At 72.1% G+C, this 114689-nt stretch carries 101 protein-coding genes and 2 pseudogenes (2 of these 103 cut by a window edge); 53 read left to right on the top strand and 50 right to left on the bottom strand.

The annotated features are described in order from the left end of the window. On the bottom strand, positions 1-90 hold the 5' portion of the coding sequence (locus ACFY12_RS19240) for a hypothetical protein (protein ID WP_390716999.1). Its footprint begins 1485 nt before the window's first position; only the first 90 of its 1575 coding nucleotides appear in the window; it begins with the start codon at positions 88-90; its stop codon lies beyond the left edge, outside the window. A gap of 456 nt (positions 91-546) precedes the next feature. Between ACFY12_RS19240 and ACFY12_RS19235 the strand changes: the two genes are divergently transcribed. The 3 genes from ACFY12_RS19235 (at position 547) to ACFY12_RS19225 (ending at position 4214) form a co-directional block, all read left to right on the top strand. Beyond that, a complete protein-coding gene (locus ACFY12_RS19235) occupies positions 547-1485 on the top strand; it encodes a LysR family transcriptional regulator (RefSeq protein ID WP_390717322.1) in 939 nt (312 codons plus the stop codon). A 316-nt stretch (positions 1486-1801) separates the two neighbouring features. Then, positions 1802-2920, top strand: coding sequence for an alanine racemase (locus tag ACFY12_RS19230; protein ID WP_390716998.1), 1119 nt, complete (start codon positions 1802-1804; stop codon positions 2918-2920). Between the two features lie 184 nt (positions 2921-3104). Then, positions 3105-4214 (top strand): LCP family protein, encoded by a 1110-nt coding sequence (locus ACFY12_RS19225; protein WP_390717321.1) that lies wholly within the window; start codon positions 3105-3107, stop codon positions 4212-4214. A gap of 76 nt (positions 4215-4290) precedes the next feature. On the opposite strand, the gene ACFY12_RS19220 is transcribed toward ACFY12_RS19225, so the two are convergent. Further along, positions 4291-4677, bottom strand: coding sequence for a MarR family winged helix-turn-helix transcriptional regulator (locus tag ACFY12_RS19220; protein ID WP_390716997.1), 387 nt, complete (start codon positions 4675-4677; stop codon positions 4291-4293). Between the two features lie 266 nt (positions 4678-4943). Then, the gene (locus ACFY12_RS19215; protein WP_390716996.1) at positions 4944-5999 is read right to left on the bottom strand and encodes a biotin/lipoate A/B protein ligase family protein; all 1056 of its coding nucleotides are present in this window, start codon (positions 5997-5999) and stop codon (positions 4944-4946) included. A gap of 217 nt (positions 6000-6216) precedes the next feature. On the opposite strand from ACFY12_RS19215, the gene ACFY12_RS19210 reads away from it, so the two are divergent. The 6 genes from ACFY12_RS19210 (at position 6217) to ACFY12_RS19185 (ending at position 13566) form a co-directional block, all read left to right on the top strand. Then, positions 6217-8097: a gamma-glutamyltransferase family protein gene (locus ACFY12_RS19210; RefSeq protein ID WP_390716995.1), complete on the top strand. Its 1881-nt coding sequence runs from the start codon at positions 6217-6219 to the stop codon at positions 8095-8097. Between the two features lie 248 nt (positions 8098-8345). Continuing rightward, positions 8346-9179 carry an inositol monophosphatase family protein gene (locus tag ACFY12_RS19205; protein WP_390717320.1) on the top strand — a complete coding sequence of 278 codons (834 nt, stop codon included), beginning with the start codon at positions 8346-8348 and terminating at the stop codon, positions 9177-9179. Between the two features lie 49 nt (positions 9180-9228). Further along, positions 9229-10641, top strand: coding sequence for a phytoene desaturase family protein (locus tag ACFY12_RS19200; RefSeq protein WP_390716994.1), 1413 nt, complete (start codon positions 9229-9231; stop codon positions 10639-10641). A 169-nt stretch (positions 10642-10810) separates the two neighbouring features. Further along, the gene (locus ACFY12_RS19195) at positions 10811-11362 is read left to right on the top strand and encodes an O-acetyl-ADP-ribose deacetylase (protein ID WP_390716993.1); all 552 of its coding nucleotides are present in this window, start codon (positions 10811-10813) and stop codon (positions 11360-11362) included. A 118-nt stretch (positions 11363-11480) separates the two neighbouring features. Next, a complete protein-coding gene (locus ACFY12_RS19190) occupies positions 11481-12956 on the top strand; it encodes an AlkA N-terminal domain-containing protein (protein WP_390716992.1) in 1476 nt (491 codons plus the stop codon). Between the two features lie 10 nt (positions 12957-12966). Further along, the gene (locus tag ACFY12_RS19185) at positions 12967-13566 is read left to right on the top strand and encodes a methylated-DNA--[protein]-cysteine S-methyltransferase (protein ID WP_390716991.1); all 600 of its coding nucleotides are present in this window, start codon (positions 12967-12969) and stop codon (positions 13564-13566) included. Positions 13567-13618: 52 nt separating this feature from the next. Here ACFY12_RS19185 and ACFY12_RS19180 read toward each other — a convergent pair whose 3' ends face one another. From ACFY12_RS19180 to ACFY12_RS19170, 3 genes are all read right to left on the bottom strand, one after another. Further along, positions 13619-13876 carry a TetR/AcrR family transcriptional regulator C-terminal domain-containing protein gene (locus tag ACFY12_RS19180; protein ID WP_390716990.1) on the bottom strand — a complete coding sequence of 86 codons (258 nt, stop codon included), beginning with the start codon at positions 13874-13876 and terminating at the stop codon, positions 13619-13621. 263 nt (positions 13877-14139) lie between these two features. Beyond that, the gene (locus tag ACFY12_RS19175) at positions 14140-14976 is read right to left on the bottom strand and encodes a nucleotidyltransferase domain-containing protein (RefSeq protein ID WP_390716989.1); all 837 of its coding nucleotides are present in this window, start codon (positions 14974-14976) and stop codon (positions 14140-14142) included. A gap of 135 nt (positions 14977-15111) precedes the next feature. After that, on the bottom strand, positions 15112-15621 hold the full coding sequence (locus ACFY12_RS19170; RefSeq protein ID WP_390716988.1) for an NUDIX domain-containing protein: 510 nt from the start codon (positions 15619-15621) through the stop codon (positions 15112-15114). Positions 15622-15921: 300 nt separating this feature from the next. Between ACFY12_RS19170 and ACFY12_RS19165 the strand changes: the two genes are divergently transcribed. Beyond that, positions 15922-17046 (top strand): glycerate kinase, encoded by a 1125-nt coding sequence (locus ACFY12_RS19165; RefSeq protein WP_390716987.1) that lies wholly within the window; start codon positions 15922-15924, stop codon positions 17044-17046. 172 nt (positions 17047-17218) lie between these two features. On the opposite strand, the gene pssA is transcribed toward ACFY12_RS19165, so the two are convergent. From pssA to ACFY12_RS19125, 8 genes are all read right to left on the bottom strand, one after another. Then, the gene (pssA, locus tag ACFY12_RS19160; RefSeq protein WP_181690330.1) at positions 17219-18079 is read right to left on the bottom strand and encodes a CDP-diacylglycerol--serine O-phosphatidyltransferase; all 861 of its coding nucleotides are present in this window, start codon (positions 18077-18079) and stop codon (positions 17219-17221) included. After that, a complete protein-coding gene (locus ACFY12_RS19155) occupies positions 18066-18713 on the bottom strand; it encodes a phosphatidylserine decarboxylase (protein ID WP_390716986.1) in 648 nt (215 codons plus the stop codon). Before ACFY12_RS19155 ends, pssA begins: the two co-directional genes overlap by 14 nt. Before the next feature lie 170 nt (positions 18714-18883). Continuing rightward, positions 18884-20089, bottom strand: a complete 1206-nt coding sequence (locus ACFY12_RS19150; protein WP_390716985.1) for an acyl-CoA dehydrogenase family protein — start codon at positions 20087-20089, stop codon at positions 18884-18886. 5 nt (positions 20090-20094) lie between these two features. After that, the gene (locus ACFY12_RS19145; RefSeq protein WP_390717319.1) at positions 20095-20637 is read right to left on the bottom strand and encodes a MaoC family dehydratase; all 543 of its coding nucleotides are present in this window, start codon (positions 20635-20637) and stop codon (positions 20095-20097) included. Between the two features lie 88 nt (positions 20638-20725). Continuing rightward, positions 20726-22759, bottom strand: a complete 2034-nt coding sequence (locus tag ACFY12_RS19140) for a protein meaA (protein WP_390716984.1) — start codon at positions 22757-22759, stop codon at positions 20726-20728. Between the two features lie 39 nt (positions 22760-22798). Beyond that, positions 22799-24172: a crotonyl-CoA carboxylase/reductase gene (ccrA, locus tag ACFY12_RS19135; protein ID WP_390716983.1), complete on the bottom strand. Its 1374-nt coding sequence runs from the start codon at positions 24170-24172 to the stop codon at positions 22799-22801. A gap of 512 nt (positions 24173-24684) precedes the next feature. After that, the gene (locus ACFY12_RS19130) at positions 24685-25488 is read right to left on the bottom strand and encodes a TetR family transcriptional regulator (protein WP_390716982.1); all 804 of its coding nucleotides are present in this window, start codon (positions 25486-25488) and stop codon (positions 24685-24687) included. 136 nt (positions 25489-25624) lie between these two features. Continuing rightward, positions 25625-27472: a 3-hydroxyacyl-CoA dehydrogenase family protein gene (locus ACFY12_RS19125; RefSeq protein WP_390716981.1), complete on the bottom strand. Its 1848-nt coding sequence runs from the start codon at positions 27470-27472 to the stop codon at positions 25625-25627. A gap of 396 nt (positions 27473-27868) precedes the next feature. Between ACFY12_RS19125 and ACFY12_RS19120 the strand changes: the two genes are divergently transcribed. The 4 genes from ACFY12_RS19120 to ACFY12_RS19105 all read left to right on the top strand — a co-directional run bounded on the left by ACFY12_RS19120 (position 27869) and on the right by ACFY12_RS19105 (position 33695). Further along, entirely contained in the window at positions 27869-28579 is a 711-nt protein-coding gene (locus tag ACFY12_RS19120) for a HEAT repeat domain-containing protein (RefSeq protein WP_390716980.1), read from the top strand. A gap of 661 nt (positions 28580-29240) precedes the next feature. Beyond that, a complete protein-coding gene (locus tag ACFY12_RS19115; protein ID WP_390716979.1) occupies positions 29241-29684 on the top strand; it encodes an SRPBCC family protein in 444 nt (147 codons plus the stop codon). A 312-nt stretch (positions 29685-29996) separates the two neighbouring features. Further along, positions 29997-32555, top strand: coding sequence for a SpoIIE family protein phosphatase (locus ACFY12_RS19110; protein WP_390716978.1), 2559 nt, complete (start codon positions 29997-29999; stop codon positions 32553-32555). A gap of 423 nt (positions 32556-32978) precedes the next feature. Next, entirely contained in the window at positions 32979-33695 is a 717-nt protein-coding gene (locus ACFY12_RS19105; RefSeq protein ID WP_390716977.1) for a class I SAM-dependent methyltransferase, read from the top strand. Here the strand turns inward: ACFY12_RS19105 and ACFY12_RS19100 are convergent. Then, complete coding sequence (locus ACFY12_RS19100; RefSeq protein WP_390716976.1) at positions 33625-34551, bottom strand: class I SAM-dependent methyltransferase; 927 nt, start codon at positions 34549-34551, stop codon at positions 33625-33627. The genes ACFY12_RS19105 and ACFY12_RS19100 overlap by 71 nt on opposite strands. A 158-nt stretch (positions 34552-34709) precedes the next feature. Further along, positions 34710-35591 (bottom strand): helix-turn-helix domain-containing protein, encoded by an 882-nt coding sequence (locus ACFY12_RS19095; protein WP_390716975.1) that lies wholly within the window; start codon positions 35589-35591, stop codon positions 34710-34712. A 369-nt stretch (positions 35592-35960) separates the two neighbouring features. On the opposite strand from ACFY12_RS19095, the gene ACFY12_RS19090 reads away from it, so the two are divergent. From ACFY12_RS19090 to ACFY12_RS19075, 4 genes are all read left to right on the top strand, one after another. Beyond that, a complete protein-coding gene (locus tag ACFY12_RS19090) occupies positions 35961-36794 on the top strand; it encodes a M55 family metallopeptidase (protein WP_390717318.1) in 834 nt (277 codons plus the stop codon). After that, positions 36787-38163 (top strand): M20/M25/M40 family metallo-hydrolase, encoded by a 1377-nt coding sequence (locus ACFY12_RS19085; protein WP_390716974.1) that lies wholly within the window; start codon positions 36787-36789, stop codon positions 38161-38163. Before ACFY12_RS19090 ends, ACFY12_RS19085 begins: the two co-directional genes overlap by 8 nt. A gap of 47 nt (positions 38164-38210) precedes the next feature. Beyond that, complete coding sequence (locus ACFY12_RS19080; protein ID WP_390716973.1) at positions 38211-40244, top strand: prolyl oligopeptidase family serine peptidase; 2034 nt, start codon at positions 38211-38213, stop codon at positions 40242-40244. Between the two features lie 180 nt (positions 40245-40424). Beyond that, a complete protein-coding gene (locus ACFY12_RS19075) occupies positions 40425-42284 on the top strand; it encodes a CocE/NonD family hydrolase (RefSeq protein ID WP_390716972.1) in 1860 nt (619 codons plus the stop codon). A gap of 31 nt (positions 42285-42315) precedes the next feature. Here ACFY12_RS19075 and ACFY12_RS19070 read toward each other — a convergent pair whose 3' ends face one another. Continuing rightward, a complete protein-coding gene (locus tag ACFY12_RS19070) occupies positions 42316-42510 on the bottom strand; it encodes a ferredoxin (protein WP_390716971.1) in 195 nt (64 codons plus the stop codon). Positions 42511-42707: 197 nt separating this feature from the next. Next, complete coding sequence (locus ACFY12_RS19065) at positions 42708-43313, bottom strand: TetR/AcrR family transcriptional regulator (protein ID WP_390716970.1); 606 nt, start codon at positions 43311-43313, stop codon at positions 42708-42710. A 44-nt stretch (positions 43314-43357) separates the two neighbouring features. Here ACFY12_RS19065 and ACFY12_RS19060 point away from each other — a divergent pair, with 44 nt between their 5' ends. From ACFY12_RS19060 to ACFY12_RS19045, 4 genes and pseudogenes are all read left to right on the top strand, one after another. Next, a complete protein-coding gene (locus ACFY12_RS19060; RefSeq protein WP_390716969.1) occupies positions 43358-44290 on the top strand; it encodes a DUF2867 domain-containing protein in 933 nt (310 codons plus the stop codon). Between the two features lie 60 nt (positions 44291-44350). Further along, positions 44351-44884: pseudogene (locus ACFY12_RS19055) on the top strand (GNAT family N-acetyltransferase); the annotation flags it as partial. After that, positions 44879-45340: a glyoxalase superfamily protein gene (locus tag ACFY12_RS19050; protein ID WP_390717317.1), complete on the top strand. Its 462-nt coding sequence runs from the start codon at positions 44879-44881 to the stop codon at positions 45338-45340. The pseudogene ACFY12_RS19055 and the gene ACFY12_RS19050, both read left to right, overlap by 6 nt. A 203-nt stretch (positions 45341-45543) precedes the next feature. After that, the gene (locus ACFY12_RS19045; protein WP_390716968.1) at positions 45544-47628 is read left to right on the top strand and encodes a DUF5107 domain-containing protein; all 2085 of its coding nucleotides are present in this window, start codon (positions 45544-45546) and stop codon (positions 47626-47628) included. 87 nt (positions 47629-47715) lie between these two features. Here the strand turns inward: ACFY12_RS19045 and ACFY12_RS19040 are convergent, their stop codons facing one another. Then, entirely contained in the window at positions 47716-49068 is a 1353-nt protein-coding gene (locus ACFY12_RS19040; protein WP_390716967.1) for an aldehyde dehydrogenase family protein, read from the bottom strand. A 64-nt stretch (positions 49069-49132) separates the two neighbouring features. Here ACFY12_RS19040 and ACFY12_RS19035 point away from each other — a divergent pair, with 64 nt between their 5' ends. The 3 genes from ACFY12_RS19035 (at position 49133) to ACFY12_RS19025 (ending at position 52127) form a co-directional block, all read left to right on the top strand. After that, positions 49133-49798 carry a TetR/AcrR family transcriptional regulator gene (locus ACFY12_RS19035; protein ID WP_390716966.1) on the top strand — a complete coding sequence of 222 codons (666 nt, stop codon included), beginning with the start codon at positions 49133-49135 and terminating at the stop codon, positions 49796-49798. A 140-nt stretch (positions 49799-49938) separates the two neighbouring features. Then, the gene (locus ACFY12_RS19030) at positions 49939-51066 is read left to right on the top strand and encodes an NADH:flavin oxidoreductase (protein WP_390716965.1); all 1128 of its coding nucleotides are present in this window, start codon (positions 49939-49941) and stop codon (positions 51064-51066) included. 137 nt (positions 51067-51203) lie between these two features. Continuing rightward, positions 51204-52127, top strand: a complete 924-nt coding sequence (locus tag ACFY12_RS19025) for an NADP-dependent oxidoreductase (protein WP_390716964.1) — start codon at positions 51204-51206, stop codon at positions 52125-52127. A 109-nt stretch (positions 52128-52236) separates the two neighbouring features. Here the strand turns inward: ACFY12_RS19025 and ACFY12_RS19020 are convergent, their stop codons facing one another. Together ACFY12_RS19020 and ACFY12_RS19015 are read right to left on the bottom strand one after the other, a co-directional pair. Next, positions 52237-52599, bottom strand: a complete 363-nt coding sequence (locus ACFY12_RS19020; RefSeq protein WP_390716963.1) for a VOC family protein — start codon at positions 52597-52599, stop codon at positions 52237-52239. Between the two features lie 75 nt (positions 52600-52674). Next, positions 52675-53490, bottom strand: a complete 816-nt coding sequence (locus ACFY12_RS19015; RefSeq protein ID WP_390716962.1) for a class I SAM-dependent methyltransferase — start codon at positions 53488-53490, stop codon at positions 52675-52677. Positions 53491-53763: 273 nt separating this feature from the next. On the opposite strand from ACFY12_RS19015, the gene ACFY12_RS19010 reads away from it, so the two are divergent. Further along, positions 53764-54978, top strand: coding sequence for an aminotransferase class I/II-fold pyridoxal phosphate-dependent enzyme (locus ACFY12_RS19010; RefSeq protein WP_390716961.1), 1215 nt, complete (start codon positions 53764-53766; stop codon positions 54976-54978). A gap of 375 nt (positions 54979-55353) precedes the next feature. Next, positions 55354-55608, top strand: a complete 255-nt coding sequence (locus ACFY12_RS19005; RefSeq protein ID WP_390716960.1) for a hypothetical protein — start codon at positions 55354-55356, stop codon at positions 55606-55608. A 71-nt stretch (positions 55609-55679) separates the two neighbouring features. Here the strand turns inward: ACFY12_RS19005 and ACFY12_RS19000 are convergent, their stop codons facing one another. Next, positions 55680-56018 carry a hypothetical protein gene (locus tag ACFY12_RS19000; RefSeq protein ID WP_390716959.1) on the bottom strand — a complete coding sequence of 113 codons (339 nt, stop codon included), beginning with the start codon at positions 56016-56018 and terminating at the stop codon, positions 55680-55682. A gap of 330 nt (positions 56019-56348) precedes the next feature. Here ACFY12_RS19000 and ACFY12_RS18995 point away from each other — a divergent pair, with 330 nt between their 5' ends. The 3 genes from ACFY12_RS18995 to ACFY12_RS18985 all read left to right on the top strand — a co-directional run bounded on the left by ACFY12_RS18995 (position 56349) and on the right by ACFY12_RS18985 (position 59429). Then, on the top strand, positions 56349-57170 hold the full coding sequence (locus ACFY12_RS18995) for an HNH endonuclease family protein (RefSeq protein ID WP_390716958.1): 822 nt from the start codon (positions 56349-56351) through the stop codon (positions 57168-57170). 251 nt (positions 57171-57421) lie between these two features. After that, positions 57422-58798, top strand: a complete 1377-nt coding sequence (locus ACFY12_RS18990) for an MFS transporter (RefSeq protein ID WP_390717316.1) — start codon at positions 57422-57424, stop codon at positions 58796-58798. 190 nt (positions 58799-58988) lie between these two features. Beyond that, positions 58989-59429, top strand: coding sequence for a MarR family winged helix-turn-helix transcriptional regulator (locus ACFY12_RS18985; protein WP_390716957.1), 441 nt, complete (start codon positions 58989-58991; stop codon positions 59427-59429). 428 nt (positions 59430-59857) lie between these two features. Here ACFY12_RS18985 and ACFY12_RS18980 read toward each other — a convergent pair whose 3' ends face one another. Together ACFY12_RS18980 and ACFY12_RS18975 are read right to left on the bottom strand one after the other, a co-directional pair. After that, positions 59858-60874, bottom strand: coding sequence for a DUF5954 family protein (locus ACFY12_RS18980; protein ID WP_390716956.1), 1017 nt, complete (start codon positions 60872-60874; stop codon positions 59858-59860). Between the two features lie 71 nt (positions 60875-60945). Continuing rightward, entirely contained in the window at positions 60946-61248 is a 303-nt protein-coding gene (locus ACFY12_RS18975; protein WP_390716955.1) for an SHOCT domain-containing protein, read from the bottom strand. A 384-nt stretch (positions 61249-61632) separates the two neighbouring features. On the opposite strand from ACFY12_RS18975, the gene ACFY12_RS18970 reads away from it, so the two are divergent. The 3 genes from ACFY12_RS18970 to ACFY12_RS18960 all read left to right on the top strand — a co-directional run bounded on the left by ACFY12_RS18970 (position 61633) and on the right by ACFY12_RS18960 (position 65224). Continuing rightward, positions 61633-62601 carry a universal stress protein gene (locus ACFY12_RS18970; RefSeq protein WP_390716954.1) on the top strand — a complete coding sequence of 323 codons (969 nt, stop codon included), beginning with the start codon at positions 61633-61635 and terminating at the stop codon, positions 62599-62601. A 79-nt stretch (positions 62602-62680) separates the two neighbouring features. Next, the gene (locus ACFY12_RS18965; protein ID WP_390716953.1) at positions 62681-63391 is read left to right on the top strand and encodes a CBS domain-containing protein; all 711 of its coding nucleotides are present in this window, start codon (positions 62681-62683) and stop codon (positions 63389-63391) included. Positions 63392-63640: 249 nt separating this feature from the next. Further along, positions 63641-65224, top strand: a complete 1584-nt coding sequence (locus ACFY12_RS18960; RefSeq protein ID WP_390716952.1) for a GAF domain-containing protein — start codon at positions 63641-63643, stop codon at positions 65222-65224. Positions 65225-65272: 48 nt separating this feature from the next. On the opposite strand, the gene ACFY12_RS18955 is transcribed toward ACFY12_RS18960, so the two are convergent. After that, a complete protein-coding gene (locus ACFY12_RS18955; RefSeq protein ID WP_390716951.1) occupies positions 65273-65998 on the bottom strand; it encodes a response regulator in 726 nt (241 codons plus the stop codon). A gap of 129 nt (positions 65999-66127) precedes the next feature. Next, positions 66128-66685 (bottom strand): hypothetical protein, encoded by a 558-nt coding sequence (locus ACFY12_RS18950; protein WP_390717315.1) that lies wholly within the window; start codon positions 66683-66685, stop codon positions 66128-66130. A gap of 367 nt (positions 66686-67052) precedes the next feature. On the opposite strand from ACFY12_RS18950, the gene ACFY12_RS18945 reads away from it, so the two are divergent. Then, positions 67053-67457, top strand: a complete 405-nt coding sequence (locus tag ACFY12_RS18945; protein WP_390716950.1) for a pyridoxamine 5'-phosphate oxidase family protein — start codon at positions 67053-67055, stop codon at positions 67455-67457. A 179-nt stretch (positions 67458-67636) separates the two neighbouring features. Beyond that, the gene (locus ACFY12_RS18940; protein ID WP_390716949.1) at positions 67637-69856 is read left to right on the top strand and encodes an NADP-dependent isocitrate dehydrogenase; all 2220 of its coding nucleotides are present in this window, start codon (positions 67637-67639) and stop codon (positions 69854-69856) included. A gap of 178 nt (positions 69857-70034) precedes the next feature. Here the strand turns inward: ACFY12_RS18940 and ACFY12_RS18935 are convergent, their stop codons facing one another. From ACFY12_RS18935 to ACFY12_RS18920, 4 genes are all read right to left on the bottom strand, one after another. Then, positions 70035-70730, bottom strand: a complete 696-nt coding sequence (locus tag ACFY12_RS18935) for an HAD family hydrolase (protein WP_390716948.1) — start codon at positions 70728-70730, stop codon at positions 70035-70037. 171 nt (positions 70731-70901) lie between these two features. Beyond that, complete coding sequence (locus ACFY12_RS18930; protein ID WP_390716947.1) at positions 70902-71840, bottom strand: M56 family metallopeptidase; 939 nt, start codon at positions 71838-71840, stop codon at positions 70902-70904. A gap of 100 nt (positions 71841-71940) precedes the next feature. Next, a complete protein-coding gene (locus tag ACFY12_RS18925) occupies positions 71941-72558 on the bottom strand; it encodes a DUF5134 domain-containing protein (RefSeq protein ID WP_390716946.1) in 618 nt (205 codons plus the stop codon). A 165-nt stretch (positions 72559-72723) separates the two neighbouring features. After that, complete coding sequence (locus tag ACFY12_RS18920) at positions 72724-73110, bottom strand: VOC family protein (RefSeq protein WP_390716945.1); 387 nt, start codon at positions 73108-73110, stop codon at positions 72724-72726. Positions 73111-73314: 204 nt separating this feature from the next. Between ACFY12_RS18920 and ACFY12_RS18915 the strand changes: the two genes are divergently transcribed. After that, entirely contained in the window at positions 73315-73848 is a 534-nt protein-coding gene (locus ACFY12_RS18915) for a GNAT family N-acetyltransferase (protein ID WP_390716944.1), read from the top strand. Between the two features lie 101 nt (positions 73849-73949). On the opposite strand, the gene ACFY12_RS18910 is transcribed toward ACFY12_RS18915, so the two are convergent. Beyond that, positions 73950-74633, bottom strand: coding sequence for a glycerophosphodiester phosphodiesterase (locus ACFY12_RS18910; protein WP_390716943.1), 684 nt, complete (start codon positions 74631-74633; stop codon positions 73950-73952). A 425-nt stretch (positions 74634-75058) separates the two neighbouring features. Here ACFY12_RS18910 and ACFY12_RS18905 point away from each other — a divergent pair, with 425 nt between their 5' ends. From ACFY12_RS18905 to ACFY12_RS18895, 3 genes are read left to right on the top strand one after another with little or no spacing between them, the layout of a single operon-like run. Further along, the gene (locus ACFY12_RS18905) at positions 75059-76456 is read left to right on the top strand and encodes a DUF6421 family protein (protein WP_390716942.1); all 1398 of its coding nucleotides are present in this window, start codon (positions 75059-75061) and stop codon (positions 76454-76456) included. 56 nt (positions 76457-76512) lie between these two features. Beyond that, positions 76513-77274 carry an SDR family NAD(P)-dependent oxidoreductase gene (locus tag ACFY12_RS18900; RefSeq protein ID WP_390717314.1) on the top strand — a complete coding sequence of 254 codons (762 nt, stop codon included), beginning with the start codon at positions 76513-76515 and terminating at the stop codon, positions 77272-77274. Next, positions 77253-78344: a threonine aldolase family protein gene (locus ACFY12_RS18895; RefSeq protein ID WP_390716941.1), complete on the top strand. Its 1092-nt coding sequence runs from the start codon at positions 77253-77255 to the stop codon at positions 78342-78344. Before ACFY12_RS18900 ends, ACFY12_RS18895 begins: the two co-directional genes overlap by 22 nt. A 438-nt stretch (positions 78345-78782) precedes the next feature. Here the strand turns inward: ACFY12_RS18895 and ACFY12_RS18890 are convergent, their stop codons facing one another. Together ACFY12_RS18890 and ACFY12_RS18885 are read right to left on the bottom strand one after the other, a co-directional pair. After that, the gene (locus ACFY12_RS18890) at positions 78783-79484 is read right to left on the bottom strand and encodes a lysophospholipid acyltransferase family protein (RefSeq protein ID WP_390716940.1); all 702 of its coding nucleotides are present in this window, start codon (positions 79482-79484) and stop codon (positions 78783-78785) included. Positions 79485-79666: 182 nt separating this feature from the next. Continuing rightward, complete coding sequence (locus tag ACFY12_RS18885; RefSeq protein ID WP_390716939.1) at positions 79667-80101, bottom strand: DUF4395 domain-containing protein; 435 nt, start codon at positions 80099-80101, stop codon at positions 79667-79669. Positions 80102-80237: 136 nt separating this feature from the next. Between ACFY12_RS18885 and ACFY12_RS18880 the strand changes: the two genes are divergently transcribed. From ACFY12_RS18880 to ACFY12_RS18865, 4 genes are all read left to right on the top strand, one after another. Next, on the top strand, positions 80238-80666 hold the full coding sequence (locus tag ACFY12_RS18880) for a TlpA family protein disulfide reductase (protein WP_390716938.1): 429 nt from the start codon (positions 80238-80240) through the stop codon (positions 80664-80666). Between the two features lie 129 nt (positions 80667-80795). Further along, positions 80796-81302 carry a flavin reductase family protein gene (locus ACFY12_RS18875; protein ID WP_390717313.1) on the top strand — a complete coding sequence of 169 codons (507 nt, stop codon included), beginning with the start codon at positions 80796-80798 and terminating at the stop codon, positions 81300-81302. Between the two features lie 213 nt (positions 81303-81515). After that, entirely contained in the window at positions 81516-82304 is a 789-nt protein-coding gene (locus tag ACFY12_RS18870; RefSeq protein ID WP_390716937.1) for an electron transfer flavoprotein subunit beta/FixA family protein, read from the top strand. Positions 82305-82401: 97 nt separating this feature from the next. After that, on the top strand, positions 82402-83364 hold the full coding sequence (locus ACFY12_RS18865) for an electron transfer flavoprotein subunit alpha/FixB family protein (RefSeq protein ID WP_390716936.1): 963 nt from the start codon (positions 82402-82404) through the stop codon (positions 83362-83364). 91 nt (positions 83365-83455) lie between these two features. On the opposite strand, the gene ACFY12_RS18860 is transcribed toward ACFY12_RS18865, so the two are convergent. Continuing rightward, positions 83456-83977, bottom strand: a complete 522-nt coding sequence (locus ACFY12_RS18860) for a DinB family protein (protein ID WP_390716935.1) — start codon at positions 83975-83977, stop codon at positions 83456-83458. A 159-nt stretch (positions 83978-84136) separates the two neighbouring features. Between ACFY12_RS18860 and ACFY12_RS18855 the strand changes: the two genes are divergently transcribed. After that, positions 84137-85417 (top strand): DUF6986 family protein, encoded by a 1281-nt coding sequence (locus ACFY12_RS18855; protein ID WP_390716934.1) that lies wholly within the window; start codon positions 84137-84139, stop codon positions 85415-85417. A 27-nt stretch (positions 85418-85444) separates the two neighbouring features. On the opposite strand, the gene ACFY12_RS18850 is transcribed toward ACFY12_RS18855, so the two are convergent. After that, entirely contained in the window at positions 85445-86488 is a 1044-nt protein-coding gene (locus tag ACFY12_RS18850; RefSeq protein WP_390716933.1) for a LacI family DNA-binding transcriptional regulator, read from the bottom strand. A gap of 141 nt (positions 86489-86629) precedes the next feature. On the opposite strand from ACFY12_RS18850, the gene ACFY12_RS18845 reads away from it, so the two are divergent. Further along, positions 86630-87583, top strand: coding sequence for an ROK family protein (locus tag ACFY12_RS18845; RefSeq protein ID WP_390716932.1), 954 nt, complete (start codon positions 86630-86632; stop codon positions 87581-87583). A gap of 275 nt (positions 87584-87858) precedes the next feature. Continuing rightward, positions 87859-89814, top strand: a complete 1956-nt coding sequence (locus tag ACFY12_RS18840) for a serine/threonine-protein kinase (RefSeq protein ID WP_390717312.1) — start codon at positions 87859-87861, stop codon at positions 89812-89814. A gap of 10 nt (positions 89815-89824) precedes the next feature. Here the strand turns inward: ACFY12_RS18840 and ACFY12_RS18835 are convergent. Continuing rightward, positions 89825-90012, bottom strand: a pseudogene (locus ACFY12_RS18835) (alpha-galactosidase); the annotation flags it as partial. Positions 90013-90685: 673 nt separating this feature from the next. Between ACFY12_RS18835 and ACFY12_RS18830 the strand changes: the two are divergent. Beyond that, positions 90686-91729 carry an NUDIX domain-containing protein gene (locus ACFY12_RS18830; RefSeq protein ID WP_390716931.1) on the top strand — a complete coding sequence of 348 codons (1044 nt, stop codon included), beginning with the start codon at positions 90686-90688 and terminating at the stop codon, positions 91727-91729. Between the two features lie 476 nt (positions 91730-92205). Here ACFY12_RS18830 and ACFY12_RS18825 read toward each other — a convergent pair whose 3' ends face one another. Next, positions 92206-93567, bottom strand: a complete 1362-nt coding sequence (locus ACFY12_RS18825; protein ID WP_390716930.1) for a dipeptidase — start codon at positions 93565-93567, stop codon at positions 92206-92208. A gap of 305 nt (positions 93568-93872) precedes the next feature. Here ACFY12_RS18825 and ACFY12_RS18820 point away from each other — a divergent pair, with 305 nt between their 5' ends. Then, positions 93873-95078, top strand: coding sequence for a geranylgeranyl reductase family protein (locus ACFY12_RS18820; RefSeq protein ID WP_390716929.1), 1206 nt, complete (start codon positions 93873-93875; stop codon positions 95076-95078). Between the two features lie 101 nt (positions 95079-95179). On the opposite strand, the gene ACFY12_RS18815 is transcribed toward ACFY12_RS18820, so the two are convergent. Further along, the gene (locus ACFY12_RS18815) at positions 95180-96010 is read right to left on the bottom strand and encodes a maleylpyruvate isomerase family mycothiol-dependent enzyme (RefSeq protein ID WP_390716928.1); all 831 of its coding nucleotides are present in this window, start codon (positions 96008-96010) and stop codon (positions 95180-95182) included. A gap of 156 nt (positions 96011-96166) precedes the next feature. On the opposite strand from ACFY12_RS18815, the gene ACFY12_RS18810 reads away from it, so the two are divergent. Continuing rightward, positions 96167-97387: an ROK family protein gene (locus ACFY12_RS18810; protein ID WP_390716927.1), complete on the top strand. Its 1221-nt coding sequence runs from the start codon at positions 96167-96169 to the stop codon at positions 97385-97387. A 50-nt stretch (positions 97388-97437) separates the two neighbouring features. Here the strand turns inward: ACFY12_RS18810 and ACFY12_RS18805 are convergent, their stop codons facing one another. The 5 genes from ACFY12_RS18805 to ACFY12_RS18785 all read right to left on the bottom strand — a co-directional run bounded on the left by ACFY12_RS18805 (position 97438) and on the right by ACFY12_RS18785 (position 100776). Further along, the gene (locus ACFY12_RS18805; protein WP_390716926.1) at positions 97438-98436 is read right to left on the bottom strand and encodes a phosphotriesterase; all 999 of its coding nucleotides are present in this window, start codon (positions 98434-98436) and stop codon (positions 97438-97440) included. Further along, positions 98430-99017: a DUF4865 family protein gene (locus tag ACFY12_RS18800; protein WP_390717311.1), complete on the bottom strand. Its 588-nt coding sequence runs from the start codon at positions 99015-99017 to the stop codon at positions 98430-98432. Before ACFY12_RS18800 ends, ACFY12_RS18805 begins: the two co-directional genes overlap by 7 nt. A 58-nt stretch (positions 99018-99075) precedes the next feature. Next, the gene (locus ACFY12_RS18795) at positions 99076-99726 is read right to left on the bottom strand and encodes a TetR/AcrR family transcriptional regulator (protein WP_390716925.1); all 651 of its coding nucleotides are present in this window, start codon (positions 99724-99726) and stop codon (positions 99076-99078) included. Positions 99727-99790: 64 nt separating this feature from the next. Then, positions 99791-100303: an ATP-binding protein gene (locus ACFY12_RS18790; protein WP_390716924.1), complete on the bottom strand. Its 513-nt coding sequence runs from the start codon at positions 100301-100303 to the stop codon at positions 99791-99793. A 185-nt stretch (positions 100304-100488) separates the two neighbouring features. Beyond that, positions 100489-100776 (bottom strand): hypothetical protein, encoded by a 288-nt coding sequence (locus tag ACFY12_RS18785; RefSeq protein ID WP_390716923.1) that lies wholly within the window; start codon positions 100774-100776, stop codon positions 100489-100491. Positions 100777-101164: 388 nt separating this feature from the next. On the opposite strand from ACFY12_RS18785, the gene ACFY12_RS18780 reads away from it, so the two are divergent. Beyond that, complete coding sequence (locus tag ACFY12_RS18780; RefSeq protein WP_390717310.1) at positions 101165-102262, top strand: PLP-dependent cysteine synthase family protein; 1098 nt, start codon at positions 101165-101167, stop codon at positions 102260-102262. A 47-nt stretch (positions 102263-102309) separates the two neighbouring features. On the opposite strand, the gene ACFY12_RS18775 is transcribed toward ACFY12_RS18780, so the two are convergent. Next, a complete protein-coding gene (locus ACFY12_RS18775; RefSeq protein WP_390716922.1) occupies positions 102310-103173 on the bottom strand; it encodes a DeoR/GlpR family DNA-binding transcription regulator in 864 nt (287 codons plus the stop codon). A 568-nt stretch (positions 103174-103741) separates the two neighbouring features. Here ACFY12_RS18775 and ACFY12_RS18770 point away from each other — a divergent pair. Next, the gene (locus ACFY12_RS18770) at positions 103742-106039 is read left to right on the top strand and encodes a hypothetical protein (protein WP_390717309.1); all 2298 of its coding nucleotides are present in this window, start codon (positions 103742-103744) and stop codon (positions 106037-106039) included. On the opposite strand, the gene ACFY12_RS18765 is transcribed toward ACFY12_RS18770, so the two are convergent. From ACFY12_RS18765 to ACFY12_RS18740, 6 genes are all read right to left on the bottom strand, one after another. Then, positions 106009-108450, bottom strand: coding sequence for a right-handed parallel beta-helix repeat-containing protein (locus tag ACFY12_RS18765; protein ID WP_390716921.1), 2442 nt, complete (start codon positions 108448-108450; stop codon positions 106009-106011). The genes ACFY12_RS18770 and ACFY12_RS18765 overlap by 31 nt on opposite strands. 177 nt (positions 108451-108627) lie before the next feature. Continuing rightward, entirely contained in the window at positions 108628-109236 is a 609-nt protein-coding gene (locus ACFY12_RS18760; protein WP_390716920.1) for a hypothetical protein, read from the bottom strand. A gap of 100 nt (positions 109237-109336) precedes the next feature. Next, complete coding sequence (locus ACFY12_RS18755; RefSeq protein WP_390716919.1) at positions 109337-109861, bottom strand: ATP-binding protein; 525 nt, start codon at positions 109859-109861, stop codon at positions 109337-109339. After that, complete coding sequence (locus ACFY12_RS18750) at positions 109855-110754, bottom strand: MEDS domain-containing protein (protein ID WP_390717308.1); 900 nt, start codon at positions 110752-110754, stop codon at positions 109855-109857. Before ACFY12_RS18750 ends, ACFY12_RS18755 begins: the two co-directional genes overlap by 7 nt. Before the next feature lie 384 nt (positions 110755-111138). After that, the gene (locus ACFY12_RS18745) at positions 111139-111600 is read right to left on the bottom strand and encodes a DUF6643 family protein (RefSeq protein ID WP_390716918.1); all 462 of its coding nucleotides are present in this window, start codon (positions 111598-111600) and stop codon (positions 111139-111141) included. Positions 111601-111992: 392 nt separating this feature from the next. Next, complete coding sequence (locus ACFY12_RS18740) at positions 111993-113141, bottom strand: glycosyltransferase (RefSeq protein ID WP_390717307.1); 1149 nt, start codon at positions 113139-113141, stop codon at positions 111993-111995. Positions 113142-113338: 197 nt separating this feature from the next. Between ACFY12_RS18740 and ACFY12_RS18735 the strand changes: the two genes are divergently transcribed. Further along, a complete protein-coding gene (locus ACFY12_RS18735) occupies positions 113339-114136 on the top strand; it encodes a glutamate racemase (protein ID WP_390716917.1) in 798 nt (265 codons plus the stop codon). 149 nt (positions 114137-114285) lie between these two features. Then, a protein-coding gene (locus ACFY12_RS18730) for a hypothetical protein (protein WP_390716916.1) crosses the window boundary here: on the top strand, positions 114286-114689 show its 5' portion. It continues 241 nt past the right edge of the window; only the first 404 of its 645 coding nucleotides appear in the window; its start codon is at positions 114286-114288; its stop codon lies off the right edge, out of view.

Genomic DNA, 114689 nt, shown 5'->3' with positions numbered 1-114689 from the left:
TGCTGTTGCTACGCCGGAGAGAGGTGAGGAGAGCAGCATCACACTTCCCACCACTCCGATGGCGGCCTGCACCATCTTCTTGCTGTTCACGTTCACTGCCTTTCGGTGGCTGTTTACCTGTGTTCGGCCGGGCCGGTCCGCACAGGCATGAAGTGCCGGCTCTCACACGGGTCATGGGGGTGAGCGGGCGCGCTTCTCCGCAAAATACGCAGGGGGAGCGCGGCGCCTGGGCTGGGGGCGACGTGAAGTTCGCCCGGATGACCGCAACGTGGGGAGGCCGCTGGATGTCGTGAAACTCCCGGCATCCCTATCGCCGCGCAGTGTCCGATCGCCGCGCAGTGTCCGAACTGCGTCGAGCCGCACCAGGTGACCGGCCTGAAGAGAGTCTCTCCCCGGGAGGGGACAAAACGCCAACACACGTTCGTCATCCCAGCGATCGCGTTTCGTGATGGGCCGGTATGTGGCAAGAACTAAGCCTTGGTCAGGAATGATTAAAGAGTCCACTGCATGTACTTGATCCCATTAATGGCGATTTACCATCGATGGATGGAACTTCAGCAGATGCGCTACGTGGTCGCGGTCGCCGAGACAGGAGGTTTCACGCGCGCTGCCGAGCGCTGTCACGTCGTGCAGTCCGCGCTCAGCCACCAGGTCGCCCGGTTGGAGAAGGAGCTAGGCTCCCGCCTCTTCGACCGCTCCAGCCGCAGAGTCCGTCTCACCGCGGCCGGCGCGGCGTTCCTTCCCGCTGCGCGGCAGGCGCTGGAGGCGGCGGAGCGCGCCCGTGCCGAAGTCGACGGTGTCATGGGAAAGATGCGCGGCCAGTTGACGGTTGGCGCGATCACCACCGTCGCGGCGGTAGACCTTCCCCGTGAACTGGGCCGGTTCTGTGCCCGCTACCCGCAGGTGCGGGTCGGCTTGCACGTGGCCATGAGTGAGGACCTGATCGAGAGCGTGCGCCAGGGCACATTGGACGTGGCATTCGTCGGCCTGTTCCCCGGGATGCGTCCCAAGGGCGTCCAGCTCAAGCCGCTGGCGTTGGGCGAACTCGTCGCCATCGTCTCGCCTGAACACCCGCTCGCCGACCAGGAGCAGACGGACCTGCGGCGCCTCGCCGGAGAGACCTTCATCGACTTCCCTGCCGGGTCCGCGGCGCGCCGGCAGCGCGAGGCGGCCTTCGAGGCGGCGGGCCTGACGACGCAGACGCCCTTCGAGGTGACCGATGTCCAGTTGCTGGCGAAGCTGGTACGTGCCGGCCTGGGGGTGGGGATGGTTCCGCAGGGCGTTGCCGCTGAGCTGAGCGGCGCGCACATCCTTCGCGTCCGTGACGCACCGACACGTGAAGAGCTGTTGGTGTGGAGCGCGTTCGGCCCCTCCCCGGCCGCCGCGGCATTCCTGTCGCAGCTCGGCAGCGGGTCAGGCGTGCTGCCGCCGGCGGACGGTTCATCCGGATGTCCAAGATCGCCTTCTCTCTCGCGAACCATGTAGCGCTTGATCCTTCGCTGACCGTTGAGGTGCGAAGCGGGCCAGAAGTACAAGTAGACTGTACAGTGGGTCTGTATTTATGGCGCTATCGTGCTCCGATGTCACCTGATGTGGCCGTCATGCCGGATGTTCGGTCCGGGTGGCCGTGAGCTCGTCGGGAAGCCCCAGCGGTATGCGTCGGGAGACCTCGCGACTGATGCTGCGACGAGGCTGGACGCCGCCGCGGTGAAGGAAAACCGGTGCCCTGTAGGGCACTTGATGAACAGGAGAATTCATGAATCACGCCAGCACGCCGGTGTCCGGCGATGGGTGGCCCGTCGTGCCTGAGCTCAGGCTCGACGTGGGGGCGCTGGAGCACAACATCCGTCTCATGGCGGACTGGTCGCGTGAGCGCGGCGTCGAACTGTCCCCTCACATCAAGACCACCATGACACGGGAGATCGTCGAGCGGCAGATGGCGGCCGGAGCCTGGGGTGTGACCGTTGCCACCGTGCGGCAGGCCGGCATAGCCCTGGGGTGGGGAATGCGCCGTATTCTCATCGCCGGCCAGATCGTTCACAGTACCGAGCTCGCCATGATCAGGCGGTGGCTGCGCCAGCTGCCCGACCTGGAGCTGTACTGCTTCATGGACTCGGTGGCCGGGCTTGCCCGCGCGCAGGTGGCCGTCGGCCAGCTGCACAATCCGCTGCGTCTGCTCGTCGAGGTCGGTGTTCCGCGGGGGCGTACCGGAATCCGCGAGCCGTCTCAGGCGGAGGCGCTCGCCGCGATGGCGCTCCATGGCCCGAGCGGTGTGGTCCTGGGCGGGGTCGCGGGGTATGAGGGTGTGCAGCTCAACAACCGGGACGAGAAGACGCTGGCGGCTGTGGACGGGCACTGCTGCACGACCGTGGAGGTCTTCCGTCGCCTCTCCCCGTTCTTCCAGGACGAGTGCCCAGTGCTGAGCATGGGGGGCTCCGCGTTTCCTGACCGGTTCGTCGCCGCCGTGGACGCGCTGCGCACGCAGCACCCGGACCTGCCGGTACTGCCGGTGGTGCGGTCCGGCTGCTATGTCACACATGATCACGGTACCTATGAGCGGGTATCGCCTCTGCCGGGGCTCAGGCCGGCGTTGACGGTCCGCGCGCTCGTCCTGTCCACGCCCGAGGAGGGACGTGCGGTGGTGGGCGCCGGCAAGCGGGAGCTGCCCCACGACGCCGGGCTGCCGGTGCTCGTCAGCGCCCGCGGGCCGTACGGGGTGCCGTTGGAGAAGGCGCGCGCCACGGCGGAACGGATCTTCGACCACCACCTGGTCCTCACCGACGTGCACGGGCTGAAGGTGGGGGACGAAGTCGACCTGGGAATCTCTCACCCCTGCGCGGCCTTCGACCGCTGGCCGCTGATCACCGTGGTCGACGACACCGGCCGCCCACGCGATACCTGGCGCCCCCGATTCCACTGATGCCCGTGCCGCCGCGTGCAGCGGGCGCGCCACCGCGACCACGAACCGTTCGAGACGCCGACCGAGCCCCTGGTCCGCCCGCGAGAGCGACCCTGCGGGCGGGGGCGGCGTGACCACCACCTGCTGACAACCGCGTCGACACGGCACAGTGCCGTACGAGATGGCCATGGGAGAGCTGAGAGAGATGGGCTACGACGGCAACAACGCCACGAACACCGCGCCCCGCGGCACGGGAGGCGCAGGCCGACGCCACCGCCGGCCACGGGCCGGGAGCAGGGCCCGGCGCATCGCCGGTGCCATCGCGCTGGTCGCTGCGGTCTGCGCCGGCGGGCTGGGCATCGCCTACGCCCAGCTCAACGGAAACCTCCGCAGTGTCGACATCGCCGGCGCTCTCGGCAAGGACCGCCCGGACAACGTCGACAACGGCTCGCAGGACATCCTCGTGCTCGGCTCCGATTCCCGTGCCGGCGAGAACGGCAAATACGGCAGAGACGAGGGCAGCGCGCGCTCCGACACGGCGATGATCGTCCATATCCGCGGTGACCGCCGGAAGGCCGCCGTCGTCAGCATTCCACGCGACACGCTCGTCGACCGCCCGATATGCACCACCCGCACCGGTGGCACGATCCCGGCCGCCAGGCGAACGATGTTCAACGAGGCCTACGCGGTGGGCGGTCCGGCGTGCGCCGTCAAGACCGTCGAATCCATGACCGGCATCCGGATGGACCACTATGTGGAGATCGACTTCTCCGGCTTCCAGAAACTGATCGACAAGCTTGGCGGGGTCGAGGTCACCACGGCAAAGAACATCCAGGACAAGCGGAGCCACCTCGATCTCGCCGCCGGCACCCACCTCCTCACAGGTGAGCAGTCGCTGGCCCTGGTGCGGACGCGCCACGGCGTCGGCGACGGCAGCGACCTGGGCCGTATCAAGCTTCAGCAAGCCTTTGTCAAGGCCCTGTTCGGCAGGGTCAGGTCGCTCGGACTGCTCGGCAACCCCGCCAAGCTCTACGGCATCGCCGACGTCGCGACGCGAGTGGTCACCACCGATTCCGATCTGGCTTCCATCGACAAGCTGATCGGCTTCGCCAACAGCCTCACCTCCCTTGACGCTCGCGGACTGGAAGCCATGACGCTTCCTGTCACGCTCGACTCCAAGGACCCCAACCGCGTGGTACCCCTGGCAGGCGCGGCCCAGCTGTGGAACGCCCTCCATGACGACAAGCCGGTGCCGTCGTCGGCCTTCCGTGGATCCATCGCGACCACGACCCAGGCCGACGGCGCCGTGAAGTGACTTCCGCCCGGTCTCGTGCCAGACGCCGCGGGGCAGGCGGGAGTTCGACGACAGGGCCTACGGCGGTGCGGGCCCGTCAGCTCTCGCTGAGCCGTCTCAGGAGGGCCGCAGCCTCGACGATCGTCTGCTGTTCGTCCGGAGTGAGGCGCTCGGTCATCAGTTGCGCGAGATGATCGCTGCCCGTTTGCCAGCGCTCCTCGAGCAGCCGGCGCCCCTGGTCCGTGAGCGCGATCAGGACCTGCCGGCGGTCCGTGGGATGGGGCCGGCGTTCCACGACGCCCGCCGTCTCGGCAGCATTGACGGTGGCGAGCATGGACTGGTGCTTCACCTTTTCGGCGCGGGCCAAGTCGGCTACGCTGCACGGCCCTTCCCACTCGAGCCGTTTGCCCATCGCGGCCTGTGACGGGGTCAGCTCCCCCGTGAACTGCTGGCGCATCTGCCGGATCAGCATGCTCATCGCCATCTGCAGATCCCCCGCTGCTTCTCGCAGGCGCGGGAAGGGTGGGGGAGGGGAAGGCCGACGTGACCTGGAGGAAGCCATGACCGGACGGTAACAGTCCTACAGGAAGGCTGCCCAATTCTCGTGGCGGACCCGTGCGATGCCGCGTGCCGCCCTTCCGGTGCACGCGCTGTGCGTCCGTGGCCGGCCCGGCCATCCCGCCCACGCCGGGCAATCCGCGGATCCGTGAACGCGGATCCGTGAACACCGAGAGGTGTTTCGAGGTGTTTCTACGGCACCCGTGCCGTCCATTCCTTGTTGCTGTACCGAGTGATGGCGAGTTCCTCGGCGCGGGCCATCTCCTCGGGGGTGACGTGGCCCCGGGTGAGCCCGTAGCGGGTGCGGAAGGAAGCGATCATGCGGTCGATCACTTCGGCGCGGGGGAGACCCGTCTGGCGGCGGAGGGGGTCGACGCGCTTCTTGGCGCTCTTGGTGCCCTTGTCGGACATCTTCTCCTTGCCGATGCGCAACACGTCGACCATCTTGTCGGCGTCGATGTCGTAGGACATCGTCACGTGATGCAGCACGGCGCCGGCGCCGCCGGCGAGGCGCTTCTGTGCGGCACCGGCGATCTTGCCTTCACTGGAGGCGATGTCGTTCAGCGGCTGGTACCAGGCTTTGATCCCCATGTCGCCAAGGGCGCTCAGAACCCAGTCGTCGAGGTAGGCGTAGGACTCGGCGAAGGACAGCCCGGAGACCAGGGAGGCCGGGACCGAGAGCGAATAGGTGATGGTGTTCTCAGCCTCTACGAACATGGCTCCGCCACCGGAAATCCGCCGTACGACAGTGACTCCGTGGCGAGCCGCACCCGCAGGGTCCACTTCGTTCCGGAGGGACTGGAAGCTCCCGATGATGACGGCCGGGGAGTCCCACTCCCAGACCCGCAGGGTCGGCGCGCGGCGTCCCGCGGCGACCTCCTCGGTGATGACCTGGTCGAGAGCCATGTGCAGGATGGGCGACTGCGGCTGCTCGTGGATGAGTTGCCAGTCGTGGTCGGACCAGTCGGTGGCCTGAGTCAGCGCTCGGCGCACGGCCACGGCGACTCCCTCGGCTGTGATGCCGTACATCGTGGTGCCCGCGGGAAGGGCAGCCTCGATACGGGAGGCGAGTCCCGCCGCGTCGGTGTCGGCAGGGGCGCCTTCCAGCGCGTGATCGATGGCTGCGAGGGCCTCGTCGGGTTCCAGGAAGAAGTCGCCGGCCACCCGGACATTGCGTAGCACGCCATCCTGGCTGTCCAGATCTACTCCTACGAGTTTTCCGCCAGGAATCTTGTACTCGCCGTGCACGCGGCTTCGCCTCCATCGTCGTGATCGATTCCACGATAACGCGCTACGGCGTATGTCCATTTTCTTGTGGAAGGGAGGGCGCGACCCGTGCAGGTGAGGGTGGAGGTAAGGAACCATACGCGCGTAGTGGACCAGCCCGTACGCCCCACCGGCCGTCTTCCCTCCCCTCACGGGAGGGGCCGCTCCACAGGAGACAGCTACAGGAGGAGAGAAGCCCGTGTTCACCACCCGTCCGACCCTCCAGGGAACCTTCGGCATGGTCTCCAGCACGCACTGGCTCGCGTCCCAGTCCGCGATGGCCGTGCTGGAGGACGGCGGCAACGCCTATGACGCGGCGGTGGCCGCCGGGTTCGTGCTGCATGTCGTCGAGCCGCATCTGAACGGGCCGGCGGGCGAGGTGCCGATCATCCTGGCGCCGGCCGGCGGGCCCGTACAGGTGCTGTGCGGACAGGGGCCGGCGCCGGCCGGGGCGAGCGTGGCGTACTACACCTCGCTCGGTCTGGAGCTGGTGCCCGGCACCGGTCCGCTCGCCGCCGCCGTCCCGGGGGCGTTCGACGCCTGGATGCTGCTGCTGCGCGATCACGGCACCAAGCCGCTCGCCGAGGTGCTGCGGTACGCCGTCGGATACGCCGAGCACGGGCATCCGGCCGTCGAGCGGGTCGGCGAGACCGTCGAGGCCGTGCGTGAGCTGTTCGAGACGGAGTGGACCTCGTCCGCCGAGATCTACCTGCCGGGCGGCAGGTCCGTCGCGCCGGGCGGACGCCTGCGGAACCGGCCGCTGGCGGCGACCTGGCGGCGGCTGATCGCGGAGGCGGAGGCCGCGTCGGCCGGGCGGGAGGCGCAGATCGACGCCGCCCGTCGCATCTGGCGCGAGGGCTTCATCGGTGCGGCGCTGGCCGACTTCGCGGCCCGGCCGGCGCTGGACACGTCCGGTGAGCGGCACGCCGGCACGCTCACCGGCGATGATCTGGCCGCGTTCGCCGCCACGTACGAGACACCCGCCACCTACGACTGGAACGGCTGGACCGTCGCCAAGGCGGGCGGCTGGTCCCAGGGGCCGGCCTTTCTGCAGCAGCTCGCCCTGCTGCCGGAGGAGCTGCCCGCCTACGGCAGCCCTGATTACGTGCATCTGCTCATCGAGGGCAGCAAGCTGGCGATGGCGGACCGGGAGGCCTGGTACGGGGACGCCTGGTACGGGGGCTCCGGCGAGGTGCCGCTCGACGCGCTGCTCGGCGACGGCTACAACGCCGCGCGCCGGTCCCTCGTCGGTGAGCGTGCCTCGTACGAGCTGCGGCCCGGCAGTCCGGACGGGCTCCGCCCGCGGCTGAGCGGGTACGTGGTGGCGGCCGGGGGCGGTGACGGCGGCTTCGATCCGCTGGGGATCTCCGGGAGCGGAGTGGGGGAGCCGACCGTTGGCGGCGGGACGGTGGCGGGCGCCGGTGCTGCGGATGCGCCTGCCGATGCCGTGTCCGAGGTCGACCGGAGCGGGGCCACCCGGGGTGACACCTGCCACCTCGATGTCGTCGACCGCTGGGGCAATCTCGTCTCCGCCACCCCCTCCGGCGGCTGGTTGCAGTCCAACCCCGTCGTCCCGGCCCTCGGCTTCCCGCTCGGCACCCGCCTGCAGATGGCCTGGCTGGAGGAGGGACTGCCCAACTCCCTCACCCCGGGGCGCCGCCCGCGCACCACCCTCAGCCCGTCCCTCGCGCTGCGCGGGGGCGTCCCGGTGATGGCCTTCGGCACGCCGGGCGGTGATCAGCAGGACCAGTGGCAGGTCCACTTCTTCCTGGCCGTGGCGCTGCGCGGGGCGGTACGCGGCGGCCTCGACCTACAGGGCGCCATCGACGCGCCGAACTGGCACCACGACTCCGTCCCCGGGTCGTTCTTCCCGCGCCGGATGCGTCCGGGGAGCGTGACGGTGGAGTCCCGGATCGGCGCGGGGACGATCGACGCACTACGGCGGCGCGGGCATCGGGTCACGGTGGGTGACGCCTGGTCCGAGGGGCGGCTCTGCGCGGTGGCGCGGGATCCGGAGAGCGGTGTGCTGTCCGCCGCGGCGAATCCGCGGGGGATGCAGGGGTACGCGGTCGGCCGCTGACGTGGCCCGGCAGCTGCCGGGGCGGTCCGGCCGGGGCAGGATCGCGGGCGGGTGGCGGTCACCGTCGGTGTCCGCCACACCTCGGTGTGACCTCCACGGCATCCGGAGTTCACCCGGTGTCCAGTCGGAGTGTCAGTGGGTCGTGGTTCGATGGATGCATGATCGAAGCACTTGGCACCCACGATGCGGGAGAAACCACGGATATCACCGACATCACCGACGTCACGCAAATCGCCGGAACTCCCACCATGACCTTCTCGCCGGACCTGTCCGGGGTGGACCTGGACGCCGTCGAGGCCGCCATCCGCAAGGCCGCGGCCGACGAGATCATGCCGCGCTTCCGGCAGCTCGCCGCCGAGGAGATCGTCGAGAAGAACGGTCCGCACGACCTCGTCACGATCGCCGACCGGCGCGCTGAGGAGCACCTCACCGCCTCGCTCACGGCTCTGCTTCCCGGCTCCCGGGTGGTGGGCGAGGAGGCGGTGCACGCCGATCCGGGCGTGCTCGACGCATTGCGCGGCGACGCCCCTGTCTGGATCGTCGACCCGGTCGACGGCACTCGCCAGTTCGTCCACGGCGACCCTGGCTTCGCCACCCTCGTCACGCTCGCCCACCGCGGTGAACTGCTCGCTTCCTGGACGTACGCCCCCGCGCTCGACCTGATGGCGGTCGCCCGCCGCGGCGCCGGCGCCCGCCTCAACGGCGTACCGCTGAGGGCCGGCAGCCCGGCCCCGGACGCGGTCCTCCAGGTCGCCACGTCCCACCACGACTTCACCGACGACGAAGAGAAGCGGGTGCTGGCCGCCCTGAACACCGGTGGCGTCGCCCCCCGTCCCTGTGGCGCGGCGGGCCTGGAGTACCTGCACATAGCCAGCGGCGAGCTGGACGCCACGGCCTTCAGCTGGGAAAACGCCTGGGACCATGCCGCCGGGCTGCTGCTCGTCCATGAGGCGGGCGGCGCGAGCGGCACGGTGGCGGGGGAGCCCTTCCGTATCGAGGGCGGCAATGCGCTGCCCTTCACCGCGGCGCGTGACGCCGAAACCGCGCGGCGTATCCTCGGACTGCTGGCGGCCGCCAACTGATCCTCACCGACGAGGGTCGGAGATGAGGGGAGTGGCGCAGGTGCCGAGGATGCTCGATGCCGTCGTTGTCGGGGCTGGGCCCAACGGCCTGACGGCGGCAGTCGAACTGGCCCGCCGCGGGATGTCCGTGGAGATCTTTGAAGCCCGTGACACCATCGGCGGCGGCGCGCATACCGAGGAGCTGACCCTCCCCGGCTTCCGCCACGACACCTGTTCGGCGGTGCATCCGCTCGCCGTGGGCTCGCCGGCCTTCAGCAGGATGCCGCTGGAGCGGTACGGCCTGGAGTGGCTGCACCCGGACCTGCCCATGGCCCACCCCTTCCCCGACGGCACGGCCGCCGTGCTCGCGCACTCCGTCGGGGCCACCGCGATGTCCTTCGGACCGCGCGACGCCGGTACCTATCGACGGCTGGTCGCGCCGTTCCTCGGCAGGTGGGAGTCGATGGCCCACGACTTCCTGCGCACCCAGTGGCTCGGCCTGCCGCAGGATCCGGTGACCTACGCCCGCTTCGGCCTGGTCGCCGCCCAGCCGGTGACGCTGCTCAACCGCCGCTTCCAGGACGAGAAGGCCCGCGCCCTGCTGGCCGGTCTCGCGGCGCACGCCATCGCCCCGCTCTGCGGCATCGGCACCTCCGGCATCGCCCTGATGTTCGCCCTCGCCGCGCATGCGAAGGGCTGGCCGGTGCCGCGCGGTGGGTCCCAGGCGATCTCCGCCGCGCTGGCCGGCCTCCTGCGCGCCCATGGCGGAGCGGTGCACACCGGCTTCGAGGTCAAGCGCCTCGACGACCTCCCGCCGGCCCGCGCGTACATCTTCGACACCTCCCCGACCGCGCTGGCCCGGATCGCCGGCCTGGGCAACGCCTACCGCGACGTCACGTACGGGCCCGCCTCCTTCAAGATCGACTACGCGCTGTCCGGCCCGGTGCCCTGGACGGCCGAGCCGGCCCGCCGCGCCGGCACCGTCCACATCGGCCCCACCAGCGAGGAGATCGGTGCCGCACTGAACGCCGCGGCCCGCGGCGAGGACCCGTCGGTCCCTTTCCTGATCACCGCTCAGCCCAGCCTGATCGACCCCACCCGAGCCCCCGAGGGCAAGCATGTCTTCTGGGCGTACGGCCATGTCCCCAACGGCTGGGAGGGCGACGCCACCGACGTCATCGAGCGGCAGATCGAGCGTTTCGCCCCCGGCTTCCGCGACCTGGTCCTGGCCCGCGCCGTCGCCGGACCGCCCCAACTCGCCGCCCGCAACGCCAATTACGTCGGCGGCGACACCGCGACCGGTTCCGCGGCCGGTCTGCGCCTGCTCATCCGCCCCAAACTCACCCGCGTCCCCTACGAGACCGCCCACCCCGCCGTCTTCCTGTGCTCCCAGGCCACCCCGCCGGGCCCTGGCGTCCACGGCATGTCCGGCCATTACGCCGCCAAGGCAGTGTGGCGCCGGTTGTCCGCAGGTGGTCGTTAGGGTGCGGCCGCGGCTCTTGCGCCGGTTGTCCGCGGGTGGTCGTTAGGGTGCGGCTGCGCCTCTTGCGCCGGTTGTCCGCGGGTGGTCGTCAGGGTGCGGCCGCGGCTCTTGCGCCGGGTGTTCGCGGGACGCCGCTGAGACGCGGGTGGTGCGCCTACGCTCGGATGCCATGGGCATCCAGCGCACCTCCCTCACGCTCGTCCAGGGCGACATCACCGAACAGGCCGTGGACGCCGTGGTCAACGCCGCCAACTCCTCGCTCCTCGGCGGCGGGGGAGTGGACGGCGCGATCCATCGCCGCGGCGGACCGGAGATCCTCGCCGAGTGCCGCTCCCTCCGCGCCTCGCACTACGGCCGCGGCCTGCCCACCGGCCAAGCCGTCGCCACCACCGCCGGCCGTTTGCCCGCACGCTGGGTGATCCACGCGGTGGGCCCGGTGCACTCCGGCAGCGAGGACCGCACCGAGCTGCTCGTCTCCTGCTACCGGGAGTCCCTCCGCCTGGCCGGCGAACTGGGCGCCCGCACCGTGGCGTTCCCCGCCATCTCCACCGGCGTCTACCGCTGGCCGATCGCCGACGCCGCCCGCATCGCCGCGGCAACGGTCCGCGCGGCGGTGGCCGCTGCCCCCGACGCCTTCGACGAGATCCGCTTCGTCGTCTTCGACGACCGTGCCCGCGAGGCGTACGAGACGGCCCTGGCCGGCGGCGACGGCGGTGACTGAGCTCCCGTGACACGGCCGGCGGAAGGCTCCGGCCCGCTCCGACCCACTCCGGCCGCCTCCGACCTTGATGTCGGATTCTCGCCAGCCCGGAGCCGTTCGGCTGAGCGATGCTGAGGGCATGCACACCGACACCGAGCGCTGTCTGCGCGCCGTGCAGTCCAAGGACGCCCGCTTCGACGGCTGGTTCTACACGGCCGTGCTCACCACCCGTATCTACTGCCGCCCCAGCTGCCCTGTCGTCCCGCCCAAGCCGGAGAACATCCGGTTCTACCCGAGCGCGGCGGCCGCCCAGCAGGCCGGATTCCGGGCCTGCAAACGCTGCCGGCCGGATGCCAGCCCGGGGTCACCGCAGTGGGACGAGCGGGCCGACCTGGTCGCGCGGGCGATGCGGCTGATCGCCGACGGCATCGTCGACCGCGAGGGGGTGCCCGGTCTCGCGGCCCGCCTCGGCTACAGCACCCGGCAGATCGAGCGCCAGCTCCTGGCCGAGCTGGGTGCCGGGCCGCTCGCGCTGGCCCGGGCCCAGCGCGCGCAGACCGCCCGGCTGCTGGTGGAGACCACGGCGCTGCCGATGGCCGAGGTCGCCTTCGCCGCCGGATTCGCGAGCATCCGTACCTTCAACGAGACCGTACGGGAGGTCTTCGCGCTCTCCCCGACCGACCTGCGGCAGCGTGCCAAGCCCGGCCCGGGTGCGGCGGTGCCCGGGACGCTCGCGCTGCGGCTGCCCTTCCGCAGGCCGCTGAACCCCGACAACCTCTTCGGGCACCTCGCCGCCACCGCCGTCCCCGGCGTGGAGGAGTGGCGGGAGGGCGCCTACCGCCGCACCCTGCGCCTCCCCTACGGGCACGGCATCGTCGCCCTCGCGCCCCACCCCGACCACATCGACTGCCGGCTGGCCCTCACCGACCTGCGCGATCTGGCCGGTGCCATCGCCCGCTGCCGCCGGATGCTCGACCTCGACGCCGACCCGGAGGCCGTCGACGGGCTGCTGCGCGAGGACCCGCAGCTGGCGCCACTCGTCGACAAGGCGCCCGGCCGCCGGGTCCCGCGTACCGTCGACGCCGACGAGTTCGCGGTGCGCGCCGTCCTCGGCCAGCAGGTCTCCACCGCGGCGGCCCGCACCCACGCCGGACGCCTGGTCCGTGCGCACGGTGAGGGCATCGACGACCCCGGCGGGGGCCTCAGCCACCTCTTCCCGTCCGCCGCCGCGCTCGCCGAACTGGACCCCGCGACACTGGCGATGCCCCGCACCCGGCGGGCCACGCTCACCGGCGTGATCGCCGCCCTCGGCTCCGGTGCGCTGCGACTCGGCGTCGGCAGCGACCGCGACGAGGCCCGGGCACAGCTCACGGCGCTGCCCGGCATCGGCCCCTGGACCGTGGAATGCATCGCCATGCGCGGTCTCGGTGACCCGGACGCCTTCACCCCCACCGACCTCGGACTGCGCCGCGCCGCCGCCGCGCTCGGACTGCCGCACACCCCGGCCGCCCTGATCCGGCACTCCGGGGTCTGGCGCCCCTGGCGCGCCTACGCCGTCCAGTACCTCTGGGCGACCGACGACAGTCACCCCATCAACCACCTCCCGACGAACTGAGCCCACAGCCATGACATTTCACTCGCCGGCACCCCACTCGTCGACGCCCGACTCGTCCCTGCCGCGCCCGCCCGCGCACTCCGAGGGCAGCGCTCCGATCACCCACACCGTCCTGGCGGACACCCCGGTCGGGCCGCTCACGCTCGTCGCCGCCGGTGACGCCCTGACCGGCCTGTACATGACCGGCCAGCGTCACCGTCCGCCCGAGGAGGCCTTCGGCGCTCCGGCGGACCCCGGTGCGCCTCCGTTCGCCGCCACCATCACCCAGCTACGGGCCTACTTCCGCGGCGAGCTGACCACCTTCGACCTGCCGCTCGCGCTGCGCGGTACGCCGTTCCAGCGGCGCGTCTGGGCGGCGCTGCGCCGGATCCCGTACGGCGAGACCCGCTCGTACGGGCAGCTCGCGGAGCAGCTCGGCGCTCCGTCGGCGGCGCGTGCGGTCGGCCTGGCCAACGGGCGCAACCCGGTCGGCATCATCGTCCCCTGCCATCGCGTCGTCGGCGCCGACGGCAGCCTGACCGGCTACGGCGGCGGCTTGGACCGCAAGCGCCGGCTGCTCGCCTTCGAGCGGACGGCGGACGCGCTGTTCCCGGCGGAGGGGTGCGGCTGACGCCGGGCTCCGTCTACGGGGCAGGCTCCCGTCTACGGGGCAGGCTCCCGTCTTACGGGGCGCCCGGCGGCCGGAGACCGTTGAGCAGGGCCCGTACGGTCTCGGCCGCGAACTCCTCCTCGCTCTCCGGGAGCAGTGTGCCGGGGGGCGCCTCGGAGTCGAAGAACAGGTCGAGGAAGGCGCGGTGGAAACAGGCCCCGATGAGGAGCAGGGCCGCCGCGTGCGGGTCGACCTCGGCCGTGATCCGGCCCAGGACCTGCTCGGCCTCCAGATACGCGGCCAGGTGCCGGGTGGCGTACTGCGGTCCCACGGTGCCGAGTTCGTGCAGTCGGCGGCGGTTCGTCGCCAGCAGCTCGGGGCTGGCGAAGAGTGACGCGGCCCCGCCTTCTCGACCGGCCCGGCGAGGGCCGCTACCGCCATGCCGTCGGGATCAGCGCTGAATCGCTCCGCTCCGCCGGGACCCGAGCGGCCTAGGGCCCTTCTGATGGATCTCCGCGGCGTCGCGACGCCCGGCACGCCGAGAGCACGCACCAGACGCCGCTCCTTCTCCCACGGAGATCCATCAGAAGGGCCCTAGCGGACGGCGACCGCCGCGCGTACCTCCGCCACCAGTCGCTCCGCCTCGCGCAGGGAGTTTTCCAACTCGCTTGCCGAGCGGCCGAGTTGGGCCAGCAGGACGGCGGCGCGGTCGGTGAAGCCGGGTGGGGTGTGCGGCAGGGTGCCGGCCGCCGCGAGGGCGCCCTTCTCGTTGAGGCACCAGACGCGGTGGTGCGCGTGCAGCGCCTGGACGAGGTAGCCGACCGCACGGGACAGGCACAGGGCGGCGTGCAGGACGTCGGACGCCGCGTACGACTTGGCCGCCATCGCCACCGAGAACCCCGCGTCCCACACCGCGGCCCCGGTCAGCGCCTCCCGCAGCGCCTCCGGATACTCCTGCGCTGCCTCCTTGAGGCCGGCCAGCTCCTCGTCGGTGTCGGCGAGCACCCGGCCCAGCGCCACCTCGCCCGGGTAGGCGGGTGACCAGAAGCCGAGCGGATGACCGGCCTGTACGCCGATCTCGAAGCGGCCCGCACGGCACTCCTGCCACACCCGCCGCACCCGGTCGAGGTCCCGAAGGATCCAGTCCACATGGCTGCCGTCGGGCAGTACGAGCCAGGCCCCGCCATTGACCCAGGGGCCCCAGGCCCCCGGCCCGTATACCTCGACGGGGTCGCCGACCACCTCCGTGGCCAGCGCCGCCAGCGCCGTCAGGTCCGGCTCTCCCCGGTAGTAGACCCCGAGATCCCAGTCGGAGTCCGGCCGGTGCGTTCCCCGCGCCCGGCTGCCCCCGAGCATCACCCCGACGACTCCCGGCACCTGCGCGATCCTGGCGGTGATGCCCTTCAGGGGCGTACTGGTCACGTCTTCCATGGCCGGCACCTTAGGGCGCCGGTGATCGGCACTCACCTCATTTAGCCGTGCACCGGGCTCATCCGGCCATGCCGTTCAGCCGCGCCCTTCAGCGATGCCGTTCAGCCGTGCCGTTCAGCCGTGCCGGGCAGGTGTTCACGCCGGGTCCGTGACTCCCGACGGCGGCACCCCGTCCTCCAGCTCGGCCGGGCCGCGGCCGTCCGCGAGGGCCCGCAGAGCGGCGCCGATGCGCAGGGCCATCTCGCGGTCCAGCAGGGTCTGGGCCTCGTCCCAGTGGACCATGCGCCAGGACAGCAGCTCCTCTTCCTGCAAGCGGATCGCGGCGAGCTGTTCCGGGGCGAGCACCCCGCCGTCGAAGAGGTACGACACCAGCGGGGGCCGCTCCTCCCCGCGGACCCAGTCGACGGCGAGCAGCGCGCCCAGCTCGATGTCCAGGCCGATCTCCTCGGCGGTTTCGCGGCGGGCCGCCTGGCGGGGCGACTCACCGGTGTCCGATTCGACGGTGCCGCCCGGCAGGTTCCAGGCGTCCCGGTAGTTCGGTTCCACCAGCAGGACGCGGCCGTCCGCGTCACGGAAGATGGCGCCCGCTCCCGCGAGTACACGGGGCAGACCGGCGATGTAAGTGGCGTAATCCGTGGTCGTCACGGCGTGAGCCTAGACGAGCCGGGACCGGATCAGTCCTCCGTGATGGATCTTCGAGGCGCACCCCCGGGGCGCTCGGAAGCGCCGACGCCGCCCCGCCCCGCCGTCGTCCGCTCCCGTCCCCTCCCGTCGTCTCCCCTGTTCGCCGGGCCGTTGGCCGGATAAGGTCGCAGCGGCGCGACTGCCCGTTCGAAAGCAAGGGGAAAGACGGTGGCGGACGCAGCAAGGACGAACGCGGCACAGGCACATCCGGACGCGCATCCACCCGTACCTCCGCGTTCCCGTGACCATGCCGATGCCCGTGTGCTGATCGCAGCGGACAAGTTCAAGGGGTCGCTCACGGCCATCGAGGTCGCCGAGCACGTCACTGCGGGGCTGCGGCGGGTGGTTCCCGGGCTGGAGGTGGCGGCCGTCCCGGTCGCGGACGGCGGCGACGGCACCGTGGCCGCGGCCCTCGCGGCCGGGTTCACCCGCCGGGAGGCCCGGGTCACCGGCCCCACCGGCGAGCCGGTGACGGCCACCTTCGCACTGCGCGGTGACGGCACGGCGGTGGTGGAGATGGCGGAGGCGTCCGGCCTTCAGCACCTTCCCGCGGGCGTCTTCGCGCCCCTGACGGCCGGCACGTACGGCACCGGCGAGCTGCTCCTCGCGGCGCTGGACGCGGGCGCGACCTCGATCGTCTTCGGTGTCGGCGGCAGCGCGACGACCGATGGCGGCGCGGGCATGCTCGCGGCGCTGGGGGCCCGGTTCCTGGACGCGGATGGTGCGCCGGTCGCCCCCGGTGGCGGGCCGCTGCGCGGTCTGGTGACGGCCGATCTGTCGGGGCTGGATCCCCGGCTGGCGCGGACCGTCTTCGTGCTCGCCAGCGACGTCGACAACCCGCTCACGGGACCCAAGGGCGCCGCGGCGGTCTACGGGCCGCAGAAGGGCGCCGGGCCGGACGACGTGGCCGCGCTGGACGCCGCGCTGGTGCACTACGCCGAGGTGCTGGAGCGCGCGCTGGGGCCCAGGGCCGCCGAGTACGCTCTGGCGCCGGGCGCGGGCGCGGCGGGCGGTATCGGCTACGGCGCTCTGGTGGGCCTGGACGCGACGTTCCGGCCCGGTATCGACGTGATGCTCGACGTCCTGGGCTTCGGCCCGGCGCTGGCGAAGGCCACGTTCGTGATCACGGGGGAGGGCTCGCTGGACGAGCAGACCCTGCACGGCAAGGCGCCGGCCGGGGTCGCCGCCGCGGCCCGGGCGGCCGGCCTGGACGTGGTCGCCGTCTGCGGTCGGCTCCTCCTGCCCGAGGAGGCCCTCCGCAGGGCAGGGATCCAGCGGGCGTACGCCCTGACGGACCTGGAGCCCGACCCGGCCCGCTGTATCGCGGAGGCGGGCCCCTTGCTGGAGCGGGCGGCGGAGAACCTGGCGCGCGACTTCCTGGTCTGAGCGCACGCCTTCCTGGTCCGGGTCACGGCTTCCCGGTCCGAGGCACGGCTTCCCGGTCTGGCGCGCGGCGACACGGCAGGTCGCCGGAGCCGTAACGCCGGGAGCCCCGGGCGAACGATTCGCCCGGGGCTCCCGGCTCTTGCTGGGGCGCGGTGGCTGTGCACCGCTCGTGTCAGGGAAGCTGCGCGGCGCGTGACTCGGCGCGGGACTCGCGGCGGTTGTCGCGGAAGGTGTTGACCCTCCGGGCCGTCGCGAACAGCGGGATCATCGCGCCCAGGACCACCTGCAGGGAACAGCCGGTCTGCAGCAGCAGCTGGCCGCCGGGGGCGTCCAGCGCCCAGGCCGCCAGCATGCCCATGCTGATGATGATCCAGCTGAGCATCGCCACCGCGAGGCGGCCCCGGGGCTTGGGGTACTCGACGCGGCTCACCATCAGCCAGGCCACGCCGATGATCGCCAGCAGCGTCGGCAGGAACGGCAGCTCCAGCAGCACGATGGCGACGACGGTCAGGGCGCCGAAGGGGCTCGGCATGCCCTGGAAGATGCCGTCGCGCAGGGTGACGCAGGAGAACCGGGCCAGCCGCAGGATCACCGCCAGCAGCACCACCACCGCCGCGACCACCGACACCCGCTGGTGCGAGTCCGGGGCGACCATGCCCCAGGTCACGACGAAGTACGCGGGCGCCAGGCCGAAGCTGATCAGGTCGGAGAGGTTGTCCAGCTCGGCCCCCATCGCCGAGGCCCGCAGCTTGCGCGCCACCAGCCCGTCGAAGAGGTCGAAGACCGACGCGAGCAGCATCAGGATCACGGCCATGGCCGCGCTGTGCCGGGCCATCCCGCCGTCCTCGGTCCCCGTGAGGTGCGGAATGAGGACCCCGGTGGTCGTGAAGTACACGGCCATGAAGCCACAGATGGCGTTACCGAGGGTGAGGGTGTCCGCTATTGACAGCCGCGTCGACAGCGGCATGTCATCCTCGTCCTCGTCGTTCTCGGGCGCCCAGCCCGCCTGTGTCTCAGGATCAATCACGGTCAAGTCGAGTCACCCCCGCGGTGGTCGCCTGGCCGACCTCGACCGCCACCTCGACGCCCTCCGGAAGGTAGATGTCGACGCGCGAGCCGAAACGGATCAGACCGATCCGCTCGCCCTGCTCCACCTTCGTACCCTCGAGAACGTAGGGGACGATACGGCGGGCCACCGCGCCGGCGATCTGCACCATCTCGATGTCGCCGAGCTCGGTGTCGAAGTGCCAGACGACCCGCTCGTTGTTTTCGCTCTCCTTGTTGAACGCCGGAACGAATCCGCCGGGGATGTGCTCCACGGACGTCACCGTGCCGGCCAGCGGCGCGCGGTTGACGTGGACGTTCAGCGGGCTCATGAAGATCGCGACGCGGGTGCGCCCGTCCTTCCACGGCATGATGCTCTGCACCACACCATCGGCCGGAGAGATGACGCGGCCCTGAGCGATCTCCCGCTCGGGGTCGCGGAAGAACCACAGCATGCCCGCCGCCAGGGCGGTGGTGGGCACGGCAACGGCGGCCCAGCGACCCGACCGGCGGGACCGGGCCAGGCTGACCGCTGCCGTGGCAACGGTCGGCAGGAGCCACGGCGACGCTCCGCGCGCGAGGCGGACGCGACCGCGTGGTGCAGAGGATTGGCTGTGGGGCATGGATGACCTTCGTAGCGGAGGGTGCCGCTCAGGTATACGGGGGACGGCGGCTTTCCCTGGATGCTATCGGTTACGAGCGGCAACTGGCCAAGAGCCAGAGCCAATCCGTGGCCGAAAGACCGATGACAGGGTGTGATCTTCGTCTAGGCTAAAAGGGGCATATCGGGCGTTCACGCCTGGATTCGGTACTCCTCCAGTAGCCGTCGCCCAATGATCATTTTCTGGATCTCGGCGGTACCCTCACCGATGAGGAGCATCGGGGCCTCGCGGTAGAGGCGCTCGATCTCGTACTCCTTGGAGAAGCCGTAGCCGCCATGGATGCGGAACGCGTCTTCCACCACCTCCTTGCAGTACTCGGAGGCCAGGTACTTCGCCATCCCCGCCTCCAGGTCATTGCGCTGGCCGGAGTCCTTTTTGCGAGCGGCATTGACCATCATCGCATGGGCCGCTTCGACCTTTGTCGCCATTTCTGCCAATTTGAACTGGATGGCCTGGTGCTGCGCGATCGGCTTGCCGAAGGTGTGCCGCTGCTGTGCGTACGAAACGCCCAGCTCGAAGGCGCGCTGGGCGACGCCGCAGCCGCGCGCGGCCACGTTCACCCGGCCGACCTCGACCCCGTCCATCATGTGATAGAAGCCACGTCCGGTCTCGCCGCCGAGCACCCGGTCGGCCGGGATGCGCAGCCCGTCCATGATCAGCTCGGTGGTGTCGACGCCCTTGTAGCCCATCTTCTCGATCTTGCCGGGGATGGTCAGGCCGGGCCGGACCTCACCGAAGCCGGCCTCCTTCTCCACGAGGAAGGTCGTCATCGACTTGTGCGGAGGGGCGCCTTCCGGGTGGCCCTCGTCCGTCCGGCACAGCACCGCCACGAGGGTGGACGAACCGCCATTGGTGAGCCACATCTTCTGCCCGGTCAGGACGTAGTCCGAACCGTCCCGTACGCCCTTGGAGGAGATGGCCGAGACGTCCGAGCCGAGCGCCGGCTCCGACATCGAGAAGGCGCCCCGGATTTCACCGGCCGCCATCTTCGGCAGGAAATAGTCCTTCTGCTCCTGCGTGCCGTGCTGCTTGAGCATGTACGCCACGATGAAGTGGGTGTTGATGATGCCCGAGACGCTCATCCAGCCACGGGCGATCTCCTCGACGGTCAGCGCATAGGTGAGCAGGGACTCGCCCAGCCCGCCGTACTCCTCCGGAATCATCAGGCCGAACACGCCGAGTTCCTTGAGGCCCTCGACGATCTGCGTCGGGTACTCGTCGCGGTGCTCAAGCTCCGTGGCGACCGGCAGGATCTCGTTGTCCACGAAATCGCGGACGGTGGAGAGAATTTCCCGCTGGATGTCGGTCAGGCCCTCGGTCTGCGCGAGACGGGTCATGACGGTCAGTTCTCCTTCCCGGCCGCGGGGGCCTGCTTGGCCGCGGGGGCCTTGAGCTCCGGGCGGCCGGGCTGCTCGCCGCCGCGCTCCTTGATGTACGTGGCCGTCGGCACCATGACCTTGCGCCGGAAGACGCAGACCAGGGTGCCGTCCTGCTTGTAGCCCTTGGTCTCGACGTACACGATGCCGCGGTCGGACTTGGACTTCGACGGCGTTTTGTCGAGCACGGTCGTCTCGCCGTAAATCGTGTCGCCGTGGAAGGTCGGCGCCACATGCTTCAGCGACTCGATCTCCAGATTGGCGATGGCCTTTCCGGAGACATCCGGCACCGACATGCCCAGCAGCAGTGAGTAGATGTAGTTGCCGACGACGACGTTCTTTCCGAAGTCGGTGGTCTGCTCCGCGTAGTTGCTGTCCATGTGCAGCGGGTGATGATTCATGGTGAGCAGACAGAAGAGGTGGTCGTCGTATTCGGTGACGGTCTTGCCCGGCCAGTGCTTGTACACGTCGCCGACGGTGAACTCCTCATAGGTACGGCCGAACTGCATCGCGCTCATTCCTCCGGGGCCTCGAACGTGGATGTACGGATCATGCCTGCGGCCCGGCCCTTGCCGGCCATGACGGGGGCCGTTTGGTTCATACGGGGACCTCCAGGGGGTCGAGCCGGTGGGCCCGCCGGATCTCGTCGACGATGCGTCCGATGATCTCCGTGATGCCGAAGTCCTTGGGGGTGAAGACCGCCGCCACTCCGGCCTCCCGCAGCGCGGTCGCGTCGGCGGCCGGGATGATGCCGCCGACGATGACGGGTATGTCGCCCGCCCCCGCGTCGCGGAGCTGCTTCAGCACCTCCGGTACCAGTTCCGCGTGCGAGCCGGAGAGAATCGACAGGCCGACGCAGTGCACGTCCTCGGCGAGTGCCGCCGAGACGATCTGTTCCGGGGTGAGCCGGATGCCCTGGTAGATCACCTCGAAACCGGCGTCCCTGGCCCGTACGGCGATCTGCTCGGCGCCGTTGCTGTGCCCGTCCAGGCCGGGCTTGCCGACCAGCAGCCGCAGCTTGCCGCCGCCCCCGGCGCCGGCCGACGAGGTCACCGCGGCGGCGGTTCTGGCCACCTTCTCGCGGACCACCGCCAGCGGACTGCCCTCCTCCGCGGCGACCGCCAGCGGGGCGCTGGAGACACCGGTGGGCGCGCGGAACTCCCCGAAGACGTCCCGCAGCGCCCAGGCCCACTCGCCGGTCGTCACCCCGGCCCGGGCGCAATCCAGGGTGGCCGGGAAGAGGTTGCCGTCGCCGGCCGCGGTCTTCTTCAGCACCGACAGCGCCTCCTGGGCGCGCACCTCGTCACGGTTGTCCCGCCAGTCGTGCAGCGCGCGCACCACGCGCGCCTCGTTGGCCGGGTCGACGGTCATGATGGCGGTGTCGAGATCCGCGGTGAGCGGGTTGGGCTCCGTGGACTCGAAGCAGTTGACGCCGACGATCTTCTCCTCGCCGGCCTCGATCCGGGCCCGCCGCTCGGCGTGCGCGGAGACCAGCTGCGACTTGAGGTAGCCGGACTCCACCGCGGCCATCGCGCCGCCCATCTCCTGGATCCGCTCGATCTCCGCCAGGCAGTCGGTGACCAGGGCGTCCACCTTGGCCTCGATGACATGCGATCCGGCGAAGATGTCCTCGTACTCCAACAGGTCGCTCTCGTGCGCGAGGACCTGCTGGATCCGCAGCGACCACTGCTGGTCCCAGGGCCGGGGCAGTCCCAGCGCCTCGTTCCAGGCGGGCAGCTGGACGGCCCGGGCGCGGGCGTCCTTGGAGAGGGTGACGGCCAGCATCTCCAGCACGATCCGCTGGACGTTGTTCTCCGGCTGTGCCTCGGTCAGGCCCAGCGAGTTGACCTGGACGCCGTAACGGAAGCGGCGCTGCTTGGGGTTCTCGATGCCGTAGCGCTCGCGGGTGATGCGGTCCCAGATGCGGCCGAAGGCGCGCATCTTGCACATCTCCTCGACGAACCGGACGCCCGCGTTCACGAAGAAGGAGATCCGGGCCACCACATCGCCCTTGCGGTCCTCGGGGACCTGCCCCGAGGCGAAGACCGCGTCCAGCACGGCGATCGCGGTGGACATCGCATACGAGATCTCCTGGACCGGAGTGGCCCCCGCCTCCTGCAGGTGGTAGCTGCAGATGTTGATCGGGTTCCACTTCGGGATGTTGTTGACCGTGTACGTGATCATGTCGGTGGTCAGCCGCAGGGAAGGCCCCGGCGGGAAGACGTGCGTCCCGCGTGAGAGGTACTCCTTGACGATGTCGTTCTGCGTCGTCCCCTGGAGCTTGGTGATGTCCGCACCCTGCTCCTCGGCGACCACCTGGTACAGCGCCAGCAGCCACATGGCCGTCGCGTTGATGGTCATCGAGGTGTTCATCTGCTCCAGGGGGATGTCCTGGAACAGCCGCCGCATGTCCCCGAGATGGGACACCGGGACCCCGACCCGGCCGACCTCGCCGCGGGCGAGGATGTGGTCGGGGTCGTAGCCGGTCTGCGTCGGGAGGTCGAACGCGACGGACAGGCCCGTCTGACCCTTGGCGAGGTTACGCCGGTACAGCTCGTTGGACGCCTCGGCGGTGGAGTGCCCGGCGTATGTCCGCATCAGCCACGGACGATCCTTCTGACGCTCAGTCATCACTGGTCCGTATCTTCGTGGTTCCGGTCTTCCGACGTCTCAGCTGTCCCGACTGTGCCTGTCGGTCCGCTCCGCTGACGCGTCCCGGAACAGGTTGATCGCGTCGAGGTGTTCGGCGCGCATCTCCTCATCGCGGACACCCATCCCCTCCTCGGGCGCCAGCGCCAGTACACCGACCTTGCCCTGGTGCAGATTGCGGTGTACGTCGTACGCCGCCTGTCCCGTCTCCGCAAGGGAGTAGGTCTTCGACAGGGTCGGGTGGATCTTGCCCTTGGCGATCAGGCGGTTGGCCTCCCACGCCTCGCGGTAGTTGGCGAAGTGCGAGCCGACGATCCGCTTCAGCGACATCCACAGGTAGCGGTTGTCGTACTCGTGCTGGTAACCGGATGTCGAGGCGCAGGTGACGATGGTGCCGCCCTTGCGGGTGACGTACACGGAGGCGCCGAAGGTCTCCCGGCCCGGGTGTTCGAAGACGATGTCCACGTCCTCGCCGCCGGTCAGTTCGCGGATGCGCTTGCCGAAGCGCTTCCACTCCCTCGGGTCCTGGTGGTGCTCGTCCTTCCAGAACTTGTAGCCCTCGGCGTTGCGGTCGATGATCGCCTCGGCGCCCATTCTCCGGCAGATCTCCGCCTTCTGGTCGGACGAGACGACGCAGATCGGGGTGGCGCCGCCGGCCAGCGCGAACTGGGTGGCGTACGAGCCGAGTCCGCCGCTCGCGCCCCAGATCAGCACGTTGTCGCCCTGCTTCATCCCGGCGCCGTTGCGCGACACCAGCTGGCGGTACGCGGTCGAGTTGACCAGACCGGGCGCCGCCGCCTCCTCCCAGGTCAGGTGCCGGGGCTTGGGCATCAGCTGGTTGGACTTGACCAGGGCGATCTCGGCCAGGCCGCCGAAGTTGGTCTCGAAGCCCCAGATGCGCTGCTCGGGGTCGAGCATGGTGTCGTTGTGGCCGTCGGAGGACTCCAGTTCGACGGAGAGGCAGTGCGCCACGACCTCGTCACCGGGGTGCCAGGCGTTGACGCCGGGGCCGGTGCGCAGCACCACGCCGGACAGGTCGGAGCCGATGACGTGGTACGGCAGGTCGTGCCGCTTGGCGAGCGGGGAGAGGCGGCCGTAGCGCTCCAGGAACCCGAAGGTGGGCAGCGGTTCGAAGATCGAGGTCCACACCGAGTTGTAGTTCACCGAGGAGGCCATCACGGCCACCAGCGCCTCGCCCGGTCCGAGCTCGGGCAGTGGCACGTCCTCGATGTGCAGCGACTTGCGGGGGTCCTTCTCCTTGCTGGGCAGGCCGGCGAACATCTCGGCCTCGTCCTTGTGCACGGTCACCGCGCGGTAGGACTCGGGGAGGGGCAGCGCGGCGAAGTCGGCGCTGGTGCTGTCGGGCGCGAGGATTGCGTCCAGGATTGCGGTCATGGGGTGCCTCCGGCGAAGTCCGCTTTGAGGGAAACGGCTTGAGGGAACGTCGGGGGTGATGCGGCGGTGGTGCCGTCGGTTCGGCCGGGTGGCGGTGCTCAGCCGGGCCTCGCCTCGTCGGTGTGGATGACCGAGGCGTGCGGGGCGCGGCGTGCGCGCGGTGCCTGTGACGCAGGCGTCCGGGCGGACAGTCGTACAGGACTGGTGGGACAGCCGGCGCGCGCTGGGTCTCTGCGCGCCGGCCGCCCGGACGCCCTCAAGGTATGACACCGCGTGCCAGTCCACAAGACACTGAGTGCCAACAATTTCTCTCAGATGTCACCCGGTCGACACGTATGAGCGCCGGATCCCCTGTTCGGAGGCGTGCGGATCACACAAAGAAATCCCGCCGGTACGCAGCGCGCGTACCGGCGGGATTGGGCCATTCGGGTGATGGGGCCATGGCCCGGTCGCGCTCCCGGCCGCGGGGCGCGATCATGTCCGTCCCCGGGCCCCGGGCGCGTCGGGTGCCGCTACCGCCGTTCCTTGATCGCCTTGCGGATCGTGCGCATGACCTCGTCCAGCGGCGCGTCCGTACGGGCCACCGCGACCAGCACCTCGCCCTCCCGTGAGACGGCCGCCGGGGGCTGCTCCCCGGTGAGGGCGCGCCCCGCGCCGATACCGGCGCCGAAGGTCTCGCGGACGATCTCGAAGGCGTGGTCCAGCTGGGTCTCCACATCGCCCTGTGCGCCGGCCCGCAGCCAGCGGCGCAGGACATGGTTGTGCGCGGTGACCACGGCGGACGCGGCGACCTCGGCGAGCAGCGGGTCGTCATCGCCCTCGCGGTGCGCGCCCTCGTCGAAATGGCCCAGGAGGTAGCGGGTGAACAGCCGCTCGTAGCGGGCCACCGAGGCGATCTCGGCCTCGCGGAGCGTGGGTACCTCACGGGTCAGGCGGTAGCGGGCCACCGATACGGCGGGGGAGGCCGCGTACATCCGCATGACCTCCTTGATGCCGCGGCAGACCGTGTCGAGGGGGTTCTCATGCGGCGGGGCGGCGTCCAGGACGGCCTCCGCGCGGACCAGGGTGTCGTCGTGGTCGGGGAAGATCGCCTCTTCCTTGGAGCGGAAGTGGCGGAAGAAGGTGCGCCGGGCGACGCCCGCGGCGGCCGCGATCTCGTCGACCGTCGTCGCCTCGTAGCCCTTGGTCGCGAACAGCTCCATGGCCGCCGCCGACAGTTCACGGCGCATTTTCAGCCGCTGTGCGGCCGCGCGGCGAGCGCCGGGAGTGGCGGTGTCGGGGGCGTCGGAAGGCTGCGTACGAGCGGGCTGGGACATGTGGGGACGGTACTGCATAATCCCCCGACCTGCGGCATGAGGTGCCGTTTCGGCCCTCGTCGGCCGGGGTGGACCGCCGTCCGGTTCCAGCAGTCCACCCCAGCCGCCCCCGCCCGGGCGCGGGCGCCGCGACGCGTCAGCGCCGGGCGTACTCACGGAAGCCGCGGCCGGTCTTGCGGCCGAGGCAGCCCGCCGCGACGAGGTGCTCCAGCAGCGGTGAGGGGGCGAGTCCCGGGTCGCGGAACTCGGCGTGCAGCACCTTCTCGATGGCCAGCGACACGTCCAGGCCGACCACGTCGAGGAGTTCGAACGGGCCCATCGGATAGCCGCCGCCGAGCTTCATCGCGGCGTCGATGTCGTCCGGGGACGCGTAGTGCTGCTCGACCATCTTGATCGCGTTGTTCAGGTACGGGAACAGCAGCGCGTTCACGATGAAGCCGGCCCGGTCGCCGCAGTCCACCGGGTGCTTGCGGATCTTGGCGCAAACCGCACGCACCGTGGTGTGCACCTCGTCGGCCGTCAGGACCGTACGGACGACCTCCACCAGCTTCATGGCGGGAGCCGGGTTGAAGAAGTGCATCCCGATGACGTCCTGCGGACGCGAGGTGACGCGGGCGCAGGCGATCACGGGCAGCGAGGAGGTCGTGGTGGCCAGCACTGCGCCCGGCTTGCAGACCGCGTCCAGCGCCCGGAACAGCTCCTGCTTGACGGCCAGGTCCTCGGCCACCGCCTCGACGGCCAGGTCCACGTCCGCGAACGCGTCCAGGGACCCGGCCGGGGTGATCGACGCCAGCGCGGCGTCCCGGACCTCGGCGGTCAGCCGGCCCTTCGCCACCGAGCGCGCCATCGACCTGCCGATCCGGGCCTTCGCCCGCTCCGCCTTCTCCAGGCTGCGGGCGGCCAGCACGACCCGGTGGCCCGCCTTGGCGAAGACCTCCGCGATACCGCTCGCCATCGTCCCGGAGCCGGCGACGCCGACCGCGGTGACCGTACGGCCGGCGACGGGGGCACCGGCGGCCGCCGGGCTCTCCGCGTCCGGAACCACCGTGGCGCTGCCGGGCGCGTCGTACGTGTAGAAGCCGCGGCCCGCCTTGCGGCCGGTCAGCCCCGCCTCGGCCAGCTGGCCCAGGACCGGCGCGGGGGCGTGCAGCCGGTCGTGGGACTCGGCGTACATCGCCTCCAGGACCGTACGGGCGGTGTCCACGCCGATCAGGTCGAGCAGCGCCAGCGGGCCCATCGGCAGACCGCAGCCGAGCCGCATGGCGGCGTCGATGTCCTCACGGGTCGCGTACCGGGACTCGTACATGGCCGCGGCCTGGTTCAGATAGCCGAACAGCAGGCCGTCGGCGACGAATCCGGGCCGGTCGCCGAGCCCGATCGGGTCCTTGCCCAGATCGCGGGCGAGTTGGGTGACGGCCGCGACCGCGGTCGGCGCCGTGAGCACCGAGGAGACCACCTCGACCAGCTTCATGGCCGGCGCCGGGTTGAAGAAGTGCAGCCCCAGGACCCGCTCGGGGCGCTGCGACTCGGCGGCCAGACGGGTCACGGACAGCGCGTTGGTGCCGGTGGCGAGGAGGGTGTCCGGACGCACCACCGCGTCCAGCCCGTCGAAGACCTGCCGCTTGAGCGCGTAGTCCTCGGGCACCACCTCGATCACCAGGTCGGCGTCCGCGGCGGCCCGCAGATCGGTGAAGGTACGGAAACGGGCCAGGACGTCCCGGCGTTCGCGCTCGGTGAGCCGCTCGCGCCGCACCGCGCGGGCGGTGGCGGCTTCGAGGGCGGCCACGGCCTTGCGGGTCGCGGCCTCGTCGATGTCGATACCGATGACCTCCCGGCCGGCCCGGGCCAGTACTTCGGCGATACCGGTGCCCATCGTGCCGAGACCGACGACCGCCACGGTGGAAAGGGGCAGCGCGGAGGCTTCGGCGGAGGCGGAGGCTTCAGCGGAGACGGTGGAGAGATCAGGGGTGGACTGAGGGTCCATCGCGAGACTCCTGAGGGTGTTCCCCCGAGGGCAGGGGAGACGTGACGACTGAGGGGTATGCGCCGGCGCGAGGCGCAGTGAAGGCGCAGCGGCTGGAGATGCGGCGGTGGGCCGCGGGGAGCCGCAGCGCCACTGGAGGCGCCGGCGGTGCGGGAGTCGCGGCGGCCCTGTCCCGGGGCCGGGCCGTTTCTCCGTACTGGTGTCGTGCTGTGCGGTGCCGAACCGACTTCACCGAAAAACTGGCGGCTGCGTCACCAGGCCGCCCGAGCAGGGGTGCTGCTCGCCCAGAAGGTTAACCGGTGGGTAACCGAAGCGCCAGGGGTATTCCGGGTCATTAGGCTGTGGTGCAGGCCACGTCGCAGGGACCGGGGCGGCCCGGCGGGAGGGAAGCGGCAAATGGAAGACGCATTCCACGAGTTGACGGACCGGGTGCGGGCCGAGCTCCGCTCCCCACAGGATCTGGTCGCCTACGAGCGGTTGCTGGGGCTGGCCCGCAAGAACACCCCCGCCGGGCGGGAGGAACTGGCCCAGATGCTGGTTGCCGTCGAACGCCCTCTGTGGGCCCGGGAGATCGCCGCGTTCATCCTCGGCTGCACCGGCGACAAGCGCGCCTTCGAGACGCTCGTCCTGCTGCTGAACTACCGCGACCCGGTGCGCTGCGCCACCGCGGCGCACGCCCTCAGCCGTCTCGGCGACCCGCGCACCGCCCGCGCCGCGGCCGCGCTCGCCACCAACCCGCTGCGCACCGCCTACGCCCTGCACCCCGTGCGGTTACTGGCCGAACTCCGCGCCCCGCAGTCCGTACCGGCGCTGATCGCCACCCTGGAGCGGCTGCTGACCCCGCACAACCCCTACTGGCGGGTGGCGCTCGCCTGCGTCGAGGGCCTGGGCGCACTCGGCGACCGGCGCGCCGTTCCGGCACTCACCGCAGCCGTCGCCCACCCCCGCCTGGCCGCCGCGGCGGCGGCCTCGCTGGCCCGGCTCGGGGTCCACGACGTGCCCGGGCGGGACGGGGCCAAGGCGCGGGAGTCCGAGCCACAGGAGTCCGAGCCGCAGGAGCCCGAGCCGAAGGGGAGCGGCGCCCGGACCGGAGGGGACGAGGCCTAGGGCCCTTCCCACGGAGATCCGTCAGAAGGGCCCTAGCCGTCTCCCGCGTTCGTCCACGGTGCGGCAACACCGGCGCATCCGTGCACCGCGCGGCAACACCGGGACGCGGTGTCACTCGCACGAGGGATAGTGGCGAAGAGCGGGCGACGGCGGCGGGTGGGAGCGGCCAGGATCGCGGAGCGGAACCACGCCGATCAGGCGGAGAACCAGTGCAGAGCAGGCAGACCACCAGGGCAGGAGAGCGCATGGCGACGCAGTGCAGGGTGTGCGGAGGCGGCAGGCGCACCCGGATTCCCCGGGCGCACCGTTGAGCCCCTGTGCCGGTCCGCACCTTCAGTGCGGAGGATGCCACGGGGACGGCCGGGTGGCCGGTGAGGTGCTCTGTGTGGACCGGAACGGCCGGGCCGGTACCGCCCTTTCCGAACACGGCTGCGGAGCGTGCGCGGCGCGCGGCTTCTTCTGCCGGGCCGATCCGCCGTGCCAGGGACGTCAGCAGGCCGGGGTTCCCATGATCCCCAGCAGGGACCTGCCTCCGGTCTGAACCCACCGGACCCACCGGCCCTCTCCGGTCGCCGCCCCGGAATTTGGGCGTGCCGCCGACTGGTGGTTGGCTTGGCGGCGCATCGCAGGACCGGCAGCCGACTACTGGAGGAAGACACACATGGGGCAGGTCGAGGCCACCACGCAGCGCGAGATCGCGGCGGACCCGGAGGACGTGTTCGACGCGCTCGCCGACTACTCCGGCATGCGCGGGAAGCTGCTGCCCGAGCACTTCAGCGAGTACGAGGTCCGCGAGGGCGGCGACGGCAAGGGCACCCTCGTCCACTGGAAGCTCCAGGCCACCAGCAAGCGGGTGCGCGACTGCCTGCTGGAGGTCGACGAGCCGACCGACGGCCAGCTCGTGGAGAAGGACCGCAACTCGTCGATGGTGACCACGTGGGTCGTCACTCCGGCCGGTGAGGGCCGGGCCAACGTGGACGTCACGACCACCTGGAACGGTGCGGGCGGTATCGGCGGCTTCTTCGAGCGGACCTTCGCACCCAAGGGGCTCGGCCGGATCTACGACACCATCCTCGCCAACCTCGCCAAGGAGATGGAGAAGTAGGCGGCATCCGCCACAGCCGCCACTCTGAGAGTGTGCCGTCACACTCACCGATTCGGGTGGTTTCCGGTGGGCCGAAGTCCGCGGCCCACCGGACCGCTTGTGCGCGGAACGCCCTGAGGGGAGCCCAATAGGCGCTCGGGGCAACGCACTTGAGGACCTCCCCCGCGCGCCCCCGGACGCTGCGGCGGCCGCAGCCGATGCGCGGGCGCACCACCCATTCGGCCTATTCGCGGAATGCCGCCCGCCGCACCACCGCGCGGCCGTACCGTGGTAGCGCTGGTGCAAGATCGGCGTACGGAGGAGCAACCGCCCATGGAGCGTGACCCGTCCCACGGCGCCGGCAGGTCCGACGCGGCGCCTCCGGGGACCGCGTCCCGGGACGCGGCGCCCGGACGGATACCGCTCGCCGTCGCGGTGGTGGACGCGGAAGGACGGATCTCCCACTGGAGCAGCGGCGCCCGCAGGCTCTTCGGGCCCGCCCGCGAGGAGGCGATCGGCGCCCCCGCCGTCGATCTGATGCCGGTCACCGGTGCGCTCAGCGGGGAGGAGTGGTCCGGTCCCGCGGGCGGCACGCCGGCCGGCCCGTCGCAGGGCGGTGGCCCGGACAGCCTCGACGCTTACGAAGGCGCGCACGAAGGCGCGTACGAAGGCGTGTACGAAGCCGAGGATGAAGGCACGTACGAAGGGCCCGGCCTGGCGGCCTCGTTGGGCGGCCGGATGCCCTATCCGTCAGCGGGCAGGGCGCGGATGGCCCTCGGCGCGACCGGCCCACTGGACCTGCTGTGGTGGGCGTACCCCCTGGTCGGACCGGGCGCCGGGCGGATCCTCGTCCTCGCCGCGGACGCCGGGAGTCTGGACGGCGAGCGGGGACGGGAACGGGGCGGGCACGAGCGGTTCATGCCGGGCTTCGCGCTGCACACCGACTTCCCCGGCGCCGAGGAGCTGGCCCGCCGGCTGCCGGAGATCCTCCCGAGCATGAGCCCCCAGGAGAGCGCCCAGATCGTCTCCCAGGTTCTGGAGCTGGGCTATCCGGTGCTGGAGATCAGCCGGCAGGAGCGCTTCCCGGTCACCCCGGACTGGGGCGTACCGCGCCGGGTCGAGCGGCGTACCCGGCTGCTGCGCGCGGCGAGCGCGGCGGCGGACGACCCCCAGGCCGCCGCTGCGGCCGCCGCCGAGCTGGCCTCCGATCTCGAATACGCCGCGGTCCGCGAGCGGTTGGAGTTCCTCAACGAGGTCAGCGGGCGGATCGGCTCCTCGCTCGACCTGGCCCGGACGATCCAGGAGGTCAGCGAGGCCGTCGTCCCGCGCTTCACCGACGTCGCCGGGACGTACCTGCGCGAACAGGTCATGGCGGGCGAGGGTTTCCCCGACGGGCCGCCGGACGCCACCACCATGTGGCACCGGGTCGCGGTCGAGCACAACGACGAGCCCGGGCGCTGGGACGACGTCATCCCGGTCGGCGAGGCCATGCCGTTCCCCGTCCATACGCCGTTCTTCCAGTGCATGACCACCGGGCAGCCGGTCCTCGTGCCGCGGATCACCGAGGAGATGGGCAACGCCATCGCGGCGCAGTTCGAGAAGCGGGACATCAGCCCGCTGATCAACGGCCGCTCGATGCTGATCGTCCCGCTCAAGGCGCGCCACGTCGTCCTCGGTTTCATGATCCTGCTGCGGCATCCTGAGCGGACCGAGTTCAACGACATGGACCGGGTGACCGGTGCCGAACTGGCCGCCCGCGCCGGGCTGGTCCTCGACAACGCGCGGATGTACACCTTCCAGGAGAACGTCGCCGAGACGCTCCAGGACAGCATGCTGCCGCGGATCGCGCCGCGGATGGCCGGCTGTGACACCGCCACCCGCTATCTGCCCGGCACCCGCCTCGGCCGGGTCGGCGGCGACTGGTTCGACACCATCAAACTGCCCGGCTCGCGGACCGCGCTGGTCGTCGGCGATGTCATGGGCCACGGCCTCAACTCGGCCGCGATGATGGGCCAGTTGAGAACCGCCGTGCAGACCATGGCGGCCCTCGACCTGCCGCCCGCGCAGCTGCTGCGCAGCCTGGACGACCTCGCCCAACGGCTCGGCGACAGCTACCTCGCCACCTGCCTCTACGCGGTCTACGACCCCATCGGACAGCAGCTGACGCTGGCCAACGCCGGGCATGTCCCGCCCGTCCTGGTACGCGCGGTGGACGGCCGCAGCCGGCTGCTGGAGCTGCCGACCGGCGCGCCCATCGGCGTCGGCGGGGTGCCCTTCGAGGCCGTGACGGTGCCGGTCGGGCCCGGTGACCGCCTCGTGCTGTGCACGGACGGCCTGGTGGAGGTGCGCGGCGAGGACATCGGGGTGGGCCTGGCCGCCCTCGCCGAGTCCGCCGCGCACCCCGCCGCGTCCATGGACGACGCCTGCGACGCCATCATCCGCGCGCTGAACGTCACCGACGACCGCAAGGACGATGTGGCGCTCCTGATGGTGCGGCTCAACGGCATCCCGCTGGACGCGGTCGCCGAATGGCGGCTGGCCATCGACGCCCGCGAGGTCGGGCGGGCCCGGGCCCTGGTGGGCCGGCAGCTCGCCGACTGGGGCCTCGACCCGGCCGTCGAAACGGCCCAGCTGCTGGTCAGCGAGGTCGTCACCAATGCCGTACGGCATGCGCACACCGAGCATGTGGTGCTGCGGCTGGTGCGCACCGACGCCCTGCTGTGCGAGGTCTGGGACGATGACCACGCCCTGCCGCAGCTGCTGAACGCCGGCGCCGAGGACGAGGCCGGCCGGGGCCTGCGGGTGGTGAGCCGGCTGGCCCGGGAGTGGGGGACCAGCCGTACGTCCGCCGGTAAAGCGGTCTGGTTCGAACAGTCACTGCCGAGGGGCTAGGCCCTGTCGTCAAACTCCCGCCTGCCCCGCGACGCCTGGCACGTACTCCCCCACGCCTGAACGGCGCGGGGGGACCCCCATCTGCGTTGTCGGGCTCGCCCCGATACGCCCAGTATCGGGGCGACCCTCCGCCTTGTGATCGCGCTCGGCTTCCGAAGGACGAATCAAGGAGCCGAGACGGAGCGAGCGGAGAGAGCGGAGTGCACCAGACGCCGCGGGGCCCGCCCTTCGGGCGAACGACGGGAGTTTGACGACAGGGCCTAGGGGGATCCGCGGGCCGCGCGTACCCGGCGGTGAACGGCTCAGGCGCGGGGCGGTGTACGCCCGGGGTGCGGCCCGCGCGCGGATGCGGCACTCGAACGCCGGGTGGAAGTGGTGTGCGCCCCCTTGCGCGGTGATCAGCCGCGCGCATAGCAAGGGGGGATGACCGCTTCGAGCCACACTCCGCAGGCATGGGAAGCCTTCTGGCGCGAGGTGCCGGCCGGCGTGGGCGAGACCTTCTGGGACTCCGACCCGTCGCTGACCGCCGCGCTCCATCTGCCCTGCTTCCGGCCGCACTTCGACGCCGGGCTGCCGCTCCTCGACCTGGGCTGCGGCAACGGCACCCAGACCCACTACCTGGCGGGTCACTACGGGCGCACCCTGGGGGTCGACCTCTCCCCGGCGGCGATCGGCCTCGCCCGGGCCGACGGTCCGGACTCCCCGGCCGCGTTCCGCTCCCTGGACGCCGTGGACAAGGCGGCGATCGACGCGCTGCACGGTGAACTCGGCGACGTCAACATCTATCTCCGCGGGGTACTGCACCAGTGCACCCCCGAGGACCGCGCCCGGATCGTGGCCCATGCCGCGGTGCTGCTCGGTACCCGTGGCCGGATCTTCGCCGTCGAACCGGCCGAGGCGTCCAAGGACATCCTGACGTCGCTGGCGCGGCGCCCCACGGGCCTGCCCGGGAAGCTGCGGGCGGTCCTCGCGCACGGCATCTCTCCCGGGGAGATGGCCGATACGGACGTCCCCCGGCTGCTGGAGGAGCACGGCCTCCGGACCCTCGCTTCGGGCCGGCTTCCGCTCTTCACCACGGAGTTCGACGACGACGGCAGGCGGATCGAGCTGCCGACGAACTGGGTGGTGGCGGGACCGTGACGTGAGCGGGGGGCTCGGCGGGGAGTGCGTGCGCCTCACACCGGTGACCGAACCGCAGCCGGGTGACGAGCGGGCGGTCGCCGCGGAGCACGGGCACCGAGGCGGCGCGCGGAGCGAGATACCCCAGGAGACCGCGCCCGGCGGGGAGCGGGACATCGCTGACGCCGGTGATGGCGGGGTGGACGGTGCGCAGCCGCTCCCGGTCGGCGGCGTCCATGCCCCAGGGCATCGGCGGCAGGGGCTGGCCACCCGGGCCCTTGCCATGGGTGCGGGTACGGGCGCTCATCCGCCGCGACACGGTGTCGAACACCAGCGCACCGCGGGGGAACGCCCCGGCACAGGCCGCGATCAGCGCGGTCACCTGGGCGAACTCCAGGTACATCAGCAGGCCCTGGGCGGTGACCAGGACCCCGCGCGAGGCGTCGATGCCCGTCATCCACCGGAGGTCGCGGGCGTCACAGGCGATGAGCCGCTGCCGCTCACCGTGCGGCAGCACCCGCCGGCGCAGCTCCAGCGGGGCGGCGAGGTCCACGGTCACCCACCGCGCCCGGCCGTTGTCCACCCGCCAGAACTGGGTCTCCAGGCCTTCGCCGAGAGCGACGACGGTGCCGTCCGGGTGAGTGTCGAGGAACGCGCGCACCACACCGTCGAAGCAGCGGGAGCGCAGCGCGATCGACTGGGCCATCCAGGGCCGGGCGGCGCCCAGGCACTCCTCGAAGGCGAAGTCCACCTCCGTCACCAGCTGGACCGCCCGGGGATCGGGCAGGACCGTGTCGGGCCGGGCGGCCTCGGCGGCCCTGAGGTGGAGGGTCCACAGTGCTGTGGCGGGGACACCTCGGAGGTCGGTCTCGATCATGCGGTGTTGATACCGCCGGTTCCGCCGCCCGCGGCGGAGGCCGGGGCGCGGGCCGGGGCGGCGGTCACCCGGGGGCAGGCATAGTCGTACCGCCGTGGACGCCCCGGCGCCGCGACGCCGCGCAGATCCGTCGGAAGCGCCCTAGGCCCTGTCGTCGCCTACGGCTGCGGCAGGGGGTGGCGGGGCCGGGTGGCGATCCGGGGGCGACGGGCGGCGGACGCGCGGCGGTGGGCGCCGGCCAGCAGGCGGCGGCTGCGCAGTGCCATCTCGATCTCGAAGCGGGCGCGGGGATCGCGGAGCCGGGAGCCGAAGAGCTTCTCCAGCTGGCGCATCCGGTAGCGCACCGTCTGCGGATGGATGCTGAGCGCCCTGGCCACCTCCGGGGCGCCCATCCCGCCCAGCCAGGCCAGCAGGGTGGCCTCCAGGCGCTCGCACCGCTCCGGGGTGAGGCCGGCCAGCGGCCGGAGGCGGCGGGTGATGAGGATGCGGGCCAGTGACTCGTCCTGGAGGAGCAGGAGCGCCGAGAGGTGGTCGTCGACGAAGGCCACCCCGGCGTCCGGGCCGTCGTGCCGTGCGGCCAGGTCGAGCAGCCGGGAGGCGGCGCGTACCGAGGCGGCCGCCTCGTGCGCCGGAACCGCGTGGCCGACCGCGGCGGCGCGATGGCGCAGGACGCCCTTCAGGCGGGCCCGTCCGCTCCGGTCGTCGGCGAGCGGGCCGGGGATCAGCAGCCCGGGTGCTTCGCCGGGCGCGCTGACGAGGCAGTCGCCGAGGGCGGCGGCCACCAGGTGGAGGTCGGTGTCGGTGCGCAGCATGACCGCGCGCACCGTCTCGGGCAGCGGGCGGGCGGTGCGCAGGGCCTCCTCGATCAGCCGGATGACCTGCGTGCGGGCGCCGTGCTGGAGGAGTTCCCGGAAGCGTGGATTGCGCTCGCAAAGTGATTGCGCGACCAGTTCGGTGAGGACTGCCAGCTGGTCCCCGGTGTCCTCGGCCGGCAGGTGGCCGGGCCGCGGTAACCGGACGCCGTTGAGTACTTCGCTCATCGTTCTGCCTCTGTCTCGTCCTGTGGGAGGCGGTCCGGGCCGTTGTACCGCACCCGGCACGTGCCGTCGGCACCTGACAGATCTCCGTCAAAACCCCGTCGGAATTCTGACGCATGACGTTCCGATTTGCGACAGAAACTGTGTGGGTTACGGCGCGACACGAGCATCCGCAGGTCCGGAATGCCGCGTCCGTGGCGGTGTTGCGCCCGGCGCGGTGGTCCTGGAGGGTGCTGGCGGGGCGTCACCCCGAAGGCCCTCCAAAGGGTTGGGGATCTCTTCGGCGTCCCGACAATGTGGTGAAGAACCGATGACAGGAATCATGACAGGAGCCGTGCGTACCGCCTCCTCGCTGCGATAGGACTGGTGACTGTGAAGATCCTTATCTCCGCCGACATGGAGGGCGCCACCGGCGTGACCTGGCCCGCCGATGTGCTGCCCGGCACGCCCCAGTGGGAGCGGTGCCGCCATATGTTCACGTCCGACGTGAACGCCGCGATCGCCGGCTTCTTCGACGGCGGGGCCGACGAGGTGCTGGTCAACGAGGCGCACTGGTCGATGCGCAACCTGCTGCTGGAACAGCTCGACGAGCGGGCGCAGATGCTCACCGGCAAGCACAAGGCGCTGAGCATGGTCGAGGGCGTCCAGTACGGCGATGTCGACGGCATCGCCTTCGTCGGCTACCACACGGGCGCCGGCACCGAAGGCGTCCTCGCGCACACCTACCTCGCCAACACCCTCACCGGCGTCTGGGTCGACGGCACCCGCGCCAGTGAGGGCTATCTGAACTCCCTCGTGGTCGCCGAGTACGGCGTCCCGGTCGTGCTGGTCACCGGCGACGACCGCACCTGCCAGGACGCGCTCACCTACGCCCCGCAGGCGCCCGGTGTGGCGGTCAAGGAGTATGTGTCGCGCTATGCGGCGGTGTGCCGGCCCCCGGCCCGTACGGCCGCCGACATCCGGGCCGCGGCCCGCAAGGGAGCGGCGCTCGCGGTGCCTCATGAGCCGGTCCGGCGCGGTCCGGTCCGTTTCGAGTTGGAGTTCGACGCGGCGCATCCGGTGGGTGCCGCGACATGTGTGCCCGGCGTGGAGCACAGTGGGGAACGCCGCGTCGCGTATACCAGTCAGAACATGTACGAAGCCATCCGGTGCTTCAAGACGGTCACCACCGTCGTGTCGTCGGCCCTGGAGGAAGAGTATGGCTGAGGTCGGAACGGCCGCTGACCCCGCAACCGCAACCGCAACCGGAAGCGGTGCTGAGGTGGACCGGCGGGCGCTGGACGAGGTCGTGCGGTTCACCTCCGAGCTGATCCGGATCGACACCAGCAACGCCGGAGACGGCCGCTGCCGGGAGCGTCCGGCCGCCGAGTACGTCGCCGAGCGGCTGGCCGGCGCCGGGATCGCGCCGACACTGCTGGAGCGCACCAAGGGCCGGACGAACGTGGTGGCCCGTATCGAGGGCACCGACCCGGACGCCGATGCCCTGCTGGTCCACGGCCATCTGGACGTGGTGCCCGCCGAGCCCGACGAGTGGAGCGTGCACCCGTTCTCCGGAGAGGTCCGCGACGGTGTGGTCTGGGGCCGGGGCGCGGTCGACATGAAGAACACGGACGCGATGATGCTCGCCGTGGTGCGGCGCTGGGCGCGCGCCGGTGTGCGGCCGCGGCGGGACATCGTACTGGCCTTCACCGCCGACGAGGAGGCCGGCGCCGACGACGGTGCGGGCTTCCTGGCCGGCCGGCACCCGGACCTCTTCGAGGGCTGCACCGAAGGCATCGGCGAGTCCGGGGCGTTCACCTTCCACGCCGGCGACGGGCTGCGGCTGTACCCGGTCGCGGCCGGGGAGCGCGGCACGGCCTGGCTGAAGCTGACCGCCACCGGCCGCGCGGGCCACGGCTCGAAGGTCAACCGCGACAACGCGGTCAGCCGGATCGCCGCCGCGGTGGCCCGGATCGGCGCGTACGAGTGGCCGGTCAGGCTCACCCCCGCCGTACGGGCCGCGCTCGGTGAACTCGCCGCGCTGCACGCCGTCGAGGTCGACCTCGACGCGCCCGGCCTCGACGTCGACGCGCTGCTGGACCGGCTCGGCCCGTCCGCCGAACTGGTCGCGCCCACCGTCCGCAACAGCACCAACCCGACCATGCTGACGGCCGGTTACAAGGTCAATGTGATCCCGGGATCCGCCCTCGCCTATGTGGACGGCCGGGTCGTCCCCGGTGGCGAGGCGGAGTTCCGCGCCACCCTGGACGAGCTCACCGGGCCCGAGGTGAGCTGGGACTACCACCACGGCTCGGTCGCCCTCCAGGCCCCGGTCGACGCCCCGCTGTTCGCCGCGATGCGGGCCGCCATCGAGCGCTTCGACCCGGACGCCCACACCGTGCCGTACTGCATGTCCGGCGGCACCGACGCCAAGCAGTTCTCCCGGCTGGGCATCACCGGTTACGGTTTCTCCCCGCTCAGGCTGCCCGAGGGCTTCGACTACCAGGCGCTCTTCCACGGCGTGGACGAACGCGTACCGGTCGAGGGACTGCACTTCGGCGTCCGGGTGCTCGACCACTTCCTGCGCGCCGCCTGACCGGCATCCGACTTCCCGACCGACCGGCGGACGAGAGGAACTCCAGCATGGCGACCGACTGCGGCGTGATGACCACCGCCCCCTACGGCACCTGGGCGTCCCCGGTGGACGCCCGCACGGTCGCCGCGCACGACGGCCGGCCGGCCTACGTCGGTATGGTCGGTGACGAGGTGTGGTGGACCGCACCACGGCCCGCCGAGGGCGGCCGGCGGGCACTGGTCCGCCGACGGCCGGACGGCACCGAGGAGACGGCGCTCCCCGCCCCCTGGGACGTCCGCAGCCGGGTGCTGGAGTACGGCGGGCAGCCGTGGGCCGGCACGGTCACCGACCGCGGCCCGCTGGTGGTCTTCAGCGACTACACCGACCAGCGGCTCTACGCCTGGGAGCCGGACGGCGGGGCCGCCCCGCGCCCGCTCACCCCGCTCTCCGGCACCGGCGGCGGGCTGCGCTGGGCCGACCCGGTGCCGCGCCCGGAGCTCGGCGAGGTGTGGTGCGTCCTGGAGGAGTTCACCGGTGACCGGCCGACGGACGTCCGGCGGGTGCTCGCGGCCGTACCGCTCGACGGCTCCGCCGCCGGAAACCGGGACCGGGTACGGGAGTTGAGCGATGACCGGCACCGGTTCGTGACCGGTCCGCGGATCTCGCCGGACGGACGGCGGGCCGCCTGGATCGCCTGGGACCACCCGCGGATGCCCTGGGACGGCACGCTGGTGATGACCGCCCGGATCACCGCCGAGGGCGGGTTCGAGGACATCCGGCCGCTCGTCGGCGCGCTCGGGACGGAGGGGCCGGACGGCGGCGCGGCCGGTGAGTCCGTCGCGCAGATCGAATGGGCCGCGGACGGCACGCTGCTGTACGTCTCGGACCGCGGCGGCTGGTGGGAGCTGCGGCGCACCGCCCCCGACGGCGGAGCGGCGGCGGGCCACGCGCTGTGCCCGGCCCGGCAGGAGGAGTTCGGCGGTCCGCTGTGGACCGTCGGACAGCGCTGGTTCCTGCCCCTGGACAACGGCACCCTCGCGGTGATCCACGGTCGCGGCGCCGCCACGCTGGGCATCCTCGACCCGGTCAGCGGCGACCTCGCCGACACCGCGGGCCCCTGGACGGAGTGGGCGCCCGCCCTCACCGCCCATGGCGGCCGCGTCATCGGCATCGCCGCCGGACCGCACCGTTCGTACGAGATCGTGGAACTGGACACCTGCACCGGACGCGCCCGGCCGATCGCCTGCCGGCACACCGACGCGGTCGACCCGGCGTACTACCCACGTCCGCGGAGCCGTACCTTCACCGGCCCCGACGGGCGGGAGGTGCACGCCCACATCTACCCGCCGCACAACCCCGGCCACACCGCGCCCGACGGTGAACTGCCGCCCTTCGTCGTCCGGGCGCACGGCGGCCCCACCAGCCGGGCCCCGCTCGTGCTCGACCTGGAGATCGCCTACTTCACCTCCCGGGGCATCGGCGTCGCCGAGGTCAACTACGGCGGCTCGACGGGCTACGGCCGCGCCTACCGCGAGCGGCTGCGCGGCCAGTGGGGCGTGGTGGACGTCGAGGACTGCGCGGCTGTCGCCCGGGCGCTCGCCGACGAGGGCACCGCCGACCACGCCCGGCTGGCGATCCGCGGCGGCAGCGCCGGCGGCTGGACCACCGCCGCCTCGCTGGCCTCCACCGACCTCTACGCCTGCGGCACCATCAGCTACCCGGTCCTGGACCTGACCGGCTGGGCCACCGGCGAGACCCACGACTTCGAGTCGCGCTACCTGGAGTCGCTGGTGGGCCCGTTCGCCGAGGTCCCCGAGCGCTACCGCACACGCTCACCGCTGCACCGCGCGGACCGGATCACCGCCCCGTTCCTGCTCCTCCAGGGCCTGGACGACGTGATCTGCCCGCCCGCGCAGGCCGAACGCCTCCTCGCCGCGGTCGCCGGGCGCGGAACCCCGCACGCCTATCTGGCATTCCCGGGCGAGGCCCACGGCTTCCGCCGCGCGGACTCGATCACCCGCGCTGTGGAGGCCGAACTCTCCCTCTACGCACAGAGCTTCGGGTTCGACCGCGGGGACGTACCGGTGCTCGCGCTCGCCTGATCGCCGCGCCGGTCCGCCTATGTCGCACTGGGCCGGTATGTCGCGGATCCGGAGGAATGGACGGAACTGGCGTCCTAACAGCGACGCGCCTCCGGGAGCATTGACATGACTGTGACTCATGTCACAACATGGGCGCGCCGTTACCGACCGGTTGGTACGACATGTCCTGTGGAGGTCCTGGTGCCCCGTGCCGTGTCCCGCCCCGCGCTGCGCACATCCCTCGCCCTGCTGGCCGGTACGGCTCTCGCCGCACCCCTTGCCCTGACCGCCCCCGCCCCCGCGGCCGCGACCGCCGACCCCTACAGCGTCACGGCACTGAAGGTCACCGTCCGGGTCGGCCACCGCACCTGCGCCATGGACGCCGATGTCTACCGCCCGGCCGGTGTCGACGCCAAGCACCCGGCGCCCGCTGTGCTCACCACCAACGGCTTCGGCGGCAGCAAGGCGGACGGCTCGACCGACATCATCGCCAAGGCCTTCGCCTCCCGCGGCTATGTGGCGCTGGCCTACTCCGGACTCGGCTTCGGCAAGACCGGCTGTCCGATCTCCCTGGACGACCCCAGGGTCGACGGCCGGGCCGCGAGCCGGCTGCTCGACCTGCTGGCCGGCACCCGGAAGGCCGACGACGGAACCAAGATCAACTACGTGGCCAAGGACTCCCGCGACGATCCCCGGGTGGGCATGATCGGCGGCTCCTACGGCGGGGCGATCCAGCTCGCCACCGCCTCCGTCGACCACCGCGTCGACGCCCTGGTCCCGCTCATCACCTGGCACGACCTCTCCTACTCCCTCGACCCCAACAACGCCGGCCGCGGCGTGGACGCCGACGGGTGGGTGCCCGGTGCGTACAAGTGGCAGTGGACCAGTGGCTTCTTCCTGCTCGGCGAGGGGCAGGGCCTGCTGCACCCGAACCTGGACCCGTCGCGGGCCGGTGAGGCGGGCTGCCTGCACTTCGTCGCGAGGGCCTGTGACACCAAGCGTCTGCTGGACTCCGGGCGGTACCCGCCGGGGCCGACCCGGGAGATGCTCGACTATGTGCGCAGCGTCTCCCCGGTCTCGTACCTCCGGTCGGTGACCACGCCGACGCTGCTCGTCCAGGGGCAGGACGACAGCCTCTTCAACCTCAGCGAGGCCACTGACACCTACCGGGCCCTGACCGAACAGGGCACCCCCGCCAAGATGATCTGGCAGCAGTGGGGCCACAGTGGCGGGATGAAGCACCCGGCACCCGGTGAACTCAGCCTGGCCAAGGGGAACCTGGAGGACAGCTACGTCGGACGGCGGATCCTCGCCTGGTTCGACCGCTATCTGCGCCACCGGAAGGGGGTCGACACCGGTCCGGCCTTCGCGTACTACCGCGACTGGGTGGCGGACGGGCCGACGTACGGCACCGCCCCCGCCGTCCCGCGGGCCAGCCGGCGGCTCTACCTCTCCGGCGACGGGGCGCTCGTCGGCGACCGCCGCGACGTGGTGCGCGGCACGCGTGAGTACCGCAACCTGCGGATCCCCACCAGCCACTCGGAGAGTTCGCTCTCCTCCATGCTCAACCTGCCGGACCGTCAGCCGTACGATCTCCCCGGCACCGCTCTGGCCTGGACATCGGCGCCGGTGTCCGGACGGCCGCTGGAGGTGGTGGGTGCGCCGGAGGTGACGCTCAAGGTGGACTCGCCGCGCACCGAGGAGGTGCAGAACTCGCCGGACGCGGCCGAGAAGCTGGTGCTCTTCGCCAAGCTCTACGACGTCGCGCCGGACGGTAAGGCGACGCTGGTGCAGCGGCTGGTGGCCCCGGCCCGGGTGCCCGATGTGACCCGCAGGTTCACCGTGGAACTGCCGGGCATCGTGCACCGTTACGAGCGGGGGCACCGGCTGCGTTTCGTCATCGCCGCGAGCGATGACGCCTATGCGGGCAATCGCGGGGTGAAGCCGGTGGCGGTCACCAGCGATTCCGAGAACACCGGGGTCCTCGAACTTCCCGTTGCCCAAGAGGAGTCGAAGGGTTCGGAGGGGTCGAAGGAGTCGGAGGATTCGGAGGGGTCGTAGGAGTGGACCGGCGGACGTTCAGGGTGACCGCTCAGTCGTCCTCGACCGTGATGGCCTGCACCGGGCAGGCCTGGGCGGCCTCGTGCGCCATCGGGTCGCCCGCGCCGTCCTCCCGGCCGGGGATGAGGACGCTGAAGCCGTCGTCGTCCTGGGTGAACACCCCAGGTGCGGTCAGAGCGCACTGACCGGCGCCGATACAGAGATGTGTGTCGATGGTGATCCGCATTCCGGACCCCTTTCGCTCATCTGTCGTCACGGCTGCCACCGGGCCGGCGGCAGTTCGGCCATTCCTTGCAGAGTGTCTCCCGGCGTGAACGGAATCCCAGCAGCCGGCGCGGCGAGTCGCGGATCCGGGATTCGGCCAACTTGGTTCCTCCCGGCCGAGTTGAGCCGCCATCAGTTCTCACCGGATCTCGCCGGGCCTCAGGCCGGACGCAGCAGGGTCTGGACGACGCCTTCCAGATAGCGGTCCCGCGCGGCGCCGGCCGGCAGGCTCTGCGGTACGGCGTGCCCCAGCTGGGCGTGGCCGAGGTAGGCGCTGTAGGCGAGCAGTCCGCGGTGTCGTGCCTCGTCCTCCGTGAAGCCCAGTTCGGTGAAGAGCGAGGCGATATAGCCGATGCGCCGTTCGGTGACCCGGGCCAGCGCGGCGGCCACCCGGGGCTGTGCGGCGGTGGCCAGCAGGGACATCTCCAGCGGGTCGTCGACGGACCGGGCCGTGCCGTTCCGCAGGAGCCGGCGCAGCCGCTCCGCGGGGTCGGGTTCGGCCGCCACTTCGGTGATCACGGCCTCGGTGCGGAGCTCCACCCAGCGCTCCAGGGCGGCTTCGATCAGCGCGTCCCGGTTGGTGAAGTGCCAGTAGAAGCTGCCCTTGGTGGCGCCCAGGCGGGCGGCCAGCGGTTCCACGGCCACTGCCGCGAGCCCGCCCTCGCCGATGGCCGCCAGGGCGGCATCCGCCCAGTCCCGCGCGGTGAGCCGCTGCCGGGTGCCGCTGCCGCCGGGGTCCTTCGCTCGCTGTCGCGCCATGTCCATACGGTACCGTACGGACAAACATACGCCACCGTATGGAGGTGCCCGTGCGTACCGTTCGCGACGTTCATGTCCGCACCATCCCCGCTTCGGCCGACGTCGTCGGCGCGCTGATCGACCGGCTCGGCAGCGACCGTGACCCCCTCTTCCCGGCGCCCGTCTGGCCGCCGATGCGCTTCGACCGCCCGCTGGGCGTCGGCGCCGACGGCGGGCACGGCTTCGTCCGCTACCGCGTCGCCGTCCATGAGCCGGGCCGCCGCATCCACTTCGCCTTCACCGGAATGGACGGCTGGCACGAGGTGACGGTGAGTCCGCTGGGCCCGGACCGCTGCCGGGTCGCACACCGGACGGAGGGCCGACGCACGCTCCGGCAAAGGCTGTTGTGGCACCTCGCGATCCGTCCGATGCACTGCACGGTCGTCGAGGAGATCTTCGACAACATCGAACGCGCCGCCGTCGGCCGGGTGCCGGCACCGGTGCGCCGCACCCCACGCGTCCGGCTGCTCAACCGCCTGATCTGGGAGCGCCCCCGGCCCGTCGCCCTCCCGGCCGCCGCCGAACTGGCGCACCGGGCGTTCCCCCGGACCGACTTCCGCGACGCCTGGCAGATGGAGCTGCGGCCCGGTCTGCCGACCGAACCGGACGCCTGGGCGGGCATGTTCCACCGCGCGTCCTTCCCGGTCGTCGGACGCACGGACCGCGAGATCCTGCTCGGCCAGGACGCCCGGCACCTGGACTTCCGCGCCTCGGTCCTGGTGGCGGACGGCCGGGTCACGCTCGGCACGGTTGTCCGGACCCACCACGCGGGCGGCCGGCTCCACTTCGCCGTCGTCCGCCGTGTCCACCCCGTCATGGCCCGGCTGATGCTGCGCCGCACCCACCGCCGGCTGGCGCTCGCCGCATCGAGCGCGGCGGAGCGCGAGGGCGGTGGGGGTACCTTCCCTGCCCTTCAGGCATGGGGTAGGACCGAGCGGGTCTGACCGGCGGCTGCGGCACCGCCTTCGCTGGCGGGCCGCCGCGGCTCCTCGTACGATCCGTTGATGACCACGAGCGACCGCTACCTGGCGCAAGGCCCACGGGTGGGCATCCGGCACTTCTCCGCCGCCGACCGGGACGAGTTCACCGCCGCCGCGCGGGAGAGCACCGGACAGCACCACCCGTGGCTCTCCCCGCCGGTCACCGACGACGCGTACGACGGCTACCTGAGCAGGCTCCAGGAGCCGCAGCGTGCGGGCTTCCTGATCTGCGAGCTGGACAGCGGCCGGATCGCGGGGTACGTGACCGTCAACAACATCGTGCACGGCGCGTTCCGCTGCGGTGCGATCGGCTACGGCGCCTTCGCGCACGCGGCGGGCCGCGGTCTGATGAGCGAGGGCCTGCGGCTCATCCTGCGCCATGCCTTCGAGACGCTGGGCCTGCACCGCCTGGAGGCCAACATCCAGCCGGGCAACGAGCGCTCCCTCGCCCTGGTCGAACGCGCCGGCTTCCGCCTGGAGGGCTTCTCCCCGGACTTCCTCTTCATCGACGGCGCCTGGCGCGACCACGAGCGCTGGGCGATCACCAGCGAGATGTTCGCCGGCGGGGACGGGAAGGGGGCGCCCGTCGGGAAGGCGGCGCCCGTCGGGAATACGGCGCAGCGGACGCCGGCGGCGCAGGTCGCCTTCCGCCGCACCGTGCCGGTTTTCCGGATCTTCGACGTGGCCAAGGCCCATGAGTTCTACGTCGACTACCTCGGCTGCGCCATCGACTGGGAGCACCGCTTCGAGCCCGGTATGCCGCTCTACACCCAGGTCTCGCGCGGCGACCTCGTCCTGCACCTGTCCGAGCACCACGGCGATGCCACACCCGGCTCCACCCTCCACACCGAGCTGACCGGCGTCCGCGCGCTCCACGCCGAGCTGGCCGCCAAGGACTACCCGTACCTGCGCCCCGGCCTGGAGCACGACGGGTTCGGGACCTGCCTCACCCTCACCGACCCGTTCGGCAACCAGCTGCGCTTCAGCGAACCGGATGCGGTGGGCAGGTCCTAGCCAGGGCCTGTTGGGGCACCGGCCTGTGCCCGATGGGTCGCGGCGGCAGGCGTGGGGGGCGGGCGTGGGGGCGGGCGTATCGTGTGATCGAACCGACTCCGCTGGCCGCAAGCAGCCCTGTTCAGACCGGCGATGACCATGTTCCATGGTCAACAGGCGGCCACCGCAGCCGAGGTGGCCCGGTTCAGCATTGCGAGGCAGCCGTGGCCACGAGTGTGCGCCGTACCACCCTGACCCTTCCCGCCGCGGCCCTCGGCCCGGACAACCCGCTCCCCGCCCTCCGAGGCGGCCACGACCCGCACCGCGTCGAGATCCCCCAGGGCACCCGGTTGCCCGCCGATATGGCCCGTCAGATCGGCTACCGGCCGCTGCACTCGCTCCTGCCGGTCGCGATGCGCGACGGATACGGAAGGGTCCGCCGCAGTACCGGCCTCGACGCGCTGGTCATCGAGAACGACCGGCTGTGCGCCACCGTCCTGCCCGGCCTCGGTGGCCGGGTGTACTCCCTCTACCACAAGGCCACCGGCCGTGAACTGCTCTACCGCAACCCGGTCCTGCAGCCCGCCGCCTTCGCCCTCAACGGCGCCTGGTTCTCCGGCGGTATCGAGTGGAACATCGGTGCCACCGGTCACACCACCCTCTCCTGTACCCCGTTGCACGCCGCCCGTGTCCCCGCGCCGGACGGCGGGGAGATGCTGCGGCTGTGGGAGTGGGAGCGGCTGCGCGATCTGCCCTTCCAGGTGGATCTGTGGCTCCCGGACGGCTCCGACTTCCTCTACGTGGGCGTACGGATCCGCAACCCCCATCCGCACACCGTCCCGGTCTACTGGTGGTCGAACACCGCGGTTCCCGAAGCCGCGGGCAGCCGTGTCCTGGCCCCTGCCGACCAGGCCTGGTACTTCGGCTATCAGCGGACCCTGCGGCGGGTGCCCGTCCCGGAGTACGACGGCGGGGACCGGACGTATCCGCTCCGCAGCGAGTTCCCGGCCGACTACTTCTACGACGTGCCGGACGGCGCCCGCCGCTGGATCGCCTCGCTCGACGAGGGCGGCCACGGGCTGGTGCAGACCTCCACCGACACGCTCCGCGGCCGCAAGCTCTTCCTGTGGGGAGCCGGCCGGGCCGGGCGGCGCTGGCAGCAGTGGCTGACCGAGCCGGGCACCGGCGGCTACGCCGAGATCCAGGCCGGGCTCGCCCGTACGCAGCTGGAACATGTACCGCTCGACGGCGGCGGCGCGTTCAGCTGGCTGGAGGCGTACGGGCCGCTGGCCGCCGACCCGGCGACGGTGCACGGAGTCGACTGGGCCGCGGCCCGGGGTGAGGTGGCCGCCCGCCTGGCGGAGGCGCTGCCGCGTCCGGAGGTCGACGCCGCGTACGCCGCCTGGCTGCCGTACGCCGACCGGGAGCCGAAGGAGTCACTGGCCACCGGCTCCGGCTGGGGCGCGCTGGAGGCCGTCCGGTCCGGCGTCGACCTGCCCGGTACGCCGTTCGACGCGGCCACCCTCGGGCCGGAGCAGGAGCCCTGGCTGACGCTGCTGAAGACCGGAGCGCTGCCGGACCGCACCCCGGTTTCCGCGGCGGCGATGACCGCGCCGGCCTGGCGCGATCTGCTGGAGGCCGCCCCGTCGGGTCCGGCCACCGACTACCACCTCGGCCTCGCCCAGTGGCACGCCGGCGACCGCGCCCAGGCCGTCCGCAGCTGGGAGCGGGCGCTGGGACGTCCGGCGCAGGCCCCCGGGCAGCCACCCGGGCAGGGCGCCGGTGCGCTGCCGCTGTACTGCCTGGCCGTCGCCGAATCCGAGGCGGGTGAGGCGGGGCGCGCCGCCGACCGGTACGCGGAGGCCTGTGCGGCAGCAGCGGCGGAAGCGGAAGCGGCCTCGGCGGACGGCCCGGACGGGGACGGCCCGGACGGGCGCGCGTGGCACGGGGTGCACGTCGCCCTCGTCCGGGAGGCGGTGCCCGCGCTGCTCGCGGCCGGCCGGGCCGAGGAGGCCGCCGGACTGCTGGCGGGGCTGCCGCGGAGCGAACTCGCCGACGGGCGCTTCCAGTTGCTGACCGCGCGGGTGCTGCTCGCCCAGGGGAGGCCGGCCGCGGCCCGGGAGATCTTCGACACCGGCTTCGAGCTCGCCGATCTGCGGGAGGGCGACGAGACGCTCAGCGACACCTGGTACGCCATCGCCGAACAGCTGACCGCGGCGGGCGCACCGGTCACCGAGGACGTACGGACCAGGGCCCGGGCCGAGCATCCCCTCCCGGAGCGCTACGAGTACCGGATGCGGCCGGTCTGAGCTCTCGGACCCGGCCGATGCGGGACGCGGATGCGGCCGTGGCCGCTGTGGTGCCGCGGCAGCGGCGTCGCCGTCGCGCGGCGGCGGTCACCCCAGCGGCTTGTCCAGTACCGCCTTGGTGTGGCTGAAGGTGTCGATCGAGTACTCGCCGTGGTAGCGGCCCATCCCGCTCTCGCCGACCCCGCCGAACGGCAGCTCAGGGGCGGTGAGATGGGCGACCGGCAGGCCGAAGGCGAGCGCGCCGGAGGAGGTCTCGGTCAGCAGCCGGTGCTGGGTCTCGGCGGAGTCGGTGAACGCGTAGAGGGCCAGCGGCTTGTCGCGTTCGTTGATGAACGCGATCGCCGCGTCCAGGTCGGGCACCGCCACGATCGGCAGGACCGGCCCGAAGATCTCCTCCCGCATCACCGGGGCGTCGGGGGAGACATCGGCGAGGACGGTGGGCGCCAGGTAGCGGTCGGCGCGGTGGTGGGTGCCCCCGATGACGGTGCGGCCGCTGTCGAGGAGCGCGGTCAGCCGGTCGAAGTGGCGCTCGTTGACGATCCGTCCGTACTCGGGCGCGGTGGCCGGGTCCGTGCCGTAGGCCTCGCGCACGGCCTCGGCGAGGTGGGGCTCGATGTCCCGGGCGGTGTCGCCGATCGCCAGCACGTAGTCGGGGGCGACGCAGGTCTGGCCGGCGTTGAGGAACTTGCCCGCGACCAGCCGACGGGCGGCCGCGGCCAGGTCCGTGCCCGGGTCGAGGACGACCGGGCTCTTGCCGCCCAGTTCCAGGGTGACCGGTGTCAGATGCCGGGCGGCGGCGGTCATCACGATGCGGCCGACGGCGCCGTTGCCGGTGTAGAAGATGTGGTCGAAGCGCTGGGCCAGCAGCGCGGTGGTCTCCGGGACGGCGCCCTCGACGACGGCCACCGCCTCGGCGTCGAGGTGGCGCGGCAGCAGCCGGGCGAGGGCGGCCGAGGTCGCGGGGGCGAGTTCGCTGGGCTTGACGACGGCGCAGTTGCCCGCGGCCAGCGCGCCGACGAGCGGGGCGAGCGCGAGTTGCAGCGGGTAGTTCCAGGGGGCGATCACCAGGACCACGCCGAGGGGTTCGCGGACCACCCGCGCGGTCGCCGGGAGCAGCCGTTCGGGCAGCTCCGCGGGCCGGGGCGCCAGCCAGTCGTCGAGGCGGCCGAGGGTGTGGTCGATCTCGTTGAGCGTGAAGCCGATCTCGGTGCGGTACGCCTCCTCGGGGCCCTTGCCGAGGTCGGCGGCGAGCGCGGCGAGGAGTTCGTCGCGGTGCTCGGTGAGCAGGGTGCGCAGGGCTGTCAGCTGGCCGCGCCGCCAGTCGGTGGCGACGGTACGACGGCTGGCGAAGGTGGCGCGGAGACGGTCCACGACAGCGGAGGCGTCCAGGCCAGGGGTGGTGGGGTGGTCCAGGTCAGGGGTGGTGGCGTGAGAGGTCATGCCGCCGAGCGTACAGGAAACGAAAACTTTTCGTTTCGTAATGGTGGACCGCTAGACTCCGGGTGTGGCTGAACGCACCGAGAGCAACCAGACCGCGGCGGATGGGCCGACGCCCGCCCGCGGGCGCCCGCGGGACGCCGCCCGCGACCGGGCCCTCCTGGAGGCCACCGTCCAGGTCCTCCAGGAGAGCGGCTACGGCGGGCTGACCACGGCGGCGGTGGCCAAACGGGCCGGGGTCTCCACCGCGACCCTCTACCGCCGCTGGCGCTCCAAGGAAGACCTGGTCGTGGGCACCGCCGTGCGCTGGGCGAGCGACCTCGGCCCGCAGCCGGACACCGGCAGCCTCGAAGGCGACCTGGCCGCGCTGCTCCGTGACAAGGCGGAGACGCTGGAGGGCCCCGGCGGCCGGCTGCTGCACGTCCTCATCGGCGAGTCCGCGCACAACGAGGCGCTGGCCCGGGTACTGGACACCGCGATCATTCAGCCGGTGCGCGACCGGGCCGCCACCGTGGTGCGCCGCGCCGTCGACCGCGGAGACATCCCGCCGCCGGAGAACGCGCATGTGCTGGCAGACCTGGTCGTCGGCTCGATGGTCAGCCGTCTCTTCCTCACCCCCGACGCGGCGCACCGGGCCTCCGCGGACGGCCCCTCGTCCGGTGCGGCGGCGGTCCGCGAGCTCCTTCCGTTCCTGCTGCGGGCCCTGGGGGCGCGGGAGGAACGGCCGCGGTGACCGCCCTGGGCTCCGGGCGGGTGGCCGGGATCACAGGGAGGTCCACCGGGCGGGTGGAATGCTCCGACCGCCGGGACGGTTGACGCCTGCACGCGTTTCATGCGCGTGCACATACCGACCGGTACCTCCGAGGAGCACCCGTGACCACCACCGCGCCCTCCGCCTCCCGCGCGGCCGAGATCCTGTCCCGGCCCGTCAAGCTGAACGGTCTGACCGTCCCGAACCGCATCGCGATGGCACCGATGACGCGCATGTTCTCCCCGGGCGGTGTCCCCGGCGAGGACGTGGTGTCGTACTACTCCCGCCGCGCCGCCGCGGGTGTGGGCCTGATCGTGACGGAGGGGACCTACGTCGGCCACGAGTCGGCCGGGCAGAGCGACCGGGTGCCGCGGTTCCACGGTGCGGAGCAGCTGGCGGGCTGGGCGAAGGTCGTCGAGGCGGTACACGCGGCGGGCGGCACGATCGTGCCGCAGCTGTGGCACATCGGCATGGTGCGCAAGCAGGGCGAGCCGCCGTACGCGGACGCCCCCGCCGTCGGTCCCTCCGGACTGCGGATCGACGGCACCGAGGGCACCGGCAAGGCGATGACCCGGCGCGACCTGGACGACGTCATCGGCGCCTTCGCCGAGGCCGCCGCGGCCGCCCAGCGCACCGGGTTCGACGGCGTGGAACTGCACGGCGCCCACGGCTACCTCCTCGACCAGTTCCTGTGGGCGGGGACGAACCGCCGTACCGACGCCTACGGAGGCGACCCGGTGGCCCGGACGAAGTTCGCGGCCGAGATCGTCGCCGCCGTCCGGGAGGCCGTCTCCCCGGACTTCCCGGTCATCTTCCGTTACTCGCAGTGGAAGCAGGAGGCCTACGACGCGAGGCTCGCCGGGACCCCGGAGGAGCTGGACGCGATCCTGACCCCGCTCGCCGCGGCCGGCGTCGACGCCTTCCACGCCTCCACCCGCCGCTACTGGCTCCCGGAGTTCGAGGGCTCGGACCTCAATCTGGCCGGCTGGACCAGGAAGCTCACCGGCCGGCCCGCCATCACCGTCGGCTCGGTCGGCCTCGACGGCGACTTCATCCGCGGTTTCCAGGGCGAGGGCGCTCCGGTGCAGGGCATCGACAACCTCCTCGACCGCCTGGAGCGTGAGGAGTTCGACCTCGTCGCCGTCGGCCGTGCGCTGCTCCAGGACCCGGAGTGGGCGGCGAAGGTCCTGGAGGGACGGTTCACGGAGCTGGCGCCGTACGACGCGGCGGCGCTGAAGACGCTGAGCTAGGTACGGCTGTTGCGGGTGCCAGTGCCAGTGCCAGTGCCAGTGCTGGTGCGGCTCGGGCCCGGGGCGGTCGTTCCGCCGATCCGGTGATCTTCCCGGGGCCGGGAATGGCTCGGGGCCGTGCGGGGTTGTGGTGGACCATGAAGGCAATCACCGCGAAGAGCTACGGCGGCCCCGAGGTCCTCGAATACACCGACCTTCCCGACCCCAAGGTGGGCCCGGACTCGGTCCTGATCCGGGTCAGGGCGGCCGGGGTCAACCCCGTCGACTGGAAGATCCTTGCGGGCTACCTCGACGAGGCGCTGGATGTGTACTTCCCGCTCATCCCCGGGTGGGACGTGGCGGGCGTGGTCGAGGCGGTCGGTGCCGACGTCTCCGAGTACGCGATCGGTGACGAGGTCATCGGCTACGCCCGCAAGGACGTGTGCCAGAACGGCACCTTCGCCGAGCTGGTCGCCGCGCCGGTGCGGACGCTGGCACGCAAGCCCGCCGCGCTCAGCTGGCAGCAGGCGGCCGGGCTTCCGCTCGCCGGCCTGACGGCGTACCAGTCGATCGAGCGGGTCGGCGTGCAGGCCGGCGAGACGGCGCTGGTGCACGCCGCGGCCGGCGGCGTCGGCTCGCTCGCCGTCCAGATCCTGGTCGCCCGGGGCGCCCGTGTCATCGGCACGGCCAGTGAGCGCAACCACGACTTCCTGCGCTCCTTGGGCGCCGAGCCGGTCACCTACGGCGACGGCCTCGCCGAGCGGGTGCGGGCGGTGGCGCCCGAAGGGGTCGACGCGGCCCTGGACTTCGTCGGCGGGGGAGTCATCGACGTCTCGCAGGAGCTGCTCAAGGACCGCGGCCGGGTGGTGTCCATCGCCGACGGCCAGGTCAAGGAGAAGGGCGGCCACCTGGTGTGGGTGCGGCCGGACAGCGCCGGTCTGACCGTGCTCGCCGCGCTCGCGGACGCCGGGAAGCTGACCGTGCCGGTCGACACCGTCTTCCCGCTTCCCCAGGCCGCCGAGGCGTTCCGCCGGAGCCAGGAGGGCCGGACCCGCGGCAAGATCGTCCTGGAGGTGTCCTGACCGTAGGTGTCCTGGCGGTAGGTGTCCTGACAGGAGGTGTCCTGACGGGAGGAATCCTGAGCGGCCCGGAGCCTGGGGTGCTTCTGACGGCGCGGCGCGCGAGGGCCGTTCAGGCTTCCCGCGCCGTCTGCCGCCGGTCCACGTACTCGAAGACCGAACCGTCCGGGTGACGGGCCACGAGGTTGCGGCCGATCGGTGTGGGCAGCGGACCGGCGATGATGTCCGCGCCCACGGACTTGAGATCCGCCAGCGCCTCGTCCACGTCCTGCACGGCGAGGGTCGCGGTGATCTTCCGAAGCACCGACAACTCCGCCTCGGGGCCGCTCATCAGGAAGAAGCATCCGACGGCCGCCACCGCCACCCCGCCGCGCTGGAAGCGGATCGCCTCGGCGCCGGTCAGTCGTTCGTAGACGGTGATCGCGGCATCGAGATCACCGACGCACACCCGCAGTGAGGTCCCCAGAATGTCCATACGGGCAACCCTAGTTGGGCGGCACGGGGCGGTGCGATCTCTTGGCTCAAGATCTCACCGTGCAGGACGGCGGGGTCAGACCCGGCACAGGATCTCACCGTGCAGGACGGTGAACCAGCCGTCCTCCTCGGCGCCCCAGGCCTGCCAGGCCCGCGCCGCTCGGTCCAGCTCGGCCGGTGTGGCATGTCCGCCCTCCACCGCGTTCCGCGCGTACGAGGAGCTGACCGTGCGGTCCGCCCACAGCCCGCTCCACCAGGCGCGCTCCTGCGGAGTGCGGTAGCACCAGGTGCCGGCGGTAGCGGTGACCGCGTCCGGGGTGAAACCGGCCCGCCGGGCCCAGGCGTGCAGCCGGCGTCCGGCGTCCGGCTCGCCTCCGTTGGCGCGGGCCACTCGCAGGTACAGCCGCAGCCAGTCGGCCATCCCCGGGACCTCCGGGTACCACGTCATGGCCGAGTAGTCCGCATCGCGGACGGCGACGATCCCACCGGGCTTGGTGACCCGGCGCATCTCGCGCAGTGCCTGTACGGGATCGCCCACGTGCTGCAGCACTTGGTGGGCGTGCACTACGGAGAAGGTGTTGTCGGGGTAGTCCAGTGAGTGGACGTCACCGACTGCGAAGTGGACGTTGGTCAGGCCTCGCTCGGCAGCGGTGGCGCGCGCCTGCGCCAGTACCTCGGGTGCGTACTCCAGGCCGGTGACCTGCCCGTCCGGGACCAGGGTGGCGAGATCGGCGGTGATGGTGCCCGGGCCGCAGCCGACGTCCAGGATCCGCATATCGCGCTCCAGTGAATCCAGCAGGTAGGCGGCCGAGTTGGCGGCGGTGCGCCAGGTGTGGGAGCGCAGCACGGACTCGTGGTGGCCGTGGGTGTAGACGGCGGTTTCCTGCGGCATGGCCGGCTCTCCTTCGCATGCGTGGCGGGTGGTCCACCGTACGTCGTCGTCTCGCAAAATGAGAGTCGCGTATCATTATGCGGACTTTGGCGGTGTGCGGGCAGAGCCTGCGCGCCCTCCGCTGACGTGTCGCCCCAGGCGTCGGCCCGTGGTCTGCCAAGGTGGTCGGGGCCGCCCCTCATGTGAGGGGCCCACATATGAGGGGCCCACGATCGACCCCCCGTCGTATCGCCCCCCGTCGTATCGATCCCCCGTCGTGGAGTGGAGGTACCGATGCAGCCGACCGCCCCGGATCCGCAACCGGATCCGCCGGTGGGCCTGCCGGTTCTCCCGGACCTCGCCGCGCACCTCTCCGCGGCCGCCGGCCGTACCGAGGCCGAGCCTCCGGGCGGCGCCGTACCGCTGCGCACCGCCGCGTGCGGTTACTGGGAACGCCGCGGTCTGGAGACCGCTCCCGAGGACGTCCTGGCCGCGCCCGGGTTGACCCCCCTGCTGCTCGCGCTGTACGCCGCCGCGGACGGCGCGGTGGTGCTGCCGCGGCCCTGCTCCGCGTCGTACGCCCCACCGGCCCGGCTGCTCGGGCGGCCGGTGCACCTCGCCCCCGTACCGGCGGAATCGGGCGGGATGCCGGACCCGTTCGCGCTGCTGGAGACCGTCCGCCGGGCCCGGATGCACGGCGACTCCCCGCAGTTGCTGGTGCTGTCCGTCGCCGACGACCCGACCGGCACCTGCCCGGCACCCGAACAGCTTCACGAGGTGTGCGAGGCGGCGGCCGAGGAAGGGCTGTGGGTGCTCAGTGACGAGACCCGTCGCGATCTGCTGCACGATCCGCATGACACCGTGGTGCTCAGCCCCGCCGAGATGCTGCCCGACGAGGTCGTGGTACTGACCGATCTGCGGGCCACGCTCACCCCCGCCGCCTGGCCCGCCGCGCTCGCCCGCTTCCCCGGTACCCGCGGGGGCACGGTCCTGCGGGCCGCCGCGCTGGAGGCGCTGACCGCACTCGGCACCCCGCTCCCCGGACCGATCGCCTGCGCCGCCGCCCACGCGCTCGGTGAACCCGACTCCGTACGCGCCAGAACCGCCGCCATCGCCCGGGTCTACGGTGCGCTCGCCGCGGCGCTCCACCACACCGTCACCGAGGCCGGCGCGCTCTGCCGCCCGCCGCACTCCGGAAGCCACCTCTACGCCGATCTCGAACCCCTGCGCCGGCCACTCGCCGCCCATGGCATCGTCGAATCCACCGCGCTGGAACGGAGACTGGCGCCCTGGGCGGCACGCGGCGGACACCGCTTCGGCGACGACCCGCGCGCGCTGCGGGTACGGCTCGACGCGGGGGCGCTGCTGGGCGCCGACCCGGAGCTGCGGCAGCGCGTCCTGGACGCCCCGGACCCGCTCGAACTCCCGCATATCACCGAGGCGTTGACCGCTCTGTCGCGCGCCCTGTCCCAGCTCACGGCATCGGCGTCGGCACCCGGGGACGGCTGAGCCGCCGCTCCCGCGACGTTCCCGCTCTCCGTCGAGCCGCCCCTGGAGTCGCTGCGCCGCCCCTGGAGTCGCCGAGCCGCCCCTGGAACCGCTGCGCCGTGTCCGCGCCGCCCGCGCGAGGACCTCTGGGATCTGCCGGTGGGGGGCGCGGACGCTGGATGACGGCACATATGCCAGATATGGCAAGGGATTTCACGTACACGGGACATGACGCGACATGGGGTGAGATACCACGTACGGGTGACATGACGTTAGTCCGTGCGGCGGGCCGGAAAGCCTCTTGCCGGATCCGAGAAACCAGGGCGCCCTGAACAACAGATCACGTGGCCGTGAGCGCATGCCGCCACCGGCCGCGTACCGAAGAAAGGGCCTGTCTTGTCGCGCACTCTCCGTACCTTCGCCGCCACTGCCCTGCTGACCCTGGCGACCCTCCTGTTCGCCGCCCCGGCCCAAGCCTCGACAGCCTCGACAGCCCCGGCACCGACGGTCCAAGCGGTGGCGGTGGCGGCGTCGACGGTGGACGCCGACGCCTGCGATCCTGCCCTGAGCACCGCGGTCGGTGTCGGCTTGGAACTGGGCCTCGGTCTTGACCTCACGCAGGCCGTCGCTTTGGAACTCGGCATCGGCTAACTCCCCGCGCACCGGCCGGGCCCGCACAAGGGCCCGGCCGTCGCATGTCGTCAGGGAGCCGATCAGGCCGATCAGTCGGGGTGCCGGCAGGTGGCGCAGGTGCAGTTCTGGCAGGTGCAGCGCACGCACGCGTCGCCGCTGCAGGAGTCGCAGGCGCACTCGGCGTGATTGCAGGTCGGGCACGCGCAGTCGGTGCAGGTGCACACGGCGCATGAGTCGCTGCAGTGCGCACACTGACAGACGTCGCACTCGTCGTAGTGCGTACCGTCGGCGGTCCGGTGCTCGCGGTGCACATGCCCGGCGTGCAGGTAGTCGACGTGATCGTGGTGGACGACCGCGTCGTGTCCGCAGTCGGGCCCATGGGTGTGCTGGTGCGATTCCGCGGGCCGGTGCTGGAGCTCGGTGGTCATGGGATTCCGTCTCCGTCCTCCCCCGCTCCCTCTCTCCTCCCACCGTCGGCCGAGCGCGCGGTGATCGCATCCCCGGGCGGGGGAGCGCCAGGTCAGCGCACCGTCAGCGGCACGTCGGCGACGGGTCCACCCGCGCCATCGCGCGAACCTCACGTGAGTGATCATCTACTGGTGCGCCGGGCTGCTCCCTGCCCGGCCGCCCGACCGCTCACCGCTGAAACGAGGCCCTTGCTGTGAAACGCCCTTGGCATCGCCGCACCACCCACCCCCTCCTGGCCACTCGCGCGGTCCTCGCGCATCTCTCGCCGCGAATAGCGGAGGTGACGGGCCATGCGCGCTGAACGGCACGTGAGTGTGCACACGCGTGACAGCATCGCGGTGCGCGTGCGCGTGCGCCTGCGCGTGCGCAGGGCAGGCGTCGGGATCGTGGCCGGTGCCCTCTCGGCGGCGGTTCTCGCCGGTTGCGGCGGGGGGCCGGCGAGTGACGGCAAGAAACCCGGCCCACCGGCGACCGGGAGCCACGGCGTCAGCCCCCTGCGAAACCCGGACGGCACGAACCCGGGGCTCGCGCCCATCACCTCTTCGTCGGACAAGGCGGAGGCGCGGCGGCTCATCGAGAAGGTGCGGACGGCGGGCCGGGGCTCGAAAGCCGGATACACCCGCGACAAGTTCGGCTATGCGTGGATGGACACGGCCGACGGGGTGCCGCTGGCGCGGAACCGCTGCGACACGAGGAACGATCTCCTGGCCCGGGACGGACGCGAGGTTCGGTACCGGCCCGGCTCCGACTGCGTCGTCGAGTCCATGACCTTGGCCGATCCGTACACCGGCAAGACCATCGAGTGGCGGAAGCAGAAAGCCGCCGCGGTGCAGATCGACCATGTCGTACCGCTCTCCTACGGCTGGCAGATGGGCGCGGCCCGCTGGAAGGAGAGCAAACGCAAGCAGATCGCGAACGATCCGCTGAACCTGCTGCCTTCGGACGGTCCGGCCAATGCTTCGAAGGGTGACGCGGGCCCGAGCTCCTGGCTGCCGCCGTACGAACGGAACCGCTGTGCGTACTCGGTCCGGTTCGCCCAGGTCGCCGTCAAGTACGACCTTCCGGTGACGGCGGGGGACAAGCAGACGATGCTGGAGCAGTGCACGCGCTGACGGAGGTGAGCCGCCAGCGAGGGGCTGACGGGGACGGGCTGACGGGGACGGGCCGACGGGGACGGGCTGACGGAGGCGGCGCGGGACGGGACCGGTGGACCGCGAAAATTTCGGTGACCGATATAATTGGGCGGGTGACCGTCCGCTTCCCCCGAACGCGGCTGCGGAGCCTCCGGCATCCGGCGGCCCTGCTGACGGAGCGTCGTCGGCCCGAGCGCATACGCACCCGGCCGGGCGCCTGGCGGCTGGCAGTGGCGACGGTGTGCTTCGGAGCCTTCATGGGTCAACTGGACGCCAGCATCGTCACCTTGATCTACGGAAGCCTGCGCACGGAGTTCGGCGCGTCCCTGGCCGGCGTCGAGTGGGTGTCGCTCGCCTACCTGCTCACGCTCGTCGCCCTGCTGATCCCCGTGGGGCGGCTGTCGGACGCGTACGGCCGCAAGCTGTTCTACCTCTACGGGTTCCTGGTCTTCACGGCGGCGTCGGCGGCCTGCGGAGTAGCCGGTTCGCTCGGCATGCTCGTCGTCTTCCGCGTCGTCCAGGCCGCGGGTGCGGCGATGATGCAGGCCAACAGTGTGGCCCTGGTGACCACCAGCGCACCCCGGGAGAAGATGCGCACCGCGCTGGGGGTGCAGGCCGCCGCGCAGGCGCTGGGTCTGGCGCTCGGGCCGACGGTGGGCGGTGCGCTGGTCTCCGCACTCGGCTGGCGCTGGGTGTTCGGCGTCAATGTGCCCATTGGACTGGTGGCCCTGATCGCGGGTCAGTATCTGCTGCCCCGGACCCGGACCCGTAACCCGGCTCGTCGTTTCGACTGGCCCGGCCTGGCCCTGCTCGCCATGGCGACCACCTGCGGGCTGCTGGGGGTTTCGGCGGCCTCCGGGCTTCCGGTGCCGGGATGGGGCATCGCCATACTGTTCGTGCTCGCCGTGGGCGCGGGCGGAGCGTTCACCGTCCGGCAGCACCGGACGCCCGCACCGCTTCTCGACCTGGCGCTGCTGCGGGTACGGGCGGTCTCCTCCGGGCTGGTGGGGGCGCTGTGCGGCTATCTGGTGCTGTTCGGTCCGCTCGTCCTGGTGCCGCTCGTGCTGACCGGCACGGGCTCCTCCGAACTGGCCGCCGGGCTGGTGCTCACGGCGCTGCCCGCCGGCTTCGCCCTGGGCGCCACCGCCGCCGACAAGCTGCTTCCCGCCGCTCTCACCGAACGGGGCCGCTGCCTCTTGGGCGCCGGGGTGTGCGTCGGCGCGCTGGCGGCGCTGGCCGTCCTTCCCCTGACCACCGCATGGCTGCCGCCGGTACTGGTACTGCTCGGGCTGGGCCTGAGCACCTTCACCCCCGCCAACAACACCCTCATCATGCGGGCCATCCCGGCCGGCTCGTCCGGCACCGGGGGCGGACTGGTCAATATGGCTCGCGGTCTGGGAACCGCGCTCGGCGTCGCGCTGGTCACCCTCGTACTGCATCTCGCCGCCCGAAGCACCGGTCTCGACGGTCCCCGGTGGGCGATCCTGGTGCTGCTCGCCGTCTCCGTCGCCGCCGTCATCGCCTCCGGACTGAGCCCGCGCGGTCCGCTGCCACCCGGATCGCGGCCGCACCAGCGGGCCGGGCGGGACCTCCGGCACGGGGCGTAGGGCGCAATGCTTGAGGGGCTGAGGGGCTGAGGGGCTGAGGGGTTGAAGGGCTGAGGGTTGAGGACCTGACGACCTGACGACCGGCCTGAGGAGCAGCCCCGGGCCGTTGGGCCGAACGCGTGGGTACAGTTCCCTCATGCCCGCGCAGCCCCGATCCCGACTCCGACGTCCGGTCCCGCAGGCGGGGAACGTGCCCGATGCGCGTCTGCTCACCGAAGCCGTGACGCGTCTGCGACGTGCGCTGCGCGCCTCGATCCGGACCGATTACCCGTGGGAGACGCTGCCCATGGCCCAGGTGGAACTCCTCCAGGTGCTCGCGGAGCATTCCCCCGCGCGGATCGGGGACCTCGCCACCCGGCAGCGGCTGGCCGCCAGCACCGTCAGCGGACTCGTCGGGCAGATGATCAATGCCGGACTGGTCGCCCGTGCCGTCGACTCCGCCGATCGCCGGGCCTCCGTCGTCACGCTGACCGAGGCGGGCAAGGAGCAACTCGCCGCCTGGAACCGGGCCCACGAGAACCGTCTGGACGCCGCGTGGGAGGCGCTGGACGACACCGACCGGGCCGCCGTCCGCGCGGCGCTGCCCGCGTTGTTCCGCCTGGCCGAGCACCTCGAGGATCCCGGCACCTGAGGCTGCCTGGGGCTGCCTGAAGACGCCTGAAGACAAGAGGCGTGCAGGCTTGATCGTCCCCGCTGCTGTCCGAACGGTCCGAACTCCCATCGTCGGTCAGGGCGTTGGGGACCCGGCCGTGCAGGCGGTGCGGCGTGGCGCGCGTACTGCTCCAGTCCCCGGGGACGCGCTTGCCTGGGCGCGACCCCGGGGCCACCGGAGATACTTCATTGGTAGCACCGGGGGAGGGGCGCCGCCCGTTCTCCGGGGCCACACGTGGTACGGCAGTGCCGTTCGGCGGTCTTCACGCGTGACGGGACCGGTCCCTGGCAGTGCGAGGTACGGCGGTTCAACCGCGTCGGCCCGTCAGGCCATCAGCAGGGCCAGACCCTCAGCAGGGTCAGGCATCAGCAGCGTCAGGCCAACAACCTGGTCGGGTGGCCGGCCGGTCAGTCGTCGTAGTGGATGACGCCGGTTTCGTCCATCGTCGGGTGCAGCCGCATCGGGCCGTGGTCGTCCAGGTCCGAGGGGCGCGGCGACTCCGGGCCGTCGGGGCCGGACCTGACCATCCGCTCGACGCGGCAGATCCGGAACAGCCGGCCGTCCACCCGCACCTCGTTCGCGCGGCCGGCCGCCCGGAACTCCGCGGCAGCCTCCGCGTACTGGGCTTTCTCGCGGTCGCTGAACTCGTAGAGCAGGGGCCAGAATTCCTTCATCCCGTCGTGCAGCATCCGTCGTGCGTCGTGCGGGGTCGGCCTCGGCACGCCATGGGGCCGCCATCCCCGGTCGTCGCGTTCCACCACACCGAACCCCACGGGAAGCAGGACGACGTCCGGATGGGAGGTGCGCGCCCGCTCGGAGTCCTCGCGTACGCCGGCGGGAAACCGCACCCCGGAGTAGGCGAACCCCCGCAGTGCCAGCCTCATGGCGCCTGCCATCAGACCGCCCTCCCGGCCCGGTGCGAGGACGAAGTCCAGGTCCGGCGAAGGCACTTGACGCCGGTCGTCCCAGGAGCCGTCGGCGGGATCCGGGTCGGTGGGCCGGGGCGGTTCGAGACCGCTCTCGCCGCAGCGTGCGAACTCGTCGCCGCGCACCACCCGGTAGCGCACGCCGAGTACGGTCAGCTCGTCGACCCGCTCGCGTTCGAGCACCGCCACCGCGGCCAGCAGTTCGCGTCGGGCGCCGGGGTCGTCGGTGTCGTCCTTGGCCTTGAACCACAGCAGCGAATTCAGCCCGTCCCGGGCCTCCTGAGGCGTGCCGCTCGTCACGGGAGCGATCAGCCGCCACTCCTCCGACGCCGGGGATTCCTGCACGGCGAGGCCGAAGACCGGGCCGCGGAGTATGAGATGCGGATATCGGTAGGACGCCTCCACGGCATCGGCCTCGGCCACCCACTCCGTCGGGTCGTCGCGGCGCACCAGGCCCTCGTGGAGCCGGTCGATCTGTCGCTTCCAGTCATCGGCCATGCGCACATTGTTGTGGCTGCGCGGCCGGAACCTCGCCCGAATACGTGAAGTCAGTGCGTCACTAGCTCACCTCACGTACCGGGCGGTGACCCACGGAGAGTGGCCAGGCGTCGGTGGTACTCCTCCTCGTCGATCTCACCGCGGGCGAACCGCTCGGCGAGGATCTGCTCGGCGTTCGCCCGGCCCGGGCCCGGGGCGCCGGGCGGGGCGGGGCGCTCCCAGAAGGCGGCTGAGCCGCCGCGGCTGAACGCGCGGAAGAACAGGAGCACGACCAGGACGATCAGCGCCAGGAACAGCAGCATGCTGATCGACATGGCGAACCAGCCCCACCCGCCGTGGTCATAGCCGCCCCAATGGCCGTCCCAGAGCATCATCGGGTTTCACCCCCAAGGGCGGAGTCGCGGACCTGTCGCCCGCAGGGCACCTCAGGAGCGAGGCCCCTACCTGCATGGTCCCTCCGGCTGAGTCGCTTCGCGAGGGAGCACGGCGAGGGAGCCGGACGAAGGGACAGGGCGAGACGAAGGGGCAGGGTGAGACGAAGGTACGGGGCGAGGGGAACAGGGCGAGGGAGGGCGAGGGGAACAGGGCGAGGGAACAGAGCGAAGGGGCCTTATAAGGGGGCTTATGAAGAGGCCTTGTGCGGGGGCGGGCCGGACCGCCGTGGCGCGGCTGTGCGATGTGGGTCACGATGGGTGAAGTGGCGGTGCCGGACACAGCCGGAGCCGAAGGACCGCCATGGTGCAATCCGAAGGACAGCCATGGAGCCAGGAGTCATCACCGTAGGGCTCGACGGCGCGCCGGAGAGCCTGGCCGCCGCGCTGTGGGCCGCTGACGAGGCGGACCGGCGGCACGCGACGCTGCGCCTGCTGCACGCCTGGATACTGCTGGCCGCCGAGGCGCCCGACACACCCCCTGAGCGGGACCAGAACGCCGGTGCGCGGCGGATCGTGCGCGAGGCCCAGGAAGCGGTGCGGGCACGCCACCCGCATCTGCCGGTCATCGAGGACCTGGTCGGCGACGAGGCCCGGTCGGCACTGCTGCGCGCGGCGGACGAGTCGCTGATGCTGGTGCTCGGCTCACGGGCGCTCGGGATGTGGCAGAGCTACGCGTTCGGCGATACCAGCCTGGACGTCGTGGGCCGTGCCGAGGGGCCGGTCGTCCTCGTCCGGGAAGGCGGCGAAGCCGGGGGAGCACAACAGGGAGCACAACAGGGGCAGGAAGCCGCGGGAGCACAACCGGGCCGGGAGACCGAGGGGGCACGACCGGGGCAGGAGGCCGCGGGCGGTCGGGAGCCGGAGGCCGAGCCGGGGGTCGTCGTCGGGGTGAGCCTGAACGGCCCCTGTGAACGCCTGCTGGCGTTCGCCTTCGACGCCGCGCGGAGCCGCGGCTGTCCGCTGCGTGCCGTGCACGGCCGCGCGCTGCCGGTGTCCGCCTACGCCCCGTGGGGGCCCGACCCCGATGTCACGGCGGATATCGTCAAGGCGGCGGATGCCGAGCTGCGGGGCGCCATCGAGCCGTGGCGGGAGCGGTTCCCCGATGTTCCGGTGCGGCTGACCGTGCTGCCGGAAAGCCCGACGCGGGCGATCATCCAGACGGCCGTCGGAGCCGAACTCCTGGCGGTCGGCCGCAGACGGCAGCGGCCCCTGCTCGCCCCGCGCGTCGGCCCGGTCGCGCACGCCGCCATCCACCATGTGACCTGCCCAGTGGCCGTGGTCCCGCACGACTGATCACTACCACGACTGATACTGATCACGACTGATACTGGTCAGAGACGAGTCACCACTGGTCAGAGATGAGGCACCGTAGATGAGGCACCGCAGCGTCGCCGATCTGATGACACCCAACGCCGTCGTCGTCCAACGGGGCACCACGTTCCGGGAGATCGCGCGCCTGCTGGAGGAGTACGACATCACCGCCGTCCCGGTGATCGACGAGGACGAGCGGCCGGTGGGAGTCGTCTCCGAAGCGGATCTGCTGCGCAGGCATATCGACAAGATCGGTCCCGCCACCGCCGAAGCGCTCATGACCAGTCCGGCCGTGGTGGCGCGCCCCGAGTGGAGCGTGGTGCGGGCGGCCAGGACCATGGACGAGAAGAAGGTCAAGCGCCTGCCCGTGGTGGACGGTTCCGGCCGGCTGATCGGTGTGATCAGCCGCAGTGACCTCATCCAGCTGTTCCTGCGGCGTGACCGGGCGATCCAGGAGGAGATTCTGGAAGACGTACTGACCCGGACGCTGGGTGTGCCGCCGTCCGCCGTCACCGTCGAGGTCACGGACGGCACGGTGACGCTCAGCGGCGCCATCCGGCGCAGAAGCCTCATCCCCGTCGCCGTGCGACTGTGCGAGAGCGTCGACGGCGTGGTCGAGGTCGTCGACCGGCTCACGTTCGAAGAGGACGATACGGCCACGGACGACGACCCGGCCACGAAAGGCAACCCGGCCACGGAGCACGTCCCGGCCACACAGCCGCGGCGGCCGGCGGCCGAGTCGGCCCGGAGCACCCCGGACCTGTTCCCGTGAGGAGGCCACCGGCGGGCGGGTCCCGCAGGTGCCGTACGCTGATGAGCTGTCCACGGACCGGTCCAGGAGCAGACAGCAGCGATGACCGAAGCAGTACCCCCTCCGGCATTACCCTCACCCCCACCCTCGTCCTCACCTCCACCCTCACCTTCTTCGTCATCCCCGCCCTCTTCGTCACCCTCACTCCCGTCCCCGCCGTGGCCGCGGCTCGACGTACCGGACCGGATCCACAGCCTGCTCACCGCCGTGATGGACCTGGGGCGCGGCCTCGAACTGCCGCAGGTACTGCAAGGCATTGTGGAAGCCGCCGTCACCCTCACCGACGCCGAGTACGGGGCCCTGGGAGTGGTCGGCGACGGGCAGCGGCTGTCCCAGTTCCTGCCGGTGGGCATGGCCGATGACCTCGTGTCGCGGATCGGCCAGTCGCCCTGCGGTCACGGCATTCTCGGGGAGCTCATCCGCAACCCCGAGCCGCTGCGGCTGACGGATCTCACCCGGCATCCCAGCAGTTACGGATTCCCCGAGCACCACCCCCCGATGCGCACCTTCCTCGGCGTGCCCGTCCGCGTCCGCGACGAGGTCTTCGGCAACCTCTACCTCACCGAGAAGCGCGGCGGAGGCTTCGACGCGGATGACGAGAAGGTGCTGACCACCCTGTCCATCGCGGCCGGGGTCGCCATCGACAACGCCCGTATGTACCACGAGAGTCGCCGCCGGGAGCGCTGGCTCGAAGCGCTCGGTGAGATCACCCGCAGTCTGCTCGCCGGCACCGAGGTGAGCCGGGCGCTCCAGCTGATCGCCCGGCGGGCGATGGAGGTCGCCGACGCGGATCTGGCCGCCGTGCTGCTGCCGGCGGGGGCGGGCGACCGGCTCGTCGTGGAGGTGGCGCACGGCCGTCACGCCACACGCCTCCAGGGGCTGTCCGCTCCGGTGCACGGGTCGCTGGCCGGCCGCGCCGCCCGTACCCAGGAGCCCGTGGTCACCGCGGACATCGGCAAGGAGTCACGGGCGTACCGCTTCGACGGCGAGGAGGCGTACGGACCCACCGTGGCGGTGCCGCTGCCCATCGACACCGCGGCCTGCGGTGCGCTGCGGCTGAGCCGCCGGGCCGGCCGGCCGACCTTCGACGACACCGAGGTGACGCTGATCTCCGGCTTCGCCGACCAGGCGGCGATCGCCCTCGAACTCGGCCGGCGCCGCGCCGAGTCGGAGGAGCTGGCCGTCCTGCACGACCGCGACCGCATCGCGCGCGATCTGCACGATCTGGCGATCCAGCGGCTGTTCGCGACCGGGATGACGCTGCAGAGCGCGACCCGCCTGATCGACCGGCCCGACGCCGTCGAACGGGTCTCCCGGGCGGTGGACGACCTGGACTCCACCATCAAGATCATCCGGTCGACCATCTTCGAGTTGCGTTCGGCCGGCGACCCGCGCGGCGGTCCGGGCCTGCGCCGCCGGATGGCCGAGACCGCCCGGCTGGCCGCCCAGCCGCTCGGATTCACCCCGTCGCTGCGTATCGAAGGGCCGGTGGACTCCAGCGTTCCGGACGAACTGGCCGATCATGTCCTGGCGGTGGCCGCCGAGGCTCTGAGCAATATCGCCCGGCACGCCTCGGCCCGCCGGGCGGACATCGTCCTCGTCGCCGCGGACACCGGTGAGGGCCTCGCGCTCACCGTGACGGACGACGGGGTGGGGATCGGCGCGGCCGAGCACACCGGGGGACTGGCCAATATGCGGTCCCGGGCCGAGCAGTACGGCGGCACGCTGACCGTCGAGTCCGCACCGGACGGCGGTACCCGCATCGTGTGGCGCGCGCCGCTGCCTGCCGACTGAGAACCCGTCGGCCGGGGGTCCGCGACTCAGGGCCCGGGACCGAAGGCCCTACCGGGCGCCGTGTCCGTGCGGCTCGCGCAGACGCTCCGCCAGCATCGCCGCCTGGATACGCCGTCCCACGCCGAGCTTGGACAGGATGGACGACACCCGGTTCTTGACCGTCTTCTCCGCCAGGAACAGCCGCTGGGCGATCTGCCGGTTCGTCAGCCCCTCCCCGATCAGGTCCAGGATCTCCAGCTCACGCGGGGACAGCCGCTCCAGTTCGGACGAACCGGACGGCTCGGGCGCCGGCTGCGGATTGCGCAGCCGCGCCATCACCCGCGCCGCCGTACGGGGGTCGAGCATGGACCGGCCGGCCGCCACGGTACGTACCGCGGCCACCAGGTCGGAGCCGCCGATCTGCTTGAGCACATAGCCCGCGGCCCCGGCCATGATGGCGTCGAACAGCGCCTCGTCGTCGTCGAAGGACGTGAGCATGAGGCAGGCCAGTTCGGGCATCCGGGCGCGCAGCTCCCGGCACACCTCGACCCCTCCGTGATCGCTGCCGTCGCTAGCGCCCTCGCCGAGCCGTACGTCCAGCACGGCCACGTGCGGGCGTGCCGCGGGCACCCGGGCCAGTGCCTCCCGCGCGGTCGCCGCCTCGCCGGTCACGGCGATGTCCGGCTCGGCTTCCAGCAGATCGCGTACGCCCCGGCGCACCACCTCGTGGTCGTCGAGGATGAAGACCCGCACGGGGGCGGCGGGGGCGGCTGGGACCGCCTGTGTGTACTGCATAGATATGTCGCTTCCCACAGGAGAAAAGCCTACGAGCCGGTGGACCGGGCGGCCTACGAGCCGGGGGACTGGACGGCCTACGAGCGGGGTGGACCGGGACGGCCTAGGAGCGGGGTGGACCGGGACGGCCTAGGAGCCGAGGCGACCCGGACGGCAGGCCGGTGCGGCCGTGCGCGTGGCCCCGGCCGGCCACACCACGTCCACCGGGATGCCGCGGCCACGGGCGAAGGCCACCAAGTGCGCCGTGGCATCGTCTCCGTTGGAGGGGGAGCCGTCCCAGACCGCCAGCAGTCGGCCGCAGGTGGCGATCATCCGCTCGTCGGCGCCGACACAGGCGTCACGGTCGGCCGGGTCGTACGTCAGCAGGCGCATATGCTCGGCCAGCGCCAGCAACTCCCCGGCCGCCGTGCGGTCCCGGTACGGCAGCGCCGCGGGTACCACCCCCTGGGCGGGGAGCAGAACGACCAGCCTGTGGCCCGCCTCGCGCAGTGCGCGCCCGAACACCACCGGCAGTCCGGCGCCGGCCCGTACCAGTCCGTACGCGCCGTCGCCCAGCCGCGCCAACCGGGCCGGCAGTTCGGCCTGCACCAGCTTCCATGTGTCGGGCGTCAGGTCCGTGTGACCCACCGCCCCCACCGGCCCCACCGGCGCGATCACCGTTCCGCCCGTTTCCGCGGCATCCGCCACCTCCCGCTCCTCCTCGGCCACTTGCTCACCCACGTCCTCGCTCACGCCGCCCTCGCTCACGCCGCCCTCGTCCACGCCCTCGCCCTCGCTCACGAACGGTCCGCCGCGACAGGGTTTGTGCCCGGCGCCGGATCCGGAGGTCGGTATCCGGAGATCGGTATCCGGAGGTCGGTGAACGACCCGGAGGCCAGTGAACACAGTTCCGCCGTCCGGCAACAGGGGCCGAACGGCCCCTGGCGACACGCCACCGGGTGCCCTCTACTGAGGCGGTCAGACCTCCACCGGCCCCGCGTGCCCGCGCACCCGCGCGACGCGGACCGGCGGCGCCGTCCGAAGGGGTCCAAAGGGATCCGAAGGGACACGAACCATGCCCATGCCTCTCCCTCTGGACGGCACCGAGGCGCTGCGGCTACTGGCCGGCGTCCCCATGGGCCGGGTCGTCTTCACCCGCCATGCGCTGCCCGCGATCCGTCCGGTCAACCACATCGTGGACGACGGTGACATCGTCATCCGCACCCACGCCGACGCGGCGCTGGCCGCGCACACCCGGCAGGCCGATCCGGGTGCCGTCGTCGCCTACGAGGCCGACGCCATCGATCCGGTCACCCACCTCGGCTGGAGCGTGGTCGTCACCGGCTACGCCTCCCTGATCACCGAGCCCCACGCGCTGGCCCGATACGAGCGGCTGCTCCGGCCGTGGGTGGACCACGCCATGGACCGCGCGGTGCGCATCCGCCCCGGCCTGATTACCGGTTTCCGGCTCACCGGCTGAGCTGCTTCCGGCTCGCAGGCCGACCGGTTCCTGGCTCACCGGCTGACCGGTTCCCGGCTCATCGGTTGACCGGCCGCCCGTGGTCCCGAGGATCCGAGGCGCGGGGTCCTGTCGAGAGGGGGGCGCTCACGAGATATCTTGATGTCGAGCAATGTTGCAGACGTGGAGCGGAGCACCCGGTGACTGACTCGACCATCATCTACACGCACACTGACGAGGCACCCGCCCTCGCGACGTATTCCTTCCTGCCGGTGATCCAGGCGTACGCGTCGCGGGCCGGCGTCGGCGTCGAGACCCGTGACATCTCCCTGGCCGGGCGCATCATCGCCGGTTTCCCCGAGCGTCTGTCGGCGGAGCAGCGGATCGACGACGCGCTCGCCGAGCTCGGCCGGCTCGCCAAGACCCCCGAGGCCAACATCATCAAGCTGCCGAACATCTCGGCCTCCATCCCGCAGCTGAAGGCCGCGATCGCCGAGCTGCAGAAGCAGGGCTACGCGCTGCCGGACTACCCGGACGACCCGAAGACCGACGAGGAGCGCGACATCCGCGCCCGCTACGACAAGGTCAAGGGCAGTGCCGTCAACCCGGTCCTGCGTGAGGGCAACTCCGACCGCCGCGCCCCCGCGTCGGTCAAGAACTACGCCAAGAACCACCCGCACCGCATGGGCGAGTGGACCGCCGGATCCAAGACCAACGTCGCCACCATGGGCAACGACGACTTCCGCACCACCGAGAAGTCCGCGGTCATCCCCGCCGACGGCACGCTGCGCATCGAGCTCTCCGGTGACGACGGCTCCACCACCGTCCTGCGCGAGTCGGTCCCGGTCCTCGCGGACGAGGTCGTCGACGCCTCCGTCATGCGCGTCGCCGCGCTGCGCGAGTTCCTCACCGCGCAGGTCGCCCGGGCCAAGGCCGAGGGCGTGCTGTTCTCCGTCCACCTCAAGGCCACGATGATGAAGGTCTCGGACCCGATCATCTTCGGCCACGTGGTCCGGGCGTTCTTCCCCAAGACCTTCGCCAAGTACGGCGAGGTGCTCGCCGCCGCCGGCCTGACCCCGAACGACGGTCTCGGCGGCATCTACAAGGGCCTGGAGTCGCTGCCCGAGGGCGCCGAGATCAAGGCCTCCTTCGACGCCGAGCTGGCCGAGGGCCCCGAGCTGGCCATGGTCGACTCCGACCGCGGCATCACCAACCTGCACGTCCCCAGCGACGTCATCGTCGACGCCTCCATGCCGGCCATGATCCGCACCTCCGGCCACATGTGGGGCCCGGACGGCCAGGAGCACGACACCCTCGCGGTCCTCCCGGACAGCAGCTACGCCGGCGTCTACCAGGTCGTCCTCGACGACTGCCGCGCGCACGGCGCCTTCGACCCGTCGACCATGGGCTCGGTGTCCAACGTCGGCCTGATGGCGCAGAAGGCCGAGGAGTACGGCAGCCACGACAAGACCTTCGAGATCCCCACCACGGGCACCGTGCGGGTCCTCGACGCGGCCGGCGACGTCGTCCTGGAGCAGGTCGTCAGCGCCGGCGACATCTTCCGGATGTGCCAGGCCAAGGACGCCCCGATCCGCGACTGGGTCAAGCTCGCCGTCACCCGCGCCCGCGCCACCGGCACCCCCGCGGTGTTCTGGCTGGACGAGGACCGCGCGCACGACGCCCAGCTGATCAAGAAGGTCCGGGCCTACCTCGCCGAGCACGACACCGAGGGCCTGCAGATCGAGATCATGGCCCCGGTCCACGCGACCAAGTTCTCCCTCGACCGCATCCGCCGCGGCGAGGACACGATCTCGGTCACCGGCAACGTCCTGCGCGACTACCTGACCGACCTGTTCCCGATCCTGGAGCTCGGCACCAGCGCCAAGATGCTCTCGGTCGTCCCGCTGATGGCGGGCGGCGGCCTCTTCGAGACCGGCGCGGGCGGCTCGGCGCCCAAGCACGTCCAGCAGCTGGTCAAGGAGGACTACCTGCGCTGGGACAGCCTGGGCGAGTTCTTCGCGCTGGCGGCCAGCTTCGAGCACCTCGCGCAGAAGACCGGCAACGCCGGCGCCCAGGTACTCGCGGACACCCTCGACCGCGCGACCGGCACCTTCCTCAACGAGAACAAGTCGCCCAGCCGCCGGCTCGGTGGCATCGACAACCGCGGCAGCCACTTCTACCTGGCCCTGTACTGGGCCCAGGAGCTGGCGAAGCAGACCGAGGACGCCAAGCTCGCGCAGGCCTTCGCGGGCCTCGCCAAGACGCTCGCCGAGCAGGAGCAGACCATCGTCGACGAGCTGATCGCGGTGCAGGGCTCACCTGTCGACCTCGGCGGCTACTACCAGCCCGACCCGGCGAAGGCCGCGGCGGTCATGCGCCCGTCGAAGACCTTCAACCAGGCCATCGACGCCCTCGCCTGACGCCCGATCAGGTAACGGCCCTACTGCCCTGCCGTCAGGGGCGCCAGGGCCGCCAGGGCCGCCACTGACGGTCACCCCGCCCCGGCCGGCATCCGCCCGGCCGGGGCGGTCCGCTGTGCGCCGCTGTGCGCCGCTGTGCTCCGCTGCGGAGACCCGTCGGAGCCGCCGCGGAGATGCGTCAGAAGTGCCTCAGTACGGGGCGCAGCCCGTCCGGGCGGCGGTCCGCCGGCAGCGCGTCCACCGGCAGGAAGGCGCAGCCCAGCGCGGTGGCCCCGCCGTCCGCGACGTGGTCGTCACCCACCATCAGGACGGCGGACGGGGCGAGCTCCAACTCCCGGCAGGCGAGGGCGAACAGCCGCGGGTCCGGCTTCTGGAGCCCGTGCTCGTACGACAGCAGACAGGCGTCCAGGTACCGCTCCAGGCCATGAGCGCGCAGCACCGGCCGCAGATCCCAGCCGATGTTGCTCAGAACGCCGATCCGGACGCCGCGCCGGTGCAGCTCCGCCAGTACCTCGGCGGCGTCGGGGTAGGGGTGCCAGGCGTCCGGCGTCATGTGGCGGTCGTAGAGGGCGTCGTACAGCTCCGGCCGGGGGAGCGGGACGCGCCGGGCGAGGCCGGTGTACACCGCGCGGTGGTGGTGCGCATCGAGGTCGCGGCTCTCCCACTGCCGGGCCAGCCCGGCGGGGAGTTCGGCGGGCGGGGAGCCACCCGGCTGGGCGCCGGCCCGCTCCAGCTCGGCGGCCCGGCGGGGGATCTCGGCGTCTTCCATGGCCGTGCCGGTCGCGGTCAGCGCCGCGCGCAGCCAGGACTCGGCGGGCTCGATGCGCAGCAGGGTCCCGGAGAAGTCGAAGAGCACGCCCTGGATCGTCGTCATGAGAGCCATCCTGCCGGTGCGCGACGAGCCGGACCAGGGGCAGAGTCAGAGCCGGGGTCAGAGTCAGGGGCAGGGCCGGGACCGGATCAGGGGCAGGGGCAGATTCAGGGCCGTCCTCCGTCGGCAGGGCGCCGGCCCTTGCGCTCCTCCCGTGCGTTCCTCCACGCGGCCCTACGCCGTGAGCGCGCTCAGCCCGGGCATGAACGTCACCAGCAGTGGTACCACCGGCACCAGCGCCGCCACCGCCGTCATCCGCAGCCGCCGGCCGGGGGTGAAGCGGCGCGCGGGAGCCAGCAGCCGGTTCACCCGCGCCGGGACCTGGGCGTGCTGCGCCGGGCAGGGGCCGAACACCCCGCGATCCTCGTTGAGTTCGACGAGTGCCAGGGCGATGGTCAGTCGGCCGAAGCGGCGCGAGGCCACATCGTCCGCGGCCAGTTCGACCAGCCGGTGCACCTGGTCGCGGAACGCGGCGAAGACTGGGATCTGCGGGTGGCCGGCGGCGAGCGCCGAGGCACAGTACAGCAGGACGTCGTGCCGGGCCCGGGCATGGCCCTGCTCATGGGCGATCAGCGCGTCCAGCTGACGCCCCTTCAGGCGGCGCAACGCCGAGGTGGTGATGACCAGTTGGGGCGAGGCCTGCTGGAGCCACCAGGCCTCCGGGCGGTCGTCCTCCAGGACCACCAGCCGCTCCCCGGAGGGCTCCTCGCCCGGCAACAAGGGGGCGCGCCGCAGGAGATCGGTCCGGCGCTGCCGTCGGCGGGCCCGCGCCGCCCGCACCTCACGGGTGAGCGCCACCGCCGTCCATGCCCCGCCACCCGCCAGGACGAGGGCCAGCACCCCGGCCCACGGCCCGTACCCCTGGAGGGCATACGCCTCGACGACGGCCCGGGGCGCGAACCCGAACACCGGGCTGCGGACGGACTCCCAGGCGGCGGCCGCGCTCAGCGACATCGCGAGCACACAGCACAACAGGACACCGGCGACCACGCACTGCCACACCCACAGGGCGAGCACCGGTTCGCGGTCGGGCCAGTCGGACCGGGCCATCAGCCGCGGCGCCATCGTCGCGGCCAGCACGCCGAGAACCATCAGCGCGATCGGGACCATCATGCCGTCACCCTATGAGCGCCCCGGTGCCCATCGGTACGGCCGGGCAACGGAAGTGACGCATGCCACGCCCGCGGGGGGGGGATGGGCGACGCCGCGGCGGTCACATGGCGATCAGCATCGCCAGCATGCCGATGCCCATCGCTATCCGACCGGCCCGCGCCACCCCGGGTGGCGCCGCGTCCGTCGCCCCCGTGTCAGCCGTCCCCCTCTCCGCCGTCCCCGTGGTCACCGGTACCAGCCGAACCCCCGCCGCGATCACATACACGGTGAAGTAGGCGAGCGACACACCGGTCAGCAACGGCACCGCCGACGACGCGGTGTGTCCCGCATATCCCGCATGTCCCGCGCCGCCCAACGCCCCGGCATGCTCCAGCCCGCCCCCACCTCCGTGCCCGGAACCTCCGTGCCCGGACCCCGTCATCACCAGCGCCATGTACACCATCGCGCACGCCTCGACCACGTGATGCGGATGGCGTCGCGCCAGCGCCCACACGCCCGCCGCCCCGAAGGCCACGGCGAACAGCCACGGCGACCACGCCGACCGCACCACCACGGACACCGGCAGCGCCATCGCCGCCATCCCCAGTGCCATCAGCCCTTCCAGGCGCGTCTCCGCCCGCTGCGCGGCGGGCCCGGCGCGGGACCGCGAGAGGAAGTACGCGGCGGGCCCGCCGCACACCAGCACCAGCAGCCAGCCGACCAACGGCGGTCCGTGCACGAAGCACCTCCCCGGGGACTCCGACTCCCGCTGCCCGTACGCATCGGCTGCTGGATGCCCGGCCGACGCGCCGTACACGGCAGCGCACAGGGGCGCCTGGGGGCGCTTCGCGGGTCCCACGGCAGCGCACAGGCGCACAGGGGGCGCGGCACGGCCGACGTCAGGTCAGGGCCGGTAGCGCAGCGGGTGGTCCGCGGGGATTTCCACGAGGACGACTCTGTGGCCGTCCGGGTCGGCGATCCACATCTCGATGAGACCCCAGGGCTCCCGTACGGGCGGTCGCAGCACCTCCACTCCGCGCGCCAGCAGCTCCTCGTGCGCGGCTGCCACGTCCGCCACCTGGAGCCACAGCCGCAGGGTGTCCGCGGGCGGCTCCGCGGCACGGCCGGAGACCTCGAGAAAGCCGCCGCCGAGGAAGTACACCGTGCCGCGCTCGGACCCGGTACCGAACTCCCGGTAGATCTCCAGTCCCAGCGCCTCGCCGTAGAACGTCCGGGACCGCTCGGGGTCGGACGGCCGCAACAGCATCCGGCTGCTCAGTACATGCACCATGCCAGGACCCTACGCCGCCGGCCCGCCGAAGCCCCGGAGAACGGCGGTGACGAACGGTCCTGACCGCGGCCTCGATGAGTGCCCATGAGTGCCCATGGCCTCGATGCGTCGCACGCGCCACTTGTTAGCCTCGTATCAACCGTCCCACCCGTGTCAGCTGCCTCAGCCGTCCGGCCCGTCCCGCCCGAGAGGACTCCAGCCACCATGCCCACCAGTGAGCTGACTTTCCGTACCGCCCTCGACGCCGATATACCCGGGCTCGTCGAGCTCATCGAATCGGCGTACCGCGGGGACGCGAGCCGGGCCGGCTGGACGACCGAGGCGGACCTGCTGGAGGGGCAGCGCACCGACTCCGAAGGTGTTGCCGCCGTGGTGCGCGATGAGGCCGGCCGGCTGCTGGTCGCCGAGCGGGACGGCGAGCTGATCGCCTGCTGCCAGCTCGAACACCGGGGGGACCACGCGTACTTCGGGATGTTCGCGGTGCGCCCGGCGCTCCAGGGCGGCGGCCTCGGCAAGCTCATCATCGCCGAGGCCGAACGCACTGTCCGGGAGATCTGGGACGCCCGCGAGATGCGGATGACCGTCATCAAGCAGCGCGAGGAGCTGATCGCCTGGTACGAGCGCCGTGGCTACCGGCGCACCGGTCAGCTCAGCCCGTTCCCGTACGGCGACGAGCGGTTCGGTGTTCCGCGGCGCGCCGACCTGGAGTTCGAGCTACTGGTCAAACCGCTGGGCTGACTCTCACGCGGCCCTGCCCGGGGTGAGGCGTATGCGGCCTGCCCGGGCCGAGTCGTATGTCGTACAGGGCGTTGCACGGTGCCACGCGGCGCTCCGTGGCGCTACGCCGTGAAACGCACCGCGCGCCGGATCTCCGGCTGGTCGGTCACCACACCGTCGAGCCCCAGCCCGCGCGCCAGCCGGAGCTGATCGTGGGTGTTGACGGTCCAGCCCAGCACTTTCAGCTGTGCGGCGTGGGCCTGCTCGACCAGTTCCAGGGTGAGCCGGCGGATGTCCAGCGACAGCGTCGTGGCGCCGACGGCCTGGGCGCGGTCGACGACATCGGCGCCGTACCACTCGCCGACCAGCGCGGTGCGTACGCCGGGCAGCAGGGCGCGGACCGTGTCCAGCGCCTCGTCGTGGAAGGAGATCACCTCGACCCGGTCGGCCAGATCGCGTTCCCGCAGCACCTCGGCCAGGGTCCGCGCGGCCGCCACGTCCTTGATCTCCGCCTGCAGCGGCGTCCGGACCGCCGTCAGGACCTCCTCGAAGACCGGGATCCGTTCGCCCTGCCCGGCGTCGAGCTCCCGCAGCTCGGCGAGGGTGCGTTCGGCGACCGGGCCGGTGCCGTCGGTGGTCCGGTCCACCTCCGCGTCGTGCATCACCACCAGCGTGCCGTCCTTGCTCAGATGCAGGTCCAGCTCGATGACGTCGAGGCCTTCGCGCTCGGCGCGTACGAAGGAACGCAGGGTGTTCTCCGGCTCGACGCCCATGATCCCGCGGTGTCCGATGGTGAGAAAGGGCAAGGCTGCCTCGCTTCTGTCGGCTCGGTACGTGCTCGGCTCGGTACGTGCTGTCGGGTCCACGACGGTAACCGGCCCGGGTGGCGACGAGCCGGTTTGCCGACGGCATCGCGGTGTGTCCAGTACGGCTACCCGCCAGATCCCGTTCCGTACCCCGTCACCTGTGTGTGGCGCGGGACCCGGCCGTTGTGCGGCGGGACCCGGCCGTGCTGCCGTCCGCGGGGCATATGCCGCCGCCGGACGGGCAGGAGGAAGGGCGGGATCCTCTGCCCTGACGGGCAGGAAGTGTGGCAGTTCTCGCCATCCGCAGGAAAAATAGGCGTGAAGGTGGGGTCCTAAAGAAATATTTTTCGTCTGCCCCACTTGAGTGGGCGCTCTTGAGCTGGTTACCGTGTGCTCACCACACGATCTACCGCCGGAGGGCAGTCATGACGGAAATTCTTTCGCCCGTGGGTGTCCGGAAGGGCACTTCGACCGCAGAGAGTGTGGTCGACCACCCCGCATGGCCGGCTCTGAAGGACGCGGTCGAGACCATCCGCCCCTGGCAGTCCAAGGACGGCTCGATCGATCTCGGAGCGGACGGCGCCCCCGCCGCCGAGGCGGTCCGCGCCCAGGTCGAGCGGATGACCCGCGCCGTCGAGCAGCTCGCCCCGCTGCTCCCGCACAACGCCGCGTACCACCAGGCGCTCGTCACCGACCTGCGCCGATGGGCCGACGACGGTTTCGGCGTGCCGGACTTCCTGGACTCGCTGCTCGCCTTCCAGCCCGCCCAGCGGCGCGCCGACGGCCTCCAGCACCTCGTGCTGTTCCCCATGTACACCCAGAACGGCAACCCGGACCGCAACTTCGAAGCCGTCGTCCTGCGGATGGTCTGGCCGGACTGGCTCGCCGAGCTGGAGCGCAGCCGCTACGACAACCCCCTCTTCTGCGGCATCACCTTCGAGGACTTCACCGCCGGCTACGACACCAACTCCGCGGTGCTCTTCCCGGAGACCATCGCGGTGCGCAAGGCCCCCGAGCGGTTCAGCTGGGGCGGCATCTTCTGCGACCGCGAGGCCGCCCGGTTCCGCCGGGTCAGCACGGCCGCCGTCGGCACGCTGGGCCTGGAAGTGCCGGACGACATCCGCGAGATGCTCGACGACCAGAAGCGCTGCGAGGAGGCGTTCGTCCTGTGGGACATGGTGCACGACCGCACCCACAGCCACGGTGACCTGCCCTTCGACCCGTTCATGATCAAACAGCGCCAGCCGTTCTGGATGTACGGCCTGGAGGAGCTGCGCTGCGACCTCACCGCCTTCAAGGAGGCCGTGAAGCTGGAGGCCGAGGGTGTGTCCCAGGCGCGCGATGTGCAGTTCGCGGTGATCTTCGACCGGCTGTTCCGCTTCCCCGTCACCGGTGACCGGGTCCGCAACTACGACGGCCTGGGCGGCCAGCTGCTCTTCGCGTACCTGCACCAGCACGACGTCGTACGCTGGACGGACAACACACTCCACATCGACTGGGAGCGGGCGCCCAAGGTCACCAACGAGCTGTGCGGCGAGATCGAGAAGCTCTACCGCGACGGTATCGACCGGCCCAAGCTGGTCCACTGGTTCGCCGCCTACGACCTGGTCTCGGCCTACCTCGCCCCGCACCCGGGTTCGGTCTGGGCCAAGGGCCCCGACGCCCTCGACCTGGACCAGCCGCCGCGCAAACTCGTGGACGACGTGCTCCCCGACGAATTCCCGCTGAGCATGTTCTACGAGGCGCTCGCCAAAAAGCTGCGCGCTGTGATCGCATCGACCAAGGGCATCACGGCCCACAGCGACGCACTGGCGGCGGCATGAGGACCGACCGGAACGGCAACCGGCCGCAGGCCGTCCAGGACGAGGAGGCGACGGAGATGGTTACTTCGACGGGCGGCCAGGGGCCGCTGGAGGGCGCGGTCATCGCGGTGGCGGGCGCGGCCGGGCCGGCCGGCCGGGCCACCCTGCTGCGGCTGGCCGAAGCGGGCGCGGTGGTCGTCGGCTCGGACTCCCATCCCGAGCGGCTCGCGGAGGCCGTGGACGCGGCCCGTTACGCGCACGGCGGCGCCACGGTGATAGGAGAAACCGTCGACCTCCTCGACCTGGACCAGACCCGCGAGTGGGCAGCCCGTACGGAGAAGGAATTCGGCCGGATCGACGGCCTGGTGCACCTGGTCGGCGGCTGGCGCGGCTCGTCGACCTTCGCGGAGACCGACCTGGCGGACTGGGACCTCCTGCACAAGCTGCTGATCCGTACCGTCCAGCACACCTCCCTCGCCTTCCAGGACGCCCTGGAGCGCAGCGGAAACGGCCGCTTCGTCCTCATCAGCGCGGCGGGTGCCTCCAAGCCCACCGGCGGTAACGCCGCCTACGCGGCCTCCAAGGCTGCCGCCGAGGCCTGGACGCTCGCCTTGGCGGACGGTTTCCGCAAGTCGGGGGGCGAGCAGGGTCCGCGTGCCGCGGCTGCCATCCTGATCGTCAAGGCGCTCGTCAACGACCAGATGCGCGCCGAGCGACCGAACGCAAAGTTCGCGGGCTTCACGGACGTCACGGAGCTGGCCGAGGCCATCGCCGGGGTCTGGAGCCGGCCCGCGCAGGAAGTGAATGGACAGCGTCTGTGGCTGACCCCCAAGCCGTGACCGGAGCGAAGACCGACGCCCGGCGGCATCACGATCCCGAGATACGCGGCTTCGCGAGCGACAACTACGCGGGCGCCCACCCGGAGGTGCTCGCCGCGATAGCCCTCGCCAACGGAGGGCACCAGATCGCCTACGGCGGGGACGACTACACCGAACACCTCCAGCGGGTCTTCCGCAGCCACTTCGGGCAGCGCGCCCAGGCGTTCCCGGTGTTCAACGGCACCGGCGCCAACGTCGTCGCCCTCCAGGCCGTGACCGATCGCTGGGGCGCGGTGATCACCGCCCGCACCGCGCACATCAACGTCGACGAGTGTGGTGCGCCCGAGCGGGTCGGCGGGCTGAAGCTGCTGACCGTACCGACCGAGGACGGCAAGCTCACCCCCGAGCTGATCGACCGCGAGGCCTGGGGCTGGGACGACGAGCACCGCGCCATGCCGCAGGTCGTCTCGATCACCCAGAGCACGGAGCTGGGCACGGTCTACACCCCCGACGAGATCCGGGCCATCTGCGACCACGCGCACGAGCACGGCATGGTCGTGCACCTGGACGGCTCGCGGATCGCCAACGCCGCGGCGTCGCTCGACGTCCCGATGCGGGCCTTCACCAACGCGGTGGGAGTCGACATCCTCTCCTACGGCGGCACGAAGAACGGCGCGCTCTTCGGCGAGGCCGTGGTGGTCCTCAACCCCGACCGGGTACGGGCGATGAAGCACCTGCGCAAGCTGTCCATGCAGCTGGCCTCGAAGATGCGCTTCGTCTCCGTCCAGTTGGAGGCCCTGCTCGCCAAGGACCTCTGGCTGCGCAACGCCCGCCACGCCAACACCATGGCGCAGCGGCTGGCGGCCGGCGTACGGGAGATCGGCGGGGTGGAGATCCTCTACCCCGTGCAGTCGAACGCCGTCTTCGCGCGCCTGCCGCACGACGTCAGCGAACGACTGCAGAAGCGTTACCGCTTCTACTTCTGGGACGAGCAGGCCGGCGACGTGCGCTGGATGTGCTCCTTCGACACCACCGAGGCCGACGTGGACGGCTTCCTCGCCGCACTCCGCGAGGAGCTGCGGTCGGCCTAATCCCCACGTTGTCGTCTGCGGCGCCGTACCTTCCGTTTCGCCGTTGCGCCCGTCCGCTGCGCTTGGCTTGCTTCCCACGTTGTCGGCTTTCCCGCCGTACCTTCCGTTTCGCCGTTGCGCCTGCGGCGGGCGTGGTTTGGTCGGGCGCGGGTCCGCTCCTCCGGACTTCGTCCTGCGGAGCGGCCCCTCCCGGGAGTGGGAGGGAAAACGGTGAGTGGGGGTGTACGCAAGTGGTCCACTGCGGGCACGCAAGGGATCACGTACACCCCCACCGGTCTTCTTCCACCCACCCACGGGAGGGGGCGGACCGCAGAACGAAGTTCGGAGGGGCGCACCCGTGACGTATAGCCCCGCGCAGCGGCACCGCCCGCCGCCAGGCGCCACGGCGAGACGGAAGGTACGACGCCGCAGACAAAACCGTGGGGATAAGCCCAGCGGCTAGCTGACAGGCGCCGTGCCCCCAAGATGCGCCGGAATCCACCACGTGTCATCGGGCCCCTTGGGCCGTACCGGGTACGCGCGCTGAGCCGCCTCCAGCAGATCCTGCACACGGGACCGCAGGCGGTCGGTGATCTTCTCGGCCTGGTCCGCCGGATCGGCCTCGACCGGCGCGCCGACCCGGATGGTGATGGGGAAGTGGTTGCGCCCCAGATTGCGCTTGTGGCCCTTGGTCCACAGCCGCTGGGTGCCCCACAGCGCCATCGGCAGCAGCGGTACCCCCGCCTCCTGCGCGAGCCTCGCCGCACCCGACTTGAAGTGCTTCAGGGTGAACGACTCGGAGATCGTCGCCTCCGGGAAGACGCCGATGATCTCGCCCGAACGCAGCGCGGACAGCGCGTGCTTGTAGGCGTGCGTCCCCTGCGTACGGTCCACCGGGATGTGCTTCATGGCACGCATCAGCGGCCCCGACACCTTGTGCCGGAACACCGACTCCTTCGCCATGAAGCGCACCAGCCGCTTGGCGGGCCGCGCTGCCAGACCGGCGAAGATGAAGTCCAGGTAGCCGATGTGATTGCTCACCAGGACCGCCCCGCCACGGCTCGGGATGTGATCCGTCCCGGCGATGTCGAATTTCAGGTCGAGCGCCTTGAAGACGGTACGCGCGGCGCCGATCACGGGCGGGTAGACGAGCTCTGCCATTGTCCGGGGACCCCTTTTTCCATGCCTGGGGAGGGTTCTCCCGGCGGAAACCTACGCCGTCGTCACTGCGGCTTTGGGGAGATCGTCCCCCATCGAGGGCGCGGCGGCCAGCGTCGAGGGCGTCGGTGGCGGGAGATTCTCGTCACGTGAGGACCGGGCCGCCTTGTCACCCCGGGACCGGTTCAGCCGGCCGCCCTCCGCAGCAGAAGGTACATCTCGCATCCCAGGCAGTACCCGAAGGCGGCGTTGAGGAATGCCGCCGCGAGCGCACAGGCGGTCGCCGCGAGCCCCAGCCACAGGGGCCCGGCGACGTACCCCACGAGGCCCACCACCGCGAAGACGAGTCCGACGCCCTGGGCGAAGCGCGGCGGCGCGGTGTCCTCGACATCGGTCGGCGCGGACAGCCGCGGGCGCACCGCCACCCTGAAGATCCAGGCGTAGGGCGAGCGCTGGACCCCCGCCACCGCGCCCACGGCGAAGATCACCGCCTGGACGGCCAGCAGCGGGCCGCTCCCGCTGATGAGCACGGCTGCCAGTACGACGGTCGTCAGTGCTGCCCCGAACCTCGGGCCCCGCACGTCCACCACAGTCCTTTGGCCAGTCCTGTCGTCAGTCATGTCCCCACCCTCCCGCAGACCGGCCCGTCCGCGGGAGGGTGTACCACCCTCACGGAGGGGGAACCGGAAGTCCTTTCGATGCTTTCGGTCGCGCGAACCGGGAATCTTTCCGGGCCGGTGAACGCTGGACCCGGAGATGACTGGACTCTTGGTGTGCATCGCAGTGCTCGTGGTGGCGGGTGTCTTCGGCATGTGGCACCAACGCCGCAAGGGAAGGCTCACGGTGCGGAAGCGGGATATACGGGACGAGGCGCGGCGGCTGGGCGCGGCCGAGATCGGCGCGGAGCTGGGGGAGCGGGCCACCCTCCTGCAGTTCTCCAGCGCCTTCTGCCAGCCCTGCCGGGCCACCCGCCGCACGCTGGCCGAGGTCGCCGGCATGGTCGAGGGGGTGGCGCATGTCGAGATCGACGCGGAGGCCCGTCTCGGCCTCGTACGGGAGCTCAACATCCTGCGGACCCCCACGGTGCTCGTCCTCGACGCGGTCGGCCGGATCGTACGCCGCGCCTCGGGTCAGCCCCGTAAGGCCGATGTCATCGCGGCCCTCGGGGAAGCCGTCCGTGATTGATCTCCCAGATCCCGGCTCTCCCTTGACGCTGCGGGTCACGCATCGTCAGCCTGACGTGATGCGTCCAGGATTCCTTCAGAGGGGCAACGCCATCAGAGGGACAACTCCATGACGGCCTCGTCCGATTTCCTGACGGCCTCGCCCGGCCTCGGCGTGCCCCGCACCGCTTCCCCCGAACTCCTGCGCTCCGTCTTCCGCCGGCACGCCGCCGGCGTCGCGGTGATCACCGCCCACGGCTCCGGCCCGGTCGGTTTCACCGCCACCTCCCTGACCTCCGTCGCCGCCGAACCCCCGCTGCTCTCGTTCGGTATCGGCATCGGCTCGTCGAGCTGGCCGGTCGTCTCCGAGGCCGAGCACATAGGCGTCCACATACTCGGCGAGCACCAGCGGGAGCTGGCCACCGCCTTCGCGTGCAGCGGCGCCGACCGGTTCGGTCCCGCCACCTCCTGGCGGGCCGGCCCCGAGGGCGTGCCTCTCCTGGAAGGTGTCCTGGCCTGGATGGTGTGTCGGGTCGTGGCGCGGGTACCGGCCGGTGACCACCGGATCGTCCTCGCCCAGGCCGTCGTCGGCGACGCCACGGAACCCGGCCGTCCGCTCCTCTATCACCAGGGACGCTTCAACGCGCTGCGGGACTGAGAGGTTCCTGCGCGGCGCCCGCTTCACCCGTTCCGGGCCGTTGGCAAGGTCACATCTGGACGGCCTTGATTCGGGGCAGGAGACTGGATGTACTGGCGAGTAATATGGCGGTGGGCGTGGGGGATCCACATCCGACCGGGAGCCGCCCCAACAGGCGCCTATGCTGCCAGCACAAGGCAGTTCTGAAGAGACGAAGCAGGTAGGAGAGCCGGCGTGAGCTTGAGGATCGTTGTCTGTGTGAAGTACGTGCCCGACGCCACCGGCGACCGGCACTTCGCCGAGGACCTGACCGTCGACCGCGACGACGTGGACGGTCTGCTCTCGGAGCTCGACGAGTACGCCGTCGAGCAGGCCCTGCAGATCAAGGAAGCCGCCGACGGCGAAGCCGAGATCACGGTCCTGACCGTCGGTCCCGAGGACGCCAACGACGCACTGCGCAAGGCCCTGTCGATGGGCGCCGACAAGGGCGTCCACGTCGAGGACGACGACCTGCACGGCACCGATGCGCTCGGCACCTCGCTCGTGCTGGCCAAGGCCATCGAGAAGACCGGTTACGACCTGGTCGTCTGCGGTATGGCCTCCACCGACGGCTCGATGGGTGTGCTGCCCGCACTGCTCGCCGAGCGGCTGAACGTCCCTCAGGTCACCCTGCTCTCCGAGGTTTCGGTCGCCGACGGCAAGGTCACCGGCCGCCGGGACGGCGACACCGCCACCGAGCAACTGGAGGCCGCGCTGCCCGCCGTCGTGTCGGTCACCGACCAGTCGGGCGAGGCGCGTTACCCCTCTTTCAAGGGCATCATGGCCGCCAAGAAGAAGCCGGTCGAGTCGTACGACCTGGACGACCTGGAGATCGACGCGGACGAGGTCGGCCTCGACGGCGCCTGGACCAAGGTCGAGGACGCGGCCGAGCGCCCGGCCCGTACGGCGGGCACGATCGTCAAGGACGAGGGCGAAGGCGCCAAGCAGCTCGCCGAGTTCCTCGCGGGCCAGAAGTTCATCTAAGGCAGCCCCGACCCAAGGCAGCCTCGCGGGCCGGAAGTTCATCCACGGCCCGGCCTTCTCCCCACCGCCCTCATTCTTCCCGCAGGAGTGTCACCCCATGGCTGAAGTCCTTGTCTACGTCGACCACGTGGACGGCGCCGTCCGCAAGCCCACCCTCGAACTGCTCACCCTGGCCCGCCGCATCGGCGACCCGGTAGCCGTCCACCTCGGTGCGAACGCCGAGGGCGCCGCCAAGGTCCTCGCCGAGCACGGCGCCGTCAAGGTGCTCGCCGCCGACGCGCCCGAGTTCTCCGACTACCTCGTCGCCCCCAAGGTCGACGCGCTGCAGGCCGCGTACGACGCGGTCTCCCCGGCCGCCGTGCTGCTGCCGTCCTCCGCCGAGGGCAAGGAGATCGGCGCCCGCCTCGCGGTCCGCATCGGCTCCGGCATCATCACCGACGCCGTCGACCTGGAGGCCGGCGACGAGGGTCCGGTGGCCACGCAGTCCGTCTTCGCGGCGTCGTTCACCACCAAGTCCCGTGTCACCAAGGGCACCCCGGTCATCACCGTCAAGCCCAACTCGGCCGCCCCGGAGGCCGCGCCGGCCGCCGGCACGGTCGAGCAGCTCGCGGTGACCGTCGCCGACTCCTCCAAGGGCACCAAGATCGTCTCGCGCACCCCCCGCGAGTCGACCGGCCGCCCGGAGCTGACCGAGGCCGCGATCGTGGTCTCCGGTGGCCGCGGCGTCAACGGCGCCGAGAACTTCCCGGTCATCGAGGCCCTCGCCGACTCGCTCGGCGCGGCCGTCGGCGCCTCGCGCGCCGCGGTGGACGCCGGCTGGTACCCGCACACCAGCCAGGTCGGCCAGACCGGTAAGTCGGTTTCGCCGCAGCTGTACATCGCGGCGGGCATCTCCGGTGCGATCCAGCACCGCGCCGGTATGCAGACCTCGAAGACCATCGTCGCCATCAACAAGGACGCCGAGGCACCGATCTTCGAGCTGGTCGACTACGGCGTGGTCGGCGACCTCTTCGACGTCGTCCCGGCTCTGACCGAAGAGGTCAAGTCCCGCAAGGGCTGAGCCCGTTGGGCTCCACCGCGGAGCCCCGTCGGCCGTCTCCCGAGGCCCCGCGCGCGCACCACGCACGGGGCCTCTCGGCGTGCCCGGCGCCCTAGTCCCCCGTTGCGCCGTCGATCCGCTCGCGCAGCAGGTCGGCGTGGCCGTTGTGCCGCGCGTACTCCTCGATCATGTGGACGTAGATCCAGCGCAGATTCAGCTCCTTGCCGCTGCGCTCGTGGCGGAAGGTCTCGTCCAGGCCGCGTCCCTCGACCGCGGCATCGGCCGCCGCGATCTCGGCGCGCAGAGTCGCGAAGTCGGACTCCGCGCCCGCCGCCTCGGCGTCGTCGAAGTCGGCGTCGATGTTCCGTGCGAGGTCATAGAGGTCGTCGAGCTCTTCCGCGGCGAAGCGCTCGCGGAACCAGCTGCGCTCGACCAGCGCCATATGGCGCACCAGCCCGAGCAGCGTGAGGGTGGAGGGCGGAGCGCTGCGCTGGACGAGCTGCTCCGCGGTGAGGCCGGCGCACTTGGCGAGCAGCGTCTCGCGGTGCCAGTCGAGCCAGCCCTGGAGCATGTCCCGTTCGCCGGTCGCGGCCGGGATGTCGCTACGAGTGATCTGGGGTGCTGTCCATGTCATGCGGGTGAGTCTGACCTGGGCGGCAGTCATGCGCCATGGGGTTTTCGCCGTACGGGAGCGGGCGGGTGTTGACCTCGCCGAATGTGCACAGATAACTTCGCTGCACGGATTGCCGATTCCGCTGAGCGGAAAGAGCGACGACCTCCGGGAGGGTGTCGAATGGGGCAGCAGGAGACCGCGGCGACGAGTCTCGCGCACACCGTACGCGAGGAAATCGGCGCCGCTCTCGCCGCGGTGGACGCCGACCTGGCGCGGCGCTACCCGGGCGATCCCGGCACCCGCCAGCCCGTCCACACCGTCTATGTCCCCGGCGACGACTTCGCCGCCGGCACCCTCCGCTCCTGGGGCGAGCGGGCCCTGGCCGCCCTAGACGAGCACGCCCCCGACGCCGGTACGTTCGCCGCCGTCCTCGGCATCCCCGGCGATCTCGCCGAGGACGTCCACGCACGCGTACGCGCCAAGCTGCAACGCGAGCCCATCGAGGACCTGCGGATCGACTTCGAGGACGGCTACGGCCTCCGCCCGGACGCCGAGGAGGACGCGCACGCCGCCCGCGCCGCCGCGCTCGTCGCCGCGGCCTTCGAGGACGGCACGGCCGCCCCGTACATGGGCATCCGGATGAAGTGCATGGAGGCCGCCGTCCGCGACCGCGGCATCCGCACCCTGGACATCTTCCTCACCGGCCTCATGAATGCCGGCGGACTGCCCGACGGCCTGGTCCTCACGCTCCCCAAGGTCACCTACGCCGAGCAGGTCACCGCCATGGTCCGGCTGCTGGAGGCCTTCGAGAAGGCGCGCGGCCTGGCGCCCGGCCGGATCGGCTTCGAGATCCAGATCGAGACCACCCAGTCGATCCTGGGCGCCGACGGCCGCGCCACCGTCGCCCGCATGATCGAGGCCGCCGAGGGCCGCGCCACCTCCCTGCACTACGGCACCTTCGACTACAGCGCCTCCTGCGGCGTCAGCGCCGCCCACCAGTCCCTCGAGCACCCGGTGGCCGATCACGCCAAGGCCGTGATGCAGGTGGCCGCCGCGGGCACGGGCGTCCGGCTGTCCGACGGCTCGACGAACGTCCTGCCCGTCGGCTCCACCGCTCAGGTCCACGACGCCTGGCGGCTGCACCACGGCCTGGTGCGCCGCTCTCTGGCCCGCGCCTACTACCAGGGCTGGGACATGCACCCCGGCCACCTGCCCACCCGCTACGCCGCGGTCTACACCTTCTACCGCGAGGGCCTGGAGCAGGCCGCGGCCCGGCTCGCGGCGTATGTGACCAGGACCGGCGGCGATGTCATGGACGAACCCGCCACGGCCAAGGCCCTGTCCGGCTATCTGCTGCGCGGCCTGGACTGCGGCGCCGTGGACCTCGCCGAGGTCGCCCGGCGGACCGGTCTGACCCGCACCGACCTGGACGCGCTCGCGCGTCCGCAGCATCTGGCCTAGGCCCTGCCCTGCCCCGTCAGCGGCGCCCTAGGATCCGGGGGCCGGAGGGATCTCCCCGGATCCCCGTGCGATCAGACGCGTAGGGATCTCCACGCTGCGCGGCGGCTCGGCGGCGCCGTCGAGGCGGCGGAAGAGCAGTCCGGCGGCGGTGCGGCCCATACGGGCCGGGTCCTGGGCGACGACCGTGATCGCGGGCCGGACGAGATCGGCCAGTTCGAAGTCGTCGAAGCCGACGAGCGCGACCGGTCGCGGGTGTGCGCCGAGTACGCGGACGGCGGTCACGGTGACGCGGTTGTTGCCCGCGAAGAGCGCGGTGACCGGCTCGGGGGCGTCCAGCATCGCGGAGGCGGCGGCGCGTACGCGGTCCGGGTCGGTGGCGCCCAGCGAGATCCAGGAGCCGTCAACGGGCAGACCGGCGGCGGCCATTGCGGTGCGATAGCCGCGCAGCCGTTCTTGCGCCGTGTGGATCCTCGACTGGTCACCGATGAAGCCGATCCGGCGGTGGCCGTGCGCGATGAGATGGGCCACCGCGTCCCGCGCGCCGCCGAAGTTGTCGGAGAGCACGGCATCGGCGTCGATCCGGCCGGCCGGGCGGTCCACGAACACGGTCGCCATCCCGGCCGCGATCTCCGGTTCGAGGTACCGGTGGTCGTCGCCGGCCGGAATGACCACCAGGCCGTCCACCCGGCGCGCGCAGAGCGCGAGCACCAACTCCTGTTCGCGGGCCGGGTCCTCGGCGCTGGAGCCGTTGATCAGCAGGGCGCCGTGGCTGCGGGCGACCTCCTCGACGGCGCGGCTGAGCGGGCCGTAGAAGGGGTCCGCGAGATCCTCCAGCACGAGGCCGATGCTGGCCGTACGGCCCTTGCGCAGGATCCGGGCGGAATCGTTGCGGCGGAAACCCAGGGCCGTGATCGCTTCCTGGACGCGCCGTTCGGTGTCCGGGGTGACACCCGCTTCGCCGTTGACCACGCGCGAGACCGTCTTGAGGCCGACCCCGGCGCGCGCCGCGACATCCTTCATCGTGGGCCGGGTGCCATAGCGGCGGGAGGTGCCCCGCGCGGTGTCGGTCACGGTGTGCGGTCCCGTTTCTCTCGGCATCGGGGTGTGGCGTCGAGCATAGCCTCTAGACAACGTTGTCAATCGGGGGAAGACTGACGTCCTCACGCCGGCCGCCACCCCCGGCCCCCGGGCCCACCAGGAGATGTCACACCGATGCAGACGGACCTCACCGCGGCGTTGGATATCGGCGGTACCAAGATCGCCGGTGCTCTGGTGGACGCTGACGGCGGACTGATCGCCCGGGTTGCCCGACCCACGCCCGCCGACAGGGACGGGGCGACGGTGATGCGCGCGGTGGCCGAGGTGCTCAGGGAGCTGACAGCGGGGCCGGAGTGGGCGCGGGTGACGGCGGTCGGTATCGGCAGTGCGGGCCCGGTGAACGCCAGGGCCGGCACGGTCAGCCCGGTCAACATCCCTGGCTGGCGCGACTTCCCGCTGGTCGCCGGGGTGCGGGCGCTGGTCGGGGGGCGCCCGGTGGTGCTGGTGGGAGACGGTGTCGCGATGACCGCGGCCGAGCACTGGCAGGGCGCCGCGCGCGGGCATGCCAACGCGCTGTGCATGGTGGTCTCCACGGGCGTGGGTGGTGGGCTCGTTCTCAACGGGCGGCTGCACCCCGGTCCCACGGGCAACGCCGGGCACATCGGCCACATCAGCGTCGACCTGGACGGTGACCTCTGCCCGTGCGGGGCCCGCGGCTGCGTCGAACGGATCGCCAGTGGCCCCAACATCGCCCGCCGGGCGCTGGCCGACGGCTGGCTGCCGGGCCCCGACGGGGACACCAGCGCCGTGGCCGTCGCCGCCTCCGCGCGTGCCGGAGACCCGGTCGCCCTACGCTCCTTCGAGCGAGCCGCCCAGGCGCTGGCCGCCGGTATCGCCGCCACCGCCACGCTCGTCGAGATCGATATCGCGGTGATCGGCGGCGGGGTCGCGGGCGCGGGCGATGTCCTCTTCGCCCCGTTGCGTTCGGCGCTGCGCGACTATGCGACGCTGTCCTTCGTCTCGGACCTGACGGTCGTACCCGCCCAAATGGGCACGGACGCCGGAGTGGTGGGTGCCGCGGCCGCCGCACAACAGTCCCGTCTCGATGCCGTGGTGCCCGCACCCTGACGCCACCACGGGCCCCTGCGCGCCCCGTAGTCTGGTGTCGGCCGCGCCCCACGCCCGACGGCTGTCGCGCACCGACATCTACGCGACAGTCGGCGTACCGCGGCACGGCACCACGTAACACAGCACGGCGGAACGCGACATACCGGCAGGGATACCGGCATCGAGGGGGAACGGCGACGGTGACATCGGGGGAGCACGAGGAGCACGGGGCGGAAGAGGCCGGTGGCGTGAGCGGGCCGGAGCGTGACGAGGTGCCCGAGCGTGACGAGGTGCCCGTGGCCGCCGCCGCGAGTGGGCCCCGGCGCGGTACCGACGCCGATCTGACCGGCCGGGTGCTGGGCGGCCGGTACCGGGTGACCGCGCGGATCGGGCGCGGCGGCATGGGCGTGGTCTGCCGCGCCGTCGACGAGGTGCTGGGCCGTGAGGTCGCGGTGAAGGTCCTGCGGGCCTACACCGACGCCTCCGCCCCCGAACTGGCCGATCTGCGTACCCGGATGAAGCGCGAGGCGCGGGCCGCCGCACGGATCCGGCACTCCGGCGTGGTCACCGTCCATGACGTCCTCGAGGAGGACGGCCGGCCGGTCATCGTCATGGAGCTCGTGGACGGGCCGTCGCTGGACGACGCCCTCGCGGAGGGCGACCTCGGCCCCCGGGAGATCGCCTGGATCGGTGCCCAGGTGATGGACGCGCTGCACGCCGCCCATCAGGTCGGCGTACTGCACCGCGATGTGAAGCCGGGCAACATCCTGCTCGACGGATGGGGGCACCGCCCGGACCGTTCAGGCCCCGGGGGAGGGCGCGTGGTGCTCACCGACTTCGGTATCGCCAGCATCGAGGCCCCGGGCGACGGCGCGACCACCCACCTCACCCGCAGCGGCGAACTGGTCGGCTCGCTCGACTACTTGCCGCCCGAACGCGCCCAGGGTCAGGACCCCAGCCCGGCCTCGGACATCTGGTCGCTGGGCATGACGCTGTACGCGGCGGTCGAGGGCGGCGAAGCGCCGTTCCGCCGTACGTCGGTGTGGTCGACGCTCACCGCGATCGTCACCGAGCCGCTGCCCGAGCCCCGGCGGGCCGGCCCGCTCACGCCCGTGCTGCACGCCCTGATGGCCAAGAACCCGGCCGACCGGCCGTCCGCCGCGGCGGCCCGGAGCCTGCTGCAGGCGGTGGCCGAGGGGCGTGAGCCCAGCCCGATGCCGTCGCCCGGCGCACCGCATCTGCCCACGGCGACCGATCTACGGGCGGTCCCCGCGCCGCCGACTCCGCCCCAGCCGTTCGGCCCCCGGCCCGTTTCCGCGCCAACCGCTGCCGCTGCCTCCACACCGCCCCCTGCCTCCACGCCACCCCCTGCCTCCGTACCGACTCCGGCCACACCGACTCCGGCCACCGCGCTGCCCTCCGCCACCGCGTCGCACCCCGATCCGGCGTCGCGGCCCGCCCGGAGGCGTCGTCGGGTGGTGCCGGCGGTCGCCGCGGTGCTCGCCGTGCTCGCGGTCGGCGGCGGTGTGACGTACGCGCTGGTCGGAGGTGGCCCCGGCGATACCGCCGCGAACAGCGGACGAGAGTCGGGCACGTCGCCGGCGACATCCGGTGGCCCGGAGACGGCGAACTCGGCCACCGGTAACGACGATGCCAAGGACAAGGACAAGGACAAGGACAAGGGCACGGGCAAAGGCGGCAGCGAGGACAAGGGGGATGGCGCGGCGGGGCAGGCCGGCGGACGGAGCACCTCGCCATCCCCTTCGGGCCCGCCCTCGGACGGCGGGGCGTCCGAGGCCCCCAAGCCCGGTGGCGCGGGCGGGAGTTCCGGCGACGGCAGCGGCGGCGGTACGGGTGGCAGCGGCGGCGGCAGCGGCTCCGGGGGTGCGGACGGCGGTGGGTCCGGCGGCTCCGGGGGCTCCGGGGACGGCACCGCCACCGGTGGCAGCGGCGGCGACCCGACCCCGTCGACCTCGTGTGTGGCCATCGGCGGCGGCAAGACCAACTGCGATGTGTGGCGCACCACGAACTCGTACACCCAGTCCTTCCAACAGGTCGGCACCCTCAACATGGGCACCAACTACTTCTTCTGCCAGGCGAAGCTGGGCCGCCGTGAGACGTATGGGAAGTGGACCAATGTCTGGTGGGCCAAGACCGATGACGACAGCGGGAACACGGGGGTCTATGTGAGCGTTGTCTATCTCAAGGGCGGGGCGAACGACCAGCCCGTTCCCGGCCTGCCCGTCTGCTGACCGCTGCGGCGTCACCGATGTCCCCGGTGGTGCGCCGCAGATGTCCTACGTCCGGTGACCACTCCCGGGGCTCGTTCTCGCCCCATGCGCGGATGCTGTGGACGACGGGCCGCCGTCGGCCTTCGGGGCATCCCGCGCGGTGCGGTACCGCTGCTCGGTGTCCACCCCTTGGTTATCGCAGTTGCCGTACATGAGGTGACCCAGCAGCCGAACGCGGCGGGTGGGGGCGGTCAGCCTCTCGTCACGGTCCGCCCGCAGTTCTGGCCGACGGACCGCCACGGCCTATTGCGGTTCATGACCGTCTCATGACCGTCGGGTTTGTCGCCCGGCTAATTCGCCCCCGATTCTCTCCTGGGACCAGGCAGGAATGAACAGCGGCTCGGCTTCTGCTTTTCGTCCCACCGGCCGTCATACGCACCCTGGATGTCCGGTCCTCCGGCGCGATATTCCTCCGGGACCTGCCCTTCCCACCCCTGCGGCGGCATTTTCCCGCCGGTCCGGCACCGGGCGCGAACAAGGGATGACGAGCGCGTGGGGCGGCGACCGTAGACCGCGCGATGAGCCGCGGTCATATGCGGATTCCCGCACGCCAACGCGGGTACAAGCACCGGGTATGCGGGTGAGGGTTTCGGTACGGGAGGGGTGGGGGAGCGCTTGTTTGCCGGGGACTTCGCGGCGGGGGATGCGAGACCGGCCTCCTCCTCGCGATGCATTTCACGACCGGCGCGGCCATGGGCGCGGGAAGCCTCCCTGGCCGGGCCGGTGATCGAATGCGCAACGTTCCCGGTCATGCGCGCGGCCCGTGGTCCCGAGCGTTTCCGTGGCAGGGTGTTGCGGGCAACTCACCTGGGTCTAGGGAAGAGGGGAAACCGTGATCGTCTGGCTGAACGGCACGTTCGGTGCGGGCAAGACCAGTGCGGCTCATGAATTGCTCGACCTGCTTCCCGGAAGCACGCTCTACGACCCTGAACTCCTCGGCACCGGCCTGCGGTTGATGTTACCGGCCAAGCGACTGGAGGAGGTCGACGACTTTCAGGACCTGCCGTCCTGGCGGCGGATGGTCGTGGACACCGCCGCGGCGCTGCTCACTGAGGTGCCCGGTCCCCTGGTGACGCCGATGACGCTGCTGCGCCAGGAGTACCGCGATGAGATCTTCGGCTCCCTCGCCGCCCGCCGGATACCTGTACGCCACGTTCTGCTGCATGCGGAGGAAACGATCCTTCGGCAGCGTATAGCGCACCGTGCGGAGCAGTCCGGGGATCCCGAGGCCCACGCGGCCGATCGCCGCTGGAGCCTGGAACACCTGGGCCCGTACGCCGAGGCGCTGGCGTGGCTCCAGGGCGATGCGCATGTCGTCGACACCACGCGGCTGACCCCCCGGCAGACCGCCGAGCGGGTCGCCGACGCCATCCGGACCGGCGCCGGTGCCTGCGACATCGTGCAGACGCCCGAGCCGACCGCCGAGACGCTCGCCGCCGGTGTCCTGCTCTTCGACGACCAGGACCGGGTGCTGCTCGTCGACCCCACCTACAAGGCCGGCTGGGAATTCCCCGGCGGCATCGTCGAACGCGGTGAGGCCCCCGCCCACGCGGGCGTACGGGAGGTCGCCGAGGAACTCGGGATCGAGCTGCCGCACGCGCCCCGGCTGCTGGTACTGGACTGGGAGGCACCCAACCCCCCGGGCTTCGGCGGCCTGCGGCTGCTCTACGACGGCGGCACCCTGACCGACGACCGGATCAGCAAGCTGCTCCTGCCCGGCTCCGAACTGCGCGACTGGCGCTTCGTCACGGAGGCCGAGGCCGCACAGCTGCTGCCCCCGGTCCGCTGGAACCGCCTACGGTGGGCCCTGCGGGCCCGTGAGCGGGGGTGTCCGTTGCATCTGGAGGCGGGCGTTCCGTCCGCTGCGCTTGGCTAATCGCTGCGCTTGGCTTGCTTCCCACGTTTTTGGCTTTCCCGCCGTACCTTCCGTTTCGCCGTTGCGCCCGTCGCGGCGCCCCGTTTGTTCTTGGCTGTCCCGCCGTTTCGCCTGGCGGCGGGCTGTTGCCGCTGCGCGGGGCTGTACGTCACGGGTGCGCCCCTCCGGACTGGCGTCCTGCGGTGCGCCCCCTCCCGTGGGTGGGTGGAAGAAGACCGGTGGGGGTGTGTGTAGCCGATCGTCTGCGGGCAGTGGACCACTCACGCACGCCCCCACTCACCGTTTTTCCTCCCACTCCCGGGAGGGGCCGCTCCGCAGGACGAAGTCCGGAGGAGCGGACCCGCGCCCGAACAACCCACGCCCGCCGCAGGCGCCACGGCGAAACCGGAAGGTACGGCGGGACGGCCGACAACGTGGGGATCAAGCCAAGCGCAGCGAAACGTGGGGATCAAGCCGAGCGCAGCGAAACGTGGGGATCAAGCCGAGCGCAGCGAATAGTTCTGGAGGAAGATCGATTCGGCCAGTGACAGGCGTTCCAGCTCCCGCGGTGAGACGCTCTCGTTGACCGCGTGGATCTGCGCCTCCGGCTCGCTGAGGCCGATCAGGAGGATCTCCGCGTCCGGGTAGAGCCGGGCCAGCGTGTTGCACAGCGGGATCGAGCCGCCCATACCGGCCGTCTGCATCTCCTCGCCGTCGTACGCCTCCTGGAGCGCCGCCGCCATCGCCGCATAGGCCGGGCTGCTGGTGTCCGCGCGGAACGGCTGGCCCTGGCCGACCTGCTCGACCGTGACCCGCGCACCCCACGGAGCGGCGTTCTCCAGGTGCGCGGCGAGCAGCTTCGTCGCCGCCGCCGCGTCGGTGCCCGGCGGCACCCGCAGGCTCACCAGCGCCCGCGCACCGGCCTGTACGGACGGTGTGGCGCCGATCACCGGCGGGCAGTCGATGCCGATGACGGTGACCGCCGGCCGGGCCCAGACGCGGTCCGCCACCGAGCCGTTGCCGATCAGCCCGACACCGTCCAGGACTCGGGCGTCCTTCCGGAAGTCCTCCTCCGGGTACTGCAGGCCCTCCCAGGTGGCGTCCGCGGTCAGCCCGTTCACCGTCGTCGAACCGTCCTCGGCGCGCAGCGAGTCGAGGATCCGGATCAGCGCCGCCAGTGCGTCCGGGGCCGCGCCGCCGAACTGGCCGGAGTGCAGATTGCCCTCGAGGGTGTCCACCTGGACCCGCACCAGCGTCATCCCGCGCAGTGTCGAGGTCACCGTCGGCAGTCCGGCCCGGAAGTTGCCGGTGTCGCCGATGACGATCGTGTCGGCCGTCAGCAGCTCCGGGTGCGCTTCGGCGTACCGCTCCAGGCCGCCGGTGCCCTGCTCCTCCGAACCCTCCACGATCATCTTGACGTTGACCGGTATGCCGCCGTGCTCCTTCAGGGCGCGCAGCGCCGTCAGGTGCATGATCAGGCCGCCCTTGCAGTCCGCGGCGCCGCGGCCGTACCAGCGGCCGTCGCGCTCGGTCAGCTCGAACGGCGGGGAGTCCCAGGCCGCCTCGTCCAGGGGCGGCTGCACGTCGTAGTGCGCGTACAGCAGCACCGTCGGGGCACCGGCCGGGCCGGGCAGGAAGCCGTACACCGACTGCGTGCCGTCCGGCGTGTCCAGCAGGGCCACGTCCTGGAAGCCGTCCGCACGCAGGGCGTCGACGATCCAGCGGGCGGCCGCCTCACACTCGCTCCTGGGGAACTGGGCCGGGTCGGCCACCGACTTGAAGGCCACCAGCTCGGCCAGCTCGGTCCTGGCGCGGGGCTGCAGCGCGGCGACGGTGCGCGCGAGCGGGCTGTCAGACATGGAACGCTCCTTGTGGGCGCGGCGTTGTGACGGTACGGCCGTCCTGCCTCGTGAGCCGGACGGCCGGACGGAGGGCGTGGCTCCCGGGCAGGGCCCCGGGCGCGGCTTCCGGAACGAGTTCCTGGACCGGGCTCGCGGACCGGGCTCCCGTACCGGGACTCCCGGCAGGGCCGGATCAGGGGCCACCTCGACGGATATCCGTGTCCCCCGATCCTCCGAATCTTCCCACAGGCCGTCCGCGCGGCGGCGGCCCGTAGGATGCGGGCGGTACGCCAAGCCGGTCTCGAACGGGAGCAGAAGCACAGGTGAGCAGCGAGCGGGCAACGGAGGACAACCAGCGGGTGTGGGACGTCGTGGTGGTGGGCGCGGGGCCGGCGGGCGCTTCGGCCGCACATGCCGCGGCCTGTACGGGGCGTCGGGTACTGCTGCTGGAGAAGGCGGAGCTGCCCCGCTACAAAACCTGTGGCGGCGGCATCATCGGCCCGTCGCGGGACGCGCTGCCACCCGGTTTCGAGCTGCCGCTGCGCGACCGGGTGCACGCCGTGACGTTCTCGTTGAACGGACGGCTCACCCGTACCCGCCGCTCCAAGAACATGCTCTTCGGGCTGATCAACCGCCCTGAGTTCGACGCCCGGCTGGTCGAGTCGGCCCAGGACGCGGGGGCCACGGTCCGTACCGGCGTCACGGTCTCCAGGGTGGAGCAGCACGGCGCCGAGGTCCCCGACCGGCGCACGGTCGCGGTCGTCCTGGGCGACGGCGAGGTGGTGCTGGCCCGCGCCGTGGTGGGCGCGGACGGCAGCGCGGGCCGCATAGGGGCACACGTCGGCGTCAAGCTCGACCAGGTCGACCTCGGGCTGGAGGCGGAGATTCCGGTGCCGCAGCCGGTCGCCGAGGACTGGGCGGGCCGGGTGCTCATCGACTGGGGCCCGATCCCCGGCAGCTACGGCTGGGTCTTCCCCAAGGGGGACACCCTCACCGTCGGCGTCATCTCGGCGCGCGGCGAGGGCGCGGCGACCAAGCGCTACCTGCAGGACTTCATCGGTCGGCTGGGCCTGGCCGGATTCGAGCCGAGCGTCTCGTCCGGGCATCTGACGCGCTGCCGTGCCGATGATTCGCCGCTGTCCCGTGGCCGGGTGCTGGTGTGCGGCGACGCCGCCGGACTGCTGGAGCCCTGGACGCGGGAGGGCATCTCCTTCGCGCTGCGTTCCGGGCGGCTGGCCGGGGAGTCGGCGGTCCGTGTTGCGGAGGCACACGACGCGGTGGACGCCCGCCGTCAGGCCCTCCATTACGCCTCCGCCATCAAGGCCGGCCTCGGTGTGGAGATGGGCGTGGGTCGCCGGATGCTCAAGGTGTTCTCCCGCCGCCCCGCGCTGATGCACGCCGCGGTGACGACCCTCCGTCCGGCTTGGCAGGCCTTCGCGAAGATCACCCGCGGTACGACCACGCTCGCGGAGATCACGCGCACCAACTCCCTGGCCCGGCGGGCACTGGAGACACTGGACCGGGCCTGAACCCGGTGGCCGCACCGGCCCTGACCTGCCCGGGGCCGGTGCCGGGCTCGGATACTTGCCCTGACCTCCGCGCTGCGCCCGCCGCGTCGGGGCGCCGGTGCCTACACGCCCCCGTGCTCTTGCCATAGCTGGGCCAGTGTCGCGTCGCCGGTGATCTTGAGCGCGTCCCAGGGGAGGCGGTTCCACAGGGTGAGGTAGAGCTGCTCGGCCGGGCCTTCGAAGGTGCAGTCGACTGGCTTTCCGGCTTCCGACGCGGAAGCGTTGCTGCCAGTGCCAGTGCCAGTGCCAGTGCCAGTGCCAGTGCCAGTGCCAGTGCCAGTGCCAGTGCCGGGCGGGGGAGTGCGGATCGCGCGCGGCGGGGCGGTGGAGAGGTGGACGGTCCACTCCGCGCCGGGGACGTCCGTTGCGCGGACCTGGAGCGTCCGGGGGACGTTCGTGCGCAGACCGCTGCGGTCGAGATGGTGAATGCCCGTCAGGAGTTCGTCCACGCCGTCGGCGGCGAAGGCGGAGGGGAGTGGGGTGAGGGAGGCGCCGGCCGCCTGCTGGGCGTCCGCGCGGTGCACCGAGGTTTCGTGTGCCTGTCGGCGTGCCCAGAAGGTCAGCGGGGACGAGCTGGGCCAGAACGACCAGGCCCGCAGGTTCCGCGGGGCGGAGTGCAGCGCCAGGACGAGGTGGTGGTGGCCTTCGCGGAGCCAGCCGACCAGTTCCTCGTCGGCGAGATCGGGCGCCTCGGCGGGGCGGCTGGGCTGCTGTGCCCCCTGCGTCACGATCTCCGCCGCCCAGCGGTGGACCCGCCCGATATGGCGGACCAGATCGCGCATCCGCCACTCCGGACAGGCCGGAACAGGGGCGTCCGGCCCCGCCTCCTCGGCGGCGTCGGCGAGCAGGCCTCCGTCGAGGCGCAGTGTTTCGATGAACTCGGTGATCTCCATGCCGCCGAGTGTGCCAGCCGCCACTGACAATCGCCTTTGCGGGCACTGCCGTTGGCCGTCGTACCGCCCCGTGCGCGGTGCGGCCCTCCGGTGGTGTCGCCCCGTAATGCGGCCCATGTGTTTTGTTCAGTGGCGACACAAAGTCAGAATAGAGGGGTGACCCAGACTCGGACCACCAGGCTGGAGCGAGGCCGCAGCGCCCTCGGTCCCGCACTGGAACTCGTACACACCGGACGCGCGCCCACCCGCGCCGTCCTGACCACCGAACTCGGCGTGACCCGTGCGACCGCAGGCGCGGTGGCCGCCGAGCTCGCATCCCTCGGCCTGATCACCGTCGACTCCCGGCCCACCGCCTCGGCCGGCTCCCAGGGGCGCCCCTCCCACCGGCTGTCCGTCGACGCGAACGGGCCCGTGGTGCTCGCCGCGCAGATCCACGCCGACGGGTTCCGGGTCGCGCTGGTCGGTCTCGGGGGCCGCATCGTCGCCACGAGGAGCGGTTGCGAACCCACCCCCGCCGACCCGGCCCACGCCCTCGCCGACGTGGTCGCGGCCGGATCGGACCTGTTGCGCGAGACCGGACGGCGCTGCCTGGGTGCCGGGCTCGCGGTGCCCTCCGCGGTCGCCGAGCCCGACGGGGAGGCCCTCAACCCGCTGCACCTCGCCTGGCCTTCGGGCGCTCCCGTACGCGCCCTCTTCCTGCGCGCACTCGCCGATGCCGGCATCCCGGGCGTCACCGAGGCGATCGGTTTCACCGGCAACGATGTCAACCTCATGGCGCTCGCCGAACATCGGCACGGCGCCGGCCGGGGCGCCCGCGACCTGCTCTGCGTGGCCTCCGGCCACCGGGGCGTCGGCGGGGCGCTGGTGCTCGACGGCAGGCTGCACAGCGGTAGTTCCGGCCTGGCGCTGGAGGTCGGCCATCTGACCGTCCACCCCGAGGGCGCGCCCTGCCACTGCGGCAGCCGCGGCTGTCTCGACGTCGAGGCCGACCCGTTGGCGTTCCTCGTCGCAGCCGGGCGCGCACCGGGCCCCGAGGGCTCGCTGCTCCAGCAGGCCGCCGATCTGCTCCGTAACGAGTACGCCGACCCGGGCGTCCGTTCCGCGGCCGATCTGCTCATCGACCGCCTCGGCCTCGGCATCGCCGGACTCGTCAACATCCTCAACCCCGACCGGATCATCCTCGGCGGGCTGCACCGCGCCCTGCTGGAGGCCGATCCGGAGCGGCTGCGCGCGGTGGTCGCCGACCGCAGCCTGTGGGGGCGCAGTGGCGGTGTGCCCATACTGCCGTGCAGCCTCGACCACAACAGTCTGGTGGGCGCCGGGGAGCTGGCCTGGCAGCCGGTGCTGGACGATCCGTTGGTGGTGCTGGAGCAGTAGCAGTAGCAGTAGTCCGTCGAGGCGGCTGTCGGCTGCGGAGGGGGTCCCGGTTACGGAGAGGCCTCCGGCTGGGGGGAGGCGCCCGGCTGTGGAGAGGTCTCCGGCCACGCGGCGGCGAACGCCCTTGCCGGATTGGTGGTCAGAAACCGCGTCACCAGCTCGGCGCCCAGGGCGCGTTCGAGCCGCTGCCGGTGGCCACGCAGCAGATGGGGCATTCCGGGGCCGCCGTTGACCGGCCGGGCGTCGGCCGTCGTGGTGTCCCCGCCGAGCAGGATCCGGTCCCCGAAGCCCGCGTCGGCGAGCGAGGTCAGCGCGTCGGGCAGCCGCCAGTCGGTCGCGTGGTGTGCCCGGGAGGGGCCGTCGAAGGCCAGATAGGCGCCTGCCTCGGCGGCCGCCTGGTGCACCACCGGATCCGGCGCGCGGTTGAGGTGGCCCAGGATCACCCGGTCCGGCGGTACCGCCAACTCCCCGCAGAGCAGGTCGAGTACGTCCAGGGCGCCGGTCCCCAGCTCCAGGTGGACGCCGATGGCCGCACCGGTCGCCCGCTGGGCCTCGGCGGCCGCGGCCATCGTGTACCGGGCGTGCCGGTCCAGGCCGTGGAACCCTCCGGCGACCTTGATCATCCCGGCTCGGGGGCCGGTGCCGCCGATCCCCTCGGTCAGCTCGGCGACGAACAGCGCGGCTGGATCCGGACGGAGGCGGTCCAGCGCCTCCGGCGCGTAGTGCACTGCCTGGTGCAGCCCGGTGGCGGCGACGATCCGTACTCCCGACTCCCTTGCCAGCCGAGGGAGTTCGGCGGCGCCCCGCCCCATGCCGTACGGCGTCCACTGGACGACGGCGGCACCGCCGGCCGCGCGGAAGGCGGCCAGCTCGGCTGCCGCGGCCGTGGGGTCGGCCAGCTCCTGGCCGGGCAGCAGGGGGCTGCGCAGGAAGAGGTGGTCGTGCGCGTCGCAGACACCGAGGGCGGCCGGGGGGATGTCGCCCAGGACCGTACGGACGGTGGCTGCGGCGGGGCCGGCGCGCCCGCCTGCGGAGGCCGCCGTCAGCACTGCTGTTCCGCGGCCGGCCGCCCCGCACCGGGGGCGGACAGATGCAGCACCTGGAAGCGGTCGCCCGCGGACCGTGGCGCGGCGCCGTCCGCCCAGAGCGTGAAGTGGACCAGTTCCCAGTGCCGGGGGTCGATGCCCAGCGCGGTGGTGTGCACCCCGTCCGCCGCGGCCAGCTCTTCGTGCGTGACCACCGCGTCCGCGACCGCGGCGGCCACGTCGGCGCCCTCGGGAAGCGTCTCGGTCCGCCGGGTGAAGGTACCGGGAAGCGCCCCGGCGGCCGGTCCGGACCGGTGGTACAGCCCCTGCCAGTGCTGTACCACCGGCCGCCCGAAGTCACGGACCAGGCCGCGGAATCCGTCTCCGAGGAGGAAGCGGCTCATGGCCTCCGGATCGGCCCACAGGTAGAACGGCGCGTACTGATTGACGGGTGAGCCATCGGTCCCGCGCTCGCGGATTCCGTACGCCTTGAGGCCGAGCCCCTCGAAGTCGTCCAGGAGGTGGCCCCTGGACTTCACGCGGTGCCGGATGATCCGCATGTCGTAGTCGGCGGGCAGGGTGATGGCGTACTGCATGGCGTGCATGGGCATGGGGGCTCCGTACGTGAGGGCGGGGAGGAGTGGGGGAGGGGGACCGTGACGGTCAGTCGGCGGTGGCGGTGGCGGTGGGGCGGGCTGCGGTCGACTGGGCGGAGAGCAGGGCCAGTACGCCCTGGATGGCTGCGTCGAAGGGACCCGGGGCATCGGCCGCACGGGCCAGCACATAGCCGCCCTGGACCACGGCCGCGACGGTCGCGGCGGTCGCCGCCGGATCCAGCTCCGGGGACAGCTCGCCGCGCCGCTGTCCCTCGGTGAGGACGTCGGCGATCCGCCCCCTCAGCCAGCCGAACATCTCGTCCAGCGGCGCGCGCAGTGCGGCGCTCCGCACCACGTCGCGGTCCTGCGTCATCCGCCCGATGGGGCAGCCGCGCAACGCCTCTCGTTCGCGCAGCAGATAGGCCGCGACTCGGTCGTACGCCGTACCGGGCGTCGTCAGGCACGTCTCGGCGGCCGCCGTCATCTCCTCGGCGGTGCGCCGGATCGCCGCCAGCGCGAGGTCGGGCTTGCCTGAGAAGTGGTGGTACATGCTGCCCTGGCCTACGCCCGCGCGCTCCAGGATCGCCTTGGGGCTGGTGCCGACATAGCCCCGCTCCCACAGGAGTTCCTGGGTGCTCCGCACCAGCCGTTCGCGTGTGCCGAGCTGTTCCGGCATGGCGAGTTGTTCCGGTCCGCCGGGCTTCTCCTCGGTGCTCATGACCCCACTGTACATACCAGTAGTTACAGTGATCAAGGAGCGGTCGCGTCAGTCGCTCGCCGCGTCAGTCGCTCGCCACGCCGGTCGCCGCCGCGCCGGTCGCCGCGACGGCGGCCGGACGGGCGCTCTCCCGCGGTAGCGGATCTCCGTCCGCACGGACCGCGCGGACTTCCCCGGGGGTGGGGGTCAGGGCCGGGAGGGTGAACCACACGGCCTTGCCGTTGCTCTCCGGGCGCACCCCCCAGCTCTGACTGAGCGCCGCGATCAACGCCAGGCCGCGGCCGCAGGTCTCCCAGTCGCCGGCGGTCCGCAGGTGTGGCAGTCGCGGGTCCTCGTCGTGTACCGAGACCGTCAATTGGCCGAGGAGCGCGTAGAGTTCGACGGTGCAGTACTTGCTGGGGCGGGCGTGCCGGTGGACATTGGCCAGGAGTTCGGTCACACCCAGCGCGGCGGGGTCCACCAGGGCGTCGAGGTGCCAGTGCCGCAGTTGCGCCGAGACGATTCTTCGCACATGCCCGATGCGCGCCGGGACGGCTTGGAGCTTCACCGTGCAGTGCCTGCTGGGCTGCCTGATCACGACCACGACTCCCTGCTGAGGCCGGGCGCCCCTCCGTGCCGGCAGGGGCGAAGATCGGATCCAGCGATGCCGACGCGCCGACTACACCGCAGTGTCACCGCTGGTGAACCCTCAGTGATACGAGTCCAGGGTCAGTCAGGCGGTGTGCTCCCGCAACTGCAAACAGCCCGGTCGTGGCGGGCGGTTCAGGGGTGCTGTGGACGCGCCGCCTCAACGGCCTTGAGGAAGAGTTCCGGGGCGCCGAGGGTGAGCGAATAGCGGTGCCCGTTGAGCGTGGCCAGTGCCCGGTCCCGCGCCGCGAACAGCGGCCGGTGGGCCTGTACGGCCTGGACCGGGGCGCTGTCGATCTCCGTGCCGTAGCTGGTCAGCAGGGCCACCCGGCCGTCCCTGATGACGACCTGCCCGGCGCGGGTCAGTGACCGCAGCCAGCGCTCGATCCGTACGCCGGTCGCGTTGAACTCCGGCTCCGCCATGGCCGGTACCTCCTCGGTGAGACGGGCAGCTGCCCTCCACCGCCCCGTGGGGGACTCCGTCGCCCCTTGCCGGACTCCACGCCCCCGTGCGGGACTCCGCCGCCCCTTGGGAGAAGTGTGCCGTCACCCGTGCCCGGTGCACCAGTGCCGTCGGCGTCCGGTGACGTCGACGGGGCGCGCGACGAGCCCGCCCCAGGGCCTCCTTGGGGTCTCCCAAAGTGATGTTTATGCAGGTGAGAAGGGTGCGGAGGGTGGTTATAGTCGGAATCGGCCCGGCGATTCGCACGGGCTTTCCCACCACCCGAGGAGAGCACCCGTGAGCACCGCACAGCAGCCGCAGGGCCGGTCCGGCCGCGAGACCGCGGCCGGGGCCCCCGCCCCGGCCCCGATGCCGACCGTCGATGTCGATCATTCGGATCCGGACTACCGGAGCTGGCTCAAGGAAGCCGTACGCAAGGTCCAGGCGGACGCCAACCGCACCGCCGACACCCACCTCCTGCGCTTCCCGCTGCCCGAGGAGTGGGGCATCGACCTCTACCTCAAGGACGAGTCGACGCACCCCACCGGCAGCCTCAAGCACCGCCTGGCCCGGTCGCTCTTCCTCTACGGGCTGTGCAACGGCTGGATCCGCCCCGGGAAGCCCGTCATCGAGTCCTCCAGCGGCTCCACGGCCGTCTCCGAGGCGTACTTCGCCTCCCTCATCGGGGTGCCGTTCATCGCGGTGATGCCGGCCACCACCAGCCGGGAGAAGACCCGTCTGATCGAGTTCCACGGCGGCAGCTGTCATCTCGTCGAGGATCCGCGGACCGTCTACGAGGTCTCCGCCCGGCTCGCCGCCGAGTCCGGCGGGCACTACATGGACCAGTTCACCTACGCCGAACGGGCCACGGACTGGCGCGGCAACAACAACATCGCCGAGTCGATCTACCAGCAGCTGCGGCTGGAGCGCTACCCCGAGCCGGCCTGGATCGTGGCCACCGCGGGCACCGGCGGCACCTCCGCGACCATCGCCCGCTACGTCCACTACATGCAGTACGACACCCGTGTCTGCGTCCCCGACCCGGAGAACTCCTGCTTCTTCGACGGCTGGCTCACCGGCGACACCTCGACCCACTGCACCACCGCCTCCCGTATCGAGGGCATCGGGCGGCCCCGTATGGAGCCGAGCTTCGTGCCCGGTGCCATAGACCGGATGATGAAGGTCCCGGACGCGGCCAGCGTCGCCGCCGTACGCGCCCTGGAGACGGCGATCGGCCGCAAGGCGGGCGGCTCGACCGGTACCGGCCTGTGGAGCGCCCTGAAGATCGTTTCGGAGATGGTCGCCGAGGGGCGTACGGGATCCGTCGTCACCCTGCTCTGCGACCCCGGCGACCGCTACCTCGACAAGTACTACTCGGACGACTGGCTGGCCGCCCAGGGCCTGGAGATCGGGCCCTACGCCCGCACCATCGAGGTGTTCCTGGCGACGGGCTCCTGGCCGTCCTGACGGCGGCTCCGGCGGGGCCGGGTGCGGCCATCGGCGGCCGCCCGTGGTCAGCTTTCCGCCGGCCGTTCGCCCGCCACCACCAGCTCCGGAGGCAGCTCCGCGAGCTCGGCTCGCGCCTCGGCCGGCAGTCCCGAGTCCGTCACCAGTACGTCGACCTCGTCCAGTGTCGCGAACGAACTCAGCCCGACCGTGCCCCACTTGGTGTGGTCGGCGACCACCACCACCCGCCGCGCCGACCGCACGAAGTGCCGGTTGGTCTCGGCCTCCGCCAGGTTCGGCGTCGACAGCCCCGCCTCCGCCGATATCCCGTGCACTCCGAGGAACAGCACGTCGAAGTGGAGCGACCGGATCGCGGCATCCGCCACCGGCCCCACCAGCGTGTCCGACGGCGTCCGTACACCGCCCGTCAGCACCACCGTCGCGTCCCCCGGCCCCGGCCCCGCGCTCGGCCCCGTGTCCGGCCCCGAGCCGCCGCCGGCCGCTGCTCGCTGCGCGGTGTAGAACACCTCGGCGACGCGTACGGAATTCGTCACCACCGTCAGGTCCGGTACGTCCAGCAGCCGTTGCGCCAGTGCGTACGCGGTCGTGCCGCCTGCCAGCGCGATCGCGCTGCCCGGGGCCGCCATTTCGGCCGCCGCCCTGGCGATGTCCTCCTTCGCGCTCAGCTCCAGCGCCGACTTCGCCTCGAATCCCGGCTCATGCGCGCTCGGCTCGCCCACCGGCACCGCACCGCCGTGCACCTTCGCCAGCATGCCCCGCCGGGCCAGCGTGTCCAGATCACGGCGGATCGTCATATCCGACACGTTCAACTTGCGGGTGAGCTTATTGACGCGCACCCCGCCGCGCCGCCTGACCTCGTCGAGAATCAGGGCCCGCCGCTGCTCCGCGAGGAGGTTCTGGTTGTCGCTCACCCCGGCCCGTCCCTTCCGCCCGGCTCGCCCTGCCGGGTCGTACACCCCGGCTCACACCCGCGATCACCGGTGCCCTCATCCTCGCACGAGGCACTGACAGCGACGCCGCTCCGCCGCCCCGTCAGCCCGCCATGCCGCCGGAGAGGCCGCGCGGGGACGGGGGGACGGGGGGACGGCGAGCGTGCAACCGCAACCGCAACCGCAACCGCAACCGTCCGTCCGTCCCTCCCCCCGTCCGTCCCTCCCTCCGTCCAACCATCCGCCCATCCGCCCATCCATCCCTCCGGAACGGTGGCTACCGCCCCGGTCCGCACGAGAGAATCCCCCGGGGCACCGCATCGCACGGTGCCGTACAGAATTCGGGGGAAAACCAGTGGAGATCGTGGAACCGACGCCGTATGCCCGCCCAACGGGCCGTGAGGTGACGGGAGATGGGGTTACGGCGGCTCTGTCGGCCGGGCAGCCGGGAGGGACGGGCTCACCGCCGGACACGGCACCGGACGACGCCGTACCGGGGCTCTCGTTGGAGCTGCTGGTGCACGGCGTCGGCGGCGCCACTGCCCAGGACATGCTCGGTGATCCGCGCGTCCAGCTGATCACCGGCGATGACACCGCCGCCTGTTACCGCCGTACGGACGACGCGGACGCCGAGGAGCGGCCCGAGGACTACCGCGCGGAGCCGGTCCGCGAGGCGTACTGCTGGTCCAACCTCACCTCGGGCAACGGCGCCCGCGCCCTGTGGCTGATCCTGCTGCCCTTCATGGTCGCCAACCTCGCCCACTGGATGCGCCCGGCCGCACCACCCGGCCACTGGGCGCAGCGGATCTACGACCTGCTGGTCCGGATCATCGCGCTCACCCTCACCGTCCTGCTCACCGCTGCGGCCTGCGAGGTCGCCCTCGACCTCGCGGCCTGGCAGTGCGCCGGTACCACCGCCTGCGTGACCGGCAAATCCTGGCTGGGCTTCCTCAGCCCGGACCACGACGGCTGGTGGAGCGCGCCCGGCCGCCGTCTCGCGCTCGCCTCCGCGGTGCCGCTGCTCGTCATCGGCTTCCTGTGGTGGCTCTCGCACCGCACCTGGAGCGCGTACGAATCCGCCTCCCCGCCGCCCCGGCGGCCCGGCAGTTCCCGCTACACCCCGCACGCCGAACGCACCGCGCTCAGCCTGGAGGGCTTCTGGTACGGCCGCCGGCTGGTCGCCCGGCTGCGTGCCGCGCACACCACGGCGGGGATCCTGACCATCGCGGCGGTGCTGCTCGCGGCCGGGGCGAAGATCGACGGGGACGAGGAGAGCGGCGCGGGCGGCGCTGTGGGAGTGCTCGCAGCGGCGGGCCCGGTGCTGAGCGCCGTGGTGATCCTGCTGGCCGTCGCCACGGTCGGCGTCGTCTGGCGGACCGCGCGCAGTGAGGCCGCACCGGACGACACCTCCGACCGGCTCGTCGTGCGGGCCCTCCCGTACGCCGCGCTCGGGGTGCTGGCCCTGATCGTGCTGTACCTCGGCTGGGCGCGTCCCGGATCCCGCAGCGACGGTCCGCTGCCCGGCACCGGCGCGTTCGGCGGGATCGCGGTCTTCCAGTGCCTGCTGGTCCTGGCGCTGGCGGTGACCGCCTGGGTGCTGCAGCGCGCCGTCCGCCACGACGGCCGCACCGCGCTGCGCGGTATGGGCGGGCCGGCCGTCGCGCTGCTGGCCTGCGCGGTCGGCGGGGCGCTGTCCGGGGGAGCGGCGCAGCGCTTCGCGGACTGGATGGACGGCGGTGCGACGCCCGGCCAGGCGCACGCGCCGATCCCCGGTCCGCCGGTGCTGCTGTCCTGGCAGGCGTCCGTCCTGCCCGTCCTGCTGGTCGTGGTGGCGGGCGTCGCGGTGCTCGCCGCCGTCCGCGTGGCGGTCGTCCGGCGGCGGGTCGCCCAGGACGTCCCCGGGCTGTTCGATCCGGGTGAGCGCCCCGACGAGCGCCGTACGTGGCGGATCGCCGGCACCATCGCCCGCGCCGGGCTCACCGACGCGGCGCCCGTGCTCGTCGCGGCCGTCTCCGTGGTGACCCTCGTCCTCGGCGCGGGCGCGGTGGCCGGTGCCTGGCTCACCGAGCAGGCGCCCGGCCCCGCCACGGTGGACGCACCCCCCGTCGTGCACGCCGCCGCCGGCACCGCTGAGTCCCTCGGCTCCTGGCTGATGGGCGCCGGCGTCCTCCTGCTGCTCGCCCTGGGACGGCGCGCCTACCGCGACCGCTCCGCCCGGCGCACCGTCGGCATCCTCTGGGACGTCGGCACGTTCTGGCCGCGCGCCGCGCACCCCTTCGCACCGCCCTGCTACGCCGAGCGCGCCGTCCCCGACCTCACCTGGCGGATGGCCACCTGGACCGAGCGCTTCGACGGCCGTCTGGTGATCTCCGGGCACTCCCAGGGCAGTGTGCTGGCGGCCGCCGCCGTCTGGCAGCTGGACCTGGTCACCCGCAGCCGGGTCGCGCTGCTGACGTACGGCAGCCCCCTGGAGCGCCTCTACGGACGCTGGTTCCCCGCCTACTTCGGGCCGCCCGCGCTCACCGGCCTCCATCGCGAGATGGACGACTGGCGCAATCTGTGGCGGTTCACCGACCCCATCGGCGGTCCGATCCGCCTCACCTGCCAGGACGGGCGGCGGATCGACCAGGGCCCGCTGCGCGACCCGCTGGCCTTCGGCCGCAGCCTGCAACACCCGCTGCCCGCGCAGATCCTGGGCCACGGCGACTACCAGGCCGACCCGGCCTTCGAGGCGGCCCGGGCCGAGCTGGTCGCCCGGCTCGGACCGGCCCCGGTGCGGGCGCGCTCCGCCGTCGCGGCGTCAGGCGGGCTTCCCGTTCAGGGGAGTTCGGGGAGATCGTCGGCGTAGAGCAGGGACAGGTCGTCGGTGCTCGGGTCGGCCAGCTGCGCGACCCGGCCCGCGTGCCGCTCGACCATCGCCTCGAACGTCTGCCGCGCGGTACGGCCGTTGCCGAAGGACGGGCCCTTGGGGAGCGCGGTGAAGTACTTCAGCAGCGCCTCCCCGGCCCCCTCGGCGAGGCGGTACTCATGCTCCTCGCCCTGCTGCTCGACGATCCGCAGCAGCTCCTCGGGTGCGTAGTCGCCGAAGGTGATGGTCCGTGAGAAACGGGACGCCACACCCGGGTTGACGGCGAGGAAGCGCTCCATCTCCGCGGTGTAGCCCGCCACGATCACCACCACCGCGTCCCGGTGGTCCTCCATCAGCTTCACGAGGGTGTCGATCGCCTCCTTGCCGAAGTCCCGGCCGGAGTCCTCGGGGGAGAGGGCGTACGCCTCGTCGATGAAGAGCACCCCGCCCCGCGCCCGGTCGAACGCCTCCTGGGTACGGATCGCGGTCGACCCGATGTGCTCGCCCACCAGGTCCACCCGCGACACCTCGACCAGATGCCCGCGCTCCAACACCCCCAGGGAGGCGAGGATTTCGCCGTAGAGCCGCGCCACGGTGGTCTTGCCGGTGCCGGGGGAGCCGGTGAAGACGAGGTGACGGCGCACGGACGCGGCCTTCAGGCCCGCCTCCTGGCGCCGGCGGCCCACCTCGATCATGTTGATCAGGCTGCGCACCTCATGCTTGACGCTCTCCAGGCCCACGAGGGTGTCCAGCTCGCCCAGTACCTCGGCGGACGGCCGGCCGGCGGTCACCGGCTCCGCGGCCGCCGTCGCCGCCGTGGGCACCGGCGACGGGCTCTGCACCGGGACGTTGCCCAGCAGCCCGGCCGTCTGGGTCGCCGGCCGGCCGGCGGTGGCCGTCGCCCCGGCGACCGGTTCCTGGACGGCGCGGCTCTCGTCACTGGTGCAGTCCTGGACCGTCGGCCCGTCGCCCTGCCCGGTGCCGCCGTCGGCGAACTCGTAGCCGCCGCGCGCACACCGCTCCGTACGGCACCGCGTCAGCGTCGTGCGGCAGCCGTCGATGATGTGGAAGCCGAAGCCGGAGCTTCCGGTGACCCGGCAGCCGTGGAAGGTGCCGCGGCCCTCGGCGGAGACGTAGAACCCCGCCTCGGCCGGTGCGCTGACCGTGCAGCCCTCGATGGTGGGGTCGGCGCCCTTGGTGACGATCACGCCGGTCTGCGCCCCGTCGATGGTGCAGTGGGCCAGCGTGCCGCCGCTGCCGTGGTCGCGGAACCAGGCACCGGTCGCCGCCTCCCGGATCCGGCAGTCGTCGATCTGTACGGTCGCCCCGTCGCTCACCGACACCGCGGTGTTGCGGACCTGCGCGAGGTCGCAGTCGACGACATCGGCGCGGGAGCCGCGGTCCAGTACGAACAGCGCGTCCGGGACGTCGTGCACCCGGGTCGAGTCCAGTACGGCGGTGGCGCCGTCGCTGACCCACACCGCGGGGTAGTCGCCCGTACTGTCGTGGATCTCGCACTGGTTGGCGTCCACCCGGGTGCCCGGGTCCCAGACGGACAGCCCGTTGCGCCCGAAGTGCCGTACCGTGCTGCGGGTCAGCGTCAGCACCGACCGCGACCGCAGATCGATCGCGTTCTCCGGCACGTCGTGGATGTCGCAGTCGGCGAGGGTGAGCACCGCGTCGGTGTCCAGGGTGACGCCGTCGGCGGAGGTGCGGTGCACCGTGCAGTCCGTGAGGTGGGCGGTGGCCCGTGCCGCCACTTGGATGCCCGCGCCCTTGATCTCGTACAGCTCGCAGCCCGTGGCCTCGACCGCGCTGCCCTCGCCGTTGACCGACAGGCCGGCGCCCGAGGCGTGGTGGATCCGGCAGCTCTCCAGCCGCGGATGCCCCCCGCCGCGTACCGCCACGCCGGTCTGCCCGGCGGCCAGCACCTCACACTCCTCGAACAGCCCGCCGGCACCGTCCAGGACGCTGACCCCGACCCCGCCGGCGTTGTCGACCGTGCAGCGCCGCACCGTCGGCCGGGCCCCGCCGCGCACCTCGATACCGGACGCGGAGCGCGCCACCACCCGCAGGCCGGTCAGCTCCGGGGCACCGTCCTCCACCAGCAGCGCGGGCGAGGCCGAATCCATCGCTTCCAGGTGCAGGTCGTGGACGGACGCCGAGGCTCGTATCGTCAGCGCCACCCCGTCGGCCGGGGCGATCCGCACCGCGCCCCGCGCCCCGTCCGCACCGCGCAGCGTCACCGCGCGCTGGAGCACCAGATTCTCGCGGTACGTACCGGCCGGCACGGTCAGCACATCACCGTCCCCGGCGGCCTCCAGGGCGGCGGCGAGCGAGCTGTACTCCCCCGTACGGCGCCGCCAGCGCGACGTTCCGGAGTGCGTCACCTGGACCGGGCCCTGTGCCATGGCGATGTCGTGCCCCCACCTCGTGCGGCTGCTGTCCGCCCGGTAGCCGTCCGTCCGCGGATGTCCGCGTCCGGGTCCTCCAGGCCCCCAGCCGAGAGGCTGGCGCCACCACCGTAGCGCGCCCGGCGGGGGCCAGTTGACACGGTCAGCACCTGGTCAGCGGTGAAGGCCCGGCGCTCAGTTGGCGTCCGCCCGGCCCCAGTCCTGGCCCGCGCGCTCCCAGGCCAGATCCCAGTCGCGGAAGCGACGCACCATCAGGTGACCGACGACCAGCCGCCGCCCGCCCTCGACCAGTCCGACGGCCGCCACCGCGGTGCCCAGACCGGCCAGTGCCGCATGTGTGCCGGCCGCACCGGCGTCCATCGGCCGCGGCACCACCCGGCCGCGGTCGTCCGTCCAGATCCGGAACCGCTCACCGGGCTCCACCGGACGCGGTGCCGCGATCCGCCCGGTATGCGCGGTGCCGTCCGCGCCCGTCCACCGGCCGATGACCCGGAGCCGCGCATCGCGGTGCGAGGCGGTCTCCGGATCGGGGTCGAGCGGGGTCCGGGAGACCGGCCGGTCGACCGTGACCCACACCTGATGCCGCTGCTGGAGCTGTGCCCGTACGGTCTCCAGCAGGACGTCGTGTGCCGCCCGCCCGACGAACCAGCCCGCGGAGGGCGCCCCGAGGAGGATCAGGAGCGCGGCGGCGACCCCGACCCAGGCCTCGATCCGGTCGGTGCGGCGGCGCAGCGGATTGCGCTGCCGGTGCCATACACCGCGTACCGCGCGTACCGCTCGCATCGCCGTCCCCTCCCGCGTTCCTCTCCGGCGTTTCTCTCCGGTCTCTCCGGTCGCTCCGGTCTTTCCGGCGTTTCTCTCCCGCTTCGCGTCGTGTCATACCTCATCGCGGGTGCTCCGGGCGAGAGGTGCGCGGGGGGAACACCCGCACGGCCAGCGTGACCACGGCACCTTTCGTTCCCGTCCCTGTTCCCGGAGCTCCCGTGGTCCCCGGGGTGACCGCGAACCGGTCCGCCAGCCGGCGCGCCAGCCACAGCCCCCGGCCGTTCGCGGCGTCGTCCAGGCCCGGCGGCAGCTCGGGGATCACCGCCGCGCTGAACCCGGGGCCCGCGTCACTGATCCGGCACTCCAGTTCCTCGCCGACCCGGCGCAGCTCCAGCCTTCCTGAGCCGCCGCCATGCTGGACGGCGTTGCCCGCGATCTCGTCCACCGCCAGGACGAACTCGCCCCGCCGTGGCGCGGGCAGGCCCTCGTGGGCCGCGCACTCCTCGACCAGCAGCCGCAGCTGGGGCAGCAGGCGGGCGGTGAAGCGCCGCTGCAGCAGCCTGCGACCGGGCCCTTCGGACGGCTCCTCGGACGGTTCCCTGGACGGCTCCCCGTAGGGGCCCGCCGGATCGGGGTTCACCACGGACGACCCACCTCCGTCAGCACCAGCAGCGGTACCGTCCCACCGCCCAGCCGCCGCAGCAACCGGTGGTGTTCAGGGGCGCAGCGCACCTCGACGCGATCGTGGCCGGCCGCCCGACGGGCCAGAGTGAGCAGACTGACGGCGCAGCCCACCGACAGGAAGTGCAGCCGGGTCAGATCCACGGTCAGCCGCCGGGCCGGTGCCGTGTGCGCCAGTGCGATCTGCAGCGCGGTGGTGAACGCGGCCCGGTTCGCGGTGTCGGCCTCGCCGATGAGGTGCAGCGCGCCGTCCGGGTCGTCCGGGTCGCGTACTGGCCGCAGGCTGCCCAGGCGCTCCAGCAGCGTACGGGGGTGCGCCCGCTCCATGGCGGTGAGCACCGCGCGGTCGAAACGGCGGCGGTCGTAGGCGCAGATCTCCGTGTACGGCCGGCCGGCGAAGAGGGCGTGCGCGGAGGTCTCGCGCGCCGTCATCGCTTCGATGCCGATGCCGAGCGCGGCCACCCAGCCCATGTCGATGAACGCCCGCAGCCCGGCGTACCCCTCGGCCGCGGCCCGGTCCGTCTCCCGGCTCAGCCGGGCCATCTGCCGGGCGGCGGTGAACTCGGCATCCGGCCGGATCACCTCGCGCATACTGCTCACGACCAACTGGTCGCGCTCACGCGCCGACACCGTGCTGTGGCTGGGGAAGTCGATCCTGGCCAGTACCTCGTCCGCGGGCACCCCGGGGCACGGCAGGACCAGCACCTTCTCGCCCCGCGCCAGCCCGAGCCGTACGAACGCGGCGACGGCCTCCCAGCGCACCTCGTCGTCGCCGTAGCTCACGAAGGCGTGGTCCCCGGGCCGCAGCTGCTGGACAGGGATGAGAGAGCTGTCCCCGGTGTCCCTCGCAGGCATCGCCACGCGGTCTCTGTCTCCCGTCGCCCTGCCGCGCCGACGACCGGCGTCGTCGCGACCACCCCGGCGCGGCCACGACAGGACCTGGGGGCTGCGCCGACCCGTCAGTCGTCAGTCGAGTATCTCCAACGGGTCGCCGATACGGATCGTGCCGGTGGTACGAGATATCAGATTCTGGCCGAAGACCGGCCGGTCACCGTCACATGGGGCTGGAAACGGTTCCTGGGCAGGGGCCCTCTTCGGCCTTCGGCGTGGTCACCCTGTGGGACAAGGGAGTTGAGGCGGCTCGGTCGCTCTGTTCTCGGCGGCGACCAGCAGCCACCGTCGGTCCCGGCGAGCCCCCACGGCTCCATGACCGCCTCGCCGGGATCGGACCCCGCGGATTCAGTAGCCGCGCGGATACTGCCGGCCGTACGGATCGTCGTACGGCGAGGCGGGACGCGGTGCGACGGGAGCGGCCGGCCGCATCGCCTCGTACCCCGTCCCCATACCGGGGGCTGGACGCTGCGGCTGCTGCGGGGCCGGGTAGCCGCCGCGGGTGCCCGCCTGCTGCGGGATATAGGGCGCCGGAGTGTGCTGCAGCGGGGCGACCGGCTGTGCGGCGGCACCCGGGTAGCCGTAACCGTGACTCGGCGAGGGCTGGGAGGGGGCGGCCGGCAGCGCCGGAAGCGACGACGGCAGCGCCGGCAAATGAGATGAACCCGTGTCGTAAGGAGACGGATTCACTCGAATCGGGGCGATCTGCGGGGTACCGCGTTCGGCGACGAGGCTGTCGTAGATCGGGGTGTCCGGGAAGGAGGGCGAAGCGTAGTAGCCGCCGCCGTAGGTAGAGCGGGGGGAGGTCATGCCTCATAAGTTAAGCCCACGATGTGCAGATTGGGGAGCCTGGAAAGAGGGTTGTTTCGCGTGTTCGGAGAGGCTCTCGATCGCCAATGTGAGCGAACTTGGGAAAATCGGTCGCGATCGCCCGTAGGGATCGTGTAAAGGCCTTGTTTCCTGGCTTCACTTTTTACGGGTGAGCGAGGGGTGTTCGGTGCGATCGGCCCAAGTGGGGTGAGCCGCGTTCCCGCTGACAGGTCAACCGGTGGCGTCAATCCCGCCACCGCGGGGCGCACCCCGCGCCCGCCCCCGTGCCGCTGCCGTTTGTCTGACAAAAAATCACCCCGACGGGGAGGTTTCCGTCGTCCCATTGACGCGGTGGGGCGGGTACCTAAGGCGCGATGCCGCAGCGATCGGGCTCACGGCGCCCCGTACGTCCGGCCCTTCCATGCCGCACCGCGCCCCCGGTAGTGCTGCACCGCCGAGTCCACCGTCATCAGGAGGTACAGCAGCGCCGTGAACGGCAGCAGCGGCGCGGACCACCACGGCTGCCCGTAGTAGCGCAGCATCGGCAGGTACGTCCCGCACATCACCGCCCAGGCCGCACCGCCCAGCGCCGCCGTCACCGGAGAGCCGCCCGCCAGCCCCGACACCAGCGCGGCCGGCGGGACGAGATACACCAGCGCCAGCCCGAGGACCGTGCCGAGCAGCAGCGGCGGCCGGTGCCGCAGCTGGGCGTAGGCGCTGCGGCTGACCATCCGCCACAGCTCCACCAGCCGCGGATACGGCCGCACACTGTCCACCCCGTCCGCCAGCCCCAGCCAGATCCGTCCGCCGGACCGCTTGACCACCCGGGCCAGCGCCACATCGTCGATCACCGCATGCCGGATCGCCTCCGGGACCCCTGCCCGCTCCGCGGCCTCCCGCCGCAGCAGCACACAGCCGCCGGCCGCCGCCGCGGTGCGCGCCCCGGGACGGTTGACCCAGCGGAACGGATACAGCTTCGCGAAGCAGTACACGAACGCCGGCACGAGCAGCCGTTCCCACGGTGTCACCACCCGCAGCCGCGCCATCTGCGACACCAGATCCAGGTCCGCCGACCGGGCCGCCGCCACCAACTCCCGCAGAGATTCCGGTCCGTGCGCGATGTCCGCGTCGGTCAGCAGCAGGTACTCCGGCGCCGTCCGCTCCCGCGCCAGTGCCACCCCGTGCCGTACGGCCCACAGCTTCCCCGTCCACCCGGGCTCGGGCTCGCCGGGCGAGGCGACGGTCAGCGGCAGTCCGCCCCGCTCGTCCGCCAGTCGCCGGGCCAGGGCGCCGGTCCCGTCCGTACTGCCGTCGTCGATCAGGAACACCTCCGCCCGGCCCGGATACTTCTGCCCGAGCAGCGAGGGCAGGCTCTTCGGCAGCACCACGGCCTCGTCCCGCGCCGGGACCACCACCGCGACCGACGGCCAGCGCCCGGGGTCCCGGTGGCCCGGCAGCCGGACATCCGTCCGCCAGAAGAAGCCCTGCCCCAGCAGCAGCCACACCCAGGCCAGCAGCGACCCGGTACCGATCCACTCCATCGCTCCCACGGCCGCAGTCTGCCCCAGCGCACGGCCTTCTCCGCGCTCCCCGGCCGTACGTGGCCCGCCCCAGCCGCATGTGTTCCGCCCCCCCCCGGAACCCGCGCTCCGGGCTGCCGCCGCACGCGCACGGTGCAGCCTGCTGCCGTGACGAGCCGGTATGACAAGTCGGACGTCCGACCCAGTAAAGTGTCCGGGTGAAGATCGCGCTCATGGACTCCGGGACCGGGCTGCTCCCCGCGGCCGCCGCCGTACGCCGCCTGCGGCCGGACGCCGATCTGGTCCTGTCCACCGACCCCGACGGCCTCCCGTGGGGCCCGCGCACCCCCGACGATGTCGCCGCCCACGCCCTGGCCACCGCCCGCGCCGCCGCCGAGCACCGGCCCGACGCGCTGATCGTCGCCTGCAACACCGCGTCCGTCCACGCGCTGCCCGCGCTCCGCGCCGAGCTGGAGCCCGCCCTTCCCGTCATCGGCACCGTCCCGGCGATCAAGCCTGCCGCGGCCGGCGGCGGCCCGGTCGCCATCTGGGCCACCCCCGCCACCACCGGCAGCCCCTACCAGCGGGACCTGATCGAACGCTTCGCCCATGGCGTGGATGTCACCGGCGTGCCCTGCCCGGGCCTCGCCGACGCGGTCGAGAACGCGGACGAGGCCGCCATCGACGCCGCCGTCGCGGCCGCGGCGCGGCGCACCCCGCGCGACATCCGGGCCGTTGTGCTGGGCTGCACCCACTACGAACTGGTCGCCGAACGGATCCGCGCCGCCCTCCAGCAGCCCGGCGCCCCCGCGCTCGTCCTGTACGGATCCGCCGACGCCGTCGCCGCCCAGGCGCTGCGGCGCATCGGGGCCGAGCCGGCGCCCGCGGCCGCCCCGACCGGCGGACTCAGCGTGATCCACAGCGGCCGCCCGGCCGAGCTGTCGGACGCCGCGCTCGCCTACGCCGAGGGACGGCTGCTCGCCTCGGGCCGTACGGTCACCACGGGGACGGTCTGAGCCGCATGGCCTGAGCGGGCCGTACGGATCCCGCCCACGGACCCCGTCCACGGACCCTGTCCATGGACGCCCTGAGTGGACACCCTGAGTGGACGAACGGCGCGTCCGGGGCGCTGCCCCGGCGTGCGAAGGCGCGTACGCTGCGTTTCATGAGGGACCACCCCCACGAGGGGGCAGCAGCCCCCGACAACCACGGCAGCGCCGATCTCACCGACTCCACTGACCTCGCCGACCGCGGCAACGGTACGGAACCGCCCGCGGGCGGCCCCCGCACGGAGTCCCCCGAGGTCTGGTACGGCCGTGCCACCAACCGCGTCCAGTGGCTCCTGGCCGCGGCGGGCGCGGGCTGTCTGGCCCTGGGCATCGAGCTCGCCGTGAACAGCAGCTGGTCCTCCGGCCTGGCCGCCTTGGTGATGTCGGTGGTCGGCCTGGTGGCGGTCGGTCTCCTGGTGCTCTTCGGCACGCTCGCCTTCGTCCATGTCGCCGTACGGGTCGACAAGGACTCCCTGGAGGTGCGGTGCGGCCATATCGGAGTGCCGCGCCGCCGGATCCC

The sequence above is a fragment of the Streptomyces sp. NPDC001339 genome, from assembly GCF_042895955.1.
Classification (GTDB): domain Bacteria; phylum Actinomycetota; class Actinomycetes; order Streptomycetales; family Streptomycetaceae; genus Streptomyces.
The sequence above is the reverse complement of the archived record's forward strand: the minus strand, read 5'-3'. Positions and strand labels throughout refer to the sequence as shown.

Coding starts and splice junctions, on each gene's coding strand:
- ACFY12_RS19235 (WP_390717322.1), top strand. CDS start 547: ATGGAACTTCAGCAGATGCGCTACGTGGTCGCGGTCGCCGAGACAGGA.
- ACFY12_RS19225 (WP_390717321.1), top strand. CDS start 3,105: ATGGGCTACGACGGCAACAACGCCACGAACACCGCGCCCCGCGGCACG.
- ACFY12_RS19220 (WP_390716997.1), bottom strand. CDS start 4,677: ATGGCGATGAGCATGCTGATCCGGCAGATGCGCCAGCAGTTCACGGGG.
- ACFY12_RS19205 (WP_390717320.1), top strand. CDS start 8,346: ATGACCTTCTCGCCGGACCTGTCCGGGGTGGACCTGGACGCCGTCGAG.
- ACFY12_RS19200 (WP_390716994.1), top strand. CDS start 9,229: ATGCTCGATGCCGTCGTTGTCGGGGCTGGGCCCAACGGCCTGACGGCG.
- ACFY12_RS19195 (WP_390716993.1), top strand. CDS start 10,811: ATGGGCATCCAGCGCACCTCCCTCACGCTCGTCCAGGGCGACATCACC.
- ACFY12_RS19190 (WP_390716992.1), top strand. CDS start 11,481: ATGCACACCGACACCGAGCGCTGTCTGCGCGCCGTGCAGTCCAAGGAC.
- ACFY12_RS19185 (WP_390716991.1), top strand. CDS start 12,967: ATGACATTTCACTCGCCGGCACCCCACTCGTCGACGCCCGACTCGTCC.
- ACFY12_RS19175 (WP_390716989.1), bottom strand. CDS start 14,976: ATGGAAGACGTGACCAGTACGCCCCTGAAGGGCATCACCGCCAGGATC.
- ACFY12_RS19155 (WP_390716986.1), bottom strand. CDS start 18,713: ATGCCCCACAGCCAATCCTCTGCACCACGCGGTCGCGTCCGCCTCGCG.
- ACFY12_RS19150 (WP_390716985.1), bottom strand. CDS start 20,089: ATGACCCGTCTCGCGCAGACCGAGGGCCTGACCGACATCCAGCGGGAA.
- ACFY12_RS19145 (WP_390717319.1), bottom strand. CDS start 20,637: ATGCAGTTCGGCCGTACCTATGAGGAGTTCACCGTCGGCGACGTGTAC.
- ACFY12_RS19140 (WP_390716984.1), bottom strand. CDS start 22,759: ATGACTGAGCGTCAGAAGGATCGTCCGTGGCTGATGCGGACATACGCC.
- ccrA (WP_390716983.1), bottom strand. CDS start 24,172: ATGACCGCAATCCTGGACGCAATCCTCGCGCCCGACAGCACCAGCGCC.
- ACFY12_RS19130 (WP_390716982.1), bottom strand. CDS start 25,488: ATGTCCCAGCCCGCTCGTACGCAGCCTTCCGACGCCCCCGACACCGCC.
- ACFY12_RS19125 (WP_390716981.1), bottom strand. CDS start 27,472: ATGGACCCTCAGTCCACCCCTGATCTCTCCACCGTCTCCGCTGAAGCC.
- ACFY12_RS19120 (WP_390716980.1), top strand. CDS start 27,869: ATGGAAGACGCATTCCACGAGTTGACGGACCGGGTGCGGGCCGAGCTC.
- ACFY12_RS19115 (WP_390716979.1), top strand. CDS start 29,241: ATGGGGCAGGTCGAGGCCACCACGCAGCGCGAGATCGCGGCGGACCCG.
- ACFY12_RS19110 (WP_390716978.1), top strand. CDS start 29,997: ATGGAGCGTGACCCGTCCCACGGCGCCGGCAGGTCCGACGCGGCGCCT.
- ACFY12_RS19105 (WP_390716977.1), top strand. CDS start 32,979: ATGACCGCTTCGAGCCACACTCCGCAGGCATGGGAAGCCTTCTGGCGC.
- ACFY12_RS19100 (WP_390716976.1), bottom strand. CDS start 34,551: ATGATCGAGACCGACCTCCGAGGTGTCCCCGCCACAGCACTGTGGACC.
- ACFY12_RS19095 (WP_390716975.1), bottom strand. CDS start 35,591: ATGAGCGAAGTACTCAACGGCGTCCGGTTACCGCGGCCCGGCCACCTG.
- ACFY12_RS19085 (WP_390716974.1), top strand. CDS start 36,787: ATGGCTGAGGTCGGAACGGCCGCTGACCCCGCAACCGCAACCGCAACC.
- ACFY12_RS19080 (WP_390716973.1), top strand. CDS start 38,211: ATGGCGACCGACTGCGGCGTGATGACCACCGCCCCCTACGGCACCTGG.
- ACFY12_RS19070 (WP_390716971.1), bottom strand. CDS start 42,510: ATGCGGATCACCATCGACACACATCTCTGTATCGGCGCCGGTCAGTGC.
- ACFY12_RS19065 (WP_390716970.1), bottom strand. CDS start 43,313: ATGGACATGGCGCGACAGCGAGCGAAGGACCCCGGCGGCAGCGGCACC.
- ACFY12_RS19050 (WP_390717317.1), top strand. CDS start 44,879: ATGTTCGCCGGCGGGGACGGGAAGGGGGCGCCCGTCGGGAAGGCGGCG.
- ACFY12_RS19040 (WP_390716967.1), bottom strand. CDS start 49,068: ATGACCTCTCACGCCACCACCCCTGACCTGGACCACCCCACCACCCCT.
- ACFY12_RS19025 (WP_390716964.1), top strand. CDS start 51,204: ATGAAGGCAATCACCGCGAAGAGCTACGGCGGCCCCGAGGTCCTCGAA.
- ACFY12_RS19020 (WP_390716963.1), bottom strand. CDS start 52,599: ATGGACATTCTGGGGACCTCACTGCGGGTGTGCGTCGGTGATCTCGAT.
- ACFY12_RS19015 (WP_390716962.1), bottom strand. CDS start 53,490: ATGCCGCAGGAAACCGCCGTCTACACCCACGGCCACCACGAGTCCGTG.
- ACFY12_RS19010 (WP_390716961.1), top strand. CDS start 53,764: ATGCAGCCGACCGCCCCGGATCCGCAACCGGATCCGCCGGTGGGCCTG.
- ACFY12_RS19000 (WP_390716959.1), bottom strand. CDS start 56,018: ATGACCACCGAGCTCCAGCACCGGCCCGCGGAATCGCACCAGCACACC.
- ACFY12_RS18995 (WP_390716958.1), top strand. CDS start 56,349: ATGCGCGCTGAACGGCACGTGAGTGTGCACACGCGTGACAGCATCGCG.
- ACFY12_RS18980 (WP_390716956.1), bottom strand. CDS start 60,874: ATGGCCGATGACTGGAAGCGACAGATCGACCGGCTCCACGAGGGCCTG.
- ACFY12_RS18975 (WP_390716955.1), bottom strand. CDS start 61,248: ATGATGCTCTGGGACGGCCATTGGGGCGGCTATGACCACGGCGGGTGG.
- ACFY12_RS18970 (WP_390716954.1), top strand. CDS start 61,633: ATGGAGCCAGGAGTCATCACCGTAGGGCTCGACGGCGCGCCGGAGAGC.
- ACFY12_RS18965 (WP_390716953.1), top strand. CDS start 62,681: ATGAGGCACCGCAGCGTCGCCGATCTGATGACACCCAACGCCGTCGTC.
- ACFY12_RS18960 (WP_390716952.1), top strand. CDS start 63,641: ATGGACCTGGGGCGCGGCCTCGAACTGCCGCAGGTACTGCAAGGCATT.
- ACFY12_RS18955 (WP_390716951.1), bottom strand. CDS start 65,998: ATGCAGTACACACAGGCGGTCCCAGCCGCCCCCGCCGCCCCCGTGCGG.
- ACFY12_RS18945 (WP_390716950.1), top strand. CDS start 67,053: ATGCCCATGCCTCTCCCTCTGGACGGCACCGAGGCGCTGCGGCTACTG.
- ACFY12_RS18935 (WP_390716948.1), bottom strand. CDS start 70,730: ATGACGACGATCCAGGGCGTGCTCTTCGACTTCTCCGGGACCCTGCTG.
- ACFY12_RS18930 (WP_390716947.1), bottom strand. CDS start 71,840: ATGATGGTCCCGATCGCGCTGATGGTTCTCGGCGTGCTGGCCGCGACG.
- ACFY12_RS18920 (WP_390716945.1), bottom strand. CDS start 73,110: ATGGTGCATGTACTGAGCAGCCGGATGCTGTTGCGGCCGTCCGACCCC.
- ACFY12_RS18915 (WP_390716944.1), top strand. CDS start 73,315: ATGCCCACCAGTGAGCTGACTTTCCGTACCGCCCTCGACGCCGATATA.
- ACFY12_RS18905 (WP_390716942.1), top strand. CDS start 75,059: ATGACGGAAATTCTTTCGCCCGTGGGTGTCCGGAAGGGCACTTCGACC.
- ACFY12_RS18900 (WP_390717314.1), top strand. CDS start 76,513: ATGGTTACTTCGACGGGCGGCCAGGGGCCGCTGGAGGGCGCGGTCATC.
- ACFY12_RS18890 (WP_390716940.1), bottom strand. CDS start 79,484: ATGGCAGAGCTCGTCTACCCGCCCGTGATCGGCGCCGCGCGTACCGTC.
- ACFY12_RS18885 (WP_390716939.1), bottom strand. CDS start 80,101: ATGACTGACGACAGGACTGGCCAAAGGACTGTGGTGGACGTGCGGGGC.
- ACFY12_RS18880 (WP_390716938.1), top strand. CDS start 80,238: ATGACTGGACTCTTGGTGTGCATCGCAGTGCTCGTGGTGGCGGGTGTC.
- ACFY12_RS18865 (WP_390716936.1), top strand. CDS start 82,402: ATGGCTGAAGTCCTTGTCTACGTCGACCACGTGGACGGCGCCGTCCGC.
- ACFY12_RS18860 (WP_390716935.1), bottom strand. CDS start 83,977: ATGACATGGACAGCACCCCAGATCACTCGTAGCGACATCCCGGCCGCG.
- ACFY12_RS18855 (WP_390716934.1), top strand. CDS start 84,137: ATGGGGCAGCAGGAGACCGCGGCGACGAGTCTCGCGCACACCGTACGC.
- ACFY12_RS18845 (WP_390716932.1), top strand. CDS start 86,630: ATGCAGACGGACCTCACCGCGGCGTTGGATATCGGCGGTACCAAGATC.
- ACFY12_RS18825 (WP_390716930.1), bottom strand. CDS start 93,567: ATGTCTGACAGCCCGCTCGCGCGCACCGTCGCCGCGCTGCAGCCCCGC.
- ACFY12_RS18815 (WP_390716928.1), bottom strand. CDS start 96,010: ATGGAGATCACCGAGTTCATCGAAACACTGCGCCTCGACGGAGGCCTG.
- ACFY12_RS18800 (WP_390717311.1), bottom strand. CDS start 99,017: ATGCACGCCATGCAGTACGCCATCACCCTGCCCGCCGACTACGACATG.
- ACFY12_RS18795 (WP_390716925.1), bottom strand. CDS start 99,726: ATGAGCACCGAGGAGAAGCCCGGCGGACCGGAACAACTCGCCATGCCG.
- ACFY12_RS18785 (WP_390716923.1), bottom strand. CDS start 100,776: ATGGCGGAGCCGGAGTTCAACGCGACCGGCGTACGGATCGAGCGCTGG.
- ACFY12_RS18780 (WP_390717310.1), top strand. CDS start 101,165: ATGCCGACCGTCGATGTCGATCATTCGGATCCGGACTACCGGAGCTGG.
- ACFY12_RS18770 (WP_390717309.1), top strand. CDS start 103,742: ATGCTCGGTGATCCGCGCGTCCAGCTGATCACCGGCGATGACACCGCC.
- ACFY12_RS18765 (WP_390716921.1), bottom strand. CDS start 108,450: ATGGCACAGGGCCCGGTCCAGGTGACGCACTCCGGAACGTCGCGCTGG.
- ACFY12_RS18760 (WP_390716920.1), bottom strand. CDS start 109,236: ATGCGAGCGGTACGCGCGGTACGCGGTGTATGGCACCGGCAGCGCAAT.
- ACFY12_RS18750 (WP_390717308.1), bottom strand. CDS start 110,754: ATGCCTGCGAGGGACACCGGGGACAGCTCTCTCATCCCTGTCCAGCAG.
- ACFY12_RS18745 (WP_390716918.1), bottom strand. CDS start 111,600: ATGACCTCCCCCCGCTCTACCTACGGCGGCGGCTACTACGCTTCGCCC.
- ACFY12_RS18740 (WP_390717307.1), bottom strand. CDS start 113,141: ATGGAGTGGATCGGTACCGGGTCGCTGCTGGCCTGGGTGTGGCTGCTG.